This is a genomic window from Streptomyces sp. 142MFCol3.1 (genome assembly GCF_000424945.1).
GTDB lineage: Bacteria > Actinomycetota > Actinomycetes > Streptomycetales > Streptomycetaceae > Streptomyces > Streptomyces siamensis.
Genome location: NZ_AUKV01000017.1, coordinates 57,672 through 172,521, shown reverse-complemented (window position 1 = coordinate 172,521; position 114,850 = coordinate 57,672). Strand labels below are relative to the sequence as shown.

Sequence of the window (114,850 nt, the reverse complement as noted above, 5' to 3'; positions counted from 1 at the left end):
CGATCTCCAGGCCGTCGGCCTCGGCGCAGGAGCCGTCGACGACGATCTTGTCGCCCGGCCCGATCTCGATCAGATCCCCGAGCACGATCTCCGACGTGCTGACCTCGGCGGCCACTCCGTCCCTGCGGACGGTGGGTTTCACCTCGCCGATCACGGCGAGCGAGTCGAGGGTCTTCTTGGCCCGCCACTCCTGGATGATGCCGATCCCGGTGTTGGCGATGATCACGTACCCGAACAGGCTGTCCTGGAAGGGCGCCACGACGAGCATGATCAGCCAGAGCGCACCGATGATCGCGTTGAACCGGGTGAAGACGTTGGCGCGGACGATCTCGGTGAGGGAGCGGCTGCTGCGCACCGGGACGTCGTTGACCTCGCCGCGGGCGACCCGCTCGGCCACTTCGGCGGCGGAGAGCCCGTCCGCCCGCCTGGAGACGGGTATGGGCACGGGGTGAACAGGGTCGAGTTCGGCGCCCGCGTCGATGTGCGTCATGCATTCGACGGTACGTGCGGATATACGGCTTCACCCGCCGAGCGCCCCAAAGATCCGACCAGGGGAGGACGGGGGGAGCGGCCGTGTGATGCCGTGGGTGTAGGTGTGGACGCGGGCGAGAAGCGCAGGGGGAGGCCGCCGTCAGTCCGCGGCGGTGGCGCCGGGTGTTCCGGTCCTCGCGGCGGAGGCGCCCCGGCCGGCGGTGTCCCGCTTGATCGCGGCGTCGCGCCTGCGGACGTACCAGATGCCGATGAGCCCGAGTCCCGCGCCGGCCAGGCACGTCCACAGCCACCAGAGGTGTCCGTGGTCCTCGAACCAGCCGTAGAAGGGCAGCTGCACCAGGAAGAGGACGAACCAGAGGATCGTGCCGCCGGTGATGGTGGCGACGACGGGGCCCTCCAGGGGCTCCGGCGCCTCGTGCTTGGGGGTCCACTTCGCCATGTGCACAGCTTACGAGGCCGTGCCGCGGGCGTCGCCGGAGCCCGGGTGCGGCCTTGCGGGGCAACGGTCTACGCGCGGAGATAGCGATTTCGGACTCATATGTTCATACTGAAACGGTCTGAGTCTGGCTCTTTCTCTTCGTATGAAACACCAACAGAAGCCTCGAAGAAGCTGCTGGTGATCACTGAGGGGCCGGACTCGATCAGGTTCCCAGCCCGGCGCCTCCCTCCAGCTCTCGGCCCGTCCGAGCGCGGGACCCCTCGATCGCCCGGCGCCCGTAAAGGCCACCAAGGCCCCCGTACTCATGAGGTCACGCATGTCCACCTCGGCCGTCACCAAGGCCCCCACCCCGGAGCAGCCGGAGCCCCGCCCCGCGCAGGGTGCCCTGGACCACTACTTCAAGATCTCCGAGCGGGGCTCCAGCATCCCGCGCGAGATCCGCGGCGGTTTCGCCACCTTCTTCGCGATGGCCTACATCATCGTGCTGAACCCGATCATCCTGGGCAGCGCGAAGGACATGTACGGGAACCACCTGGACAACGGTCAGCTGGTCACCGCCACGGCTCTCACGGCGGCCTTCACGACGCTCCTGATGGGCGTCATCGGCAACGTCCCGATCGCTCTGGCGGCCGGACTCGGCGTGAACACCGTCGTCGCACTCCAGCTCGCCCCCCGAATGTCGTGGCCCGACGCCATGGGCATGGTGGTGCTGGCAGGCATCGTGGTGATGCTGCTGGTCGCCACCGGCCTGCGCGAGCGCGTCATGAACGCCGTGCCGCTGGGGCTGCGCAAGGGCATCGCGATCGGCATCGGCCTGTTCATCATGCTGATCGGTCTGGTCGACTCCGGCTTCGTCTCCCGTATCCCGGACGCCGCCCAGACCACGGTCCCGCTCCAGCTCGGCGCCGACGGTCACCTCAACGGCTGGCCCGTCCTGGTCTTCATCCTCGGCACGCTGCTCACCCTCGCGCTGATCGTGCGCAAGGTGCCGGGCGCGATCCTGATCTCGATCGTCGCGATGACGGTCGTCGCGGTGATCGTCAACTCCGTCGCGACGATCCCGTCCTGGGGTCTGACCACCCCGAAGTGGCCGGGCAACCCGCTCGCCACCCCGGACTTCGGCCTGGTCGGCAAGGTCAGCCTGTTCGGCGGCTTCGAGAAGGTCGGCGTGCTGACCGGCGTGCTCTTCGTCTTCACGGTCCTGCTGTCGTGCTTCTTCGACGCGATGGGCACGATCATGGGTATCAGCGACGAGGCCAAGCTGACCGACGCGCAGGGCAACATGCCCGGCATCAACAAGGTCCTCTTCGTCGACGGCATCGCGGTCGCCGCGGGCGGTGCCACCTCCTCCTCGGCCACCACCTGCTTCGTGGAGTCCACGGCGGGCGTCGGCGAGGGTGCGCGCACCGGCTTCGCGAACGTCGTCACGGGCGCGCTGTTCGCCGTGGCCCTGTTCCTGACGCCCGTCGCCACGATGGTCCCGTCCCAGGCCGCCACGCCCGCGCTCCTCGCGGTCGGCTTCCTGATCATGTCCGGCTCGGTCAAGGAGATCGACTGGGCCGACTACACGATCGCCGTCCCGGCCTTCGTGACGATGCTGATGATGCCGTTCACCTACTCGATCACCAACGGCATCGGGATGGGCTTCATCACCTTCGTGGTGCTGCGCCTGGCCGCGGGCCGCGGACGCGAGGTCCCGGCCGCGATGTACGTGGTGTCGGCGGTCTTCGCCTTCTACTACCTGATGCCGGCCCTGGGCCTGACGTAGGCGTCCGCCGTACGGGGTCCGCCGGGCCGCGTACCGCCGTGCGGGGGCTCATGTGACCCCGTAGAACTTCTCCGTCTCCTCGACCGCGGTCTGGAACCGCTCGTCGAAGTCATCGCGAATGAGCGTCCGGACGACATAGTCCTGGACGCTCATTCCGCGTTTGGCGGCGTGATGCCGGAGCCGGTTGAGCAGCTCCCCGTCTATCCGCAGGCTGAGCACGCTGGTCCCCATGCCGTCGAGGGTCGCGGCAGCCGGGCGGACGAGGGGTCACTTTCCGCGGCGGGCTCACTCATATGAGTGATGTCGTGATTCAGTGGCGCGGTTCACGGGCACCCCGTTAGTCCTTAGCGAGGGTAATGAGTTATCCTAAAGAACATGCCTGACCTCACCCATGGCGACGACGAAGCCGCCGTGAACGCCTTGCGCTCCGCAGTGATGCGCCTGTCGCGTCGACTCAAGCACCAGCGGGTCGACGAGTCGCTGAGCCCCACCGAGATGTCGGTGCTCGGCACCCTCGCCCGCTGTGGCACCGCCACGCCCGGCGAGCTCGCCCGCAAGGAGCACGTGCAGCCGCCCTCGATGACCCGCATCGTCGCGCTGCTCGAAGCAAAGGAGCTGGTCAGGCTGGAGCCGCACCCCGAGGACCGGCGCCAGAAGGTCGTGACGCAGACCGACAAGGCGGAGACGATGCTCGAAGAGAGCCGCCGCAAGCGGAACGCGTTCCTGGCCCGGCTGGTCGAGTCCCTCGACGAGGACGAGTGGGCCAAGCTCCGCGAGGCCGCCCCCGTGCTGGAAAAGCTCGCGCACCTGTGACCGTCCGCGGCCCTCCCCCGGGAGGGCCGCTCCCTAGAGACCGCCGACGCCCTCCTGTGACGCCGACGTCCACGAATGCCGAGGAGGCGAGCCCTTTTGAGTACGGGATCCGGAGCAGACTCCGCCCCCGCACCAGCCACCCACGACTCCCCGTCCACCCCCCGCGGCGACGCGCCCGGCCCCCTGGACCCGGCCGCGGCACAGAACCCGCCCGGCCCGGAGAACACTCCCGCCGAGCAGCGCCCGTCCGGCGCCCGGCGCCCCGCCGGATCCTCCCGCTCCTCCATGTTCGGTTCGCTGAGGATCCGCAACTACCGGCTCTTCTTCCTGGGCCAGGTCGTCTCCAACACCGGCACCTGGATGCAGCGCATCGCCCAGGACTGGCTGGTGCTCAGCCTGACCGGCTCGTCCGCAGCGGTCGGCATCACGACCGCCCTGCAGTTCCTGCCGATGCTGCTGTTCGGGCTGTACGGCGGCGTCCTCGTCGACCGGCTGCCCAAGCGTCCGACGCTCCTCGCCACCCAGACCGCCATGGGCCTCACCGGACTCGCGCTCGCCTTCCTGACCCTGTCCGGTCACGTCCAGGTCTGGCACGTCTACCTCGCGGCCTTCGCCGTCGGTCTCGCCACTGTCGTCGACAACCCGGCCCGGCAGTCCTTCGTCTCCGAGATGGTCGGCCCGGGCCAGCTCCAGAACGCGGTCAGCCTGAACTCGGCGAACTTCCAGTCGGCCCGCCTGGTCGGCCCCGCCGTCGCGGGCGTGCTGATCACCGGGGTCGGCACGGGCTGGGCGTTCCTCTTCAACGGCCTGTCGTTCGTGGCGCCCATCGCCGGCCTGCTGCTCATGCGGGCCCGTGAACTGCACGTGGTCGAGCGCGCGCCGTGCGGCAAGGGCCAGCTCCGCGAGGGGCTGAACTACGTCGCCAGCCGTCCCGAGCTGATCTGGCCGATCGTCCTCGTCGGCTTCATCGGCACCTTCGGCTTCAACTTCCCGGTATGGCTCTCGGCGTACGCGGACGACGTCTTCCACGCGGGCGCCGGCGCGTACAGCCTGTTCAACACGCTGATGGCGATCGGCTCGCTGGCCGGAGCGCTGCTCGCCGCCCGCCGCGGCACGGCCCGGCTGCGCGTCCTGATCGCGGCGGCCATCGGCTTCGGCGCCCTGGAGGTGGTCGCGGCGACGGTGCCGTCCCTGTGGCTCTTCGCGCTCCTCATGGTCCCGATCGGCATCTTCGGCCTCACCGTGAACGTCACCGCGAACACCTCGGTCCAGATGGCCACCGACCCCGCCATGCGCGGCCGGGTCATGGCGCTGTTCATGATGGTCTTCATGGGCGGCTCACCGCTGGGCGCGCCGCTGGTCGGCTGGGTCACCGACGCCTACGGTCCGCGCGTCGGCTTCGCCCTCGGCGGCCTGGTGTCGGTGGCGGCCGCGACCACGATCGGGCTGATCCTGGCCCGGATCGGCGGCCTGCGCCTCGCCCTCGGCTGGCACCACGGCCACCCCCGGGTCCGCTTCGTGCCGAAGGAGCGCACCGAGCAGCGCGAGGAACAACTGGCCACGGTGGCCTGACGCCGCCTCCGTCACCCTTTCCGGGGAGGGTCGCCCGATGATCCGTTCCCTGGGAGGGTGACGGCATGAGACTTTTTGCGGCGGTACTGCCTCCGAAGCATGTGATCCGCGAACTCGCCGTCGAAGTGGACGAGTTGCAGCGGATGGCCGGGGCGGACGCGCTGCGCTGGACGGGCCGGCCCGGCTGGCACTTCACCCTCGCGTTCTACGGCGAGGTGGCCGAGGAGACCGTCCCCGACCTGTCGGAACGGCTGGCGCGTGCGGCCCGCCGCACCGACCCCTTCCCGCTGTCCCTGCACGGCGGCGGCCACTTCGGCGGGCGCGCCCTGTGGGTGGGCGTGGCGGGCGACCTGCGGACCATGCGGTTGCTGGCCGACCGGTCGGAGGCGGCGGCGCGCAGGTCGGGCATCTCCATGGACGAGCACCGCCCCTACCACCCGCACCTGACCGTGGCCCGCAGCCGCACCCCCGCGCGCTTCGCGCCGTACGTCACCGCCCTGGGCGGCTTCGCCGGGCGGGAGTGGACGGTGGGTGAGCTGTGTCTCGTCCGCAGCAATCTGCCGACGTCGGGAGTGCCCGGTGAGCAGCCACGTTATGAGACGGTGGCGAGCTGGCCGCTGGGGGTGGGCGACGGGACCGGGGACGAGGCCGGTTAACCTCGAATGCGTGGACCCGAAGACCCGTAACCGGATCATGGCCGGTGTGCTCGTGCTGATGTTCGTCGTGGTGGCGCTGTCGGCGGCGGTCAGGTAGCCGACCGCCGCCGCGCGCCGCCGTGCCCTCGCGGGCTACCAGGCGAACGCCTCCGGGGACGGCCCCGGACCCGGGAAGATCTCGTCGAGCGAGGCGAGGACCTCCTCCGAGAGTTCCAGCTCTACGGCGCGCAGCGCCGACTCCAGCTGCTCCGCGGTGCGCGGGCCGACGATGGGGCCCGTGACGCCGGGCCGGGTCAGCAGCCACGCCAGCGCCGCCTCGCCGGGCTCCAGGCCGTGCTTGTCGAGCAGATCCTCGTACGCCTGGATCTGGGCGCGCACGGTGGTGTTGGCGAGGGCGTCGGCGGACCGGCCGCTCGCCCGGCGGCCGCCCTCGACCTCCTTCCTGATCACACCGCCCAGCAGGCCGCCGTGCAGCGGCGACCAGGGGATGACCCCGAGCCCGTACTCCCGCGCGGCCGGGATGACCTCCATCTCGGCGCGCCGCTCGACCAGGTTGTAGAGGCACTGCTCGCTGACCAGGCCGATCGTGCCGCCGCGCCGGGCGGCGGTCTCGTTGGCCTGGGCGATCTTGTATCCCGGGAAGTTGCTGGACCCGACGTAGAGGATCTTGCCCTGCTGGATGAGGGTGTCGATGGCCTGCCAGATCTCCTCGAAGGGAGTCGAGCGGTCGATGTGGTGGAACTGGTAGACGTCGATGTAGTCGGTCTGCAGCCGCTTGAGGCTGGCGTCGACGGCCCGCCGGATATTGACCGCGGAGAGCTTGTCGTGGTTGGGCCAGGCGTCGCCGTCGGCGGCCATGTTCCCGTACACCTTGGTGGCGAGGACCGTCTTGTCCCGGCGCTCGCCGCCCTGGGCGAACCAGTTGCCGATGATCTCCTCGGTACGGCCCTTGTTCTCGCCCCAGCCGTACACGTTCGCGGTGTCGAAGTAGTTGATCCCCGCGTCCAGTGCCGCGTCCATGATGGCGTGGCTCGCGGTCTCGTCGGTCTGCGGACCGAAGTTCATGGTGCCGAGGACGAGGCGGCTGACCTTGAGTCCCGTGCGTCCGAGCTGCGTGTACTTCATGACTGCCCAGCCAACGGCGTGGAGTGCGCTCTAGGCAAGGGCGGCGCGGCCGTCGGCTTCGACGCCTTCGAGTACTTCGGCACGGCCGGCGGCTGTCTGCCCCAGCTGCTGCGCTTCCTCCGCCTCGGCGCCCGACTGCGCATCTCCACACCCGCGTTGAAGGAGATCAGGGACCGTCCGGCCCTTCCCCCGCCCGGCGACAGCCCTCAGTCGCGAGGGAACTCGCCGGTCTTCAGGACCAGGCCGACGAGGGTGTTCGTCATGTCGACGTCCCCGCCGAAGGCGACGGTCGTCTCGGTGACGTAGTCGCCGTCCTTGGGCTGGGTGAACAGATGGCACTTGCCCTGGTAGGGGTCGGCGACGAGATAGACGGGCACCTCGGCGTTCGCGTAAGCGGTCTTCTTGGGGCCGTAGTCGTTGACGGCCGTGGCTTTCGAGATCACTTCGGCCACGAACTCGACGTCCTGGCAGCTCCACAGGCCTTTCGAGTCCTTCTCGGCCTGTTCCGACACGAGGGTCACGTCGGTGGCGAACCCGTTGAGGTGGCCCGGGTAGTCGATGCGCACGTCGGACTTCACGCGCCTGCGCGGGTACTTGGTGCGCAGCTGCTCCACGATGTCCAGGATGATTTCCCAGTGGGTGTCCCGCTGCGGCGACATGAAGACGGCCCCCTCGACGATCTCGACCTTGTATCCCTCGGGGGTGGTCCGCTCGAGCGACCCGAACAGGGCGTCCAGCGTCAGCTCGCCGTTGTCGTCGGCCATCTCGATCCTGTCTTCGAGGACGGTCATCGTGGCGCTCCTCCCCGGCCGCGCCCCGGTCGAGACACAGCCGCGCGGTTCAACGATACGCACGGTGACCGGGATGCGCCCGGAATCGGTCAGGCGGTTCCGGCCGGGTACGGGGAGCCCAGGTCCCAGGCCTGGTGCATCGCCTCCGCGAAGGCCTCGGCGATCTTGTGCTCGCCGCTCGCGTTCGGGTGCGTGCCGTCGTAGGTGTCGAGGTGGATGTCGTACGAGGCGGGCGGCGAGGCCAGCAGGAGCGGCGAGCGGGGTTCGTCGAGGTCGGCGACGGCCTTGGCGAGCAGTTCGTTGAAGGCGGCGACGTCGGCGGCGAAGGGGGCGTCGGACTCGGCGCGGACGTTCGGGATGACCGGGAGCAGGGCCATGCGTATGCGGGGGTTGGCGGCGCGGGCCTCGGCGACGAAGGCACGGGCGTTGGCGGCCGTCTGGGCCGCGTTCGTGTAGAAGCCCAGGTCGATCAGGCCCAGCGACACCAGCAGCACGTCGGCCCGGTGCGCACGGACCGCCTCGCGGATCACGGGGGCCATGTGCTGCCAGCCCTCGCCCCAGCCGGCCAGGTGGGCGCGGGGGAAGTCCGGGTCCGCGTACTCGTACGAGTCGGGGGAGCCCGTCGTCTTGTCGTAGAGCGTCTCGCGCGGACCGACGATCTGGAACGGGCCCCCGTACGTCGCGCGCAGATGCTGCCACATCCGGTAACGCCATGTGTGTTCGCCCGCGCTACCGATCGTCATGGAGTCGCCGACGGGCATGAACCTGAGCATCCGCTCATCATGGATGATCGGCGGGGCCGCCACGGGCCGTGCGGGTGTGAGGCTGGACACGCCGTCCCGGACACCCGGCGGCGGCGCCGAGGGCCCTGAACCGCCCGCCGGGATGGCAGGCTTGGGACCATGCGCCGATCGCTTCCGTTCCTCGCCGGAGCCGCCCTCGTCGTCGTGCTGTCGGCGCCGGCCGTCGCCGACAGCGGTGGCGACGAAGGGTTCACGATCAAGGACCCCCGCATCACCGAGTCCAGCGGCCTCGCCGCCTCGCACCTGCACCCGGGCGTCTACTGGACCCACAACGACAGCGACGACGGGGCGTACCTGTACGCGGTCGACAGCAGGACGGGACGGACCGTCGCCACCGTCACCATGACGGGGGTCGGCGCTCCCCGGGACGTCGAGGCGATCTCCATCGGGCCCGACGGCGACCTCTACGTCGGCGACATCGGTGACAACCTCGGCGGCAAGTGGGACCACGTGTGGATCTACCGGCTGCCCGAGCCGAAGGTGCTGAAGGACCAGACGGTCCGCGCCACGCAGTACGTCGTGAAGTACGCGGACGGTCCCCGCAACGCGGAGGCGCTGATGGTGCACCCGAAGACCGGGCGGGTCTACATCGTCGACAAGAACGAGGACGGCGGTCACCTCTACGAGGGCCCCTCCCGGCTCTCCGCGTCGGGCACGAACGTCTTCCGGCCCGTGGCCCCCGTCGACCTGTGGGCCACCGACGCCGCCTTCTCGCCCGACGGCAGGCAGCTCGCCGTACGCGGCTACTTCGGCGGGATCGCGTACGAGTGGAACGGCGGGAAGATCGAGCGTCAGGGACGGCTGAACGTCCCCCTCCAGGGGCAGGGCGAGTCGCTCACGTACAGCCCGGACGGTTCGAAGCTCATGTACGGCAGCGAGGGCGCGGACAGCGCCGTGCAGCCGGAGGACGCGCCGGGTTCCACCGGGTCCGGTGCCAAGTCCCCTTCGGACGGCGGAGGTTCGTCCGCCGTCGGAGGCGACGGCGGTGGGCTGAGCGGCGGCTTCAAGGTCGGCGCTCTCGCGGTCGCGGCGGCCTGCGCGGTGCTCTTCGGTTTCAGGCGGCTGCTGCGCCGCAGCTGAGCGGCCCGGCGGGCCGCCGCCCCCGTCACATCTATTGACGTGTCCATGAACTATCCGTTCCATGGAGGGTGCGCGGCGCATGGGAGCGCTCCCATCCTGTTCCGGGGCCGCGCATCCCCCGAGAGGAACCATCCCTATGTTCCGCAGCCTGCGAAGAGCGCTGTGCGCCGTGACGGCCGCACTGCTGTTACCGCTGGCGGGTGCGCAGACCGCCCGCGCGGCGGACCCCGGCGCCGGGTACTGGCACACCAGCGGCCGGCAGATCCTCGACTCCGCCGACCGGCCCGTCCGGATCGCCGGAATCAACTGGTTCGGCTTCGAGACCGGCAACCACGTCGTCCACGGCCTCTGGTCGCGCGACTACAAGAGCATGATCGACCAGATGAAGTCGCTGGGCTACAACACCATCCGCCTCCCCTACAGCGACGATCTGTTCAAGGGCACCGTGCCCGACAGCATCGACTTCTCCGGCGGCAAGAACGCCGACCTCCAGGGGCTCGACTCCCTCCAGGTCATGGACAGGATCGTGACGTACGCCGGCCGGGACGGCCTCAAGGTGATCCTCGACCGGCACCGGCCCGACTCGGGAGGGCAGTCCGCCCTCTGGTACACCCCCGCCGTCCCCGAGTCGACGTGGATCGCCGACCTCGAGGCGCTGGCGGCGCGTTACGCGGGCCAGGACACCGTCATCGGGATCGACCTGCACAACGAGCCGCACGATCCGGCCTGCTGGGGCTGCGGCGACACGGCCGTCGACTGGCGGCTGGCCGCACAACGGGCCGGGAACGCGGTCCTGTCCGTCAACTCGCGGCTGCTGGTCTTCGTGGAGGGCGTGCAGACCTACGACGGCGTCTCGGGCTGGTGGGGCGGCAACCTGATGGGGGCCGGGCAGTACCCGGTCCGGTTGGACGTGGCGAACCGGGTCGTCTACTCCGCCCACGACTACGCCACCAGCGTGGCCCAGCAGAGCTGGTTCAGCGACCCGTCCTTCCCGGCCAACATGCCCGGGGTGTGGGACAAGTACTGGGGCTACCTCTTCAAGCAGAACATCGCGCCGGTGTGGGTCGGCGAGTTCGGTACGACGCTCCAGTCGTCGGTGGACCAGAAGTGGCTGGCGGCGCTCGTCTCCTACCTGCGGCCGACCGGCACCTACGGCGCCGACAGCATCTCCTGGACCTTCTGGTCGTGGAACCCCGACTCCGGTGACACGGGCGGCATCCTCAAGGACGACTGGACGACCGTGGACACCGTGAAGGACGGCTACCTCGCGAGCGTCAAGGCGCCGGGATTCCCGTCGACGGGGGACGGCGGCGGTGGCGGCACGGCCGCCTGCGCCGCCGTCTACACGGTCAGCAGCGACTGGGGCGGCGGCTTCAACGCCGACGTCAAGGTGACCAACACCGGCACCACCGCCCTCACGTCCTGGAGGGTGACCTGGACATGGAGCGGCAGCCAGCAGGTCACCAGCATGTGGAACGCCACGTACACGCAGAGCGGGGCCACCGTGAGTGCCGTGAACGCGGCCCACAACGGGGCGGTCCCGGTGGGTGGTTCGGCGGGCTTCGGCTTCGGCGGGACGCCGGGAGGCGCAGGCACGCCCACGGTCACGTGCACGGCGACCTGAAGGCACGGTGGCACCGGTCCACGGACCGGGGCACGGCGCCGTGACCGGCGCGACGTCGTGAGCGCGGACGAGAAGGAGCCCGGCGCGGTCGACCGCGCCGGGCTCCCTGTCCGCTCACGGGCGGGAAGCGGTCAGAGCTTCTCGATGACGTGGTCGACGCACTTCGTCAGCGCCTCGACGTCCGCCGGGTCGATGGCCGGGAACATCGCGATGCGCAGCTGGTTGCGGCCGAGCTTGCGGTAGGGCTCGGTGTCGACGATGCCGTTGGCGCGCAGGACCTTGGCGACGGCGGCCGCGTCGATCTCGTCGGCGAAGTCGATCGTGCCGATGACCTGGGACCGCTTGGCCGCGTCGGTGACGAACGGCGTCGCGTACTTGGACTCCTCGGCCCAGCCGTACAGGCGGGTCGACGAGTCCTTGGTACGGGCCGTGGACCAGGCGAGTCCGCCCTGGCCGTTGATCCACTCCAGCTGCTCGTTGAGCAGGAAGAGCGTGGCGAGGGCCGGGGTGTTGTACGTCTGGTTCTTGCGGGAGTTGTCGATCGCCGTGGGCAGCGAGAAGAACTCCGGGACGTGACGGCCGGAGGCGTGGATCCGCTCGGCGCGCTCGATCGCGGCCGGGGAGAAGACGCCGATCCACAGGCCGCCGTCGGAGGCGAAGGACTTCTGGGGGGCGAAGTAGTAGACGTCGGTCTCGGCGATGTCGACCGGGAGGCCGCCGGCCCCGGAGGTGGCGTCCACCAGGACGAGGGAGCCCTCGTCGGCGCCCTGCACCCGCCGGACGGGGGCGGCGACACCGGTGGAGGTCTCGTTGTGGGTGAAGGCGTACACGTCGACGCCCGCCTCGGCCTGCGGCTCCGGGTGGGTGCCCGGGTCGCTCGCGATGACGGTCGGCTCGGCCAGCCAGGGCGCGAGCTTGGCGGCCTTGGCGAACTTCGAGCTGAACTCGCCGAAGTTGAGGTGCTGCGACTTGTTCTCGATCAGGCCGTGGGTCGCGATGTCCCAGAACGCGGTGGAGCCGCCGTTGCCGAGGACGACCTCGTACCCGTCGGGCAGGGAGAACAGCTCGCGCACGCCTTCGCGCACCTTGCCGACCAGGTTCTTGACCGGGGCCTGGCGGTGGGACGTGCCGAGCAGGGAGCTGCCGGTCGCGGCCAGCGCGTCCAGCGCCTCCGTACGCACCTTGGAGGGGCCCGCGCCGAATCGTCCGTCGGCGGGCTTGATGTCAGCGGGGATCTGGATATCAGCCACGAGCCGGAGCGTATCCCCTCGGAGAAACCGGACGGAAACGTGTCCGTTCGATGAGACGACCCCGGCGGCCCGCGGACTTGTGAAGACCTACGAGACGGCCCGGCCCCGCGCGGTCGTGCGGGGCCGGGCCGACGGGGCCTACGGGTTCAGCCGCACCGGCAGCTCGAACAGGTCGTTCTGGGTGACCACCGGCTTGTTGCGCAGGTCGGCGGCGGGGACGGCCAGGTCGAGGGACGGGAAACGGGCGTACAGGGCGGGCAGGGCGACGCCCGCCTCCAGACGGGACAGGGCCGCTCCGGGGCACACGTGCGGGCCGTGGCCGAAGGAGATGTGCCGGTTCTGGACCGTGCGGGTGATGTCGAAGTCGCCCGCCGTCGGGCCGTGGGCCTGCTCGTCGCGGCCGAGAGCGCCGTAGGAGACGATCAGCGCGTCCCCGGCCGGGATGACCTTGTCGCCGACCGGGACGTCCTCCGTGGCGAAGCGGATCAGGACGTGGGAGGTCGGGGTGGACCAGCGGAGCGTCTCCTCGACGACCGCCGACCAGTCGGCCTCACCCGACAGGACGAGGGCGCGCTGCTCCGGGTGGGTGGAGAGGTTGACCACCGCGTTGACGATCAGCGAGATCGTCGTCTCGTGACCGGCCGCGACCATCAGCTGGAGCGTGGAGACGATCTCCTCGTCGGTGAGGTGGTCGCCGTCCTCGGAGGCGAGGATCAGCGCCGAGGTGAGGTCGTCGCCCGGCTCGGCGCGCTTCGCGGCGACCGTCTCCGCCATGATCCCGGCCAGCTCGGTGAGCGTGGCGATGACCTCCGCGGGCGGGGTCTGCGTCGAGAAGAACTTCTCGAAGAGCTCCTTCAGGCGCGGCAGCCGGTCCTCCGCGATACCCATGAGTTCGGCCACGACGTACATCGGCAGCGGGTAGGCGAAGTCCGCCTTGAGGTCGACGACCTCGCCCTCCAGGCCGTCGAGCAGCCCTTCGGTCAGCTTGGTGATCCGCTCCCGCATCTGCTCCACGCGGCGCGGGGTGAGGGCCTGGGCGACCAGCGTGCGCATCCGCCGGTGGTCGGCGCCGTCCACGGTGAGCATCGAACGGCCCGGGTTGGCGAGCCCGATCAGCGGCCAGTCCGGGGCGATCTCGCCCCGCTGCCAGGCACCCCAGACGCCGATGTCCTTCACCAGCCGGGGGTCGGTCAGCAGTTTCTTGGCCTCGGCGTGGTGCGTGACCGCCCACACCGATACGCCGCCGGGCAGTTCGACGGCGGCGAGCGGGCCCGCGGCGCGCAGCGCGGCGCTCTCGGCCTCCAGGTCGGTGACGAAGGGGTCCAGGGCTATGCGGGTCTGTTCGGTGCCGGTGGTCATGCGGGGGTGCCTCCAGGGGCGGGGTGGGATGCGGTGTGTGCCCGGGGACAGCCCCCGGACCCCGGCCGGAGGGAGCAGGTCGGCCGGGTGCGCGCGAGGTTTCAGCGCGCGGGTACGGGGGTGAACGTCACCGGCAGTCGGGTCAGGCCCCGCAGCCACGGGGAGGGGCGCCTGGTCAGCGATTCGGCGGGTACGGCCAGGTCGATGTCCGGCAGCCGGTCCAGCACGACCTCGATGCCGGTCCGCGCGATGACCTCGGCGACCTCCTGGGCCGGGAACGGGCAGCGGTGCTCGCCGTGGCCGAAGGAGAAGTGGGCGCTGTTGCCGCCGGTGAGGGCGGAGCCGTCGGTGCGGACCTGGGGGTCGGCGTTGGCGCCCTGGAGGCCGAGCAGCAGCAGGTCGCCGGCGCGGACCCGGCGCCCGCCGAGCTGAGTGTCGCGGGAGGCCCAGCGGCCCGCCACGTTCTGGGTCGGGGTGTCCTCCCACAGGACCTCGTTCATGGCCTCGCCGACGCTGTGCCGACCGCCGAACAAGGAGGCGGCGAAACGTTCGTCCGTGAGCATCAGACGCAGCGAGTTGCCGATCCAGTCGGCGGTCGGCTGGTGGCCCGCGGCCATCATGACCATGAGGTCCTGGACGATCTCCTCGTCCGTGAAGCCGGACGGGTCGGCGAGCATGCGGGAGACGACGTCGTCCGCGGGCTCGTCCTTCCGGTCGGCCAGCAGCTGAGTCATCGACGCGGCCAGGTGCTGCTGCCCGGCGAGTGCGCCCTCACGTCCGTTGATCATGTCGTTGAGGGCGGTGACGAGACCGGGGCCCTGTTCGTCGGAGAAGCCGTAGAGGCGGGCGAGGACGCGTACGGGCAGCAGGGCCGCGTAGTCCTCGACGATGTCGGTCTCGCCCTTCGTGCACACCGCGTCGATGAGCTCGTCGGCGAACTTCTCCGCGTGGCTGCGCAGTTCGAAGGCGTCGACGGCTTCGAGCGCGTTGCTGATCATCGCGGCGCGTTCGCGATGGCGCTCGCCGACGGTGTACAGGATGGAGGGCTGCCTGCGGCCGATCATCGGGAGCAGCGGCCAGTCGTCGGGGATGCGGTCCCACTGGTTCCACAGCTCGGAGTCCCGGCTGAACAACTGCGGGTCGCCGGTGACCTGGTGCAGCTCGCGGTAGCCCAGCACCAGCCAGGCCGGGATGTCGCCGTCGAGCACGACGGGTGCGACCGCGCCGTGGTCGCGCCGCATCTCCCGGTACAACTCGGCCGGTTCGGTCTGGAACCGGGGGCCGCTCAGCGGCACGGGGGCGGGGGTCACAGGGCCGGCTCCGGTGAGTTCGGGGCGCCTTGCGCTGCGGCGCCGTGAGGGGCGTAGAGGGAGGCGAGGTGTTCGACCAGGGTGATCAGCACCCGCTTGGCGGACTCCCGGGAGCGGGCGTCGCAGTCGATCAGCGGCACGTGCGGGTCGAGGTCGAGCGCCTCGCGTATCTGCGCGGGGGTGTGCGTGGGCCCGCCGAAGTCGTTGCAGGCCACGATGAACGGGGTGCCGTGGTGCTCCAGCCGGTCGATGGCGTACCAGGAGGCGTCGATGCGCCGGGTGTCGACGAGGACGACCGCGCCGAGCGTGCCGGAGAACAGCCGGTCCCACAGGAACCAGAAGCGCTCCTGCCCGGGCGCGCCGAACAGGTACAGCACGTTGTGGGCGTCCAGGGTGATGCGGCCGAAGTCGAAGGCGACGGTGGTGGCGGACTTGCCGCGCACCTCGCTGATGTCGTCGACGGCGGCACCGGCCTGCGTCATCGTCTCCTCGGTGTTGAGGGGACGGATCTCGCTGACGGAGCGGACCAGGGTCGTCTTGCCGACGCCGAAGCCGCCGACGATCACGATCTTCAGGCCGTTGTCGGCCGACGCCTGAAGGGGTGTACGGGCGCTCGCGGGCGCGAGGGCCTCAGAGGTTACGGAGTCCAACGAGCACCTGCTCCAGGATGTCGGGATCGGGGAGACCTGAGGGGACCGCGGCGTGCGGATGGCGGGCGCTGACCCGGCCCGCGGCGAGCAGGTCGGCGAGCAGGATGCGGGTGATGGAGACCGGCAGCCGCAGCTCGGCGGCGATCTCGACGACCGCCGTCGGCCGCTCGCACAGCCGCAGGATCGCGGCGTGCTCGGACTGCATGCCCGCCACCGGGTCGCACTCGGCGACCACCAGGGTCACGAGGTCGAAGGGGGTGTCGGGCCCGGACCGGCTGCGCCCCCCCGTGAGGGTGTACAGCCGGTCGGGCGCGTCGTCCCTGCCCGGCCGGCTCATGACGTACGGGGCTGCGCGCTCAGGTGTTCGCCGAGTTGCTCCACGAGTTCGCTCATGTTGTGCCCGACCAGACCCGCGTCGGCGTCCTCGGCGGTGACGACGGCGAGGTGCGCGCCGTCGCCCGCCTCCACGATGAACAGGACCCCGCCGTAGAACTCGGCCATAGCCGAGCGCACGCCGCCGCTGCCGTCGCCGAACTCGACGGACGCCCCGTGGGACAGCGACTGGATGCCGGCGGCGATCGCGGCGAGCTGGTCGGCCTGGTCGACCGAGAGCTCGGGGGTGCGGCACAGCTTCAGGCCGTCGCGGGAGAGCACGAGCGCGTGCCGTGCGCCCGGGGTGCGCTCAAGGAGGCCCTCGATGAGCCAGGAGAGCTTCTCGTCGGCGGTGGTGGTGCCGGTCATGGGGTGGTGTCGCCTTCCGGGTGCGAGTGCGGGGTCGAGTGGGTGGTGGGGGACGCCGTCGGTGCGACCGTCTCGTCGCGTGCGGCGTTCTCGGGCCCGTCGGGTGGTACGTCGGCCGAGGGGCCCTCCCGCCGTGCGGCCTCCGCGGCGCCGGCCGCGGCGCCGCGCACCGCGTCGCGGAAGCTGCCGAAGCGGGCGACGGCCCGCGCCTTGGCCTCGTCGGGGGTACGGGGCTTCGGCTCGGCGGCCGGGGGAGTGGCGTGCGAGCGGCTGCGCTCGGCGTGCGCGAGGGTCCGGCCGCGGCGGCGCTTGGGCAGGCCGCCGGTCGACGGGGACGCCGCTTCGTGCCGGGGCGAGTCATGGGTGGGGACCGGGTCCGGGTCGAGGTCCACGACGGCGCGGGCGGCGGCGTACGACACCTCGGAGCGCGCGGTGACGGCGGGGCGCGGCGCCGGCGCGGGCTCGGCGGGCAGCGGTGCGGACGGCTGGATCAGCAGGTCCTGGGGGATGAGCACCAGGACGCCCGTGCCGCCGCGCGCGGAGGGCCGGAAGGACACCGTCAGGCCGTGCTTGCGGGCGAGCCGGCCGACCACGGCGAGGCCGAGCCGGGTACCGGTGAGGCCACCGAGCTCGGCGACGTCGCCGGACACGGCGCGTTCGGCGCGGCGCAGCTGGACGTCGCCCATGACCAGGCCGCTGTCCTCGACGGAGACGATGACGCCGGCCGGGACCTCCTCGACGTACACGTGGACCTCTGCGGTCGGCGGCGAGAAGTTCGCCGCGTTGTCGAGGAGTTCGGCGAGCGCGTGCATCACGCCCTCGGCGGCGTGCCCGGCGACGGCGGCCTCGCTCGCGGAGTGCACGCGCACCCGCTGGTAGCCGCTGATGCGGCCCATCGCGCCGCGCAGGATCGACTCCATGACGATCGGGCGGGCCCAGCGACGGCCGGAGCGCGCGCCGGTGAGGACGGCGACCGAGTCGGCGAGCCGGCCCGCCTGCGCGGTGCGGTGGTCGAGGTGGAGGAGGTCGGCGAGGACGTCCTCGTCGGAGTGCCTCTCCTCCATGCCGCGCAGGTCGGCGAGCATGCCGGTGGCCAGCGCCTGCATGCGGCCGGCCGCGTTGGCGGTCGCCGAGATCGCGGCGGCCCGGTCGCCCGAGGCCTGCCGGGCGCGCTGCACCAGCTGCGCGTTCTCGTCGGTGAGACGGGCCTGTTCGGCGGTGAGCCGTGCCTGCTCGTCGGCCAGTTGCTGCCGCTCAACGGCGAACTGCTCGGCGAGTTGCTCCCGTTCCGACGCGAACTCCTCGGTCAGCCGGATGCGTTCGCGGGCGGCGGCCTCGGCGAGACGGGTCCGCTCGCGTGCGGCGTCGTCGGCGAGGCGGGCCCGTTCCTGGTTGAACTCCTCGGTCAGCCGGGCCCTTTCCTGGAGGAGCCGTCCGGCGTCCTCGGTCACGGTGCCGAGGCGGCGGCGCGCCAGTTTCGCGCTCCGCACGGCGTGTGCGGCCACCGCGACGGCCGCGCAGAGCAGGACCGCGGCGGTGCCGGTGCCCCAGGCGAGCGGTGCGCGCGCCGAGTCGGGCGCCAGGGCGACCGCGCAGGCCACCGCGAGGGCGGCCGCGACGGCGGTGATCAGCGGAGCGGGCGCGACGGCGCGGAAAGTGGGTCGTTCGCCGTGGGTGAGAGGCGGGGTCATCAATCGGTCCTCGGTCGTCTTCTGGGGCGAGAACGTGTCCTCGGTCGTGTCCTGGGCGAGAAGCGACACCCGGTGCTCAACTTGCGATCACTATATGAGAGTTCGTGATCGCATTGGGAAGGTTCTGGGAGCGGTTTCAGGATCCGGGCGCAAAACGGGATGCGCGGAGCACCGGTGGCACCGATGCACGGCGGCATCCTGGGAGGCATGACGGATCTCGGGAAGCAGGGGACACCGGTACCGGCGACCGACGCCCGGGCACTGCGGGAAGGGCTGCGCCGGGCGGTCCGCGGCGAGGTCGACTTCGGCACCACCGCGCGGGCGCTGACCACCATGGACGCGTCCAACTACCGCCGCGTCCCGCTCGGCGTCGTGTCCCCGCGCGACGCCGACGACGTGGCGGCGGCGCTCGCCGTCTGCCGCGCGCACGGCGTCCCCGTCGTGGCCCGCGGCGGTGGCACGTCGATCGCCGGGCAGGCCACGGGCACCGGCGTGGTCCTCGACTTCACCCGGCACATGAACGCGATCGTCTCGCTCGACCCGGACTCCCGGACCGCCGTGGTCCAGCCCGGCGTCGTCCTCGACCGCCTCCAGGAGGCCGCCGCGCCCTACGGGCTGCGCTTCGGCCCCGACCCGTCGACGCACGGCCGCTGCACGCTCGGCGGAATGATCGGCAACAACTCGTGCGGATCGCACTCGGTGGCCTGGGGCACGACCGCGGACAGCGTGCGAGACCTGTCGGTGATCACCGCGCGGGGCGCGCGCCTGAGGCTCGGCCGGGACTGGGCGGGCGCGCCGGACGGGCTCCGGGACCTGGTGGACGGTGAACTCGCGCGCCTGCGCACCGGCTTCCCGGACCTGCCGCGCCGTATCTCCGGCTACGCGCTCGACGCCCTCCTGCCGGAGCGCGGTGCGGACGTCGCCCGGGCCTTCTGCGGTTCCGAGGGCACCTGGGGAGTGCTGACGGAAGCGGCCGTACGGCTCGTGGAGGACCCGCCCGCGCGGGCGCTGGCCGTGCTCGCCTACCCGGACGAGAGCGCGGCCGCACAGGCAGCGGCCGGGCTGCTGCCGCACGGGCCGCTGACCGTGGAGGGGATGGCCGCCGATCTGGTGCCGGCCGGGGCCGGGCTGCCGCGCGGCGGGGCCTGGCTGTTCGTGGAGACGGGCGGGGTGTCCGGCGGCGAGGCCCGCGCGCGGGCGGACGCGATCGTGCGGGCCGCCGACGTGACGGACGCCCTCGTGGTCACCGACGCGGCCGGGCAGCGCGCCCTGTGGCGCACCCGCGAGGACGCCAGCGGCACCGCGACCCGGATGCCGGACGGCAGCGAGGCCTGGCCCGGCTGGGAGGACTGTGCGGTGCCGCCCGCCCGGCTCGGCGCGTATCTGCGCGACTTCCGCGCCCTGCTGACGGCGTACGGTCTGCGCGGCACGCCGTACGGGCACTTCGGCGACGGCTGCATCCATGTGCGCATCGACTTCGACCTCGTCAGCACGGCGGGGGTGGCCCGCTTCAGGAGCTTCTCGCAGGAACTGGCCGAGGTGGTCGTCTCGCACGGCGGTTCCCTCTCCGGTGAGCACGGCGACGGGCAGGCGCGGGCGGAGCTGCTGCCCCGGATGTACGGCGCCGGCATGGTCGGGCTCTTCGAGCGGGCGAAGGACCTCTGGGACCCGGACGACCTGCTCAACCCCGGCATGCTCGTACGGCCGCACCGCCTCGACGAGAACCTGCGGTTCGCGGCGCTGCCGGGCCGGCCCGTGGACGTGGAGTTCGGGTATCCGGCCGACGGCGGGGACTTCTCGGCGGCGGTGCGCCGCTGTGTGGGTGTCGCCAAATGCCGGACGACCGGGGCGTCGGCGAACGGCGTCATGTGCCCCTCCTTCCGGGCGACCGGCGAGGAGGAGCACTCGACGCGCGGGCGCGCCCGGCTGCTGCACGAGATGCTCGCGGGCGAGGTCGTGACCGACGGATGGCGTTCCACCGAGGTCCGCGACGCGCTGGACCTGTGCCTGTCCTGCAAGGGCTGCCGGTCGGACTGCCCGGTCGGCGTCGACATGGCCACGTACAAGGCGGAGTTCCTCCACCACCACTACGCCGGGCGCCGCCGGCCCGCCGCGCACTACGCGATGGGCCGGCTGCCCGTGTGGCTCGCCGCGGTGTCCCGTACGCGTTCCGCCCGGCTGGTGAACGGCCTCGCCTCCGTACGTCCGTTCGTCGCCGTCGCCAAGCGGCTGGCCGGGATCGCGCCCGAGCGGGAGATCCCGCGGCTGGCGGCGGAGACGTTCAGCCGCTGGTGGACACGACGGTTCAGGGACCGGGTGAAGGCGTTCGTGCGCGCGCGGCGGCGGCCGGGAGCGCGACCGGCCTTCCCGGGGTTCGGCGGCACCGTCGTGGTGCTCTGGCCGGACACCTTCACCGAGCACCTGTCGCCGTCCGTGGGGCGGGCGGCCGTCCGCGTCCTGGAGGCGGCCGGGCTGACCGTCCTGCTGCCACCGACGAAGCGGATGACTCCCGGTCCGGCCGGGAAGCGCCGGCCGCGGCGGCCGGACGCGAGCGATCGGCCCGGGGGGCCGGGGATCGGGGCGCCCGGCGGGAGTGACCGGATCGGGTCGGGGGCTGGGGAGTTCGGGGGGAGTGACCGGATCGGGTCGGAGGCCGGGGCGTCCGGCGGGAGCGGAGGCCGGCCGCGGACCGGGGGCTCCGACGGGAGCGGAGACGGGCTCCGGACCCGGCGGGGGCCGGTCGGCGACGGAGTGACGCGCGGGCCGGCCGGCCTCTCGCTGCTTCTCGCACGCCGCCGCAGCCGCGTCTGCTGTGGGCTGACGTACGTCTCCACCGGACAGCTCGACCGGGCCCGGGCCGTGATGCGCCGCTCGCTCGACCTGATGGAGCCGTACCTGGAGGCGGAGGGCATCCCGGTCGTCGTCCTGGAGCCCAGCTGCGCCGCCGCCCTGCGCACCGACCTCCCGGAGCTGCTGCACGACGACCCTCGCGCGGCGCGGCTCGCGGCGTCGGTGGTGACGTTCGCCGAGGCCCTGGAGCGGCACGCCCCGGACTGGACCCCGCCCCGGCTGGACCGCCCGGTCGCCGGTCAGACCCACTGCCACCAGCACGCGGTGCTCGGCGACGCCGCCGACCGCCGGCTGCGCGAGGCGGCCGGGCTGACCGGCACCCTCGCGGGCGGCTGCTGCGGTCTGGCCGGCAACTTCGGCTTCGAGAGGGGCCACTACGAGGTGTCCAGGGCCTGCGCGGAGGAACAGCTCCTCCCGGCGGTGCGCGCGGCCACGGACGACACGCTGCTCCTCGCGGACGGCTTCTCCTGCCGCACCCAGCTGCGACAACTGGCGGACAGCGGGGCACGGCACCTCGCCGAGGCGCTGGCGGACGCACTGCCCGGCCACGGAGGAGATCCCGCGGCCGCAGCCTCTCCGCCGGATCCGGGCGGCTCGGGTCGCCCGTAACCCGACGCGGGCGACTCGGGGTCCGGGGCAGGCCGCGCGGGTCGCGACCGGAGTCGCCGGGATCCGGTCCGGGCCACCGGGGATCCCATGCGGGCCGCTCGGGTCGCGACCCGAGTCGCCCTGAACCCGAGTCGCCCTGAACTCGAGGCGGGCCACCCTGAACCCGCTGCGGACCGCCCGGCACCCGCCCCGGGCCGCCCCGCGCCCGAACCCGGCACCTTCGCACCCGCCCCGGGCCGCCCCGAACCGGACGGCGGCCGGGGTGCGGGCACGCGTGCCCCCGCGGCTGCCTAGGGGGCCCGGCGGGCGTCGCCATTCGCACCGTGGGACAGTTCCGTCATGGGTTCACACGCCTGACCAAGTCCATTACTCTGGACTGGTAAGTGCAGCGTGATGAACGATCCCGCGTCGATCCCCTGGAAGGTCCCGTGAACACCCCCAGCGCCGTCCCGTCCTCCCCGGCCTCGGTCGCACCCGCGATGGCTCCCGCGCCCGGTGCGCCCACGGCGGGCGGACCGGGCCGACGGGGCGCCCTCGGGCCCGTGGGACTGGTCCTCGCCGGCGGCATCTCCGTGCAGTTCGGCGGCGCCCTCGCGGTGAGTCTGATGCCGCGGGCCGGCGCGCTCGGCGTGGTGACCCTGCGGCTGCTGGTGGCGGCGGTCGTGCTGCTCGCGGTCTGCCGCCCCAAGATGCGCGGGCACTCGCGCGCCGACTGGGGGACCGTCGTCGTCTTCGGTCTGACGATGGCCGCGATGAACGGCCTCTTCTACCAGGCGGTCGACCGGATCCCTCTGGGCCCCGCCGTCACGCTCGAAGTGCTCGGCCCCCTCGCGCTCTCCGTGCTCGCCTCCCGGCGCGCCGTGAACCTGGTCTGGGCCGGCCTCGCGCTCGGCGGGGTGTTCCTGCTCGGCGGCGGAGGGTTCAGCAGCCTCGACCCGGCCGGTGTGGCCTTCGCACTCGGCGCCGGCGCCATGTGGGCGGCGTACATCGTCTTCAGCGCCCGTACGGGCAGGCGCTTCCCCCAGGCCGACGGGCTCGCCCTTGCCATGGTGGTCGCGGCGGTGGCCTTCCTGCCGCTGGGGATCGCCGAGTCCGGCCCGAAACTCCTCGTCCCCACCACGGTGGTGCTGGGCGCGGCGGTGGCCGTCCTCTCCTCGGTCCTGCCCTACACACTCGAACTCCTCGCCCTGCGGCGGCTGCCCGCCTCCACCTTCGCCATCCTCATGAGTCTCGAACCGGCCGTCGCCGCCACCGCGGGCTTCCTCGTCCTCGGTCAGGCCCTGTCGGTCACCCAGTCCCTGGCGATCGCCCTGGTCATCGCGGCGAGCATGGGGGCGGTACGGACGCAGGTGGGCCGCGGGAGGGCCAAGGGGCTGGAGCAGGAGCCGCTGCCGGCGGCCGGGGGGTCCGCGGGCTGAGCGTCCCGCGGCGCGCCGGTTCAGCTCGTGCGCCGCGAAGGACCCGGACTGCCGGACCGCCGCTCGTGCTCGCCGAACCACAGGTGCGGCGCCCGCGCATGGGCCGACGCGGCCAATGCGCGTCCCCAGCGGCGGCCGGAGTACGTCGGGATCCCGATCCGGTAGCGGCGCTCGGGCAGGCCGGGGCGCAGCGGCTCGTCCCGCACGACGAGCGGCCGGAGCACGGGGTCGTCGGCGTCGACGTCGCCGTACGGGCACAGTTCGAGGCTCATGACCTTCCGGCCCGCTCTCGCGCTGCCCTTGTGCGCCCAGTAGAGGCCGACGCCGGCGAGCGACTGCCACGGCACCGCCGCGTACCGCTCGGGGCTGTGCCACCACCACACGCCGTACGCGTCGAAGGCGAGCAGGGTCCGGCGCCCCGCCCACAGCGCGTAGGACATCAGCGCCCCCAGTCCGCCCCAGAACAGCAGCCACACCACGGCGAAGACCCACCGTCCGGCGCCCGCCCCGTCCTGCGCCGCGGTGACGGCCAAAGGGAGCGGGGCGAGGCACAGGGCGATCAGCGTGCCGGGCAGTCCGGTCCGCAGCCGCCGCATGCCGAAGCGGTGGACGGTGGCGTCGGGACCGGGACGGGAGGGGGTGGGAAGCATGGCGGCAGAGCGTATCCGGGTGACCTGATCACGACAAACTCCCCGCTTCGTACCGGATTCCCGCGCGCGCTCCGGCCGTTACGCCCGCCGCGGCCGCGAGAATTAATGCAAGCATGCTTGCTTGTTTCTGTGGTCGCTGACATGCTCCGGGGCACACAACGTCGTGCCCCGAGGGAGCGCATCGTGTCCGACGCGTCGTCAGTGATCGACGATCTGCAGCAGGAGAGCGAGGAACTCGACCGGCTGGTCGGGGAGTTGGAAGCGGACCGGTGGGCACTCGACACACCCGCCGCGGGGTGGACCGTCGCCCACCAGATCGCCCACCTCGCCTGGACCGACCACTCCGCACTGCTCGCCGTCACGGACGCGGACGCCTTCCACGCTTTGGTCGAGAAGGCGCTCGCGGCCCCCGACTCGTTCGTGGACCAGGGGGCCGAGGACGGTGCCCGGCTCGCGCCCGCCGACCTGCTCGCACGGTGGCGGGACGGCCGGACCGCGCTCGACCGCGCCCTGCGCGAGGCCCCGGCCGGCGCCCGCTTCCCCTGGTACGGGCCGCCCATGTCCACCGCCTCCATGGCCACCGGCCGGCTCATGGAGACCTGGGCCCACGGCCAGGACGTCGCCGACGCGCTCGGCGTGGTCCGCGCCCCCACCGACCGGCTGTGGCACGTGGTCCGCATCGGCGTCCGGGCACGGAACTTCGCGTTCGGCGCCCGCGGACTGCCCGCCCCCGCCGAAGAGTTCCGGGTGGAAGTCACCGCGCCCTCCGGCGCCTTGTGGACCTACGGCCCCGAGGACGCGGCCCAGCGCGTCACCGGTCCCGCCTTCGACTTCTGCCTCCTGGTCACCCAGCGCGCCCACCGCGCCGACCTCGCGCTGCGCGCCGACGGCACCGACGCCGACCGCTGGCTCGACATCGCCCAGGCCTTCGCGGGCCCGCCCGGCACCGGCCGCGCGCCGCGGGAGACGGCCCGGTGAGCGCCCCGGCAGCCCCGCTCCGCATCGGCAACGCCTCCGGTTTCTACGGCGACCGCTTCGACGCCGTGCGCGAGATGCTCACCGGCGGCGAACTGGACGTCCTGACCGGCGACTACCTCGCCGAGCTGACCATGCTCATCTTGGGCAGGGACCGCCTCAAGGACCCGGCCGCCGGCTACGCCCGCACGTTCCTGCGGCAGTTGGAGGACTGCCTCGGCCTCGCCCACGAGCGCGGCGTGCGCATCGTCACCAATGCAGGGGGGCTCAACCCCGCCGGACTCGCCGACGCCGTACGGCAGCTGGCGGACCGGCTGGGCATCCCGGTGCGCGTCGCCCACGTCGAGGGCGACGACCTCACCGCGGAACATCCCGGCAGTCTGGCCGCGCACGCCTACCTCGGCGGCTTCGGCATCACCGCCTGCCTGCGGGAGGGCGCGGACGTCGTGGTCACCGGGCGGGTGACCGACGCGGCCCTGGTCACCGGGCCGGCCGCAGCCCACTTCGGGTGGGGGCCCACGGACCACGACCGGCTCGCGGGCGCCGTCGTCGCCGGCCACGTGCTGGAGTGCGGGACCCAGGCCACCGGCGGCAACTACGCGTTCTTCCGGGACGGCGACGTGCGCCGGCCCGGCTTCCCGCTGGCGGAACTCCACGAGGACGGCAGCTGCGTCATCACCAAGCACGACGGCACCGGCGGCTTCGTCGACGTCGGCACGATCACCGCGCAACTGCTCTACGAGACGGGCGGCGCCCGGTACGCGGGACCCGACGTCACGGCCCGGCTGGACACCGTACGGCTCGGCCCGGACGGCCCCGACCGCGTCCGGATCGAGGGCGTGCGCGGCGAGGCGCCGCCACCGACCCTCAAGGTCGGCCTCAACAAGCTCGGCGGCTTCCGCAACGAGGTCGTCTTCGTCCTCACCGGACTCGACGTCGAGGACAAGGCCGCGCTCGTCCGCGAGCAGATGACGGACGCGCTCGCCAAGTCGCCGCCCGCCCAGGTGCGGTGGGAACTGGCCCGTACCGACCGGTCCGACGCGGACACCGAGGAGACGGCGAGCGCGCTGCTGCGGCTCGTCGTGCGGGACCCCGATCAGCAGACCGTCGGGCGCGCGCTGAGCGGCGCGGCCATCGAGCTGGCGCTCGCCAGCTACCCCGGCTTCCACGTGGTGGCGCCCCCCGGCAAGGGTGCCCCCTACGGCGTCTTCGAGGCCGTGCACGTTCCCCAGGCGGCCGTCGCCCACGCGGCCGTCCTGGACGACGGGCGCAGGATCCCGGTGCCCTGCGCGCCGGACACCCGCGTCCTCGACGAGGTCCCGGACCCCGTCCTGCCCGACCCCCTGCCGCCGGGGCCGACGCGCCGCGCGCCGCTCGGCCGGGTCGCCGGCGCCCGCAGCGGGGACAAGGGCGGCAACGCCAACGTGGGCGTGTGGGCGCGCACGGACGACGCCTGGCGCTGGCTGGCCCACGAGCTGACGGCCGACCGGTTCCGGCAGCTGATGCCCGAGAGCGCCCCGCTGACCGTCGTCCGGCACGTCCTGCCCAACCTGCGCGCCCTCAACTTCGTCGTCGAGGGGATCCTCGGCGAGGGCGTCGCCTCCCAGGCCCGCTTCGATCCCCAGGCCAAGGCCCTGGGCGAATGGCTCCGCTCCCGTCACCTGGACATTCCGGAGAGCCTCCTGTGACCGTCCTTCCCACGGCGCTCGACACCAAGAGCCCCGAGTACGCGGCCCACCGCGAGGCGATGGCCGCCAAGCTCGCCGAACTGGAGGGCGAGCACGCCAAGGCCCTCGCGGGCGGGGGTGAGAAGTACGTCGCCCGGCACCGCGCGCGCGGCAAGCTGCTCGCACGCGAACGCATCGAGCTGCTGCTGGACCCGGACACCCCCTTCCTGGAGCTGTCGCCGCTGGCGGCCTGGGGCAGCGAGTACACGGTCGGCGCCTCCCTCGTCACCGGCATCGGCGTGGTCGAGGGGGTCGAGTGCCTGATCACGGCGAACGACCCGACCGTGCGCGGCGGCGCCAGCAACCCGTGGAGCCTGAAGAAGGCCCTGCGGGCCAACGACATCGCGCTCGCCAACCGGCTGCCCTGCATCAGCCTCGTCGAGTCGGGCGGCGCCGATCTGCCCTCGCAGAAGGAGATCTTCATCCCCGGGGGCGCGATCTTCCGCGACCTCACCCGGCTGTCGGCGGCGGGGATCCCCACCGTGGCGGTCGTCTTCGGGAACTCCACCGCGGGCGGCGCGTACGTCCCCGGCATGTCCGACCACGTGATCATGGTCAAGGAGCGGGCCAAGGTCTTCCTCGGCGGGCCGCCGCTGGTGAAGATGGCCACGGGCGAGGAGAGCGACGACGAGTCCCTGGGCGGCGCCGAGATGCACGCGCGCGTGTCGGGACTCGCGGACTACTTCGCCGTCGACGAGGAGGACGCGCTGCGGCAGGCCCGTCGCGTGGTCGCCCGCCTCAATCACCGCAAGGCGTACCGCGATCCGGGCCCGGCCACCCCGCCCAAGTACGACGAGGACGAACTGCTCGGGATCGTTCCCGGCGACCTCAAGCACCCCTTCGACCCGCGCGAGGTGATCGCCCGGATCGTCGACGGCTCGGACTTCGACGAGTTCAAGCCCCGCTACGGGACCAGCCTGACGACCGGCTGGGCCGCCCTGCACGGGTACCCCGTCGGCATCCTCGCCAACGCCCAGGGCGTGCTCTTCAGCGCCGAGTCCCAGAAGGCCGCCCAGTTCATCCAGCTCGCCAACCAGCGCGACATCCCGCTGCTGTTCCTGCACAACACCACCGGCTACATGGTCGGCAAGGAGTACGAGCAGGGCGGCATCGTCAAGCACGGCGCCATGATGATCAACGCGGTGAGCAACTCCCGGGTCCCGCACCTGTCGGTGCTCATGGGGGCGTCGTACGGAGCCGGGCACTACGGCATGTGCGGGCGCGCCTACGACCCGCGCTTCCTGTTCGCCTGGCCGAGCGCCAAGTCGGCGGTCATGGGCCCGCAGCAGCTCGCGGGCGTCCTGTCCATCGTCGCCCGGCAGTCGGCCGCGGCGAAGGGACGGCCGTACGACGACGAGGCCGACGCGGCGCTGCGCGCCATGGTGGAGCAGCAGATCGAGTCCGAGTCGCTGCCGATGTTCCTGTCCGGCCGGCTGTACGACGACGGGGTCATCGACCCGCGCGACACCCGCACCGTCCTCGGCATGTGCCTGTCCGCGATCCACACGGCGCCCTACGAGGGCGTGCGCGGTGGCTTCGGCGTCTTCCGGATGTGAGGTCCCTCCAGTGATCAGCTCAGTCCTTGTCGCCAACCGGGGCGAGATCGCCTGCCGTGTCTTCCGCACCTGCGGGGAACTCGGGATCCGGACCGTCGCCGTGTACTCCGACGCCGACGAGAACGCCCGGCACACACGCATGGCGGACGCGGCGGTGCGGCTGCCGGGCGCGGCCCCGGCACAGACGTATCTGCGCGCCGACCTGATCGTGAAGGCGGCGCTGAACGCGGGCGCGGACGCCGTGCACCCCGGTTACGGCTTCCTCTCCGAGAACGCCGACTTCGCGCGCGCCGTCCTCGACGCCGGCCTCGTGTGGATCGGACCGCCGCCCGGGGCGATCGAGGCGATGGCCTCCAAGACCCGCGCCAAGCAGCTGATGGGCATCGAACCCCTCGCGTCCGTGACGGACGGCGACCTGCCCGTGCTGGTGAAGGCCGCCGCGGGCGGCGGAGGACGCGGCATGCGGATCGTGCGGGACCTGGCCGACCTGGACGCGGAACTGGCGGCGGCACGCGCCGAGGCACTGAGCGCGTTCGGCGACGGCGAGGTCTTCGTCGAGCCGTACGTGGAAGGCGGCCGGCACGTCGAGGTGCAGGTCCTCGCCGACACGCACGGCACGGTGTGGGCGCTCGGCACCCGCGACTGCTCCCTCCAGCGCCGTCACCAGAAGGTCGTCGAGGAGGCGCCGGCGCCGGGCCTGGGCGACGAGCTCGCCGCCGAGCTGCACGCGTCGGCCGTGCGCGCCGCCCGCGCCGTCGACTACGTGGGCGCCGGGACGGTCGAGTTCCTGGTCGCGGACGGGCGGGCGCACTTCTTGGAGATGAACACCCGCCTCCAGGTGGAACACCCGGTGACGGAGGCCGTGTTCGGCATCGACCTGGTGGCCCTGCAGATCCGGGTCGCCGAGGGCGGCGCCCTGGAGGACGAGCCGCCCCGGGCGCGGGGGCACGCGGTCGAGGCCCGCCTGTACGCGGAGGACCCGGCACGCTCCTGGGCCCCGCAGACCGGGGTCCTGCACCGCCTCGCCGTCCCGGACGGCGTCCGCCTGGACACCGGGTACGCCGACGGCGCCGAGATCGGCATCCACTACGACCCGATGCTCGCCAAGGCGGTCGCCCATGCCCCCACGCGCGCCGAGGCCGTGCGGAAACTGGCGGGCGCCCTGGAGCGGGCGACCGTGCACGGCCCGGTCACCAACCGGGACCTCCTCGTCCGCTCCCTGCGGCACCCGGAGTTCGCCGAGGCCCGCATGGACACCGGGTTCTACGACCGTCATCTGGACGAGCTGACCGAGCCCGCCCCCGACCCGTACGCGCCGCTGGCCGCGGCGCTCGCCGACGCGCACGGCCGGTCCCGGTTCGGCGGCTGGCGCAACGTGGCCTCGCAGCCGCAGGTCAAGCGTTACCTGATGGCCGGCACCGAGCACGAGGCGCGCTACCGCCACACCCGCGAGGGCCTCGCGGCCGACGGGGTGCGCGTGGTGCGCGCCGACGACTCTCTCGTCGTCCTCGAAGTCGACGGTGTGCGGCGGGACTTCGCGATCGCGCGCCACGGCGACCAGGTCTTCGTGAACGCCACCGCGCTGACCGCGCTGCCGCGCTTCCGGGACCCCACCGCCCAGCAGGACCCGGGCTCGCTGCTCGCACCCATGCCCGGAACCGTCGTACGCGTCGCCGAGAACCTGGCCGTCGGCGCCTTCGTACGGGCCGGGGAAGCGCTGCTGTGGCTGGAGGCGATGAAGATGGAGCACAAGATCTCCGCGCCCGCCGCGGGCACGCTCACGGCCCTGCACGCGGCCCCCGGCCGGCAGGTCGAGGTGGGCGCGCTGCTCGCGGTCGTGCAGCCGGCCCCGCAGGACGACACCCCGTGAACGCCCCGGTGCGGCGGCCCGCGCCGCCGCATCGCGCGCGACCCGCCCGGACCGCGTGACCCGTCATGAACCAGCCGTACTTTCCGTCTTCAGGAGGCTCCATGAGTTCCGCCGTCGAGACCGAAGAGCACAAGGCACTCCGTTCCGCCGTGGCCGCCCTGGGCGCGCGCTACGGCCGCGACTACCTCGCCAAGGTCGTCGCCGACGGGGGGCACCCGGACGAACTCTGGTCCGAGGCGGCCAAGCTCGGCTACCTCGGCGTGAACCTGCCCGAGGAGTACGGCGGCGGGGGCGGTGGCATAGCCGAACTCTCCATCGTCCTGGAGGAGCTGGGCGCCGCCGGCTGCCCCCTGCTGATGATGGTCGTCTCGCCCGCCATCTGCGGCACCGTCATCGCACGGTTCGGCACCGAGGAGCAGAAGCGGCGGTGGCTGCCCGGACTCGCCGACGGCACCCGCACGATGGCCTTCGGCATCACCGAGCCCGACGCGGGCTCCAACTCGCACCGGATCACCACCACGGCCCGCCGGGACGGCACCGACTGGGTTCTCACCGGCCGGAAGGTGTTCGTCTCGGGCGTCGACATCGCCGACGCGACGCTCATCGTGGGCCGCACGGAGGACGCGCGGACGGGCAGCCTGAAGCCCTGCCTGTTCATCGTTCCACGGGACGCGGAGGGCTTCGGCCGCCGGCCCATCGACATGGAACTGCACGGCGCGGAGAAGCAGTTCGAGCTGACCCTGGACGACGTGCGGCTGCCCGCCGACGCGCTCGTCGGCGACGAGGACGCCGGCCTGCTCCAGCTCTTCGCCGGCCTCAACCCCGAGCGGGTGATGACGGCCGCGTTCGCGATCGGCATGGGCCGGTACGCCCTCGCCAAGGCCGTCGGGTACGCGCGCGAGCGCACCGTGTGGAAGGCGCCCATCGGCGCCCACCAGGCCATCGCGCACCCCCTGGCGCAGTCCCACATCGAACTCGAACTGGCCCGCCTGATGATGCAGAAGGCGGCGTACCTGTACGACCGTGGGGACGACGTGGCGGCCGGAGAGGCGGCGAACATGGCCAAGTACGCGGCCGGAGAGGCCTGCGTACGGGCCGTCGACCAGGCCGTCCACACCCTCGGCGGCAACGGCCTCACCCGTGAGTTCGGCCTCGCCTCCCTGATCACGGCCTCGCGCGTGTCTCGCATCGCGCCGGTGAGCAGGGAGATGATTCTCAACTACGTCTCCCACCAGACCCTGGGTCTGCCCAAGTCGTACTAGGACCTGGCGAGCCGCTCTAGGAGGAACCGTGTTCCGCAGCGAGTACGCAGACGTCCCGGCCGTCGAGCAACCCATCCACGAGGCCGTCCTCGGCGGGGCCGCCGAGCGCGGCGACACGCCCGCGCTCGTCGACGGTGTCGACGGCACCACGCTCACCTACGGCCAACTCGACCACTTCCACCGCAGGCTGGCCGCCGCGTTCGCCGAGGCCGGCGTCCGCAAGGGCGACGTGCTGGCCCTGCACAGCCCCAACACCATCGCCTTCCCCACGGCGTTCTACGCGGCCACGCGTGCGGGGGCCTCGGTCACCACCGTGCACCCGCTCGCCACGGCCGAGGAGTTCGCCAAGCAGCTGCGGGACAGCGCGGCGAGCTGGATCGTGACCGTGTCCCCGCTCCTGGAGACCGCCCGCCAGGCGGCCGAACTCGTGGGCGGGATACGGGAGATCTTCGTCTGCGACCAGGCGCCGGGGCACCGTTCGCTGATCGAGCTGCTCGGCAGCACGGCGCCTGAGCCCCAGGTGGACATCGACCCCGCCGAGGACGTCGCGGCACTGCCGTACTCCTCGGGCACGACGGGCGTCCCCAAGGGCGTGATGCTCACCCACCGGTCCATCGCCACCAACCTCGCACAGCTCTCGCCGTGCATGCCGATGGGCCCCGGCGACCGCATCCTCGCCGTGCTGCCCTTCTTCCACATCTACGGCCTGACCGCCCTCATGAACGCGCCCCTGAGGCAGGGCGCCACCGTCGTCGTGCTGCCGCGCTTCGACCTGGACACCTTCCTCGCGGCCATCCAGAAGCACCACATCACCGGTCTGTACGTGGCCCCGCCGATCGTCCTGGCCCTCGCCAAGCACCCGGCCGTCGCGCAGTACGACCTGTCGTCCCTGAAATACATCATCTGCTCGGCCGCGCCGCTGGACGCCGCCCTGGCCACCGCCTGCTCGCAGCGGCTCGGACTGCCGCCCGTCGGCCAGGCGTACGGCATGACGGAACTGTCGCCCGGCACGCACGTCGTCCCGCTCGACGCCGCGAACCCGCCTCCCGGGACCGTCGGCAAGCTGATAGCCGGCACCGAGATGCGGATCGTCTCCCTGGACGACCCCGGCAAGGACCTGGGCGTCGGCGAGGCCGGCGAGATCACCATCCGCGGACCCCAGGTCATGAAGGGCTACCTCGGGCGCCCCGACGCCACCGCCGCGATGATCGACGCGGACGGCTGGCTGCGCACCGGGGACGTCGGCCATGTCGACGCCGACGGCTGGCTCTTCGTCGTCGACCGCGTCAAGGAACTCATCAAGTACAAGGGCTTCCAGGTCGCGCCCGCCGAACTGGAGGCGCTGCTGCTCACCCACCCCGGCATCGCCGACGCCGCCGTCATAGGGGTCTACAACGAAGACAACAACGAAGTCCCGCACGCCTTCGTGGTGCGCCAGCCGTCCGCACCGGACCTCACCGAGGGAGAGGTCATGATGCACGTCGCCGAACGCGTCGCCCCGTACAAGCGGGTCCGCATGGTCACCTTCGTCGACGGGGTCCCCCGGGCCGCCTCCGGGAAGATCCTGCGCCGTCAGCTGCGGAGCCTTTCATGACCGTCGTGCACGCGGCACACGACCGCGCCGTCACCACGCTGACCCTCGACTCGCCCGCCAACCGCAACGCCCTGTCGGCCGTCCTCGTGGGCGAACTCGCCGACGCGCTCACCCGGTGCGGCAAGGACGACGGCGTGCGCGCCGTCGTCCTCACCCACACCGGGAACACCTTCTGCGCGGGCGCCGACCTGCGCGACCCGCCGCACCCGGACGCCCTCGTCGGACTGCTGCGGCAGATCGTCGAGCTGCGCAAGCCCGTGGTGGCCCGGGTGACCGGCCATGTGCGGGCGGGCGGGCTCGGCCTGCTCGGTGCCTGCGACATCGCGGTCGCGGGGGAGGGAGCGAGCTTCGCCTTCACGGAGGTGCGCATCGGCGTCGCACCCGCCGTGATCTCCCTCACCCTGCTGCCTCGCACCGACCCGCGCGCTCTCGCCCGGCACTACCTCACCGGCGAACGCTTCGACGCCGCCGAGGCCGTCCGCACCGGTCTGCTGACGGCCACCGGCCCCGACGCCGACGAGGTGCTCGCCCCGGTCCTCGATGGTGTGCGCCGGTCCTCGCCCCAAGCTCTCGCCGAGACCAAGGCGCTGCTCACGGCTAAGGTGCTGGAGACCTTCGACCGGGACGCGGCCGGGCTGACCGCGCTCTCGGCCCGGCTGTTCTCCTCCGCGCAGGCCGCCGAGGGGATGACCGCCTTCCTCGAACGACGGGATGCCGCATGGGTGGTGTGAGCACGACGGAACACGTCGGGCGTCTTCCGCATGTCCCCAAGCAGGACCGCAGCCGGGCCACCCGGCAGCGGCTCCTGGAAGCCGCCGTGGCCTGCCTCGCCGAACACGGCTGGGCGGGCTCCACGGTCTCCGTCGTCGCCGAGCGCGCCGGGGTCTCCCGGGGCGCCGCCCAGCACCACTTCCCCACCCGCGAGGACCTGTTCACCGCGGCCGTCGAGTACGTCGCCGAGGAACGCTCCACCGCCCTGCGCGCCCTCTTCCCCGACGGCGCCGCCGACCGCCGGGTCGTGGTGGCCGCCCTCGTCGACCTCTACACCGGGCCGCTCTTCCGCGCCGCCCTGCACCTGTGGGTCGCCGCCTCGAACGAGGACCAGCTGCGGACGCGGGTCACCGAGCTGGAGGCCCGCGTCGGCCGTGAGAGCCATCGCATCGCGGTCGACCTGCTGGACGCCGACGAGTCCCGGCCGGGCGTGCGCGAGACGGTGCAGGGCCTGCTCGACATGGCCCGCGGTCTCGGCCTCGCCAACCTCCTCACCGACGACGGGGCCCGGCGGGCGCGGGTGGTGGAGCAGTGGGGAGCACTGATGGACCAGGCACTGGACTGAGGCCGCGGGCCGGAGCCCCGGGCCCCGCCCGTCCCTCAGGGGCTGAGGCGCTCCACCCGCCAGCTGCCGTCCGGTTCGGTCACGTAGCGGAGCCGGTCGTGGAGCCGGTTCTCACGGCCCTGCCAGAACTCGACGGCCTGCGGGGCGACGCGGAAACCGCCCCAGTTGGGCGGCACCGGGACCTGCTCGCCCTCCGGGTACCGGGCACTCAACTGCGCGTAGGAGGACTCCAGTTCGTCCCGCGCGGCGATGACCGAGGACTGCTCGCTGGCCCAGGCGCCGAGCTGCGAGCCGTGCGGGCGGGTGCGGAAGTACGCCGCGGTCTCGTCCCGGGCGGTGCGCCGCGCCGTGCCGGTGACGATCACCTGCCGGGCCATGGGGTGCCACGGGAAGAGCAGCGAGACGTACGGGTTCTCGGCCAGCTCGCGGGCCTTGCGCGAGCCGTAGTTGGTGTAGAAGACGAAGCCCTGCTCGTCGTACTGCTTGAGCAGCACGGTGCGGGAGCTCGGCCGGCCGTCGGCGTCCGCCGTCGCGACGACCATCGCGTTCGGTTCGTGCACGAAGCCGTGCACCGCCGCCTGCGCGGCCTGCCTGAACCAGTGGCCGAACTGATCCATGGGGTGTGCCGCGAGATCGTCCTCGGTGAGGCCCTCGGCGCGGTAGTGCGCGCGCATCGCGGCGGGGTCGACGGCCAGTTCCTCCTCGGCGGCATCTGCGGCTTCGGCGGCACGCTGGACGAGGGGTTCGGCGGCGGAGTCGTCCGGGAAACGATCGTTCACGCGGTCATCTTGCCGTATACGCGGCCCTCCCCGGAGAGGAGTGTGGTTCATCACTGCGTGGCACTGAGTGCCGCACACTCTCCCCAAAGGTGGCACCCGGGGATATCGTGCTGCTGCCGTTCCGGTTGGATGACCGCCAGCCGCACGGGGCATCACCGGGGTGAGACCGCTTCGGACCGCGAGTCGCAGAGGGCTGTTCGGACGATTTCCGAGATCTTTCGGGAATTGCCCGGAGTCTTCGCCGCCGACCGTGGAACCGGACCGGCCGGTCGAACGACCATCGGCCGTCGCCCTGTCGTCCACGCCTGACACATGGTCGCGCGAACCCACGTACAGCCAGTACGTGCCGTACACCCCACAACGCCATCTGTCGCACACGTCACGAGGAGCCGCCTGATGTCCGACTTCGTACCCGGACTCGAAGGAGTCGTCGCGTTCGAAACGGAGATCGCCGAACCGGACAAGGAGGGCGGCGCACTCCGGTACCGGGGCGTCGACATCGAGGACCTGGTCGGGCACGTCTCGTTCGGGAACGTGTGGGGTCTCCTCGTCGACGGCGCCTTCAACCCCGGCCTGCCGCCCGCCGAGCCGTTCCCCATTCCCGTCCACTCCGGCGACATCCGCGTCGACGTGCAGTCCGCGCTCGCGATGCTCGCCCCCGTCTGGGGCCTCAAGCCCCTCCTCGACATCGACGAGGAGCAGGCCCGCGACGACCTCGCCCGGGCCGCCGTCATGGCGCTGTCGTACGTCGCCCAGTCCGCCCGCGGCCAGGGCCTGCCCATGGTCCCGCAGAGCGAGATCGACAAGGCCCACTCCGTGGTCGAGCGGTTCATGATCCGCTGGCGCGGCGAGCCCGACCCCAAGCACGTGGCGGCCGTGGACGCCTACTGGACGTCGGCGGCGGAGCACGGCATGAACGCCTCCACCTTCACGGCCCGCGTCATCGCGTCCACCGGCGCGGACGTGGCGGCGGCGCTCTCCGGAGCGGTCGGCGCGATGTCCGGGCCGCTGCACGGCGGCGCGCCCTCCCGCGTCCTCGGCATGATCGAGGAGATCGAACGCACCGGGGACGCCGAGGCCTACGTCAAGCAGGCCCTCGACAGGGGCGAGCGCCTGATGGGCTTCGGCCACCGGGTGTACCGCGCCGAAGACCCCCGCGCGCGGGTGCTCCGGCGCACCGCACGCGAGCTCGGTGCCCCGCGCTTCGAGATCGCCGAGGCCCTGGAGAAGGCGGCGCTCGCCGAGCTCCACGCCCGCCGCCCGGACCGCGTCCTGGCGACGAACGTCGAGTTCTGGGCCGCCATCATGCTCGACTTCGCCGAGGTCCCGGCGCACATGTTCACCTCGATGTTCACGTGCGCCCGTACCGCCGGCTGGTCGGCGCACATCCTGGAGCAGAAGCGCACGGGCCGCCTGGTGCGCCCCTCCGCGCGCTACGTGGGCCCTGCCGCGCGCGGCCCGCAGGAGATCGTCGGATACGAGGACATCGCGCACTGACGAGCGCCGGGTCCCACTCGCACGCCGGTCGTCACGCGGGGGTGAGCAGCCCCGCGTGATGCCGGGCGGCGACCAGCGGGTGGGCGCGCAGCTTCCCCTTCAGCTCGTTGAAGCCGTACTCCGCGAAGAGCGGGTTGTCCGGATCCGTCGTCACGCCGGGGGCGGCGGACGCGTACGGGAAGGGCAGCGGCTCGATCCGGGCGTCCAGCCGGGGGTTGTAGAAGAACGGCACCGAGAACCGCTCGGTGGCCCCGGGGGGACTCACCACCCGGTGGTTGGTGGCCAGCAGGTACCCGTTCGTGGCCACCTCCAGCAGCTCACCCAGGTTGACGACGAAGGCACCCGGCAGCGGCGGCACGTCGTGGAACAGCCCGTCCTCCCGCTGCACCTGGAGCCCGCCCACCTGGTCCTGGAGCAGCAGCGTCAGGAAGCCGTAGTCCTTGTGCGCGCCGACCCCCTGGTCGGCGCCTTCCCCGGCGTTGCCGGGGTAGCGCACCAGTTTCAGGTGCGGATGCGCCCGCTGCCCGAAGACCGGATCGTAGAAGCCGGCCGGAGCCCCGATCGCGGTCAGCAGCTCGCGCAGCAGCCGCTCGGCGACCGAGCTGAGCCGGTCGATCCAGGCGAGCGCCGCGGTGCGCAGTTCGGGCAGCGCGGCGGGCCACTGGTTCGGGCCCTCCAGCCACCAGTAGGCGGGCTCGCCGGGGCCCGGCACGTGCGGGGCCCGCTCGGCCCCTATGTCCAGCTGGTCACGCCAGTCCCGGCTGCCGCCCGTGCGCTCGTCGCCGGTGCGGGTGTAGCCGCGGAAGTGCGGCGAGTTCACGTTGTCGAGGGCGAGCCGGTCGGTCTCGGGGAGGGCGAAGAACCGGTGCATCGCCCGCAGCAGCGCGCCGGTCTCCTGCTCGCTCACCCCGTGCCCGACGAGCTGGAAGAAGCCCACGTCGTGGGCTGCGCTGTGCAGCTGCGCGTGCAGCAGGGCGCGGGCATGGGGTCCGCGGTCGGCCGCGGACAGATCGATGATCGGAAGCTGCCGGGAGCCGTGCTGCGGCCCGGGCAGGCGGTGGTTCGGGGAAGACGTGTACGTCGTCATGAGGTGCGTCCGCAGGGTGTACGGGTGCCCGGGCGGCCGCCGGGGGTGGGGCGGGGGGCCACGGGTGCCAGACGGAAGAGGAGGCCGTGCGAAGAGGGGCTGGGTCAGGCAGAGCGCCGACAGCCCATGCTCGTGACGCGCACGAAGTCCACGTGGCGGCGTCGAACGAGCATCGGAAGCATGGCCCAAGAGTACTGCGGGCCTTCGGATACGAGTGTGTCCCGCCTCACACCCCGTGAAATCACCCGCGGACGGGTACGGAGCGCGGGTCCGGCGGTCCCGCGGACGAGGGTGCCGGGCGGGGAACGCCCCGTGAAACGCAGACGACCTGTGGGCTCGGGTCCCTCCGCCTCGCGGCGAAGGAGCCGGCCGGACGTACCGGCGAGCCCACAGGTCGGGTGACTGCTTGGGATTGGGGCCGGCTGCACGCTCGATTCACGTGCTGGTCCGGCACCGCACTGGATGTGGTGACGGGCCGCTAGCCCGCAGCCACCTCACGCGTCCGGTTTCCATACATCTGCCGAACCACCTCCCTTCTCGTGTGCACCACACACTAGGAACCGATCCCGCACGCTTCAACCGTTTTTCTGGAAAGTATCCGCGGCACCCGTGCGGGGCGTTCCCGCAGGCCCGGTGCGGTGGCCGGGAAGGTCATGGGTTTCTGGGGCGGGCGGGACGGAAATCCGGCGTACAACGATTTCGTCCAATCTTTGGGGAAGGTGATGTGGGCTGGGTCACGTTCGAGTTGAATGATTGCCAGTGAGTGAACTGTCGCGCCGTACGTGCGGACACACAGCCTGCAGGGGGTCCAGGTGAGTGCTTCCCGGCGTAGTGGGACCACCGACGAGCTGGGGCCCGACGAGCCCGAGCGGGACGGTTCGGATCTGCTTGCCGCGCTGTTGGACGGGATGGACGCGGCGCTGTGCGCCTTCGACGCCGACGGCGTCGTCACCCACTGGAACCGCGAGGCCGAGCGCATCCTGGGCTGGACCGCCGCCGAAGCCGTCGGACGGCACGGTTTCGCCGGATGGGCGGTGCGCACCGCGGACGCCGAGGAGGTCGAGGCGCGGCTGCTGTCCGCCATGCAGGCACCGGGACGGCAGGTCCACGAGTTCGCCCTGCTGACCAAGGAGGGCGGCCGGGTGCTTGTGCGCACCCAGTCCGCCGCGGTGCGCGGACCGGACGGCAAACCCGCCGGCGTGTACTGCGCCTTCAGCGAGGTGCACGCCCAGATCGACCTCGAACGGTCCATCGCGCTCAGCGAGGCGCTGTTCGAGGACGCCAGCTGGGGCGTCGTCCTCGTCGACGCCGACTTGCGGCCCGCCGTCGTCAACGCCCACGCCGCGCGAGCCCTCGGGACCGGCCGTACGTCCCTGCTCGGCCGCCCCTTCGGAGAACTGCTCTCCCAGGGCGTCGAGGACCTGGAGGGTGCGCTCACCCATGTGCTCGCCGAGGGCGCCCCGCCGGCGCCCGCCGAGATGTGGGTGGGCCTGCGGACCCCGGAGGGCGAGAAGCGGCGCTGCTGGCGCAGCGGGTTCGTGCGTCTCGCCTCACCGCTCGCCGAGGAGCCCGTACCGCTCGGCGTGGGATGGCTCTTCCAGGACGTGACGGAGGCCAAGCAGGCCGAGCAGGAGGCGGCTCAGCTGCGCTTCCGCGCCAACCAGCTGCACCGCGCGGCACGGGCCGCCGCCGAGTGCGAGGACCCGGCGGAGGCCGCCACCGTCCACCTCGACTTCGCGCTCGCCGGCTTCGCCGACCACGCGCTGATCGACCGGGTGGCGGGCGGCTCGCTGCGCGACGGGGAAGGCCCCGTCCGGCTCGTCAGGGCCGCCGCCACGCCCTCGGGGGCACCCGGCCCGAGCATGCCGACCGGCAAGGCGGGACTGCCCGTGCGCTACGGGGACGGGCATCCCGCGCTCCAGTGCGTGGACCGCGCCGGGTCCGTACGGGCCGGCGCGGGTGCCGGCGGGACCGAGCAGGCACGCGAGTGGGCCGTGGCCCGCCAGTGGCCGCCGGACTCGGTGCACGCGCTGTGCGTGGTGCTGCGCAGCCGGGGACGGACCCTGGGCGTCGTGACGTTCCTGCGGAGCGCGGGACGCAGCCAGTTCGAGCGCGCGGACGCCACGTACGCGGAGGACGTGGCCGTACGGATCGCGATGGCACTGGACCTGGAGGGACTGCTGGCGAGCGAGTAGGGCCCGGTCCGGCGGCCTGCGTGCCCGCAGGAGCGAGACGCCCGAACTGTCGGGCGGGCCCGGTCTCGCCGCCCGTGCGTGCCGGCAGGACAGGCCCCGGAACTGCCGGGAGGCCCCCAGGGGTGCCGGGCCTGTCCCCGGGGGGCCGCCGGGCCGCGGCCGTCCCGGGGGCAGGCCGTCCCGGGGCTCCGGCGGACGGGTCAGCGCCGGTAGAAGATCCGGTCCGCGTACTCCGTCATCACCCGGTCGTTCCAGTCGTGACCGCCGTCCACGTTGCCCGAGCGCAGCAGGGGTGGCTCGATGCCGCGGCCGGCGAGGGTGCCCGCCGCCGTCGCCATGACGGCCTGGAGCAGGGCCGTGGTCACCACGGTGGACGCGGGGGCGAAGGGGGCCTCGATCGCGTCGAGGGTGAGTTCCGCGTCACCGACCGCGATCTTCGAGTCGAGGACGACGTCGCAGTGGTCCTTCAGATAGGTGCCCGAGACGTGCCGCGACTTCGTGTCGGTGGCGTAGGCGACCGAGGTGACGCCGATGACCTTCACCCCCAGCGCGCGGGCGTTCATGGCCATCTCCACCGGGAGCGCGTTGCGGCCGGAGAGCGAGATGATCACGAGCAGGTCGCCGGAGCGCAGCGGGCTGCAGTCGAGGACCGCGCTCGCCAGCCCGTCGACCCGCTCCAGGGCGGAGCCGAGCGTGGCGGGCATGACGTCGACGCCCACGACCCCCGGCACGGTCAGCAGGTTCATCAGGGCGAGGCCGCCCGCGCGGTACACGATGTCCTGCGCGGCGAGCGAGGAGTGCCCGGCGCCGAAGGCGAACAGCCGTCCGCCGTCCGCGACGGTGTCGGCGACCAGGGTGCCGGCCGCCTCGATGTCCGCCGCGTCCTCGTCCCGTACCCGCTGGAGCAGGCCGATCGCGGCGTCGAAGAACTGCCCGGCCAACTTGCTGTCGCTCATCGGCGAAGCCCTTTCCACGTCTCGTCGTATCGTCGGGGTCGACGCGCACGGCCGAAGGGCGGCTGAACCGGAGTCCTGGTGCGGCCGTACTCCTGTCGTGTCGCGGATCACGTTGCGGTCTGGACCACTGCGCTGTCAACAAGGCCCGCCCGTCCGGGCGGGTCCGTCGCTCCGGCCCGCCCGTCCGGGCGGGTCCGTCGCTCCGGCCCGCCCCCTGCCCGCCCTGCCGCGGCGGGCAGGCGTGACCGCCCGGTTTCGACGGCCGGGCACGGTTGTCAGTGGTATGCGTCAGAATTGAGTTCAGGGCCAGCGCACACGCCGGTGGGCCGTCGAGTCTCCGGCAGAGCTAATCGAGGGGCACGAATGTCCGGACTGATCGACACCACGGAGATGTATCTCCGCACCATCCTCGAACTCGAGGAGGAAGGCGTGGTCCCCATGCGCGCCCGGATCGCGGAGCGGCTCGACCAGAGCGGCCCCACGGTCAGCCAGACGGTGGCGCGCATGGAGCGCGACGGCCTGGTGGCGGTCGCCAGCGACCGCCATCTGGAACTCACCGAGGAAGGGCGGCGGCTGGCCACCCGGGTGATGCGCAAGCACCGTCTCGCGGAGTGCCTGCTCGTCGACGTGATCGGTCTGGAGTGGGAGCAGGTGCACGCCGAGGCGTGTCGCTGGGAACACGTGATGAGCGAGGCCGTCGAGCGGCGCGTCCTGGAGCTGCTGCGCCACCCGACCGAGTCGCCGTACGGCAACCCCATCCCCGGCCTGGAGGAGCTCGGCGAGAAGGACGGCGCCGACCCGTTCCTGGATGAGGGCATGGTGTCCCTGTCCGAGCTCGACCCGGGCATGGACGGCAAGACCGTGGTGGTCCGCCGGATCGGCGAGCCGATCCAGACGGACGCGCAGCTGATGTACACGCTGCGGCGCGCGGGCGTGCAGCCCGGCTCCGTGGTGAGCGTGACCGAGTCGGCGGGCGGGGTCCTCGTGGGCAGCGGCGGTGAGGCCGCCGAGCTGGAGGCGGACGTCGCCTCCCACGTGTTCGTCGCCAAGCGCTAGCGCCCGCGTCCTGGGCGGCGCTCAGGGGCCCGTGCTCGTGACGGGCCGCCCGTGCCGCCCGCCGGAGGCGCCGGCGCGACCGGTACCCGCGAGGGGCAGCTCCCGGGGCCGGCGCGGGGACGGCATCGGCCGGTCCCGCGCCGGTTCCCGGGCGCACGCCGTCCCGTGTACCGCGCATTCCGGCCGGTCCGTTTGGGACATGTCAACTCCCGCGGAGCCAGGGGCAGTTGTGATGTCTCGGCGATCCTCCCGAAACCAAGATTCAGTGTGCGGAATCGCAGCGGCGGGACCGTATGCGTGCGAGGCTGTCGCGTGAGGCATATGACCTGAGGGCTCTTGACCGTGTCCGAGAGCGATGGTGCGCGGTCGGGGAGGGGGCGCAAGGATGTGCCGTAGTCGTGGAGAGGGCCCCGGCGCCGCATGGCGCCGGGGCCTGTCCTCCCCTGTGCTGACCCGGAGCCCCGAGCTCTCAGGGTCAATCCCCTCGGACCGGTTTCCCCGAGCGGTCCGCCTCCCGCTGAAGATCTCCCCTCGGCGGCGGCGGTCAATCCTGGGACATGGTCACTCGAATGAGGGGTGTTGCAGCCAGGAGGCCCATTTTCGAAACCTCATTCGATAACGTGGCGGTGCGTCAGGGGTACATGTAGAGCAGCACACCAGCAGGAGCAGCGGCAGGAAGCGGTACGAGTGGACCGGCGGGTTCGAGCGGGAGTGAGCCGGTCCGAGCGAGCTAGGGGGGTGCCCGATGGTGCGGCGCATCGACGTGAGGGGAACGGGCGGCGTACGCCTCGCCGCCTGGGAGTTCGCCGACCCGCCGAAGACCGACCCGCCCAGGGCCTCGGAGGAGTCGCCCGGCGTGCTGTTACTGCACGGCCTCATGGGCCGTGCCTCGCACTGGGCGTCCACCGCCCGTTGGCTCTCCGAGCGGCACCGTGCCGTCGCGCTCGACCAGCGCGGCCACGGCCAGAGCGACAAGCCGCCGGAGGCGGAGTACACCCGTGAGGCCTATGTGGAGGACGCCGAGGCCGCTCTCGAACAGCTCGGCCTCGCCCCCGCCGTCCTGATCGGCCATGCCATGGGCGCGCTGACCGCCTGGCAGCTCGCCGCCAAGCGCCCCGACCTCGTCCGCGGAGTGATCATCTGCGACATGCGGGCCTCCGCGCTCGGGGCCGCGTCCCAGCGCGAGTGGGAGGACTGGTTCAAGGCCTGGCCCGTGCCCTTCGCCACCCTCGCCGACGTGCGGAAGTGGTTCGGTGAGGACGACCCCTGGGTGGAGCGCCCCAACCCGTCCCGCGGCGAGTTCTACGCCGAGGTGATGCACGAGTCCCCGGACGGCTGGCGCCCGGTCTTCGAACCGGAGCAGATGCTCAAGTCCCGTCAGACGTGGGTGTTCGACGCCCATTGGGAGGAGCTCACGCAGGTCCGGTGTCCCGCCCTGGTCGTCCGGGGCCTCGACGGCGAACTGGGCCGCGCCGAGTCCCAGGAGATGGTCCGCGTCCTGCCGCGCGGCCAGTACGCGGAGGTGGCCGACGCCGGGCACCTCGTGCACTACGACCAGCCGGAGGCCTGGCGCGCGGCCATCGAGCCGTTCCTCGACGGCGTCCTCACCGGCTAGGTCCCCCACCGGCCTCGCCGCCCGTACCCGGGCGGTCCCGTACCCACGACCTCGTCCCGGCCCGCGTCCGGGCTCCGTGACGCGGCGGCGCCCCGGACCTGCCGTCGGCCGCCGTCGGTGCTCCGGTCCCGTGCGGGTCAGATCCGGTCCCGTGCGGGACCGGAGCGGTGCCTCGGGAGGCCGTCCGGACGTGGGCGCTCCGCCGCGGTGCCGGCGCGTCGTCCGGCGTCGCTGACCGGCGCCGCCGTCGGGGTGCCGTCGGGGTGCCGTCGGGGGTGCTCCGCGACAGGGCCCGTCCCGGAGGCTCGGAGCCGGTCCGCCGCCAGGTCCCCGCGACGGCCCCTGATCCGCGGGTCCGCGGGATCCGCGGGATCCGTGGCCGTGGCCGGCCCGTGGCTCAGCCCTTGCTGACCGCCGCCAGTATCTCGGGCAGTCGCGCTGCCGTCCGCGGTGCCGCCATCCGCAGCCCCAGCTCCGTGATCAGGGCTCCGTACCCGGCGCCCAGCGGCAGCACCAGCCAGCTCCAGTCGTCCCCGCCCGACGTCACGTTCAGCCAGATGGTGAGCGCGATGACGGGGGCCGCGAGCAGCGCCGCCGAGACCATGCCGCCGACGACGGAGATCCAGGCGAGGCCCGCCTGCCCCGGGGCCACGTTCTTGTAGCCCTCCTGCGGGATCGAGTACGGGAAGCGGGCCGAGGACCACGCACCGGTCGCCAGCATCGCGCCGAGCAGCGCGAAGGACAGACCGAGCACCTCCGGCAGCTTCGGCCAGTCGCCGAGCATCGCCGTCGTCAGGACGGTCACGAGCGTCGCGTACGGCAGGGTGATCACCAGCAGCGCCAGCGCACGCCCGCGCAGCTCGACGTACGCGTCCCGGGTGGACGAGATCGTCATCGCGACGATCCAGAACGCGGACGTGTCCTGCCCGAACTGGTTGTACATCTGGATGCCGAGCATCCCCGCGGCGAAGCACGCGAAGTAGATCGAACCGGTGCCCTGGAGAGCGTTGAACACCGGCACGATCAGCCCGATGGCCAGCGACGTCACCCATGCCGCCTTGGTCTTCGGATCGCGCCACACATAACGCAGGCTGCGCTCCATGACGGTCCCGGTGCGCCCGGACGGCAGCAGCCGGGCCGCTCCCGACGCCCCCTTCTCCCGGGCGGCCGGCTCGGCCGCCTGAAGGGTCGAACCGTCCGGCGAGGTCATCAGACGGGTCAGATGCCGGGACCACAGTGCCAGGAGCCCCGCCAAGGCGGCCACCGCCAGCAGCAGTTGGACCATGCCGGTCGTGTACGACCCGTCACTCACCGAGTCCACCGCGCCGATCGCGGAGGCGGGCGGCACCCAGCGCAGTACGTCCGCCACGGGGTCGAGCTGGGACAGACCGCCCGCCGAACCGAGCCGCTGCGCACTGAAGTTGACCAGCTGCGCGCCGACCGCGATCACCAGACCGCTGAGCACCGCGAGATCACGGCCCTTGCGGCTGGACAGCAGCCGGATGTTGGCGGCGGCGACGGCCCGTGCGAGGGCCACAGCGACGAGGAGGGCGAGGGCCACGGCGACGACGGCGGTGACGTACGCCGCCGGGCCGTGCGCGACGGAGATCACCGAGCCGAGCAGCAGACAGAGCGTGAAGAGGGGCCCGACGCCGACCAGGGAGGCCGCCAGCAGCGCCCGTACCAGCGGGCGCGGACGCAGCGGCAGCATCACCAGGCGCGTCGGGTCGAGTGTCTCGTCGCCGCTGGGGAAGAACAGCGGCATCACGGCCCAGCCGAGTGCGAGCAGCGCCACCAGCAGCAGGGCGACGGCGGGGGCGTGCGTGTTGCCGCGCAGCGCGATCAGGCCGATCAGCTGAAGGGCGGCGAAGAGCAGGACGAGGACGACGGAGGAGATGTACGCGGCCCGCCGGCCGGCCGACTGGCGCAGCCCGTTGCGCAGCAGCGACAGCTTCAGCCGTACGACGACGGGGGTGATCGACGCGGTCGGCCCGCCGGTGGCGGCGCTCATCGTGCCCCGCCGCCCAGCCAGTCCAGATCGGCCCCGGCGGTGCGGCCCTGCGCGCCGACCAGTTCGAGGAAGGCTTCCTGGAGGGAGGGCGCGCCGCCGCGGACCTCGGCGAGCGGGCCGTGCGCGCGGATGCGTCCCGCGGCCATCACGGCGACCCAGTCGCACAGCGACTCCACCAGCTCCATCACATGGGAGGAGAACACGACCGTGGCGCCGGATCCGGTGTAGCGCTCCAGGACACCGCGGATCGTCTGTGCGGAGACGGGGTCGACGCCCTCGAACGGCTCGTCGAGGAAGAGGACCTCCGGGTTGTGCAGGAGGGCGCAGGCCAGGCCGATCTTCTTGCGCATGCCGGTCGAGTAGTCGACGACGAGTTTGTGCTGGGAGCCCGCGAGGTCGAGCACGTCGAGGAGCTGGGTGGCGCGCTTGTCGACCTCGGCGCCGGGCAGACCGCGCAGCCGGCCCGTGTAGGAGAGGAGTTCGCGCCCGGAGAGCCGTTCGAACAGCCGCAGACCCTCGGGCAGCACGCCGATGCGCGCCTTCACCTCCACCGGGTCGCGCCAGACGTCGTGGCCGACGACCTCGACGGTGCCCTGGTCGGGCCTGAGCAGCCCGGTCACCATCGACAGCGTGGTGGTCTTGCCGGCCCCGTTCGGCCCGACGAGCCCGATGAACCGGCCCGCGGGCAGCTCCAGATCGATCCCCGCGACGGCGATCTGTTCCCCGAACCGCTTCCAGAGCCCCTGTACGCGTACGGCGGGCACACCGGCCCCTGCTCCCTCGGTCATGCGAGAACCCTACGTGGGTGCGGCGACCGCGGACGGCCGTGCGCCCGCCGACGCCGAACGGCTGTGGCGGGCAAGGCGGTCGGCGGTGCTACCGGTCCCGTCCGCATGCGTACGCCAGGGGCGAGATGAGCTCCTCCGCGTCCGGCAGCCACCGGTTGGCGAGCGTGGGGCGGCGGGCCCACTGCACGGCGCCGCGGGAACCGAAACGGGTGGGCGGGGCGGCCACGTACGAGCCCTCGCCGAGTGCCAGCAGATCGAGGGAGGCGGGCGGCCAGCCCAGCTTCCGCACCAGGTCGGGGACCTTCGCGCCGGCACCCGGGAGCACGAAGAAGTGCATGCGGCGGTCCGGGGTGCAGGTGACCGGACCGAGGGTCAGCTCCATGCGCTCCATGCGGGCCAGGGCGAGGAAACCGGCCGTCTCCGGGACGTCGATCGCGTCGAACGTCCGCCCCGTGGGCAGCAGGATCGACGCCGTCGGCTGCTTCGACCACAGCCGGCGCGCGACGGTCCCACTGCCCGTCGCCTGAGCCGCCCAGTCCTCGCGCGCCGGGTGCGCGCCGGGTGAGGCGCACGCGGGCTCGCCGCAGGAGCAGTGCTGCACCCCGTCGACGGCTTCCAGCCAGGTGCCCGGGACCACGTCCCAGTGGCGTTCATCGGCATAGCGCACGGCGGTTTCCTGCAGCGATTCGCCACGCTGCTGGGGGATATGTGCGGACTCGGTGCCTGCCAGGGTCTTTTCCACGTGGAACTCAACTCCCGGGTCCACCTCGGGTTACGGGGGACACACGCGCGGGGGAGGAGCATTGATTCCGCGTCTGGGGCGCATGGATGCACGTGTGGGGGCGCGCGGGAGGAACGGCCGCGGGGAGTGGGTAGGCAGCGGTGGGGTCGGCAACCGCCTTTACCCCGGCAAACCTCACATGTCTCGCATCGTCGGCATGTCTGCGGGGCATTGATCTTCCTGGCCGACTTCTTTCGGTGCGGTCGGCCGCTGAAGACACGTCAAGTCGGTGCGTGGGCAGGCACCGCAGCCACGGGCGGGTGAATCGAAGGGGCATGCCGGTGCGAGGGAGGACGCGCAAGGGCCCGCGGGGCCCGAGCGCGATCGCTCACTCGGCACCGGTCGGCACGCCCCCGAGGCGAACCGCCGGAGAGCAGGGGGTACGCCATGGCCGCAAGGCCTCTGATCGCCAGGCAGCCGAACGAACGGCTCCAGGCGCTCATCCAGGAAGCGGGCTGTTCCAACGCCGGGCTCGCGCGCCGGGTCAACATGTGCGGCGCGGAACACGGTCTCGATCTGCGCTACGACAAGACGTCCGTGGCGCGCTGGCTGCGCGGACAGCAGCCGCGCGGGCGGGCCCCGGCGATCATCGCGGAAGCGCTCGGACGCAAGCTGGGCCGCACGGTCACGATCGACGAGATCGGCATGGCCAACGGCAAGAACCTCGCGTCCGGCGTGGGCCTCCAGTTCTCGCCGACCGTACTGGGCGCCATCGAACAGGTATGCGAGCTGTGGCGCAGCGACGTGGGACGACGGGACTTCCTGTCCGGCTCCTCGGTCGCCGCCTCCGCGCTCGTCGAACCGAGCCGGGACTGGCTGATCTCCGCCCCGGACGCCCAGGTGGCGCGTTCGGCAGGTCCGCGGGTGGGGCTCTCGGACGTGGCGGCGGTCCGCGCGATGACCCAGGCGCTCGTCGACCTGGACCACCAGTACGGCAGCGGGCATGTGCGCCCGGTGGTCGTGCACTACCTCAACAGCGTGGTGTCCGGACTGCTCGCCGGCTCCTACCGGGAGGCGGTCGGGCGCGACCTGTTCGCCGCGGTCTCACGGCTGACGGAACTCGCCGGGTACATGGCCGTCGACACCGGCCAGCCGGGGCTCGCCCAGCGCTACTACATCCAGGCGCTGCGACTCGCCCAGGCGGCCGGCGACCGCGGGTACGGCGGCTACGTACTCGCCGCGTCCATGAGTCATCTGGCCGCACAGCTCGGCAACCCGCGTGAGATCGCGCAGCTGGCGCGCGCCGCGCAGGAGGGCGCGCGGGGGCGGGTGACGCCCCGCGCCGAGTCGATGTTCCACGCCGCGGAGGCGCGCGGGCACGCGCTGCTGGGCGACGCGCGCGCCGCCCAGCTGGCGTCCGGGCGCGCGGTGACCGCACTGGAGGGTGCGGACGCGGCCTCCGGGGACGACCCGACGTGGATCGCGCACTTCGACGAGGCCTATCTCGCCGACGAGCTGGCGCACTGCCACCGCGACCTGGGACAGGCGGAAGCGGCGGCGCGGTGCGCACAGGAGTCCCTCGCCGGGCACCCCGAGTCGCGGGCCCGGCGCAGGGCGATCGGCTATGTGCTGCTCGCCACGGCACAGGTGCAGCAGCGCGAGGTGGAGCAGGCCTGCCACACCGGGACGCGCGCCGTGGAGCTGCTGGGCACGCTGCGTTCCAACCGGGGCGCGGAGTATCTGGACGACCTCCAGCAGCGGCTGGAGCCGTACCGGGACGAGCCGGTGGTCCGGGAGTTCGGCGCGCGGATGGACCTCCAGGCGGCGGCGTGAGCCCAGGGGCGGGGCGTGCGGGTGACATGAACACACGGTCCGCCCGGGCGTGAACGGCGGGGAAACGGACGCGCGGGTGAAGAAGGGATCCGTATACAGCGCCGCGCGGGACGGATTCGTTACCCGGGTCACGGGGCGGGGGTCGCGTCCAGTGCTGCGTGGCACCGGGTTGTCGGGACCCGGTAGCGTGAGCCGACGATTCCGAACGTCCCCCATTCGTAGGAGTCCCGGTGACGCAGAGCGGACAGGGCGAGGAGCCCTCGGCGCGGCCCGCGCGCGAAGGCATCGTGCTGCCCTCCGACGGTGGCGCGCCCCTGCTGCCCGGTACGGCGGGCGATGCTGCGACCCCGGCGGGCGGCCAGGCCTGGGGCCGCCCATGGGGCCCGGACCAGTCGGCCGCGCCCGCCCCCGGCAGCGCCGAGGGCTGGGGGGCGCCCGAGAACGACGCCCGGGCATGGGGAGCCGCCGAGCCGCCGGCACCGCCCGCGCCCGCCTCCGACTGGGGCACCTCCGACTCCTCCCAGGGCTGGGCGGCCTCCGGCGCGCACGGAGCTCAGCAGCCGCAGGGATTCATGCCGCAGCCGCCGGCCGGTGCGGGCCCGCTGCCGCCCGAGGGCGCGCATGCCCCCTTCGGTGTGCCGGGCGGCGCCGCTCCGCATGCGCCGGGCGCGCACGCGGGCGGCTACGGCTACCCGCCCCCGGTGCAGCACCCCGGCGCGGCTCTCCCGCGGGAAACGGGCGGGTACGGCAATCCAGGCGCGGCTCTCCCGCAGGCCACGGACGGCTACGGCAATCCCGGCGCGGCTCTGCCGCAGGAAACGGGCGGGTACGGCAATCCAGGCGCGGCTCCCTTGGACGGCGCCACGCAGTACATACCTCATATACCGCCCGCCCCGGCCGGTGACGAGGGCGCCACCCAGTTCATCCCGCCGGTCGCCCCGGGGGCCCTGCCGCCCGAGATGCCGGCCGGTGACGCCACGCAGTTCCTCGGCCGGGCGCCGCAGGGCGGCCCCGAGGCCGGGCCGCTGCCCACCGCCGGGCACCCGGACGCCGAGGCCACCCAGTTCATCGCCCCCGTTCCCGCACATCCCGGGCCGGAGCCGTACGGCACACGTCCGGGCGGGCCGGAGGACCGGCAGCCCCCGGCGGAGTTCGACAACCTCTTCCGCAGCGAGCCGGAGGGGCCGGCGTCGACGCAGCAGATGCCGCGCTTCGACCCCTCGGCCCAGCAGGCCCCGTACGGCGCGCAGGCCCCGTACGCGTCACCCGCCCCGGGCGGCCGGGCCGCCGCACGGCGCGGCGGCACCCCCGACTTCGAGGAGGGCGACGGCGGCCGCGGTGGGCGCAGCGGCTCGCGCATCCCGTTGATCGCGGCCATCGGCGTCGGCATCGCCGTGCTCGGTGTCGGTGCCGGTGCGCTGCTCAGCGGCGGCGGGGACTCCGACACCAAGGACGACGGCAGCAAGACCGTGTCGGCGACGGCTCCCGCCACGCAGGAATCGGCGTCGCCGGCCGCGGACCCGGCCAAGGCGCAGGCCGTCGAGCTGGACAAGCTCCTCGCGGACAGCAGCGACAGCCGTGACTCGGTGATCAAGGCCGTGGCGAACGTGAGGGCGTGCAACAACCTGGACCAGGCGGCCAGTGACCTGCGCGACGCGGCCAAGCAGCGGGGCGAGCTGGTCACCCGGCTCGGCGCGCTGTCCCTGGACAAGCTCCCGAACCACGCCGCGCTGTCCACCGCGCTCACCAACGCCTGGAAGGCCTCGCAGTCGGCCGACAGCCACTACGCGGCCTGGGCCGACCAGGTCGGCGGCAAGAAGGGCTGCCGCAAGGGCCATGCCCGCGAGACCGGGCAGACCCAGGCGGCCACCCGGGCCAGCGGCACGGCCTCCACGGAGAAGGAGAAGGCCGCCCGGCTGTGGAACTCCATCGCGTCCAAGTACGGACTGACGCAGCGGACGCGGATCCAACTGTGAGCCGTCCCTGACCGCGGGAGGGCGCGGTGATCTCAGTCCGCGTTCTCCAGCGTCCTGGACACGTTCACGAACCCGCGCCGCTCCGAGGTCAGCAGACCCTGGCGCACCACCTGGAAGGTGACGTCGGCGTTGACCAGGCGCGGGAAGTCGACGGCCGCGATCAGGTCCTCGAAGCGCCAGCTGAGCGTCGGGGTGAGCCCGCCCGTGGTCACCTTCAGGCCGTTGTCGAGGGCGCGCCGGACGGCCAGTGAGGTCACCTTCTCGCCGCCGAGCGACTCGATGACCGCCTTCAGCACGGTGTACGCGATCCAGGTGGTCTGCACTCCGGCGTCCGCGGGGTCGATCCGGTTGTCGCCGAAGGCCTGCTCCTTGATCACGGAGCGCATCTGGTCCCAGCGGGAGTCGTTCGAGGTCGGGTACCAGCCGGTGACGTAGGAACCCTCGTACGGGCTGGACCTGCCGCCCGTGGCGTCGATCAGCGACTGGTCGACGCTGCCGAGCACCGTGCCCGTGCTCACCTTCGGGTAGTTCTGGCGGTCGCGCCGGAAGGAGTCCATGAAGGTGTCCGTGCGGTCGCCGAGCGCGGGCACCACACAGCCCCGCTCGGCCGGGTCGGAGGTGGCGTGGGTGAGCGCCTGCTGCGTCTGCCGTGCGTACTCCGTCGCGTCCTCGGCGGCCCGCTGGTCCGCCGCGGCCGAGTGGGCCCGCGACTTCAGGCCCGAGTCGAGCAGCACCGGGAGCTGGTCGCCGGCGATGGTGTCGGGACGGATCAGCGCGACCGGACCGCAGCTCTTGCCGAGCTGTTCGCCGAGCCCGGCCAGCAGCGCGGGCTCGCCACCGTTGACGGGGTAGGACAGCGGGCTGGTGAACTCGTCGTCGGTGACGCCGTAGCCGCCGATGTACGGGATGCCCGCGCTCTCCAGCGGAGCGAGGAAGTCCCGGCTGTGCTGGCTGTAGGAGCCCACGACGGCGACGACGTTCTCCTTCGCCGCGCGCTGCGCGCAGCGCGCGGCGAACACGGCGTCGTTGTGGTCGTTGCAGGTGAGGACCTTGAGCGGGTGGCCGTTGATCCCGCCGTGCGCGTTGACCCAGCGGGCGTAGGCCTTCGCCATGGCGGGCATGCCGGGTTTGTTGGTCGCCGCGGTCTTCTCGGGCGCCCAGGTCATGACGGTGACGGAGTCGTCCCCGGAACCCCCCGTGGCACCAGGGATGACCCCGCATCCGACGGCGATCGACGCACACGCGGCCAGCGCGCCCGCGGACAGCAGCGTGGCCCGCAGGGGCCGGGGGAGGACGGAGGAGCTGGTGCGCGTACGCCGACTGCCGGTCATGGACACGCACGATTCCGTCACATCACTAACCTTCGAGTGACCCGTGGTCAATGGAAGGTGACACAGAGGTGAATTACGGGGGCCTGTGATCCGGATTTCGCGGGGAACGTACGATCGATGACCGTGCAAGGTTCGGAGAACTCTTCCCGTCGCGGCCGTCGCTCATCCACCATGGGCGGCATGCCACTCAACGACATGCCGTGGTGGCGCTGGCGCAGCAATGTGCGCTCCGCGCTGCACATGCTCTCCGACCCCGTGTTCCAGCGTGACGTCTGGCTCGCGGGCATCGACGGGTACGGGGACGTCACCGACGCCGTGTACCGCCTGGTCGAGGACACCTGGCTGGACAACTGGTCCGGCGAGAAGTACGTCGGCACGATATTCCGGGACTCCCAGGAGGCGGCCCTCGTCGACACCGCGGTGCTGCGCGTGCTGCGGATCATGCACCAGGTCGGGCCCGACGCGCCGGTCTCCGCGTACCTCGACCACCACGCGTGGCCGGAGGCCGTCCGCGCCGCGCGCGACGCACATGTGCGGCTGGCGGCGAGCGACGGTGAGGACCCCGACGCCCCGCCGCGCACGCTCGAAGTGCTGCGCATCCTGACGCGCTCGGCATAGCGCCCGCCACGCCTCGAGGGCGTCCGTGTGGCGGGACGGCTGCCCGTTCCGGGGGTCTGATATGGGACCCTGTGCTGCATGAATGAGCAGTCCGTCCGCGGGGCCGCACCCGCCGCCGAGCAGTACGTCCTGATCCTCTCCTGCCCGGACAAGCAGGGGATCGTGCACGCCGTGTCGAGCTACCTGTTCATGACCGGCTGCAACATCGAGGACAGCCAGCAGTTCGGCGACCACGACACGGGACTGTTCTTCATGCGGGTCCACTTCTCGGCGGAGGCGCCAGTGACCGTGGACAAACTGCGGGCGAGTTTCGCGGCGATCGGTGACTCCTTCCACATGGACTGGCAGATCCACCGTGCCGAGGACCGGATGCGGGTCGTCCTCATGGTCAGCAAGTTCGGCCACTGCCTGAACGACCTGCTGTTCCGCGCACGGATCGGCGCACTGCCCGTCGACATCGCCGCCGTGGTCTCCAACCACACCGATTTCGCCGAGCTCGTGGCGTCGTACGACGTCCCCTTCCACCACATCCCGGTGACCAAGGACACGAAGGCGGAGGCAGAGGCCCAGCTCCTCGAACTGGTCCGCGGCGAGAACGTCGAACTCGTCGTCCTGGCCCGCTACATGCAGGTCCTCTCCGACGATCTGTGCAAGCAGCTCAGCGGGCGGATCATCAACATCCACCACTCCTTCCTGCCGAGCTTCAAGGGCGCGAAGCCCTACCACCAGGCCCACGCCCGGGGCGTCAAGCTGATCGGCGCGACCGCGCACTACGTCACCGCCGACCTCGACGAGGGCCCGATCATCGAGCAGGAGGTCGAGCGGGTCGGCCACGACGTGACGCCCGACCAGCTGGTCGCCATCGGCCGTGACGTCGAGTGCCAGGCGCTGGCTCGGGCCGTCAAGTGGCACGCGGAGCGCAGGATCCTGCTGAACGGTCGCCGCACGGTGGTCTTCGCCTAGGAGAAGCCCGGCCCATACCCCCGGCCTTCCCCCTGCGTCCGGCCCGGCGGCTACATCCGGCTCAGCGACGCCGCGGCGAAGAGCACATCCCTGATCGCCTCACGGTCGCCGTCCTGACCGGCGGCGGCCTCCTGCGGGGAGACATGGCCCGCGGCGAGGCGGCAGAACTCCACGCCGTCCAGCGCGACATGGGCCACCTCCCGCTCCGCGGAACCGACCGCGCCCGGTGAGTCGAGCGGGATCATCCACTCACCGCCCCCGGACCCCTCGATCTCCAGGCGCAGGCTGCGCCCCGGCGCCCCCGCGGCGACCAGATGACGGGCCGGGGCCTCGGAGAGCCCCGCCCGCCGCCGCCCGGCCAGCGTGGCGGGCAGCATCCGGGCGGCCAGGTCGATCATCTTGTGCAGATGCCGGGGCGCGGGCGGCTCGTACGGGTAGTCGACGGCCTCCGCGATGTCGCCCGCGTGCACCCAGCACTCGAAGGCCCGGTCCAGCATCGCGTCGCTCAGCGGCAGTCCGAAGCCGCCGTACGCCACGGTGAGACCGCCCGAGCCGGTCCCGGCCTCGCCCGCCGACGCCCCCTCGACGGCGAACGACACCGTACGGACGAGGTGGTGGCTCTGCTCCCGCCAGGGCAGGCGCACGGCCCGGGTGGGCGGGAAGTGCGAGGCACGCCAGTACGCCTCGGTGCGGCCCTCCGGGGTGGCGGGGTCCGCGGACTCCGGGACGGCCGGGCCGAGCGGGTCCTCCAGGCCGAGCGCCGTCGCGACGAGCCCGTCGACGCTCAGCAGGTGCGCGATGACCCCGGCGACCGTCGTACGGCGGCTCACCGGCCGGTCGGCGGCGAACCAGCGCAGCCGCACCGGCGCATGCCACTCGGCACCCCCGATGTCCTGGAGCAGTGCGTCGAGCCGGGCGGTCTCGGCGTCGTACGGAGCAGCCCAGCCGGGCACCGGGATGCGCGGCGGGCGCCGGTCGAGGCAGCTCTCCAGGACACGGGTGCGCAGCGTCGGATCGAGGTCGAGGCTCTCGGGCGGGTGCAGCAGCCCGACCGCCTCGCGCAGCCGCAGCGCCTCGTCGGCGCAGGAGCCGCAGTCCCCGAGATGCTCCTCGACGGCCACCGTCTCCTCCGCCGAGCAGGCGGCCAGCGCCCATGCGCCGAGCAGGGACTTCAGCACCCGGTGGTCGAGCACGAGCGGCGCCGGGGCGGGGGCGGGGGCGGGCGCCGGGTCGGGCAGCGGGAGTCCGGTGTCCTCGACGGAGGAGCGGGGCAGCGGTATGCGCGGGGGCCCGCCCGGCTGTCCGGCGGCGCCGCCGTGCTCCGGGGAGCCGGGGTCGCCCGGACCGGCGGAGCCGTCGCCCGCGGGGGAGCCGGGCCCGTCGTGCGCTGCCGCGCCGGCGTCCGTGCGGTGCCCGGCGTCCGTGCGCTCGTCGGGCGCGTCCTCCCAGGGACTGCCCTCGGAAGCCTCTTCCTGGTCGTCGCGTCCGTCGTGTGCTTCGAGCGCGCCGCGTCCGTGTCCGTCGCGTCCGTCGTGCCCGTGTGCGTCGGGCCCGTGGGCTTCGTGCTCGTCGAAGGCCTCGAACCGGTCGGGTCGTCCGTTCACCGCGCACCCCCGTACTCGGGCGGGGCGCCGGTGGGGCCGGCGTCGTGGGCGGTGGACAGGAGCTGGAGCCCGAGACGGAGCCTGCGGCGGGCCTCGTCCTCGGTGACGCCCAGGTCGGCGGCGGCCTGGCGGTAGTCCCGGCGCTGGAAGTACGCGAGCTCCAGCGCGGCCCGCAGCGGGGCCGGCATGGACGTCACGATGTAGTCCGCGCGGGCCGCGACGGACGCGCTGCGCACCTTCCGCTCCAGCTCCTCGGTGGTGCCGTGGCCGCCCCGGGCGAGGGCGGCGGTCTCGTTCACCCGCAGTCGCTGGACGGCGAGGCGATGGGTGAGCGTGGCCACCCAGGAGCGCAGCGGGCCCTGTCTGGGGTCGTACGCCTCGGGGTTCTCCCAGACGTGGGTGAACACCTCGCGGGTGATGGCGTCGGCCGCCCGCTCGTCTCCGAGCACGCGGTGGGCCAGACCGTGCACGAGCGAAGCGAACCGGTCGTAGAGCTCACCGAGCGCCGCGGCCTCCCCGCGTGCGAGCCGCTGCTGCATCTTGCGGTCCCAGCGGGGCGGTGTGTCCCTCTTCGCCATGCGGCCCCCTCACCCCTGGTCGTGCCGGCGCCCGTCCCTGTCGCTCGTGCGTGTGCCTGTGTCTCCTGTCCAGCCTGTGTGCACGGCTGTCTCGAATGTAGTCGGCACGTCTGACGACGCACGCCCCTTTACGTCAATACGCGCCCCTGGAGAGGCCGCAGATGGTAGAAGCTCGTCACCTTCCCCATCGAATCCGATCAAAACGCGACCGAAGCAGACCGTAGTCGTCCGAAAAGGTTCGCTCGGCCGACATTTTCGACCGTGGACCGGCGTTTCTTCCTGTGCGGACCGGTGTTTCATGGAACGACGGCTGGGCAGCCGCGCCGGAAGGAAGCGAAGCGACTGCTTCCGTTTCTGTTGGGCGAGGCGAGCGAGAGGCGTGGCGGTGACGCTCAAGGTGACCGACGGCGTACAGGGCGAGTGGGCCGTGCTCCGGGTGTCGGGCGAGCTGGATCTCGTCACGTCGCCGGTCCTGCGCCAGCGGGTGCACGACGAGGTGGCCGAGGGCCGGCGAAGTCTCGTCCTCGACCTCTCCGAGGTCTTCTTCTGCGACTCCAGCGGTGTCGGCGTCCTCATAGCCACCCGCCGCCTCATCCGCTCCTGCCGGGGCCGGCTGAGACTGATCCTGCCCGCGCGCGGCGCGCTCGACGGCTCCCACGTCAACCGGGTCCTCGGCGCCCTCGGCGTGCGCCGGCTCTTCGACGTGTACCCGGACGTGACCTCCGCCGTCGACGAGGAGTCCAGCCCCCTGTCGGCGTGACCTGTTCCACCCCACGGTCCTCCGGGGCCACACAGTTGTCCCAGGATTCCCGCGGTCTTGGTACAACCGTCGTTTTCCCGTGTCCGCGGCGGGCCCGGCGTCGTACGCTCCGTCCCAGATGAACCCCAGTCCGGTCAGACAGGAGACCGGCTGAGATGTAAGGCGGTCCGAACACACCATGGTCAGTACCGAGTACGAACGCAGGATTGCCGACCGGTTCGCCGGCTTCGACCAGGACGGCAACGGCTACATCGACCGTGAGGACTTCAACGCCGCGACCAAGGCGGTCCTCGCCGAATTCGGTACGACGGCCCGGTCGGACAAGGGCCAGGCCCTGTACGGCGGCGCCGAGGCGTTCTGGCAGGGCATGGCGGGGATAGCGGACCGGGACGGCGACCAGCGCATCACCCGCGAGGAGTTCGTCAGCGGCGCGGTCAAGCGGCTGCGCGACAACCCCGAGCGGTTCGCGGAGATCGCCCGTCCCTTCCTGCACGCGGCCCTCGCCGTCGCGGACTCCGACGGGGACGGCCTGGCCACGGTCGAGGAGACCGAGCGCGTCCTCAAGGCGCTCGGCGTGCGCGACGAGGTCGCCGCCGTGGCCGCGGCCACCCTCGACACGGACTCCGACGGCCGGATCGGCGAGGCGGAGGTCGTGACCGCGTTCGCCTCCTACTTCACGGTGCCGGAGTAGCGCCGCCCCGCGCCGCCGGGCCCCCGCCCGGCACGGACGGTGCCGAATAACGCTCCCTGAGTTTGTACTTGAGTACCTTGCGCAGCGTGTCGTTGCGCGGAAGGGCGTCCACCACCTCCAGCTGCTCCGGCAGTTTGTGCACGGACAGCCCTTCCCCGCGCAGGTGGGCGGTCACCGCGTCCAGGGTCAGCACGTCCGCGCCCGGCGGCTGTTCGACCACCGCGCAGACGCGTTCGCCGCGTTCGGCGTCCGGCAGCCCGATCACCGCGGCGTCGGCGACGCCGGGGTGCCGGTGCAGCAGGTCCTCGACCTCCTTGGCGGAGATGTTCTCACCCTTGCGGATGATGATGTCCTTCAGACGCCCGGTGAGGACGAGATGCCCGCTCTCCGTCAGATGCCCGACGTCCCCGGTGACCAGGAACCCGTCCGCGTCGAACGCGGCGGCGGTCTGCGCACCGTCCAGGTACCCCTGGCAGACGGCCTCGCCGCGCAGCCGCACCTCGCCGTCCACGATCCGTATCTCCATGCCTTCCGGGGGCCTGCCCTCCGTGGTCGCCAGGTTCTCGACGGTGTCGTCCGGCGCGCCCATCGTGATCATCGGGACCTCGGTCATCCCGTATCCGTGGGTGAGCTGCACCCCCATCTCCCGTACGACGGAGTGGTAGACCTCGGGCGGCTTGGGCGCGCCGCCGCCCGCGAGGAGCCGCAGGGTGGGGACGACGGGCACCCCGGGCTGCTTGCGCTGCTCGGCGAGGAACATCGAGTAGAACGCCGTCGAGCCGCCGGCCACCGTCACCCCGTGCCGGCGGTAGTCCTCCAGGGCGGCGGGCAGCGCGAAGTGCTCGAACATCACGGCCGGGAAGCCGTACAGCAGCAGCATCACCGTGTAGTCGGGCCCGGCGATGTGCGCGTAGGGGAACGCCATCGAGCCCACGTCGTCGGCCGTCAGACGCAGCGCGTGCGCGAGGCACGAGCCGCCCGCGATCAGTGAACGGTCGGTGTGCAGGACGCCCTTGGGGTCGGAGGTCGTGCCGGAGGTCCAGTAGATCCAGCGCACCGAGGCGCCGTCGGCGGGCGGCGGCGGGAGCACCGCCGGATCGCCGTCCGGCAGGGCGTCGTACGCCTCGAAGACACCCTTGGCGCCGAGCCGGCGTGCCATCGCGGTGTGGTCGAAACCCCGCCACTCGCCCGGCACCGCGAAGAACTCCGCCCTGGACTCGCGCAGGGCGAAGCCCACCTCGCGGTCGCGATAGAAGGGGATGACCGGGGACTGCACGGCGCCGAGCCGGGCCAGCGCGAAGGACAGCAGCGCCGTCTCGATGCGGGTGGGCAGCTGCCAGGCCACCACGGTGCCGGGGCGTACGCCCATGTCGTACAGGCCCGCCGCCACCCGCTCGGCGCGGTCGCGCAGCGCGCCGAAGCTCAGCGACCGGTCGTCCTGCAGGAGGACGGGCCGGTGAGGGGTGAGCGAGGCGCGGCGGTCCACCAGTTCCCAGAGCGTGCGCGCGGAACCCAGGGCGTGTGCGGTGTCGTTCACGTCGGCCCTCCTTCGGCCGGGTTTCACCGGCCCGACTTCAACTGACGGGCAGTCAGATCTGGCCAGAGCGTAGGGCTCGCCGCCTTGTCGGTCCATAGGCGCGGGGCTAGCCTGCTTGTGTCGAGAGATCTGACGGGTCATCAGATAAGTTCGCCAGGCGGAGGGGAACCATGACCGAACTGCCCCGCATCATCAGCGTCGACGACCACGTGATCGAGCCCGCGCACCTCTTCGAGACCTGGCTGCCGCGGAAGTACCACGACCGGGGACCGAAGCCGCTGACCGCCGGCATCGGTGAACTCGCCTACGTCGGCGGCAAGTACCAGATCACGATGGACCCGGACGGCCCGCCCACCGACTGGTGGATCTACGAGGACCTCAAGTTCCCGTACAAGCGCAACATCGCCGCCGTCGGCTTCGACCGCGACGAGATGACGCTGGAGGGCATCACCCGCGCGGAGATGCGGCGCGGCTGCTGGGACCCCGCCGAACGGCTCCGGGACATGGACCTCAACCACGTCGAGGCCAGCCTCTGCTTCCCGACCTTCCCGCGCTTCTGCGGGCAGACCTTCGCCGAGGCGCACGACAAGGAGGTGGCCCTGGCCTGCGTGCGCGCCTACAACGACTGGATGGTCGACGAGTGGTGCGGCGACAGCGGCGGCCGGCTCATCCCGCTCTGCCTGATCCCGCTGTGGGACGTCGGCCTCGCGGTCGCCGAGATCCGGCGCAACGCCGCCCGTGGCGTGAAGGCCGTGACCTTCTCCGAGATCCCCACCTACCTGGGACTGCCGTCCATCCACTCCGGCTACTGGGACCCGTTCTTCGCCGTGTGCCAGGAGACCGGCACGGTCGTGAACATGCACATCGGGTCCAGCAGCCAGATGCCCGCCGCGTCCCCGGACGCGCCGCCCGCCGTGCAGGCCTCGCTGTCCTTCAACAACGCGATGGCCTCGATGATGGACTTCCTCTTCTCCGGGGTCCTCGTCAGGTTCCCGCAGCTCAGACTCGCCTACTCCGAGGGCCAGATGGGCTGGATCCCGTACGCCCTGGAACGCGCCGACGACGTCTGGGAGGAACACCGCGCCTGGGGCGGCGTCCGGGACACGATCCCGGAACCCCCGTCGACGTACTACTACCGGCAGATCTTCTGCTGCTTCTTCCGCGACAAGCACGGAGTCGCGTCCCTGGACGCCGTCGGACGGGACAACGCCACCTTCGAGACCGACTACCCGCACGTCGACTCCACCTTCCCGCACACCAAGGAGGTCGCCCTCGACCACGTGAAGGGCCTGGACGACGAGACGATCCACAAGCTGATGCGCGGCAACGCGATCCGCATGCTCGACCTGGACCTGTAGTGGACCTGGACCACACTCCCGAGGAGGAGGAGTTCCGGGCCCGGCTGCGCGAGTGGCTCGCCAAGGCGCTCCCGACCCTGCCCCCGAAGCCGTCCCCCGACGACTGGCCGGGCAGACGGGCCTACGACCTCGGCTGGCAGCGGATGCTGTACGACGCCGGGTACGCCGGACTGCACTGGCCCGTCGACGCCGGCGGCCGGGGCGCCACCCCGACACAGCACCTCATCTACCTCGAGGAGACGGAGAAGGCGGGCGCCCCCTATGTGGGGGCGAACTTCGTCGGGCTGCTGCACGCCGGGCCGACCATCGTCTCCGAGGGCACCGCAGAGCAGCGGGCACGCTGGCTGCCGCCCGTGCTGCGCGGCGAGGAGGTCTGGTGCCAGGGCTTCAGCGAGCCGGACGCGGGCTCCGACCTCGCGGCGCTGCGCACCCGCGCGCGGCGCGACGGCGACGAGTACGTGGTGAGCGGGTCCAAGATCTGGACCTCCCACGCGGAGGTCGCGGACTGGTGCGAGCTGCTCGTCCGCACGGACCCCGACGCCCCCAGGCACCGGGGCATCACCTGGCTCGCCCTGCCCATGGACGCGCCGGGCATCACCGTCCGGCCGCTGCGGACCCTCGCGGGCTCCACCGAGTTCGCCGAGGTCTTCCTCGACGAGGTGCGCGTCCCCGTCGGCCACCGTGTCGGCGCCGAGAACGACGGCTGGCGGGTCACCATGGTGACGCTGTCCTACGAGCGGGGCACCGCCTTCGTCGGGGAGGTCGTCGCCTGCCGGCGGGTGCTGGGCGCCCTCGCCCGCCGGGCACGCGAGAACGGGCGCTGGGACGACGCCGTGCTGCGCCGCCGCCTGGGCAGGCTGAACGCCGAGTTCCGCGCGCTGTGGCGGCTCACCCAGTGGAACGTCGGCGAGGCGCAGCGGACGGGGGCGGTGCCCGGCTTCGGCGGCTCGGTCTTCAAGCTGTGCTACTCGCACGCGCGCCAGGAGCTGTACGACGCCGCCGCCGAGGTGCTCGGCCCCGAGGCGCTCGACCTCGGGCAGGAGTGGACCCTCGACCGGCTCTCGTCGCTGTCGTACACGATCGCGGCCGGCACCTCGCAGATCCAGCAGAACATCGTGGCCGAGCGCATCCTCGGCCTCCCCAAGGGACGGTGAACGGCGCGCCATGGACTTCCAACTCACGGACGACCAGGAGGCGTTGCGGTTCGGCCTGCGAGAGCGGCTGGCGGCACGCTTCGGCCGCGACGAACTGCGCGCCGCCGTCGACGACGGGCCGCCGCGCCTGGACCCGGCCCTGTGGCGCGAACTCGGCGAGGCCGGGTTCTTCGCCCTGCGGCTGCCGGAGGCCGAGGGCGGCGTCGGACTGGGCCTTCCGGAGGCGGCGCTCGTCTTCGAGGAAGCGGGACGGGCGCTGCTGCCCGGTCCGCTGATCGCGACGCACCTCGCGGCGGGGGCGGTGGCCGGGGCCGCCACCGGCGAGACGGTGGTGACCGCCGTCGACGGCGGGCTCGTGGAGTGGCTGGAGGCGGCCGACGCGGTACGCGGGGACGCGTCGGGCGCCGAACCGCTGGCCTCCGTGGACCCGCTCACCCCGCTGCACCGGGTGCCCGTGCCCCCGGCCCGGGACCGCGAGGACGGCCGGGAGGCGGGCCGGGACGCCGTCACGCGGCTCCTCACCTCGCTTTTCACCGCCGCGGAGCAACTGGGCGGCGCCGCCCGCACCTGCGAACTGGCCGTGCAACACGCCCGGACGCGCGAGCAGTTCGGACAGCCGATCGGCGCCTTCCAGGCGGTGAAGCACCTGTGCGCGCAGATGCTGGTGCGGACGGAGGTGGCCCGCGCGGCCGTCTACGCGGCCGCCGTGACCGCGGATCCGGTGGACGTCGCCGCGGCCCGGCTGCTCGCCGACGAGGCCGCCGTGCGTGGCGCCCGCGACTGCCTCCAGGTGCACGGCGGTATGGGCTTCACCTGGGAGTCCGACGTCCATCTCCACCTGAAGAGGGCCTGGGTGCGGACGTACCGTGCGGGCGGCGCTACCGAGAGTGAGGAGATTCTGTCCGGCGACCTTGCCGCGGCGGTCGGCTGAAAGACCCCTGGGCAGGCATGTCGCGGGAAGAGGCCGAGAAATGTCGCGGATCGTGGCATACCGGAATTACGGAGCGTTGATATCGGGTTGTGTCCTAGGCGTGACTTGTCACGGCCTGGAGTCGGCGCCGGGCTCGGGTACCTTGTGTGGGATGCGAGTGGTTCTGAGGCCGAGCCATCCCGGTGTTGCCCGCGAGGCGGCGCCGGATCCGGCGATGCGTGCCGCTCGTGAGGCGGGTCGGGCCCCCGAGTCCGCCTGTTCGACTCCCCGCGGCGAGCGTCGCACAGTATGCCGCACGCGTACTCCTTCGCGCTGGAATATGCCCGAAGCGCTTGTTGGGGTGACTGTACGTCAACCATGCTGTCTCGTAAGGGAATCACGTTCCGTGATCCTTGTTCTGGCCATGCAGAAAATGGCTACGATCGTGGCCCTTGTGAGGCGCGAGGCGATGTGTCCGCCGGTTCGGATGGTGTGAGCGGTGCAGGTGCTTCAAGTGCAGCTGGAGATCCGGCCCGACCCCGCGGAGGTGGGGCGAGCCCGGCGATGGGCCAGGTCGAGGCTCGCCGGGTCAGGCATAGGGGCCGATGAACCGCTCGCCGAGACGCTGATCCTGCTCGTCTCCGAACTCGTCACCAATGCCGTGGTGCACACCGGCTGTCCGGCCGTGCTGCGGCTCTCCCTGCCGGGCGGGTGCGAGGCGGCCACCGTCCGCCTGGAGGTGGCCGACACCAGCGCCCGGCCCCCGATTCCCCGCCATGCCGAGGGCGACGAGACCAACGGTCGCGGCCTGGAACTTGTCGACGGTCTCGCGGACCGCTGGGGCTGGAACCCCGAAGGCGCCGGCAAGCGGATCTGGTGCGAGGTGGACCGCTGCGCACCGGGGGCCTCGACGGGCGCCGCCTATCCGGGCTACGAGGACTTCGCGTACGAGGCGGTCTAGGGCCGTCTCCCGGCCCGGACGGCCGTCCGGAGGACCTGCCGCCCGAGCCGCCCGCGCCGCCTGTGGCGCCCGTGGCGCGTAGCCGGCGTCGCGTCGGGGTCGCGGGGCCGTGAGCACCTTCGGCGCGGCGAGCTCGCCGCGCCGTGATATGCCGCCGCCGCGCCGCCGTGCCCCTCCATGCTCCGTATCGCCGGATTCTCCGGCCCGGCGCGTCGGGGTCAGCCCCTTCTGGAGCGCGGGGTGCACGATGCGGGCACCTGCGCACAGTCCCGTGGTGCCGGGCCGCGGTCGCGGCCGAATGCGCCGGGGTGTGCTTCCGTCCGTGCTGTCGCAAACGGGGATGTACAGGGATGAACCTCCGAGCGGGTGTTGACGTGACGTGTCCGTTTGATCACGCTTGTGGTCAGCGATTCGCCGCGAGGGGACGGCGAGGGTTCCGGTGACGGGGGCCCTCGGCGAGTGTGAGTCGCATTCGGCGTCGGCTCCTCCCCGGGCCAGGAGGAGCAGGGCGGGTACGCCGGAGCCGGATGGCGGCGCGCAGTGCCGTGCTCGGGGCGCGCAGTGACGCGCCGCCAGCCGATCCAGGTCCGCGGCGGTTCGCGACGGCGGCCGACGGGGGTCGAGGGTGGTTCGCGACGGCGGTCGACGCGGGTCGGCGGCGGTTACCGGCCGGCCTCGGCGCCTTGTGCTTCGCGGCGGCGGCCGGTGGCCGGCCGTCGTGCCGCGTGACGGACGGCCCTCAGAGCACCGCGACCGGTGCCACCGGAGTCCCCGTGCCGCCGACGAAGGGCTCGGGCATGGCCGACAGCAGGAACGCGTAGCGGCCCTCTTCTCCACAGGCTGTGGACAACTCTTCGAGATTCCAGTTCTGGCCCTGGAGCATCCCCATCTCGACCAGGTCGAGCGCGTGCACGGGCAGCCACAGGTCCTCGATCTCGGGTGGGAAGATCTCGAAGGTGAGGGTGTCGTTCGCGACCGCCGCGACGTCGCGTGCGTGGAACCACTGCGGGGTGTGCACCGACAGGCCCGGCGAGGGATAGCCGTACGCGTGCTTGTCCCCGGCGAGATACACCTGGACCTGGCCCGTGCGCACCAGGACGATGTCGCCCGCCCGGACCCGCGTGCCCGCCAGCTCCTCGGCGGCGTCCAGGTCGCCGGGCGTCACGGGGTGCCCGCCGTCGAGGCGCTCCACGCCCCGCGCCCGCGCGACGTCGAGCAGGACGCCCCGCGAGACGATGTGCCGCGGTTTGTCGATCCCGCTGAACTCGGCGCCGCCGTGCGGGGTGACCGTGCCGGCCGGGCGGCCGTTGTAGATCTTCCCCGAGTGGGAGACATGGGTGAGGGCGTCCCAGTGGGTGCCCGCCTGGAGCCCCATGGTCACGGCGTCGTCGCTGCAGGCGACGGTCCCGGGGCCGAAGAGCTCCTGGTTGACCTGCACCATGACGTGCAGCGGATTGACGCGTCCCGGGATCATGCCGGTCTGTACGCCGTCCTGCCTCAGGGGCAGCGCCAGCGGCACGCGGCGTCCCGAGCGCACGGTCGCGGCGGCCTGCCGTACGACCTCGTCGGTGATCAGGTTCAGCGTCCCGATCTCGTCGTCCGACCCCCAACGGCCCCAGTTGTTCACGCGCTTGGCGATGTCGTGGAACTCCGGACGGAGCGCCCGCTGTGACATGAGTCCTCCCCGGGGGCTTGTCTCCAGGTATCTGACGGGTCGTAGAATCCGAGTTGAATCTAACGGACCGTCAGAAACTGCGGGAAGGGGCCGGGCGTGGGGAACTTCTTGGCAGGCAAGGTCGTCGCCGTCACGGGAGGCGGACGGGGGATCGGCCGGGCCGTCGCCCTCGCCGCCGCGGCGGCGGGCGCGCGGGTCGTCGTCAACGACTACGGCGTGTCCGTCGAGGGCGCCGAGCCCACCAGCTCGGTCGCCGAGGCCGTCGTCAAGGAGATCGAGGCGGCCGGCGGGGACGCGGTGGCCGTCGCCGACGACATCTCGACCATGGCGGGCGGGCAGCGCGTCGTGGACACCGCGCTCGCGTCGTACGGACGGATCGACGGCGTGGTGTGCGTGGCGGGGATCCTGCGCGAGCGGATGCTGTTCAACATGTCCGAGCAGGAGTGGGACCCGGTGGTCGCCACCCATCTGAAGGGCACGTTCACGCTGTTCCGGGCCGCCTCCGCGGTGATGCGCGAACAGGGCTCGGGCACCCTCATCGGCTTCACCAGCGGCAACCACCAGGGATCCGTCTCGCAGGCCAACTACAGCGCGGCGAAGGGCGGGATCATCTCGCTCGTCCGCAGCGCGGCGCTGGGGCTGCACAAGTACGGGGTGACGGCCAACGCGGTCGCGCCGGTCGCCCGGACCCGTATGTCCGCGGGCGTACCCATGGAACTCAAGGAGATCGGCGAGCCGGAGGACGTCGCCGCGCTGGTCGTCTACCTGCTGTCCGACCGGGCGCGCGAGGCCCGGATCACCGGCCAGGTGTACACGATCGCCGGTCCCAAGATCGCGGTGTGGGCGCAGCCCCGCGAACTGCGCGCCGGGTACGCGGACGGCACCTGGACCCCCGAGCGGATCGCCGACTTCCTGCCGGGCACCGTGGGCGTCGACCCGATGCCGCTGCTGGAGCAGGTCGAGGCCATGGCGCGGGCGGCGGCCGCCAAGGCACGGCCGAACGCGTGAGGGCCCTGGCGGCCAAGGAGGGGGGAGCGCGCATGGAGTTCGGATTCGGCGCCGAGGACGAGGAGTTCCGGCACGAGGTGCGGGCGTGGCTGGCGGCGCACCTCACCGGCCGGCCCGAGCGCCGGGACTGGGAGCGGGAGCTCGGCCGGGGCGGCTGGATCGGCCTCGGATGGGGCGAGGACGGGTACGGCAACCGGCGGGCGAGCCTGATCCAGCAGGTCGTCTGGGCCGAGGAGTACGCCCGCGCGAAGGCGCCCGCCCGCTCGGGGCACATCGGGGAGAACCTGCTCGCCCCCACCCTCGTCGCGCACGGCACACCGGAGCAGAAGTCCCGTTTCCTGCCGCCCGTCGCCCGCGGCGACGAACTCTGGTGCCAGGGCTACAGCGAGCCGGGTGCGGGCTCGGACCTCGCCGGGGTGCGGACCGCGGCCGTACGGGACGGTGGCTCGTACCGTGTCACCGGGCAGAAGATCTGGACCTCGCTGGCCCACGAGGCCGACTGGTGCTTCGTGCTGGCCCGTACCGGTGCCGGCTCCGTCCGCCACCACGGCCTGTCCTTCCTGCTCGTCCCGATGGACCAGCCCGGCCGCGTCGAGGTCCGCCCCATCCGGCAGCTCACCGGCACGAGCGAGTTCAACGAGGTCTTCTTCGACGGGGCGGTGGCGCGCGCCGAGCACCTGGTCGGCGGCGAGGGCGACGGCTGGCGCGTCGCGATGAGCCTCCTCGGCTTCGAGCGGGGGGTCTCCACACTGGCCCAGCAGATCGGGTTCGCCGAGGAGTTGGGGCGCGTCGTGGAGGCGGCCGTGGCGAGCGGAGCCGTCACCGATCCCGTCGTGCGCGACCTGCTCGTACGCCAGTGGGCCGAGCTGCGCACCATGCGCTGGAACGCCCTGCGCACGCTCGGCGGTCGGGACACGGACGGTACCGGGGCGCCCAGCGTGGCGAAGCTGCTGTGGGGCGGCTGGCACCGGCGGCTGGGCGAGCTCGCGGTACGGGTGCGAGGGCCCGGGGCGGCGGTGGGGCCGGTCGACTGGTCGGCGGCGGCACCGTACGAACTGGACGCGTTCCAGCACCTGTTCCTGTTCAGCCGGGCCGACACCGTCTACGGCGGCTCGGACGAGGTCCAGCGCACCATCATCGCCGAGCGCGTGCTCGGCCTGCCGAAGGAACCCAGGGGATAGCCCCGGGACACGAACCCACGGGACGGCCCCGGGAGCGGAACCCGGTGGCGGCCCGGGACAGAGGGGAGCACGGCGCGATGCGAGGCGTGATCTTCGACGGGAAGCAGACCCAGGTCGTGGACGACCTGGAGGTACGGGAGCCGGGCCCCGGCGAGGTACGGGTCGCCCTCTCCGCGGCCGGACTCTGCCACAGCGACCTCTCCGTGGTGGACGGGACCATCCCGTTCCCCGTGCCCGTGGTGCTCGGACACGAGGGCGCGGGCGTGGTGGAGAAGGTCGGCGACGGCGTCACCCACGTCCGGCCGGGCGACCATGTGTCCCTGTCCACGCTGGCCAACTGCGGTGCCTGCGCGGAGTGCGACCGGGGGCGGCCGACGATGTGCCGCAAGGCGATCGGGATGCCGCAGCAGCCGTTCACACGGGCCGGGCGGCCGCTGTACCAGTTCGCCGCCAACTCGGCCTTCGCGGAACGCACGGTCGTGAAGGCCGTGCAGGCGGTCCGGATCCCCGAGGACATCCCGCAGACGTCCGCCGCGCTCATCGGCTGCGGGGTCCTGACCGGTGTCGGCGCGGTCCTCAACCGCGCCCGGGTGGACCGGGGCGACAGCGTCGTCGTGATCGGAACGGGCGGTATCGGTCTCAACGTCCTCCAGGGCGCACGGATCGCGGGCGCCCTGAAGGTCGTCGCGGTCGACGCCAACCCGGCGAAGGAGTCCGCCGCCCGCAGGTTCGGCGCGACGCACTTCCTGACCTCGACGGAGCGGGTGAAGGACATCCTGCCGACCGGCGCCGACCACGTCTTCGAGTGCGTCGGCAGGGTCGAACTCGTCCGCGAGGCCGTCGAACTGCTCGACCGACACGGGCAGGCGGTGCTGCTCGGGGTGCCGCCGGCGACGGCCGAGGCGTCCTTCCTCGTCTCCTCCCTGTTCCTGGACAAGTCGATCCTGGGCTGCCGCTACGGTTCCTCCCGCCCGCAGCGCGACGTCGCGCTCTACGCGGAGCTGTACCGCGAGGGCCGCCTGCTGCTGGACGAGCTGGTCACGGCGACGTACCCGGTGGAGGACTTCGACAAGGCCGTGGAGGACGCGCACCAGGGGAGGGTGGCGAGGGCGGTGCTGACCTTCTAGCGACCGGGGGCCGCGACCGGGCGGCGGCCGTCGCCCCGCTCCCGGCCCGGCGCGGACGGCGTGAGGGAGTCGCCGGAGCCCGCGTCGCCGCCGGGTCCGGGTCCGGTGCTCCCCGCCCGGAAGGTCCGCCGGTACACGGTGGGCGTGACCCCGAGCGCCGCCTGGAGGTGCTGGCGCATCGACTGCGCCGTGCCGAAGCCCGCGTCCCGCGCCACCTGGTCGATGGACAGGTCGCTGGACTCCAGCAGATGCCTGGCCCGTTCGACGCGCTGCTGGGTGAGCCACTGTCCGGGGCTGATGCCGACCTCCTCGCGGAAGCGGCGCGTGAAGGTGCGCACCGACATGGCCTCCTGCTCGGCCATGTCGCGCAGCTGGATCGGCTCGTGCAGGCGGCCGAGAGCCCAGGCGCGGGCCGCGGTGGTGGTGGCCGCCTGCGCCTGCGGGACCGGGCGCTGGATGTACTGCGCCTGACCGCCGTCGCGGTGCGGCGGTACGACCGTGCGGCGGGCCACCTCATTGGCGACGGCGGCACCGTGGTCCCGGCGTACGAGATGGAGGCACAGGTCGATCCCGGCCGCGACCCCGGCGGAGGTGAGCACGTCGCCGTCGTCGACGAACAGCACGTCCGGGTCGACCCGGATCCTCGGGAAGAGCTGCTGGAAGTGGTCCGCGTGCATCCAGTGCGTGGTGGCGGGGCGTCCGTCGAGCCGGCCGGCGGCGGCGAGGACGTAGCCGCCGATGCAGATGGAGACGAGCCGGGTGCCGGGGCGGATGCGGGCGAAGGCCGAGGCCAGTTCGGGGGTGAGGACGCCGTCCTCGTAGACCGGGCCGAGCTCGTACGACGTGGGGACCACCACGGTGTCGGCGGTGTCGAGCGCCTCCGGTCCGTTCGCGACGAGGACGGCGAAGTCGGCGTCCGTCTCGACCGGTCCGGGCGCCCGAAGCGAACAGGTGACGACCTCGTACAGGGGCCGGCCCTCGGCGTCTTGTGCCTTGCCGAAGATCCGCTGCGGGATGCCCAGCTCGAAGGGCATCAGGCCATCGAGCGCGAGGATGGCGACGCGGTGCCGCCGGTGCGGTGCCTGCTGTTCGGTCATGGCCCGATCCTAACGAATGCTGTCCTTCGGGCCAGTGGTTCGTGCGGAGCCCGTCCCCGAAGCTCTATGTCGTGACCCAGACAACCGAAGCCGCCGCGCCCGTCGAGGACTCCCGACCCGCACGCCCCTTTGGCGCCCACCGCATCCACCGCGCCTGGTTCGTCGCCGCCGTCACCTTCGTGACGATCATCGGCGCGGCGGCTTTCCGCTCGCTGCCGGGACTCCTGATCGATCCGCTGCACCAGGAGTTCCACTGGTCGCGCGGCACGATCGGAGCCGCCGTCTCGGTCAACCTCGCGCTGTACGGGCTGACGGCGCCGTTCGCCGCCGCGCTGATGGACCGCTTCGGCATCCGGCGCGTGGTCGCCGTCGCGCTGACGGTGATCGCGCTCGGCTCCGGTCTCACCGTGTGGATGACGGCGGCCTGGCAACTGCTGCTGTGCTGGGGCCTGCTCGTGGGCCTGGGCTCCGGTTCGATGGCCCTGGCCTTCGCCGCGACGGTCACCAACCGCTGGTTCACCGAGCGCAAGGGCCTGGTGACGGGCATCCTGACGGCCGCCTCGGCGTCCGGCCAGCTGATCTTCCTGCCGGTGCTGTCCTGGATCGTCGAGGAGCACGACTGGCGTCCGGCCGCGGTCACCGTCTCCCTAGCCGCCCTCGCGGTCGTCCCCTTCGTGTGGCTGCTGCTGCGCGACCATCCGGCGGACGTGGGCCAGAAGCCGTACGGCGCCACGGAGTTCGTGCCGAAGCCCGAGCCGGTGCCCGGAGCCGCCCGGCGCGCGGTGACCGTCCTGCTCTCCGCCGTCCGCACGGGACCCTTCTGGCTGCTCGCCGGCACCTTCGCGATCTGCGGCGCCTCCACGAACGGCCTCGTGCAGACCCACTTCGTGCCCGCCGCCCACGACCACGGCATGCCCGTCACGGCGGCCGCCTCGCTCCTCGCGGTCATCGGTGTCTTCGACGTCGTCGGCACGATCGCCTCGGGCTGGTTCACCGACCGCTTCGAGCCCCGCCGGCTGCTGGCCGTGTACTACGCGCTGCGCGGCGTCTCGCTGCTGTTCCTGCCGATGCTCCTCGCCCCGAGCGTGCAGCCGCCGATGATCTTCTTCATCGTCTTCTACGGCCTCGACTGGGTCGCCACGGTCCCGCCCACGCTGGCCCTGTGCCGCGAGCAGTACGGCGAGGACAGTGCCATCGTCTTCGGCTGGGTCCTCGCCTCCCACCAGGTCGGCGCCGCCCTCGTCGCGTTCCTCGGCGGTGTCGCGCGGGACACCTTCGGCTCGTACGACGTCGTCTGGTACGCCTCGGGCGCGCTGTGCGCGGCGGCGGCGCTGATGGCGCTGGTGATCCGGCGCAGGCGTCCGGTGACGGCCGCACCCGCACCTGCGCTCGCATGACGGTCGGGGGTGGTGCCTGAGTGCCGCGGTCCACGTGAGGGCCGCGGGCCGGGTGCCGGTCGCGTTCCTCGTGCCGGTCGCGGTCTAGAGGAAGCGGCCCTTGTGGAAGAGCAGCGGTGCGGCGTCGTCGTCCCCGGTGCCGAGGGCGTCCACCCGCCCCACCACGATCAGATGGTCGCCACCCGTGTGCACCGCGTGGATCGTGCAGTCGATCCAGGCCGCGACCCCGGCGAGCCGCGGCGAGCCGGAGACCGGCGCCGCGTCGTACGCGACCCCGGCGAACTTGTCCGCGCCGCTCACCGCGAAGCCGCGGCACAGCTCGCCCTGGTGGGCCCCGAGGACGTTCACGCAGAAGACTCCCGCGCGGGCGATCCGCGGCCAGGTCGTCGACGTGCGACCGACCATGAAGCAGACCAGCGGGGGGTCGAGGGAGAGCGAGGCGAAGGACTGGCAGGCGAAACCCGCGGGCCCCGCCGGTGCCTCGTGATCCGTCGCCCCGGTGTCCGGGGCGGTGACCACGGTGACGCCGCTCGCGAAGTTCCCGAGCACCCGGCGGAACTCGCTCTGGTCGACCGGTGCGCGTTCGTCCTCGCCGACCGCGCGGAGGTCCGGCCGCGGCAGCGCCTCGACGGGCCCCGCGGCGGTGGGGGCCCCGGCCGACCGGAGGTAGCGGACGGCGGCTGCGGCCATCCCTGCGTGTCCCATCACCTTCCCCATTGAAGCTGACGGTTCGTCAGATTGGAAGGGGTGGGGTGACGGAAGGGGGGACGGGACGGACGGGGCAGGCGGCGGAAGGGCGGGCGGGGAAGCGATGTCGGGCGGGGAAGCGATGACGGACGGGGCGGAAGGGCGGCGGGCGGGTCCGGTGGGCGGGGCGGGGGCCGGGACGGTCGCCGACCCCTCGTGTGCCGTCGCGCACCGGCCGCGTATCTTTCGCCCATGGGGTGGGGAGACAGGGGTCGGCCCAGGCATCCGCGGCTGACATGGGAGACCACCGAACTGAACGCCGCCGCCGCGGTCTGTGCCGTACAGCTCGCGGTGGCCGCCGCGGTCTGGTGGGTCGGGACGTTCGACGACGACAACCGCGGGGCCGGGACCGGCGGCGCGCTCGCCGCCGCGGGCCTGCTGTGCATGGTCGTCCTCGGCCCGCTGCTGTTCGCCGCGCTCGGCATGCTGCACGCGGCCGTCCATACGATGCCGGCCGCCACGCTGGCCCGGCTGACGACCCGGCGCGCCCCCGGTCCCGAGACCGCCCGGCACCTGGCGGCCGTGATCCTCCTGGGCGTCCTGTGGGCCACCGTCGCCGTCACCCTCGGCGGTCTCTCGCCCACCGGCACACCCGCCCTGCTCCTCGCCGCCTCCGGGATCCTGCCCGCGCTGGGCGTCGGCCACGTCCGGCGGCGGGCGCGTGCCACCGGCCGCCCGTCACGCGTCCGTCGCATCTGGTCCCGCTCCGCGCTCGCCGCCCTCGCGGCGTGCGTCCTGGTCGCGACGGCCGGCGCGGTGGGGCTGTCCACGGGACTCATCGAGGAGTACGAGCCCCCGACTCTGACCACCGCACAGCTCGTCGGAGTCTGGCACGGCGACGGCGGTGCGGTGCTGCGGTTGCGGCCCGGCGGCCGGGCCGACCTCACGAAGCTGCCCGCCGAGCCCGAGTTCGGCGACGTCGCGAAGCGGGATTTCACCCGCTGCGACGGGACGGGCAGCTGGTTCCTGGACACCGACGGCCGTTACGACCCCTACGCCGGCGGGAACGGGTCCGAGGTGCGGGACGGCGTCGTCGTACGCGTGAAGGACTGCGGCCACGACACCTACTGGACCATCGGGGGCAGCCGGAGCGACCCCGAACTGTTCGTGCTCTTCGGCGACCCGGACAGCGGCGACCTGCGCATCCTGGCCCGCGACTAGGAGGGGGGCTGTCCGCCGCCGGGCCGACGGCGGATGCCGAGCGGCCGACGACGGATGTCGACGACGGATGCCGACGACGGGTCAGCGGCCCTCGAAGCGGGGATCGCGCCGTTCCACGAAGCTCGTGACGCCCTCGACGGCGTCCGCCGTCGTCATGTTGATCTCCTGCGCGGCCGCCTCCGCGGCGAAGGCCGTCGCACGGTCGGTGTCGAGAGAGGCGTTGACCAGACGCTTGGTGAGGGCCAGCGCACGGGTCGGGCCGGCTGCGAGCCGCTCCGCCCACGCGCGGGCGGTCTTCTCCAGGTCGTCCGGCGGCACGACCCTGTTGACGAGCCCGATCCGCTCCGCGTCCGCGGCCGTCAGCGCGTCGCCGAAGAACATCAACTCCTTCGCGCGTTGCGGACCGACGAGCCGCGGCAGCAGATGGGCGCCGCCGCCGTCGGGGACGAGACCGCGGCGCACGAAGACCTCGATGAACCGGGCCGGTTCCGCCGCGAGCACGAGGTCGCACGCGAAGGCGAGGTGCGCGCCGATCCCGGCCGCCGTGCCGTTGACGGCCGCGATCACCGGCTTCTCGCAGTCGAGGACGGCGGCGATCAGGCGCTGCGCGCCGAGCCGGATCGTCCGGGCGACGTCGCCGGCGACCCGCTCTCCGGCGGGCGGACCGCCGCGCAGGTCCGCGCCCGCGCAGAAGCCGCGCCCTCGCGCGGTGATCACGACGGCCCGCACCGCGGGGTCGGCGGACGCCTCGGTGAGCAGCGCGATCACCCGTTCCCGCTGGTCCCGGGTGAGGGCGTTCATCGCCTCGGGCCGGTTGAGGGTGATCCACGAGACGGCGTTGTCAGTGGTGTGAAGTATCAATGACTCGAGGGGGTTTCCAGACTGTTGGGATATTTCCGATGGTTCGCGTGCCTCGCGCGGTTCAGGCGTTTCGCGCGGCCCGGCGGACCGACGGGAATCCGGGGATTCACAGGGGGAGTCGGACATGGGGGTACTCCGATGCGTGCGGGGGACGGTGGGCCCTGCGGCGGGCCGGTCAGTGGCAGACCACCATGGCGTCCAGGGCCACCGCGCCCTGCCCGCGCGGCAGCACCATCAGCGGATTGATGTCCAGCTCCGCGATGTCGTCGCCGAGTTCGAGGGCCATCCGCTGCACACGCAGGGCGACCTCGACGAGCGCGTCGACGTCCACCGGCGGCCCACCGCGCACCCCGTCGAGAAGGGCCCGCCCTCGCAGCTCCGACAGCATCGCCCGCGCCTGGTCCTCACCGAAGGGCGGCACGCGCACGGCCGTGTCCCGCAGCACCTCGACGAGCACACCGCCGAGTCCCACGGTCACGGTCGGCCCGAAGAGCGGGTCGTGGGTGACACCGACGACCATCTCGACACCCCGCTCGACCATCTGGCACACGAGCACACCGTCGAGCGAGATCCCCTCGTAGCGCGCGATGTCGGTCAGCTCGCGATAGGAGTCGCGGACCTGGCTGGCGGAGGTCAGCCCCACCTTGACCAGGCCGAGTTCGGTCTTGTGGGCGATCTGCGCGCCGGAGGCCTTCATGACGACCGGGTAGCCGACCAGACTCGCCGCCCGTACGGCCGCCGCCGCGCTGGTCACCAGTTGCTCACGCGGCACCCTGATGCCGTAGGCGCGCAGCAGTTGCTTGGCCGCGTGCTCGCTCAGCTGCTGGCCGGGGCGCATCAGCGCCTGCGCCTTGCGGAAGGAGGGCGAGGGCGTGCGGGGTGCCTCGTCGAAGGGGGAGCGGTAGGCCGAGACGAACCGGTGGTGGTCCAGGTGGGCGCGTACGGCGGTGATGCAGTTGGCGAAGGTGCGGAAGGTGGCGACCCGTGAGGACCCGAGCAGCGTCTCGCGGTAGGCGGCCTCCGTTCCGACCGGCGACCCCCACACCACGCACACCAGCTTGTCCGTCTGCTCCGCCGCGTCCACCAGATCCCGGGCGAGCCTGTCGCTCATCGGCGGGAAGGGGCCGGTGATGGGGCAGACGAGCACCCCCACGGAAGGGTCGGCGAGGATCGCGTCGATGATCTTCCGGCCGCGCCAGTCGCCCACGGGATGCCCGCCGTTGTCGACGGGGTTGGCGACGTTCAGGTAGTCGGGTATCCACTGGTGCAGCTCGGCCTGCTTCTCCTCGGACAGCGTGGGCAGCGCGAGCCCGGCCTCGCTCGCCAGGTCCGCGAAGTGCGCGCCCGTGCCGCCCGAGATCGAATAGACGACGACGCCCTCGGCGTGCGGGGCGCGTGCCCGCGCCAGCAGGGCGGCGGTGTCCTGGAGCTCGTCGAGCCCGTCGACGCGGATCACTCCGTACTGCCGCATGGCCGCGTCCACCACCGCGTCGGCGCCGGTCAGCTTGCCGGTGTGCGAGGCGGCCGTGCGGGCGCCGGTCTCGGTGCGGCCGACCTTGACCGCGACGACGGGCACCCCGCGCCGGGCCGCGCGGTCCGCGGCGAGCAGGAAGGAGCGGCCGTCCTTGAGGCCCTCGACATAGCAGGCGATGGCCCCGATGCCGGGTTGTTCGGAGAAGTAGGAGATGAAGTCGGCGGCCTCCAGGTCGGCCTCGTTGCCGGTGGGCGCCCAGTGGGAGAGCCGGACGCCCAGCTCCTGCATGGCGAACACCGGGCGTCCCTGGTGCCCCGACTGGGTGATGAGCGCGATCGCCGGACCCGCGAGATCGTCGCGGAAGTGCTCGAAGGCGTTGAGGTTCGTGTTGGGGCCGAGCAGGCGGAGCCCGGAGCGCCGGACGGCGGCGGCGAGACGGTCCTGCGCCTCGGCGCCGTCGGCCCCGGTCTCGGCGAATCCGGAGGCGAAGGCGACGGCGAACCTCACTTTGGCCTGGGCCAGTTCCTCGATCACGGGGAGGGGGTCGCCGACGAGCAGCACGGCGAGATCGACCTGCTCGGGCAGGTCGGCGACGGAGGGGAAGCAGGGGATGCCGAAGACGGACCGGCGGGTGGGGTGCACGGGGTGCAGCCGGGCGCCGACCCGCTCCGCCCAGGCGATGAGCTGCCTGGTGATGCCGGTGTTGGGCCGTCCCTCGGCGTCCGAGGCGCCGACCACGGCCACGGATCCGGGACGGAAGAAGCGGTCCAGATCGGGGACGTCGGCGTACAGCGGTCGCCCGCTGACGTCCAGGTCGTCGACCTCGGCCGGCCGGCCGTGCACGACCGGCGAGGGTTGCTCGCCGCAGGCGATGACCCGGGCCCGGCGGGAGTCGGTGGTGAGGGTGCCGTGGGTTGATCCAAGCATCGGTCCGCCCGCTCCTGTGTGACAGCCAACTTTTAACTGACGCAGTGTCAGATTACGCAACTGACGTCGCGTCAGGAACCGTCGTGCAGGCAAAGGCTGTGCGCGAGGAGGGGGTGCGGCGGTGCGGCCTCGGCCCCGGTGGTCCGGCGGGAGGCGCGTGCGGGGGTGCGGCGGGTACGTGGTTCGTACCCGCCGCCCGGCCGGGCGGAACCGTCACGGCGCCGCCCGGACCTCCTTCGCCACGCGCTCGCCGGAGCGGACGGCGCCGTCATGCAGCCGTTCCAGCAGGTGGAGGTCTTGGTGCCGGCCCCGCCCTCCGTCGATGCGAGTCGAACACGAGAGGTGGATGGAGCCGCAACCGGAGAGTGGGCAGGGCTCGCATTCCGGCCCGCGTGGCTGGACGGGTACAGCACCGGCACCACATACGACGTCCGGGTAACGCGATTGGTATGTGGGGGAGTTGCGCGCTGTCGCTGTCGCTGTCGCTGCGCGCCGGAGACCGGAGATGCAATCGCGAGCCGGAGCGGGAGCCGGCGTCGCTCGCCGCACCGGAGCCGCACGCCGCGGTCCGCGGGCCTGCCCGGCGGGCGAGGGGCGCGGTTGGGTAGGCGCGGGTGCGGCCCGGCGAGCGGACGCGACGGCGGACCGCCGGGCGTAGGCGTCGGGCGTAGGCGTCGGGTGCCGGACGTCGAGTGCCGGGTGTCGAGTACCGGGTGTCCGGTGCCGGGCGTCGAGCCTTACGCCGGGGCGGTGGCCGGGCTGCCGGGCGGGGGTGCGCGGGTCAGCGGGCGGCGGGTGCGGACCCCCGCGCCGTGGCCGTGTGGCGGGCGACCGACTTGGCGATCTTGTGGGCGTCGAGGGCGAGTTCGCGGAACATGCCGCTGATGGGGTTGGTGAAGCCGGTGAAGTAGAGACCCGGGGCGTCCTTCGGGGAGCGGGCGCCGTGCACGACCGGGCGGCCGCGCGGGTCGAGCACGCCGAGGTGGCCCACGACGTCCTCCAGCGCGCGGACGTAGCCGGTGGCGGCGATCACCGTGTCCGGACCGATCCGCTGCCCGTCGGCGAGGATCACCTTGCCGTCCTCGAAGCCGTCCACGGCGGCCACGATCTCCACCTTGCCCTTGCGGACGGCGTCGATGAGGCCGACGTCCTGGACGGGGATGGAGCCCTCGTTGACGCGGGAGTAGAGCCCGGTCTCGGGGCGGGGCAGCCCCTGGGCCGACAGGTCGGGGACGCTCAGCCTGGCCATCGGCCGGGCGAGTCGGTCCACGAGCCCCACCGGCAGCCGCCGGACCAGGATCCCGGTGAACTGCGCGGCCCACCCTGCGGTGGAGCGGCGCACGATGTGCGGTGCGGTGCGGACCGACAGGCGTACGCGGCGGGCACCGCCCTCGACCAGGTCCACGGCGATCTCGGCGCCCGTGTTGCCGATGCCGACGACGAGTACGTCCCGGCCGGTGTAGGGCGTGGGGTTGCGGTACTGCCCGGCGTGCAGCAGCTCGCCGGTGTAGTCGTCCCGGCCGGGCCAGTCGGGCAGGCGGGGCGTGTGGTTGTAGCCGGTGGCGACGACCACGGCGCTGCCCGTCAGCTCACGTCCGCCGGTGGCGCGCAGCAGCCAGCCGTCGCCGCCCGGCGCGGGCTCGATGCGCGAGACCTCGACGCCGGTGACGATCTCCAGCTGGTGGTGCTCGGCGTACTTCTCCAGGTAGCGCACGACGTCGTCGCGCGACACCCAGCGCCCGAAGGAACGCGGCATGGGCAGCCCCGGCAGCGCGGACAGCCGCCGGGTGGTGTGCAGGTGCAGCCGGTCGTAGTGGCGCCGCCAGGAGGCGCCGACCTTGTCGGACTTCTCCAGCACGACGGCCCGTACGCCCTGGGCGCGCAGTGCGTACGCCGCCGCGAGTCCGCCGGGGCCGCCGCCGATCACGTACACGGGGCGGTCTTCGTGGGACGGCACCGTGCGGGGTGTCGAGGAAGCAGTCGAGTCGGCCATGAGCGCGAGCGTAATCACGACTTAGCTTGATAGGTCTCGGTCAAGACCGGAATCGGTTGCGAACTGATCACGGTTGTAGGAGGAGTGGGTGGGGTCGGTGGCGTAGACGGCCTCGTTGTGGCGGGGGTGTGGAGTGGGGTGGCGGTGTCGCGCCGGTCCGGTCCGGGGGACGGTGCGCCACGGACGGTGCACGCCTCTTGCGCGGTCCGCGCGCTTGCGCTGAACTGACGTACCGTCAGATCTGGCGGTGCGGCGGGAGGATCGGCCATGGACACCATCTGGCTCAGTGGCGCGGAATGGCTGGCGGTGCTCCGGATCGGGCTCGGCCTGTGGTGGCTGGAGAGCTGGCGGCACAAGGACAGGAAGGGCTGGCTCGAGCGGGGCACCGGGATCGCCTGGGCGGCGGACGTCGCGGCCGAGCACCGCTGGAACGCCGTGCGCTCCGGCTTCGACGCGGTCGTCGCGCCGCGCCCGCGCACGATGGCGTACGTCGTCGTCTACGCCGAACTGGCCCTCGGACTCGGCCTGGTCACCGGCCTGCTGACGCCGGTCGCGCTGGTCGGCGGACTCCTGCTGAACCTCCTCTACCTCGTCCTCATGATCCACGACTGGGCCGAGCAGGGGCAGAACTCGATGATGGCGCTGATCTCCCTGGTCGCCCTGTTCGGGATGTCGTGGCAGACGTGGTCGCTGGACGACGCGTTCGGACTCTTCCGATGAGCGGGACGGTGAGCGGCGCGTCCGGCGCGCGGTTCGACCTTCCCGAGGCGGACGCCTTCACCCGGCCGTACTGGGACGCGGCGGCCGAGGGCCGGCTGCTGCTGCGCCACTGTGCCGCCTGCGACCGGTCGCACCACTATCCCCGGGAGTTCTGCCCGCACTGCTGGAGCGAGGACGTCGCCTGGCGGCCCGCGAGCGGGCGCGCCACGCTCTACACCTGGTCCGTCGTGCACCGCAACGACCTCCCGCCCTTCGGCGGACGTGTGCCGTACACCGCCGCCGTCGTGGATCTCGCCGAGGGGCCGCGGATGATGACCGAGGTGGTCCAGTGCCTCCCCACGGCCCTGCGGGTGGGGATGGAGCTGGAGGTGACGTTCCGGGACGCGGGGGCGGTGCGGGTGCCCGTGTTCCGGCCCCCGGTGTGAGCGGGCGGCGACGGCGACGGAGGCGGCGACCGCCCGGCACGGACCCGGTCACCGCCGTCGCGGCCGCCATGGAGCCGATCACCACGGACCCGGTCACCACCGACCCGACCGCCGCGGCCGCGGGTGCCAGGACCCCGGTCACCGAGGCCATGGCTGTCACGGACCGGGATCCGAACAAACCCCACGACTCCGCGTGGCGCGGGGGGATTGAATGGCCCGATGAGCAACGTCCACCAGCAGTACGCAGTGAACCCCTTTCCCGAGCTGCGTGGTCACGGTCTGTGGCTGCGCCCCTGGGACGCGGAGTCCGACGCCGACGCCGCGGCGTGGCTCCGCGGGCTGTCCGATCCGGAGTTCCAGCGCTGGAACACGCCGCTCAAGTTCGTGCGCGACATCGACGCGGCCCGGGAGTCGCTGCGTTCGCGCGCCGAGAGCGCGCGGGAGGGCACCGGCGTCGCCTTCCGCGTCACCGATCCGGACACCGGGGACTCGCTCGGCCACATCGGCATCAACGCCATCGACCACGTGATGCGCCGCGCCATGGTCGGCTACTGGGTGCTCCCCGAGGCCCGCGGTCGGCACGTCGCCACCCGTGCCCTGCTCCTGGCCACCCGGTTCGCCTTCACCGAACTGGCCCTGCACCGCATCGAACTGGACCACGCCGCCGGCCACGACGCCTCCTGCCACATCGCCGAACGCTGCGGCTACCGGTACGAGGGCACGCTGCGCGGCGCGATGTTCGAGGCGGGCCGCCACGACGCCTTCCGCGACTGCCATCTGCACGCCCGCCTCACGACCGACCCGGAACCGGAGGCCCCGGCCCTCGCGGAGGGCGCGCGGTGAGATCCGCCCCGGGGGAGCCACCGTAGCCCGGGAGCCACCGCAGACCGGGAGCCGCCGAAAACCGGAGGCGGTGCGCGGCCGGCCCGCGAGACCATGGGGCATGGACCCCGCTTCCCGTTCCTTCGCCGCGTCCGCCGCGTCCCGCGACTGGCAGGTCACCCACGACCTGGACCGCTTCCTCGGGCGGGCCGGCGACTTCCTGCGCTCCGAGCCCGCGCTGCACACCGTGACGCTGTCCGTGACGGCGGCGCTGCGCCGGCGCGGGGACCGGGCGTTCGGGCAGGAGGCGCCCGTCTTCGGATTCCTGGAGCGGGAGGGCGCCGTGCGGGCGGCCTTCTTCCGCACGCCGCCTTACGGGCTGAGCCTGACGCGGCTGTCCGCAGGGGACGCGGACGCGCTCGCCGCCCGGCTCGTCGACGAGCGGCACCGGCTGCCCGGCGTGAACGGGGACAGCCTCACCGCGGCCGCGTTCGCCGAGGCCTGGCAGCGGCGCGCGGGAGCCGGCGCCGTGCTGCGCCGGAGCGAGCGGTTGTACCGCCTCGGCACGCTGACCGTGCCGGCGCCGGCACCGCCGGGCAGGGCGCGGGTCGCGACCGCGGCGGACCGGGACCGGGTCGCCCGGTGGTGCGCCGAGTTCGCCGAGTTCGTCGGCGAGGACGCCGACCGCGACCACGGGGCCTGGGCCGACGACCGCGCGGCCTACGGGGGCGTCACTCTCTGGGAGACCGACGACGGCACGCCGCTCGCCATGGCGAGCGTGACCCCCCTGATCGCCGGACAGGTCCGCGTCGGTCCCGTCTACACCCCGCCGCAGCAGCGCGGCCGTGGCTACGCGGGCGCCGCCACCGCGGAGGTCAGCAGGGCCGCGCTGGACTCCGGCGCCGACGACGTACTGCTCTTCGCCGACCTCGCCAACCCGACCAGCACCGGGCTGTACCAGCGCATCGGCTACCGCCCCGTCGCCGACTTCGCGGTGTACGACTTCACGGCCGCGGCGACTGCCTGAGCCGCACGGCGACGGTGGCTCCCCGAGCCGCACGGCCGCGGGAGCCGCTGGGACCTTACGGCCACAGCAGCTCCTTCAGCCAGTCGCCCGAGGCCGTGCGGCGGTAGAGGAGGCGCACATGGCGGCGCCGGGCGTCCCCCTGGAAGAACTCCACCTCCTCGGGGCGAAGGCGGTACAGCGTCCAGGTGGGGGCCGGGGCGTCCGGCTCCCGGCGGGCCCGGTCCCAGGCGGCGTCGGACGCGCGCTCCAGCTCCTCGTACGAGGGCAGTACGCCGCTCTGGCGACCCACCAGCGCGGCGGCCAGCGCGCCGGTGGAGCGGGCGTGCAGGTCCGCCTGGCCCTCCTCGGGCGGGGCCGCCGTGACGGGCCCGCGCAGACGGATCTGGCGGCCCTGGGCATGCCAGTAGAAGCCGAGGGCCGCATACGGGCGGGACCCGAGCTGGCGTCCCTTGCGGCTCGTCGCGTGGCTCGCGAACGCCCAGCCGTCGGCGTCCGCGTCGTGCAGCATCACGGTCCGCACGTCCGGAAGGCCGTCCTCGTCCGCCGTCGCCAGCGACATGGTGTGCGGCTCGGGCTGACCGGCCGCCACCGCCTCCGCGAACCACCGCACGAAGAGGGGCAGCGGCTCCCCGGGCGCCTCGTCCGGCGCGAAGCCGGGCAGCTCCGTGTCCCACACCCGCAGCGACCTGAGCAGCTCATGAAGATCCGGTTCCATGCCTGTGAGTATCGCCCCGTGCCCGGCGGCAGTAGGTTGGGCCGCCTGCCGGAGCTCAGCGAGGGGAAGGCGGGGATCCGTGCGCGCGACCGAACCGGCCCTGTTCCGAAGGGCCCTGTCCCGGGTGGCCTCGCGCCGGCCGGTCCGGGGCCGCCGCGGGGGCGCGGTCCGCCCGGACGGCCGGGCCGTCCGGTGAGGCGCGTGACCGCCGCCCTCGGCTGCGCCCTGCTGCTGGGGCTCGCCGGGTGCGGTCCCTCGGAGAAGCCCCCGAAGCCGTCGCTCTCGGCGCCCGGGCTCTTCTACGTGCGTCCCACCGGCGACAAGTCCGGCCCCGAGGACAAGGAGCCGTACCACGTGAAGGTCGGGAACGACACGGGAGCGGGCGCCCGCCGGCTGGCCGTGGACGTCCTGCCCGGCTCCGAGCACGCGGTCCGGCTGCGCAGGCACGGGCACTGCTCGGGCGACACCCTCCACGTCACCTGTGACGTGGACTCCTCCTACAACAACTGGGTGAACGGCGAACGCGTCCTGCCGGTCGCCGCCGAGGGCAGCAGGCCCGGCGACACCGGGACCGTCCGGGTCACCTACACGACGAAGGACGGGAAGGAACTCTCCGCCCGCACCCGGGTCGTGGTCGGGGAGCCCGTGGTCGAGGTGCGCACCGCCGCGCCGCTGGAGGGCGTCCGCCCGGGTGCCGAGATCACCGCGCCGGTCGTCGTGCACAACGCCGGCGAGGTGCCGGTCGTCGGACTCGGGCTCGAACTCGGCTCCGGGACGCAGGAATTCACGCGGCGGTACTCCAACTGCCGCTATCCGCGGACCCATCACGGGCACACCGCGGTCTGCCGGTTCCCCCGGCTGCGCATCGCCCCCGGCGAGACCGTCGTCCTGCGCCCGGCGCTGCGCATGCGCGCCTCGGCAGCGTCCATGTACGGCTACTTCACCCAGGAGGCCTGGGCGCTGGACATGGGACCGGGCCAGTACGGCAGCTGTCCCAAGGGCGGCGATCCGGGTGACGGGCCGGCTCTGCGCGCCGAGGTCACCCGGGACGGGCACGGCAGGTTCGCCCAGCGGATCGTGAGCACCGAGGTCCGCCTCGACACCCGCGCCGACTACGAACTCTCCGACGTCACCGTGCACGGCGACCCGGGGGACGAGCGCAGGGTGCGCCTCACCGTCCACAACGAAGGGCCCGGCGATCCCGGCCGGTCCGCCCGGCTGGTGTTCGAGCCACCGGCCGGCTCCGGTGTGGTGAAGCAGCCCATGGAGGAGGTCGACGACGGCTACTTCCAGCCCTACTGCGACGAGAAGGACTTCACGTACATCTGTGACGTCGGCGAGCTCGCGCCGGGTCGGAGCCGCACCTTCGACTTCACCCTGCACCTCGGGGAGCCCGGGACGGGCAGGATCGCGCTGCGGAGCATCGAGGGGCCGGACGTCGGCCGGCCGGACCGCCGGGACCCGGACCCCACCGACGACTCGGCCCTGGTCACCGTCGCACCGTGACCGCCGTCGCCGGTCCCGCCGGACCGCTCAGTCGCGTCCCAGCACCACCGTGCCCGAGGAACAGAACCAGCCGCCGGTGCCGGAGGCGACGGCCAGTCGCGGCAGCGTGCCGTCCCGGCGGCGCACCTGCCGCCCGGCTGCTTCTCCCCGGAGCTGTCGCACCGCCTCCACCAGCAGGAACAGGCCGCGCATACCGGGATGCTGGGCCGACAGGCCACCCCCGTCCGTGTTCACCGGCAGGTCGCCGGACAGGGTCAGCCGGCCCTTCTCGACGAAGCCGCCGCCCTCCCCCTTCGCGCAGAACCCGAGGTCCTCCAGCGTCACCAGCGTCATGAAGGTGAAGGCGTCGTAGATCTCGGCGAGGTCGACCTCCTCGGGGCGGACGCCGGCCCGTCCGAAGGCGTGCCGCCCGCTGACCGCCGCGGGCGAGACCGTGAAGTCCTCCCACTCCGACATGGTGGTGTGCGAGACGTGCTCCCCGGTGCCGAGGATCCAGACCGGTGCCGTGCGGCAGTCCCGTACGTACTCCTCGGCGGCCAGCAGGACCGCGGCGCCCCCGTCGGAGCGCAGGCAGCAGTGCAGCTTGGTGAACGGGTCCGCGATCAGTGGTCCGTCGAGCACGTCGTCGACGGTGATCGGGTCCCGGAACATCGCCTCCGGGTTCGCCGCCGCGTTCGCCCGCGCCTGTACCGCCACCGACGCCAGCTGCTCGATCGTCGTGCCGTACGTGTGCATGTGCCGGCGGGCGGCCATCGCGTACTTGGCGATGAGCGTGTGGCCGTAGGGGACCTCGAACTGGAGCGGGCCGCGGGATCCGAACGACAGGTTCCCGGTGCGCCGGCCCGCCTTGATGTCGGCGCGCGCCGTGGAGCCGTACACGAGAAGGACGGCGTTGGCGTGACCCGCGGCGATCGCGTCGGCGGCGTGGGCGGCCATCACCTCCCAGGTGGAGCCGCCCACCGAGGTGGAGTCGACCCAGTCCGGGCGCAGTCCGAGGTATTCGGCCACCTCGGCCGGGGCGAGCGTGCCGAGGCCGGCGGAGGCGAAGCCGTCGACGACCCCGCGGTCCAGGCCCGCGTCGGCGAGGGCCCGTCGCGCGGCCTGGGCGTGCAGCGCGTACGGTGTCACGCCGTCCACGCGGCCGCAGTCCGAGAGGGACACGCCGACGACGGCGACTTTCCGGCTCCCTGGCGTCATGAATCTGACGGTACATCAGATCTGGCCGGGAAAGGGAGGGCGTCGCGGGCCTGTGCATTCGACACCCTCCGCCCTAACATGACGGGCCGTCAGATGAGCCGTCATGCAGAGCCCGTCGGATACGCGTGTCCCGTGAGGCCACGTGGCCGCCGCAGGAGGAGCCCGCCGATGGACGCCAGCTTCACCGCCGAACAGGACGAGATCCGCCGCACGCTCAGGGAGTTGCTGCACAAACGCTGCGGCCCGGAGGAGCTGCGGGCCGCCGTGGGCACACCCGCCGGGTACGACACGGCGCTCTGGGAGGCATTCGGCCGGCAGTTGGGGCTGCCCGGACTCGCCCTCCCCGAGCGGTACGGCGGTGTCGGCTGTTCGGTGACCGAACTGGCCCTCGCCTGCGAGGAGTCGGGCCGGCTGCTGGCCCCTGGCCCGCTGCTCGCGACAGCGGTGCTCGCCGCTCCGCTCGTCCTCGCCCTCGGCACCGAGGCGCAGCGCACGGCGCTGCTGCCCCGCCTCGCCTCCGGCGAACTGACCGCCGCACTCGCCGTGCCGGGCACGGCCCTGGCGACGGCCCTCGGCCTGGTGGGCGACAACCGGGGCGACTGGTCCGGCGGAGGCCGGGCCGGCGGGGTGCAGGCGCGCCGGGCCGACGGCGTGTGGCGCCTGTACGGGCAGGCGGCGCAGGTGCTCGACGGGCACAGCGCGGGGCTGCTCGTGGTGGCCGCGCACACGGGCGGGTTCGCCCGCTCGCGGACGCTGCTGTTCCTCGTCCGGGCGGGGGCCGAGGGGCTCGTCCGCGTGCGGCAGACCACGCTGGACGGGACCCGGCCGCAAGCCCGCGTCGAACTGCGGGACGTGGAGGCCGAGTTGCTGGGCGGAGGCGATGCCGGGAGCGAGAAACGGGACGCGGCCGGCTCCGGGGTGCCGGGCGCGCTCGCCGCCGTCGGGAACACGGCCGCCGCCGTGCTGGCCGCCGAGGCCGTGGGCGCCGCGGACCGCGCCCTGGAACGGACCGTCGAGTACGTGCGGCAGCGGGAGCAGTTCGGGCGGGCCATCGGGTCGTTCCAGGCGGTCAAGCACCGGCTCGCGGACGTCTACGTGGCGGTCCAGGCGGCGCGTTCGGCGGCGTACTACGCGGCCTGGGCCGCGGCGAAGGGGGAACGGGTGGGACCACTGGCCCTCGCGCAGGCCCTGGAGGCACTGCGCACGGCGGCGGCGGAGGGGATCCAGCTGCACGGCGGCATCGGGTTCACCTGGGAGCACGACGCCCACCTGTACTTCAAGCGGGCGTCCGGCGACGAACTGCTCTTCGGGCCCGTGCACCGGCTGCGCGGGCACGCGGCGGACGCGGCACGGCTCTTCGACGGCGGGGAGGTGGCGGTGTGACGACCCAGGGACAGGGGCCGCGCCGGGTCCCCGGCGTCCGGCTGGTGCAGAAGGTGTCCGCGACCCGCGCCTTCGCCCGGGTCGCGCCGCACGTCGTGCCCGCCCTCGACCGCGCCGTGCACCGGCTGACCCGGGGCAGGGTGCTGCTCAGCGCGCAGCTGCTGCCCGGGATCGTGCTCACCGCGCGCGGCGCCCGGAGCGGGCTGGAGCGGCGTACTCCGCTGGCGTGCGTGCCGGAGGGGCCCGGTCCCGACACGTGGCTTCTCGTCGGGTCCAACTTCGGCCGCGCCGCCCACCCCGCCTGGACCGCCAACCTGCTCGCCCACCCCGACGCCGTGATCAGCTGGAAGGGTGAGGACATCCCCGTGGCCGCCCGTCTGCTGGCGGAGGAGGAGCGGGCCGCGGCCTGGAGGGCGGCGCTGGCGTTCTGGCCGCCGTACGCCACCTATCAGGCGCGGGTCGACCGGGAGATCCGGCTGTTCCGGATCGAGCGCCGCCGCCCGCCCGCGCGCTGACCGCACCCGGCGCCGGGGGCCCCGCGTCACAGTGTGGCCAGGCGCTCCACCAGCAGGAACCCACCGATTCCGAGCATCGCGGCGCCGGAGGTGCGGGCCACCGCACGGGCCGCGGCGGGGCGGGCCCGCAGCACGGCGCGGGCCAGCAGACCGACGGTGAGATAGACGGCGGCGCAGGCGGCCATGTGGACGGCCCCGAGCAGGCCGGTCTGCGCGGCCACCGGAACCCCGCCCGGCCGCAGGAACTGCGGCAGCACGGAGAGGTAGAGCAGCAGGCCCTTGGGGTTGAGACCGCTGATGGCGGACCCGCGCAGAAACGTGCGCAGCGGCGGCGCCGCGGGGGCGTCCTGGGCCGCTCCCGGCGTCGCCGGCCTGCGCAGCACTCCCCAGCCCAGCCACAGCAGGTAGCCCGCCCCCGCCACCGTCAGCCCGGTGAGGAGCGCGGGCGACCCCGCGACCAGCACCGCGAGTCCGGCCGTCGCGAGCAGTGTGTGCAGCGCGTACCCGGCGACGAGCCCCGAGACGGCGGGAAGCACCGAGCCCCGCAGCCCCGCCGAGATCGCGTACGCCCAGTCGGCGCCCGGCACGCACACCAGCAGCAGATCCACGGCCAGAAACGCCGTGACCAGTCCCCAATCCATAAGAGGGACATTAGGCGCGATCACCCCAAAGGTGTTTCCGAAGTTTGCTCGTGATCGTGTCTTACGGGGAAGAATCTGCCCCATGGACGCCGTGGACCAGAAAATTCTTGCCGAGCTCCAGCGGGACGGCCGGCTCACCGTCACCGAGCTGGCCGCCAGGGTGCGGCTGAGTGTCTCGCCCTGCCACCGGCGCCTGCGCGAGCTGGAGCGGTCCGGTGCCATCCGGGGCTATCGCGCGGTCGTGGACCCGGCCGCAGTCGGTCTGACCTTCGAGGCGCTGGTCTTCGTCTCGATGCGCCAGGAGGACCGGGACACCGTCGCCGACTTCGAGCGGGCGGTGGCGGACATCCCCCACGTCCTCGACGCGCAACGGCTCTTCGGAGAGCCGGACTACCTGCTGCGGGTCGCGACCGCCGACCTCGCGGCCTTCCAGCGGCTCTACGACGACCGGCTGGCGACGCTGCCGGGCGTGCAGCGGCTGACGTCGACGCTGGTGATGAAGCATGTCGTCACGGATCGCCCGCTGCCCTCGTAGTGGCCGGCGCAGGGGTGCGCACAGCGCAGCGGGCGGCAGTCCACACCGGTGGACTGCCGCCCGCATGACAGGAATTGAGCAGGAGATCTGAGCAGGAAAAGGGGAGGCGCTACTTCGTCGGCTTCTTCCCGGTCACGCCCAGGTGCACCAACAGCGCCAGGTTCGGCTTGAGTTCGGCCTGCTTGACGCCCCAGGACTGGAAGCCCTTCTGGTGCGAGGCCACCGCCGCGAGCATGGCGACGAGGGAGCCGGCCATCGCGGCCGGGTTCACGTCCTTGTCGACCTTGCCCTTGGACTGGAGCTCGGTGACCGTGTCCGTAAGGGAGTTGTTCACGGAGTTCAGGATCTTCATGCGGATCTTGTAGAACCGCTTGTCACCCTCGGCGGCGCCCAGGTCGACGACCCGCAGGATCGCGTCGTTCTTGCGCCAGAACTCCAGAAAGCCGTCCACGAGCTCCTGGGCGGTCTGCCAGCCGGCCTTGCCGACCCACGAACGTCCTTCGAGCAACTGGGTCAACGCCGCGCCCTCCGCGGCCATTTGCTCGGCGATCTCCAGGACGGCGCCTTCGACGTCCGGGAAGTACTGGTAGAAGGTCGCCGGCGACGTGCCCGCCTTCCGGGCGACATCAATGACTTTGACGTCCCGGTAGGGCGAGGAGCTGAGCATCTCGCTGAGGCAGTCGAGCAGCTTCTGCCGGGTCGCCTGCCCACGCCGTCCGGCCACGCGGCCGTCGACGGTACGCACTTGTCCTGTCATGCCGTCAGCTTACCGAGGGGTGATCGGAGCGCGATTCGGCCGACTGCAAATGGGGTGCGGGGCCCGCCAGGGGAGTTCACGGGGGTGGGCGCGCCCGCTCTGCGGGATGCGGGGAGGGCCGTTAGCTTGGCCGCATGGCCGAATCAGCCGTTTTCTCCGAGGGCGTGCCCTGCTGGGTCGACGCGCAGCTCCCCGACGTGGACGCGGGCAAGCGCTTCTACGGCGAGCTCTTCGGCTGGACCTTCGCCGAGGGCTACGGCCCGTCCGGCTGGGCCCGTCTCCGCGGTGAGGCCGTCGCGGCCCTCGCGCCCAAGCGGGACGGCCGGATGCCCACCGTGTGGACGGTCTACTTCGCGGCGCCCGACGTCACCGCGCTCTCGCGCCGGGTCACGGAGGCGGGCGGGCGGCTCATCACCGCTCCCGAGCCGGTCGACACCCTGGGGACGGCCGCCCTGGCGACCGATCCGGAAGGCGCCGTGTTCGGCCTGTGGCAGACCGGCACCCACCCGGGCTTCGGGCGGCGGCACGAGCCCGGCTCCTTCTGCTGGGCCGAGCTGTACGCCCGGGACACCACGACCGTCGACCGGTTCTACGGCTCCCTCTTCCACGACGCCCTCTTCGGCCCCGAGGCGACCCCCGATTTCGGCCGGGCCCCGGTCTCCGACGTCTTCCCGGCCGAAATGCCACCCCACTTCCTCGTCCACTTCGGGGTCGAGGACTGCGACGCGGCGCTGCGGACGGTGACCCGGCTCGGCGGCCGTGTCCAGGCCGCACCCTTCGAGACCTCGTACGGGCGGGTGGCGGTGGTCACGGACAACCAGGGGGCCTCTTTCGCCGTACTGGAGAGGTGAACCGGCCACCGGCCACGGGCGGCGCGGCGGTCCACCACCGGGAAATCGCACCTCTTTGTCCTGATGCGTCATGAGACACCCTGATTCGCCCCCTGGTTCGCAACCTTTGGCTCGGCCAGGAAGAATCGGGGTGCGTGCCGCCATGGCGGTGCGGTGGTGAGACGCTGCACGGGGTCGCGTTCATACGTGGACGGCGCGGCCCGTACGGGGAGGTGGCAGGCAAGTGGTGGATCAGCTGACGCAGCACGATCCGCGGCGGATCGGGCCGTTCGAGGTGCTGGGGCGGCTCGGTGCCGGCGGCATGGGGCTGGTCTATCTCGCGCGCTCGGCGTCAGGCCGGCGCGTGGCGATCAAGACGGTCAGGACGGAACTCGCCGAGGACCAGCTGTTCCGGGTCCGCTTCTCGCGCGAGGTCGAGGCGGCCCGCGCCGTGTCCGGCTTCTACACGGCGGCCGTCGTGGACGCCGACGCGCGCGCCGCGGTGCCCTGGCTGGCCACGGCCTACGTGCCCGCGCCCTCCCTCGAAGAAATAGTGAACGAGTGCGGGCCGCTCCCGGCCCAGGCGGTGCGCTGGCTGGCGGCGGGCGTCGCGGAGGCCCTCCAGTCCATCCACGGCGCGGGTCTCGTCCACCGCGACCTCAAGCCCTCCAACGTCCTGGTCGTCGAGGACGGGCCGCGCGTGATCGACTTCGGCATCGCGTCCGGCGTCTCGAACACCCGCCTGACCATGACGAACGTCGCCGTCGGCACACCCGCCTACATGTCGCCCGAGCAGGCCAAGGACTCCCGCAGCGTCACCGGCGCGAGCGATGTCTTCTCGCTCGGCTCGATGCTCGTCTTCGCCGCCACCGGCCACGCCCCCTTCCACGGCGCGAACCCCGTCGAGACGGTCTTCATGCTGCTGCGCGAGGGCCCGGACCTGGAGGGGCTGCCCGACGAGCTGCGCCCCCTCATCGAGTCCTGCATGCAGATGGAGGCCACGGCACGCCCGAACCCCGCCGACCTCCAGGCCCAGCTGGCCCCCCATCTCTTCGGCTCCGGCTCCGACGACAGCGGTACGGCCTCTGCGTGGCTGCCCGAGCGGGCGGTGGGTCTCATCGAGACGCGCCGCGGGGGCCGTCCGGCCCCCAAGCCCGCCACCGGCGGCGGACGCAGCGCAGGGGGCCGCTCCGCCGTGCCCGCGCCGCCCTCGCACTCCCCCCTGCCCGTCGGGGCGCCCGACACCGGCCCGGTGCGCCTCGCGGGCGCCCAGGTGCCCATCGGCCCCGGGCCGCGCGTCGCCGACGCCCGCGCCGCCGCCGTCAAGGCGCCGCCTCCGGAGGCGGGCCTGGCCGCGTCCTGGTCCCGGCCGCACGCAGGGGTGAACGGCGTCGATCCCGTGCCCGCCGTGGCGCCGGCCCCGCCCGCCGAGTCGGCCTCGGGCTGGCGCCCCTGGCGCTTTCGCATGTCCAACGACGTGTGGGGGACGCCCGCGGTCGCCGACGACCTGGTCTACGTCACCTCCTTCGAGGTCCACGCGCTGGACGTGGCCACCGGACGCCGCCGGTTCAAGACCCGGGACGTGGCCTGGTCCATGGCGGTCGCCGACGGCCGTATCCACGCCTCGGACGGGCCCACGCTGTTCGCGCTCGACGCCCGCGAGGGCGGCGACCTGTGGCGCCTGTCGACGGACGCCTGGGTGTACTCCCTCAAGGCGGACCGGGGCACCGTCGTCACCGGCACCCGCGGCGGTGGCGTACAGGCGTGGGAGGCCTCCAGCGGCCAGAAGCTGTGGGAGATCACCGGCGCCCAGACCGACTTCGAGTCGCCGGAAGCCGGACCGGCCCTCCACGACGGCACCGTCTACGTCTGGAAGGACGCGCGGCTGCGCGCCCTGGAGGCGCGCACCGGTGAGGAGCGCTGGTCCTACCCGGTCGGCGACGCGGCCTCCTGCGGTGGCGTACCCGTCCGGATCACCCAGGCCCCCGACGGCTACGTCTACGTCTGCGCCGGCACTCGCGTGCTCGCCATCGAGGTGGCCGGCGGACACGTCCGCTGGCACTTCGAGGCCCCGGCGGTCTTCCTCTGCCCGCCCACGTTCGCCCCCGGCCCCGCGGTCACCGGGGGCGGTGTCTACCTCGCCGACTACCTCGGCACGGTCTACGCCCTCGACGCCACCGACGGCCGCGACCGCTGGCGCATCGCCACCGAGTCCCGGGGCTCCGTCGAGCCGGTGCTCGTCGCCGCCGGTCACGTCCACGTCGGCAGCGGCAAGGGCCTCTACACCCTCGACGCCGTCACCGGTACGCCCAAGTGGCGGTTCCAGGCGGGCGGTGACCTGGTGGGTGCCCCGGCGGTGGCCGAGGGCCGGATCCACTTCGGCTCCACCGACCATCTGCTGTACACCCTGAAGGCCGACGACGGCCGGCTGCGCTGGAAGCTCGCCACGGGCGGCGAGATCACCGGCGCCCCGGTGGTCAGGGACGGGGTCGTCTACGCCTGCAGCAAGGACCGTTGCGTGTACGCCCTGGACGCGGAGAAGGGCACGGGCACGGCCCGCACGACGTAGTGCGCGCCGGGCCCGGCGGACGGTGACGGCCGTCGTGCCGGGCACGGAAGGGAGTCCGGACGGCGGCCGTCGCAGCAGACGCTACGCCCGGTCCGGGAACCCCGCCACGCGACGCCGACTCCCCCCGGGGGAAGGGCTAACGCAGCCGGAACCCGGGACGTCGTCCGGTGAACAGCCCCGCCTGCCGTTCCGTCGGCAGATTGCCCAGCGAGACGAGCTGCGGGGCGTGCGCGAGGGCCTGCGCGCGTGCCGCCTCCTTGGCGAGCCACAGCGCCCGCACGGTCCCCTGCACGGCCTCGGGCGGATGCGAGGCGATGACGGCGGCGCACTCGACGGCCGCGTCCAGCGCGGCACCGGGCGGGGTGAGTTCGGACACCAGCCCCACCTCGTGGGCCCGCCGCGCCGAGATCCGCTCGGCGGTCCCCATCAGCGCCATCCGCGCCACTTCGCCGAACGGCATCCGCTGCGCCATGTGGACGGACTCGTAGGCACTGACCATCCCGTAGGTGGTGTGCGGGTCGAAGAAGGTGGCCGTCTCGTCCGCGACCACGAACTCCGCCTCGCCCAGCAGGTAGAAGGCGCCGCCGCAGGCCATTCCGTTGACGGCGGCGATCACCGGCTTCCACAGGTCGTTGGCCTTCGGCCCGATGGTGAGGAGGGGGTCGTCCACCATGAACGGGGAGCCCGGCTGCGGCACTGTCGCGTCCCGGTCGAGCCCGGTGCTGAAGGCCCGCTCGCCGGCGCCGGTGACGACGACGGCCCGCACGCCGTCGTCGTAGCGGAAGTCCCGCCAGGCGGCACCGAGTTCGGCGGCAGTGCCGAGGTCGATGGCGTTGAGCCGGGCGGGCCGGTCGATGGTGACGACGGCGACGCCGGTGTCCTTGTCGGCGCTGACGCGCAGTCCGCCGCCGCTCACGGCCGCTCCAGGACCCAGCGGGGCACGCACACCCCGTCGACCTCGGTGAAGACCGCCTGCACCCGTGCGCCGATCCGCAGCCGCTGCACGGGGACGGAGTTCAGCGGGGCGTCGGGAGCGGTCACCAGATTGCCCACGAGACGGATCCGCGGGGCGTCCGCGAGCTCCACCACGATCGCGTTGTACGGCGCCTGTTCGGCGTAGGCGGGCAGCAGCGGGGGGTGCGGGACGACGTAGGACCACACGCGTCCCCGGCCGCTCATCCTGCGCCAGTCGCTCGCGAAGGAGTGGCAGTGCGGGCAGCAGGGGCGGGGCGGGAAGCGGAGTTCGCCGCACTCGGCGCAGGCCTGGACGCGCAGTTCGCCGTGTGCGGCGTACTGCCAGAAGGGGGCGCCGTCGTCGTCGGGTACGGGGGAGAGCAGGCTGTCGGACATCTCAGCTCCTCAGCAGAAGGGCGGAGGTCGGCACGCCTTCCCCCGCGGTGACCAGGCAGGTCGCGGCCCCGGGTACCTGTGCGGTGCTCGTGCCGCGCAGCTGCTTCACCCCTTCGTTGATGAGGTTGAAGCCGTGCACGTACGCCTCGCTGAGTCCGCCTCCGCCGGTGTTGACCGGCAGCCGTCCGCCGATCTCCAGGGCGCCGCCCTCCGTGAACGCGGCGCCTTCGCCCCGCGCGCAGAATCCGTAGCCCTCCAGGGAGAGGGGTATGAGCGGGGTGAAGGCGTCGTAGATCTGCGCCACGTCGACGTCCTCGGGGGTGAGGTCGGCGTGTTTCCACAGGTGCCGGGCGGCCGTCCAGGCGGGCCCGGTGAGCGGGTCGTCGTTCCAGTAGTTGACCATCCCGTGGTGCTGGGCGGGCAGGCCCTGGGCGGCGGAGTGGACGTAGACGGGCCGGGTGCGGCAGTCGCGGGCGCGTTCGGCGGACACCAGGACGCAGGCCAGCGCGCCGTCGGTCTCCAGACAGTTGTCGAAGAGGCAGAGCGGTTCGCTGATCCACCGGGAGGTCATGTACATCTCGCGGGTGAGCGGGCGTTCGTACATGATCGCGGCGGGGTTCTGGTTGGCGCGGTTGCGGCAGGCGAGGGCGACGTTGAAGAGGTGGTCGCGGGTGGCGCCGTACTCGTGCATGTACCTGCGGGCGAGCATGCCGATCTCGTCGGCGGGGCGCAGGAGCCCGAAGGGACGGGTCCACTGCGCCGGGGTGGGGAGCTGGACGGTGGTGTTCTTCCACGGGCGGGGGCCGGAGCCGCGTTTGCGCGACCGCCAGGCGACGCCGACGGTGGCCTGCCCGGCGGCGATGGCGGCGGCCAGGTGCGCGACCGTGGCGCAGGAACCGCCGCCCCCGTAACCGACCTTGCTGAAGAACGTGAGGTCTCCGAGGCCGACCGCCTTGGCGACCTCCACCTCGTCCGTCTCCTCCATGGTGTAGGAGGCGAGCCCGTCGACCTCCGAGGCCGTGATGCCGGCGTCGTCGAGGGCGGCGAGGATCGCCCGGCAGGCCAGGGCCTTCTCGGACTCCGGGAGGCGTCTGGCGAAGGGGGTCTGCCCGATCCCGACGACGGCTGTGGCGTCCTTGATCCCCGGCATGGGTGCACCTCCGAGCGAGGTTCCGGCTGCTGACAGGGCGTCAGGCTACAGCTAATCTGACGGACAGTCAGCTAGTGGTGTACGGGCGGGAGGTACGCGATGCGCGGTGACCTGGAGTGGACGAGCGTCCCGGGGCTGGTGCGGTCGGCCACGGAGCGCTTCGCGGACCGCGAGGCGGTCGTCGACGGCCGCACCCGCGTCTCGTACGAGGAGCTGGGTGCCCGCGTCGAACGCGCGACGGCGGCCTGCATGGCGAACGGGGTGGAGCCCGGCGACCGGGTCGCCGTCTGGGCGCCCAACACCCTCGACTGGATCGTCGCCGCCCTCGGCGCCGTCGGCGCCGGTGCGGTCCTCGTCCCCCTCAACACCCGCTTCAAGGGCGCGGAAGCGGCGTACGTGCTGTCCCGGAGCCGCGCGAAACTGCTGTTCGTCACGGGCACCTTCCTGGGCACCTCGTACGTGGCATCGCTGCGCCGGGCCGCCGGGGAGGGGGCCGGATCCGGTCCGCTGCCGGGGCTGCCGCACCTGGAGCAGGTGGTGGTCCTCGCTGACGACGCCCCCGCCGACTTCCGCACCTGGAAGGACTACCTGGCCGAGGGCGAGGGCGTGGGCCGGGACGACGTACGGCGACGCGAGGACGCCCTCTCCGGCGAGTCGCCCTCCGACATCGTCTTCACCTCGGGCACGACCGGTCGTCCCAAGGGCGCGCTGATCACCCACGCGCAGACGCTGCGCGGCTACGCGATCTGGAGCGACCTCGCGGGCCTGCGCGAGGGCGACCGCTATCTGATCGTCAACCCGTTCTTCCACACCTTCGGCTACAAGGCCGGGATCATCGCCTGTCTGATGCGCGGCGCGACGATGGTCCCGCAGCCCGTGTTCGACGTGGACACCGTGCTGGCGAACATCGCCGCGGAGCGCATCTCCGTCCTCCCGGGCCCGCCCACCCTCCACCAGTCCCTGCTGGACCACCCGTCCCGGGACACCCACGACCTCTCGGCCCTGCGCCTGGTGGTGACGGGCGCGGCCGTCGTCCCGCTGCGCCTGGTGGAACGGCTGAGGTCGGAGCTGCGGATCGACACCGTCCTGACGGCCTACGGCCTCTCCGAGGCCAGCGGCATCGTCACCATGTGCCGCCGGGGCGACGCCGTACCGGTGATCGCCACCACGTCGGGCCGGGCCATCCCGGGCAGTGAGGTGCGGGTCGTGGACACCGCGGGAGACCCCGTCGGCCCCGGCACGCCCGGAGAGGTCCTGGTCCGCGGATTCAACGTCATGCAGGGCTACTTCGAGGACCCGGAGGCCACCGCCGCGGTCCTGGACCCGGACGGCTGGCTCCGCACGGGGGACGTCGGCGTCCTCGACGAGGCGGGCAACCTGCGCATCACCGACCGGATCAAGGACATGTTCATCGTCGGCGGCTTCAACGCGTACCCCGCGGAGATAGAGCAGCTCCTCGGCCTGCACCCGGACGTGGCGGACGTCGCCGTGATCGGCGTCCCCGACGGCCGCCTCGGCGAGGTGGGCAAGGCCTACGTGGTCCGCCGTGCGGACTCCACCCTGACCTCCGACGACCTCATCGCCTGGTCCCGCCGCGAGATGGCCAACTACAAGGTCCCGCGCACGGTGGAGTTCGTGGCCCACCTGCCGCGCAACGCGAGCGGGAAGGTGGTCAAGGGGGAGCTGCGGGGCCGCTGACGGACGGCCGGGCCGGCCGGCGTCTTGCGGACATGCCTCGGCCGCGACGGCTCCCCCTCCGCGCCGTCGCGGCCGATCCCCGTTGCCAGGCAGTCGTCAGTCGCGGCTCAGCGCCGGCGGCACGGGAGCGTGGCTGTCCATCGTGGTCACGCCGTCCGTGGCCGGCGGGGCAGGGGCGTGGCTGTCCATCGTGGTCACGGCGTCCTCGCCGGGCACGGGCGCGTGGCTGTCGTCCGTGGTGGCGACGGGGTCGTTGGCCGGCGGAGCGGGCGCGTGGCTGTCCATCGTGGTGGCGTCCGTGAGGTCGTCGGTCTTCTTCTCGTCGCTCATGGCTGGGCCCTCCCGTGAAGTTGAAGGTGTGCTGTGGGGAACGCCCGTTCGGCAACTCCCCCGTGGGTCGCCGAACGGGCGTTCCAGGGCCGCTCACCCTACAAGTGGGGCCCACGCCGATCCGTCTGCCCCCCGACGCGACGGGTCGATGCACAGAGACTGGCAGCCGCCCATAAACGTTCGATGAACGCCGCCCGGGGGCGGCTCAGGCGGCGGCGACGGGGCTGAGCAGAGCGCGCAGTTCGTCGGCCTCGGGGGCGCCCGCTTCCTCGTGAATGGTGAGCGCCTCGTACCAGCAGGCGCGTGCCCGGTCCACCTGCCCTAGGCCCTGCAACGACCGCCCGAGGAGGGTGAGGACGTTGGCGCGCATCCAGTCACCGCCGATGCAGCCGGTGCTGAGGGCCTGTTCGGCGTGCTGGGCCGCCTTGCCGAGACCGCGGCCCGCCAGGTGGACCTGCGCGATGCGGAAGTGCGTGGTGCCCTCCCACAGGCGCTGCCGGTTCTCGACGAAGATGGCGAGCGCCTGGGTGAGTTGCTGCAGTGCCTCGACGTGGCGCCCGGCGTGGCTGAACGCGATCCCGAGCGCGTAGCGGGCGTTGGCGAGCCGGACGGTCAGGCCCAGCTCGTCGTAGATCGCGATGCCCTGCTGGGCCAGCTCGATGCCCGCAGCGGTGCGGTTCATGGAGACCAGCACACGGGAGAGGTTGCACAGGGCGCTCGCCTCGCCGGGACGGTTGCCGTCGGCGCGGAAACTGTCGATCGCCTTGATCAGGTGTGCCTCGCCGACTGCGTGCTCGTTGCGGCAGATGGCGATGATGCCGAGCTCGTTGGGCGCGTTGCCGCTGGTCCAGGGGTCCATGGCCGCCTCGCCGAGGACGACGGCCCGGTCGGCCTCGACGGCCGCCTCGTCGAAGCGTCCCGCGGTGCTGAGCACCTGGGTGAGCGTGACCCGGGCGCGCCCCGCCGCGTGGGCGTCGTCGAGGGCCTCCGCGGCGTCCCGGGCGGCCCTGGTCGCCGCCTCGTACGCCAGGGAGCTGGCGCCCGATTCCGCGAGGTCCTTGGAGGCGAGCAGGAGATCGACCCCCCGGCGCAGTGTGTCCGGGCCGAGCGACTGCTGGACGAACGCCAGGATGCAGGCCGCCTCGGCGTGCAGCCAGTCCAGTGCCTTGCCGTCGTCGGCGAACTCCTGCCCCTGCTGCCGGGTCACTTCGAGATGGTCCACGGTCCGGTCGCCGGGGCGTTCGATGGCGTAGACCGCCGTGGCCGAGGCCAGGTAGAAGTCCAGCAGCCGCGACATCGCCGCGGCGCGCTCGCTCGGCGGCTGTTCGTCGCGCTCGGCGCAGGCACGCGCGTAGAGCCGTACGAGGTCGTGGTAGCGGTAACGGCCGGGCGCCGCGGACTCCAGGAGCGAGGTGTCGACGAGGGACTCCAGGAGGTCCTCGGTGTCCTCGACACCCAGATCGAGCACGGCGGCCGCCGCGGGCAGCGAGATGTCCGGGCCGTCGGCCAGGCCCAGCAGCCGGAAGGCACGGGCCTGGGCGGGCTCCAGCTGGCCGTAGCCGAGTTCGAAGGTCGCCTTGACGGCGAGGTCGCCCGCCTGGAGCTCGTCCAGCCGGCGCCGCTCGTCGGCGAGCTTGGCGGCCAGGACGGACACGGTCCAGGTGCGGCGGGCGGCCAGCCGGGAGGCGGCGATGCGGATGGCCAGGGGGAGGAAGCCGCACGCGGCGACCACGTCCAGGGCGGCCTCCCGCTCGGACGCCACCCGCTCCGCGCCGACGATCTTCGTGAAGAGCTGGAGGGCTTCCTCGGGCGACATCACGTCGAGGTCCACGAGGTGCGCGCCCGCCAGGTCGACCATCCGCACCCGGGAGGTCACCAGCGCCGCGCAGCCCTCGGTGCCGGGCAGCAGCGGACGCACCTGTGCGGCGTCCCGCGCGTTGTCCAGCAGGACGAGCACGCGGCGTCCGTCCAGCACGGAGCGGTAGAGGGCGGCCCGTTCCTCCAGGGAGTCGGGGATCGCCGAGTCGGCGGTGCCCAGGGCGCGCAGGAAGGCCCCGAGCACGGTCTCGGGCTCGGCGGAGCGTGCGCCCGCTCCCTGGAGGTCCACATACAGCTGGCCGTCGGGGAAGGCCCCGCGTGACTGGTGCGCGACGTGCACGGCGAGGGTGGTCTTGCCCACGCCGCCGATCCCGGCGAGCGCGGAGACCGCCATCACGCTGCCCTCCGCGGAGTTGGCTGAGGCCAGGACTTCGCTGAGCTCCTGGACGAAGGAGGCGCGCCCGGTGAAGTCGGTGACGGTGGCCGGCAGCTGGGCGGGGCGCACGGGAGCCGCGGCGGGCTCGGCAGCCGGTGCGGACGGTTCGGCGAGGCCGGGGTCGGCCTGGAGGATGCGCTGCTGGAGGTCCTTCAGACCCGCCCGCGGGTCCACGCCCAGCTCGTCGGCGAGCAGCCGCCGGGTGTCCGCGTACACCGCGAGGGCCTCGGCCTGGCGTCCGCTGCGGTAGAGGGCGAGCATCTGCAGTTCGCGCAGCCGTTCGCGCAGCGGGTGCGCGGCCGTCAGGGCGGTCAGCTCCGAGACGGCCTCCGCGTGGCAGCCCTGCTCCAGGTCCATGTCGAGGCAGGACTCGAGGAGTTGCAGCCGCCATTCGTCGAGCCGTGCCCGCTGGGTCTCCGCGTACGGTCCGGGCACGCTCGCGAGCGCCTCGCCGTCCCACTGGCCGAGGGCGTCCCGGAGCAGCTCACGGGCGCGGTACAGGTCTCCGCCGCCGCGGGCCTTCTCCGCGTCGGCGGCGAGTTCCTGGGCGCGGGCGAGGTCCAGGGCCCCGTCGCCGAGGGACCGGATGGCGTATCCGCCGGACTCGCTGACCAGGACCTCGGTTCCCAGGGCCTTCCTGAGCCGTGACGCGTAGGTGCGGACGGCGGCCAGCGCCTGGGAGGGGGGCTCGTCGCCCCAGAGGGCGTCGATGAGTTCGGATGCCGTGGCCGTGCGGCCCTCGCGCAGCAGCAGGGCCGCCAGCAGGGCGCGTTGTTGTGGTGACCCGGCGGGCAGGGCGTCGTCCCCGCGCCAGGCGCGCACCGGTCCGAGCACGCTGAAGCGCAACGCCGCCGATCCCTCGGGACGTTGCTGCTCCGGTACCCGCGGCACACCGACCATCGCTGTCCCCCTGCCGAACCGTCAGTACAACGAGGCCAGTTTGCCTTGTTCATGGCGGATGCGTCAGCCGTGGGAGACGGCTGTCACAGGGCGCCGGACGGTACACCACAAGGTCCTCACACAGTCTCCTCACATGTCCGCACAGAATCGCCCAGCCCACGGGTGGCGGAACGGGCGGCCGGACAGGTAGCTGACGGGTCGTCAGATCAGCGCTACCGTGGCCCGTATGGAGACCACGCAGAGCAAGGCGGGCCCTTCGGCGACCTCCGAAACGCCCTTCCCGAAGATCATCTCGGTGGACGACCACACGGTGGAGCCCCCCGACGTATGGCGCGACAGGCTCCCGGCCAGGTACCAGGACACCGGCCCCCGCATCGTCCGGGCGCCGCTGAAGGAGATGACGTTCCTCGGCGGGAAGTTCGCCCCGGTGATGGGCGCCCCGGGCGACGAGGGCCCGGTCGGCGACTGGTGGGTGTACGAGGACCTGCACCGCCCGCTCACCCGGCTCGACACGGCCGTCGGGTACCCCCGCGACGAGATCAGGCTCGAAGTCATCACGTACGAGCAGATGCGACCAGGCTCGTACGACGTGCCCCGGCGCCTCGCCGACATGGACGTCAACCACGTCCAGTCCGCGCTCTGCTTCCCCACGTTCCCGCGTTTCTGCGGCCAGACGTTCACCGAGGCCAAGGACCGCGAACTGGGCCTTCTCGCGGTGAAGGCCTACAACGACTGGATGGTGGAGGAGTGGTGCGGACCGCAGGCCGCGGGCCGCCTCATACCGCTGACGCTCATCCCGCTGTGGGACGCCGAACGTGCGGCGGAAGAGGTACGGCGCAATGCGGCCCGTGGCGTACGCGCGGTGGCCTTCTCCGAGATCCCTCCCCATCTGGGGCTGCCCTCCGTCCACACCGACGCCTGGGACCCCTTCCTCGCCGCGTGCGACGAGACCGGCACGGTCGTCGCCATGCACATCGGCTCCTCCAGCCGCATGCCCTCGACCTCCGCCGACGCCCCGCCCGCCGTCGGCTCCACCATCACCTTCGCCAACTGCTGCTTCTCGATGGTGGACTGGCTGATGAGCGGCAAGTTCGAGCGCTTCCCGAACCTGAAGGTCATGTACGCGGAGGGGCAGATCGGCTGGATCCCCTACATCCTCGAACGGGCCGACGTGGTGTGGGAGGAGAACCGGGGCTGGGGCGGGGTCGCCGACAAGGTGCACCGGCCGCCGTCCGAGCTGTTCGCCGACCATGTGTACGGCTGCTTCTTCGACGACGCCTTCGGGCTGCGGAACCTGGACGCGATCGGCGTCGGCAACGTCCTGTACGAGACGGACTACCCCCACTCGGACTCCACCTGGCCGAAGTCCCGGGAGGTCGGCGAGGCGCAGATGGCCCATCTCGCCCCCGATGCCGTCGAGCGGATCGTGCGGCGCAACGCGATCGACCTGCTGGGGCTCACGGAGGACGGCCTCTGGGCGCCCTGAATACCGGCCCCCCTCTTGTCTGACGGTCAGTCAGCTACGACGATGGGCAGTCGAGCGACATGACGGATCGTCAGATTGGAGGGTGCGCCATGCAGGTGCCGCCCGAAGGGCGACTGGCGTACGGGATGCAGCTCCCGGTCCAGTCGCAGAGCACGCTCTACGCGGAGGCGTGGGAGGCCTCGGCGGGCCCGGCCGACCTCGTCGAGATCGCCCGCGGCGCCGACCGCGCCGGCTTCGACTACATCGCGAGCTGCGATCACGTGGCCGTCCCGCGCCGCCTCGCCGGGGCGATGAGCACCATCTGGTACGACCCCGTCGCCACCCTCGCGCATCTAGCGGCCGTGACGGAGCGGGTCCGGCTGCTCAGTCATGTCGCGATCGTCGGACTGCGGCATCCGCTCGTCACGGCGAAGCAGTACGCGACCCTGGACCATCTGTCCGGCGGCCGGCTCGTGCTCGGGGTGGGCGCGGGGCATGTGCGCGAGGAGTTCGACGCGGTCGGGGCCGACTTCGAGCGGCGCGGGGCGGTGCTCGACGAGACCGTGGACGCGCTGCGCGCCGCCCTCGGCCCCGAGGAGTTCCCCGTCCACCACGGCAAGCTGTACGACTTCGAGGGACTCGGGCAGCGGCCGAGGCCGGTCCAGGACCGGGTGCCCGTGTGGGTCGGCGGTTCCTCGCCCGCCGCCGTGCGCCGTGCCGCGCTCCGCGGGGACGGCTGGCTGCCGCAGGGCGACCCGCGCGACCGGCTGCCCGCGCAGATCGCCCGGCTCGGCGAGCTGCGCGCGCAGGCGGGTATCGAGGACCCCCTGACCGTCGGCGCGATCACCGAGCCGCTGTACGTCGGCGAGCCGGGCTGGGACGTCGGGCGGCGCACCCTGCACGGACCGCCCGAGGCGCTCGCCGAGTCGCTGCGGGCGTACCGCGCGATGGGCGTGCACCAGATACAGGTGCGCTTCCGCAGCCGCAGCCGCGGCGAGCTCACCGACCAGATGGCCGCGTTCGGCGCGGAGGTCGGGCCCCTCCTCGACTGAGGCGGGGCGCGGCTTCGGACCCAGGAGGTGCGGCCGGGCCCGCCCTCGCCCGCACCCCCCAACCAGGCAGAGCAGGGAGACACGGCATGGGCAAGCTGGACGGACGCGTCGTCATCGTCACCGGCGCGGCGCGCGGACAGGGCGAGCAGGAGGCGCGGCTCTTCGTGGCGGAGGGTGCGCGGGTCGTCCTCGCCGACGTGCTGGACGACCAGGGCGAGACCCTCGCCAAGGAGATCGGGGCCCGCTACGTCCACCTCGACGTGAGCAGTGAGGACGACTGGCGCGCGGCCACGGCGGCGGCGAAGGGCGCGTACGGGCGCGTCGACGGGCTCGTCAACAACGCCGGCATCCTGCGCTTCAACGAACTGGTCGACACGCCCCTCGACGAGTTCCAGCAGATCGTGCAGGTCAACCAGGTCGGGGTGTTCCTCGGCATCAAGACCGTCGCGCCGGAGATCGCCGCCGCGGGCGGCGGCACGATCGTGAACACGGCCTCGTACACGGGACTCACCGGCATGGCGTGGGTGGGCGCGTACGCGGCGACCAAGCACGCCATCGTCGGGCTGACCCGGGTGGCCGCCCTGGAGCTCGCGGCCAAGGGGATACGGGTCAACGCGGTGTGTCCCGGCGCCGTCGACACCGCCATGAGCAACCCCGCGCAGCTCGACCCGGACGCCGACCCCGAGGAGACCTCCGCCGCCCTCGACGAGTTGTACCGCAGGCTCGTGCCGCTGGGGCGCGTGGGGCGGCCGGAGGAGGTGGCCCGGCTGGCCCTGTTCCTGACCGGCGAGGACTCGTCCTACATCACCGGGCAGCCGTTCGTGATCGACGGGGGATGGCTGGCCGGGGTCAGCGTCATCTGACGCGCTGTCAGCTATTGACGGCTCAAGGGTGCGGTGCGACAGTCGGCCCATTAGATCTGACGGTCTGTCAGATAAAGACGTGGGGACGGTGAACCTCCTTGGAATTCGGGCTCTTTGTACAGGGATACGTGGGCAAGCGGGCCGAGACCGATCCGCTCGCCGAGCACAAGGCGCTGATGGAGGAGACCGAGTACGTCATCCAGGCGGACAAGTCCGGATTCAAGTACGCCTGGGCGTCCGAGCACCACTTCCTGGAGGAGTACTCGCACCTCTCGGCGAACGACGTCTACCTCGGCTACCTGGCGCACGCGACCGAACGCATCCACCTCGGCTCGGGCATCTTCAACCCGCTCGCCCAGGTCAACCACCCGGTGAAGGTCGCCGAGAAGGTCGCCATGCTCGACCACCTCTCGCGCAACCGCTTCGAGTTCGGCTCGGGGCGCGGCGCCGGCTCGCACGAGATCCTCGGCTTCATACCGGGCGTCACCGACATGAACTTCACCAAGGAGATCTGGGAGGAGACGATCGCCGAGTTCCCGAAGATGTGGCTCCAGGACGAGTACGTCGGCTTCCAGGGCAAGTTCTGGTCGCTGCCGCCGCGCAAGATCCTGCCGAAGCCGTACGGGAAGTCGCACCCGGCCATGTGGTACGCCGCCGGCTCGCCGCCCTCGTACGCCATGGCCGCCCGCAAGGGCCTCGGAGTGCTCGGCTTCAGCATCCAGAAGGTCTCCGACATGGAGTGGGTGCTGGAGCAGTACAAGACCGCGATCGTGAACGCCGACCCGATCGGCGACTTCGTCAACGACAACGTGATGGTGACGACGACCGCCATCTGCGCGCCCACCCACGACGAGGCCATCGACATCGCCGTCCGCGGCGGACTGCACTACCTGCCGTCCCTCGTCTTCCGCTACCACGACACCTTCCCGCGCCCCGAGGGCTTCCCCGTCTGGCCCGAGACGCTCCCCGAGTACACCCCCGAGTTCGTCGAGCTCCTCATCGAGGAGGAACTGCTGATCTGCGGCGACCCGGACGAGGTGCTCACCCAGTGCAAGCGCTGGGAGCAGGCGGGCGCCGACCAGCTCAGCTTCGGCCTGCCGGTCGGGGTGCCCAAGGAGGAGACCCTGCAGACCATCCGGCTGATCGGCGAACACGTGATCCCGAAGATCGACACGGATCCCGTGCACCGGACCACGCGGTTCCGGCAGAGCGCCTGAACGCCGCGGGGCCGCGGACCGCCGGGCGACCGCGGACCCCCGGCGGCCGGCCGCGCAGTTCCCCGCGCCCCTCCGGGGGCGCCCACCGCCGCGGAGTTCAAGGAGGGACGCCGCCATGCTCGATCACGTCATCAGGGGCGCGACCGTCGTCGACGGGACCGGCGCGCCCGCGTTCGTCGCCGACGTCGGCATACGGGACGGCCGTGTCGCCGCCGTCGGCATGGTCACCGAGGAGTCCCGTACGTCCGAGGACGCGGCCGGCCTCGTCCTGGCGCCCGGCTTCGTCGACCCGCACACGCACTACGACGCCCAGCTCTTCTGGGACCCGTACGCGACGCCGTCCCTCAACCACGGGGTCACCACGGTCGCGGGCGGCAACTGCGGCTTCACCCTGGCGCCGCTGAACCCCGCACGCCCCGCCGACGCCGACTACACCCGCCGCATGATGTCCAAGGTCGAGGGCATGTCCCTGGTCGCCCTGGAGGAGGGCGCGCCCTGGAACTGGCACACCTTCGGCGAGTACCTGGACGCCCTGGAGGGCCGCATCGCCGTCAACGCCGGCTTCATGGTCGGGCACTGCGCGCTGCGCCGCCATGTCATGGGACCCGACGCGGTGGGGGGCCGGCCCACCTCCGGCCAGCTGGAGGACATGCTGCGCCTTCTCCACGAGGCGATGGACGCGGGCGCCTGGGGCCTGTCCACCACCCAGTCCTCCACCCACTCCGACGGCGACGGCGAACCGGTCGCCTCACGGCACGCCCGGCCCGCGGAACTGCTGGCGCTCAGCAAGGCGGTCGGCGAGCACGAGGGCACACAGATCGAGGCGATCGTGGCGGGCTGCCTCGACCAGTTCAGCGACGCCGAGATCGACCTGTTGGTGGAGATGAGCGCGGCGGCGGGCCGCCCGCTGAACTGGAACGTCCTGACGATCGACGCGGCCGTGCCCGAACGCGTCCCGCGGCAGCTGGGGGCGAGCGAACGCGCCCGCAAGGCCGGTGGCCGCGTCGTCGCGCTCACCATGCCGATCCTCACCCCGATGAACATGTCGCTCGGCACCTTCTGTGCGCTGAACCTGATCCCCGGCTGGGGCCCGGTCCTCGCACTGCCCGTCCCGGAACGCATCGCGCAGCTCCGCGACCCGGACGTCCGTGCCGAGATGCTGCGGCGGGCCGACAGCAAGGAGGCGGGCGTCTTCCGGAGGCTCGCCGACTTCGGGCGCTATGTCATCGGGGACACGTACAGTGCGGCCAACGAGGGACTGACCGGCCGGGTGGTCCGGGACATCGCGGCCGAGCGCGGCCAGGAGCCCTTCGCGTGCCTGGTCGAGATCTGCGCCCACGACGACCTGCGGACCGTGCTGTGGCCGATGCCCACCGACAACGACCCCGGCTCGTGGGCGCTGCGCGCGGAGACCTGGCGGCACCGGGACGTGCTGCTCGGCGGCTCCGACGCGGGCGCCCACCTGGACCGCATGTGCGGAGCCCCGTACACCACGCGCTTTCTCGGCGACTGTCTGCGCGGGCGGAAGCTGGCGACGCTGGAGCAGGCCGTACGGATGCTGACGGACGACCCGGCGCAGCTGTTCGGGCTGCGCGAGCGCGGACGCATCGAGGTGGGGTTCCATGCCGACCTGGTCCTCTTCGACCCGGAACGGATCGACGCCGGCAAGGCCACCCTGGTGCACGACCTGCCGGGTGACAGCCCGCGCCTCGACTCCAAGGCGATCGGCGTGAGCGCGGTGTGGGTCAACGGCGTCGAGGCGATCAGGCAGGACACGGTGACCGGCGCCGTGCCAGGCAAGGTGCTCCGCTCCGGGCGGGACACGCGGACGGTGAACACCAGGTGACGGGCGTCCGGGCCGCCGCACGGGGGCCCGGACCGGTTCTTCGAGGGGGTCAGGTGACCGGCGAGCAGCGGTTGTTCATCGGCGGGGCGTGGGTGGAGCCCGAGCACGGGCACTACGAGGTGATCGACCCGGCGACCGAGGAGGCCGTCGGGCTCGCCCCCGAGGCCTCGCGGGACCAGGTGCACGCGGCCGCGGCGGCGGCCCGCGAGGCCTTCGGCGCGTGGTCGCGCACACCCGCGGAGGAGCGCGCCGCGGTGCTCGGCCGGGCGGCCGGGATCATCCAGCGCAACGTCCTCCCGTACGCCGAGCTCGCCCGGGCCGAGAGCGGTGCCACGACGGGCACGGCGCGCGCCATGCAGGTGGGGGTCGCGGTGGCCCGCTTCAGGCGCTACGCGAAGGTCGAGCCCGTCGAACAGCCGCTGCCGCCGCAGATCAACGAGGCCGGCCCGTTCGGCGGGGCCGCCGTGATGGGCGCGCTGGCCGTGCGCCACCCGGTGGGGGTGGTCACGTGCATCACCTCGTACAACAATCCCTGGGCCAACCCGGCCGGCAAGGTGGCCCCCGCCCTGGCCATGGGCAACACCGTGGTGGTCAAGCCCGCGCCGCAGGACCCGCTGTCGGTGTACCGGATGGCGGAGGCCCTGGAGGCGGCCGGCGCTCCGCCGGGCGTGGTGAACGTGGTGTCGGGATCGCGCCCGGAGGCCGGGGAGGCCGCGGTCGACTGCCCCGACGTCGACATGGTCAGCTTCACCGGTTCGACCGCCGTCGGGCAGCGGATCGCCGAGGTGTGCGGCCGGGGGATGAAGCGGCAGTTGATGGAGCTGGGCGGGAAGGGCGCGGCGGTCGTCTTCGACGACGCCGACCTGGACTCGGCGGTGTCGGGGATCGGCACCACGTTCTCGTTCTACAGCGGGCAGGTCTGCACGGCGCCGACCAGGGTGATCGTGCAGCGAGGCGTGTACGACCGGCTGGTCGGGCGACTGGCCGCGTACGCGGGGCACTTGACGGTGGGCGACCCGAGGGAGCAGGGCACGGTGGTCGGCCCCGTCATCTCCGCGGCCCATCGCGACCGTGTCGAGGCGTACGTCGAACTGGGGCGCAAGGAGGGTGCGCGCGTCGTCGCGGGCGGCGAACGGCCGGCCGCCGAACGGGGTTTCTACGTCGCACCCACCCTGCTCGCCGACTGCACGCCCGACATGCGGGTGGTGCGTGAGGAGATCTTCGGTCCGGTCGTCGCCGTCCTCCCCTTCGACGACGAGGAGGAGGCGGTCGCCCTCGCCAACGACAGCGACTACGGCCTGATCGACTACGTCTGGTCCGGCGACGTCGCCCGCGCCTTCCGCGTCGCCCGCCGGCTGCGGGCCGGCGGGGTGGGCGTGAACACGGTCGGCCGCAACATGGAGGCCCCGTTCGGCGGATTCAGGAAGAGCGGCGTCGGGCGGGACGTGGGGTCCTACGCGCTGCACGCCTACAGCGAGGTGCAGGCCATCGTCTGGCCGGGGTGAGGCGCGGCCGGGCGAGCGCCGGCGGGTCCGGCGGGCTGCGGACGGTCGGCCGGGGTCAGGTCGGCCCAGTCGCTCAGGCAGGCCCGGACGGTCGGTCGGTCAGGTCGACCCGGACGGTCAGCAGCCGCGTGCCGAGGGCGCGGACGGCGGCGCTGTTCATGCGCGGCAGCAGTCCGAGGCGTGCCCGCGGGTCGTCGTCGGGGAGCGGGTGGGCGGTGCCCTGGTACCAGCGGCCCCGGATGCGGACCCGGACCCGCGGGTCGGCCTCGATGTTCCGTACGTACTGGGACCTGTCGCCGAACTCGGAGACGAGCCAGAACGAGTCGCCGACGCGGCGCCCGCCGACGGGGGTCCGGCGCGGCAGCCCGGAGGTGCGCCCGGTGGTCTCCAGCAGGGTCTGCCAGGGCAACCGCTTCAGCAGCGGGTTGCCGATCCGCCGCTGGAACGTCGTGACGGCCCGCTGCTTGGTGTCGAGGTAGCGCGACATGAGGGCTTCTCCCGTCCGGTCCCGTCGACCCTATCGGGGCGGGGCGGCGGTGGCCGGGCGGGCCGTTCCCGGCCACGGCCTCACGCCGCCGTGCCGCCGTGCCACTGTGCGCCGCCGTGCCGCCGAATCGCCGTACCGGTGTTCCGTAGCGGTGTTCCGTAGCGATGCTACGAAGGAGAGGTAGCGTCGCTACTCGATAAGTGTTAGCGTTGATTCTGTCGGAAGCGGAACACCGCTACCACCGTCACGCCAAGGAGCAACGCCATGAGCGAGCAGCACGAGCCGGCCGCAGCCTTCCCCCGCGTCGCGATCGTCACCGGCGGATCACGCGGCATCGGCCGGGAGACCGCCGAGCGGCTCGCCGCCCAGGGACACGCCGTCGTCGTGAACTACGCGAGCAACGGCACGGAGGCGGACAAGACCGTCCTCGCGATCACCGAAGCGGGCGGGCGGGCGATCGCCGTCCGCGCCGACGTGGCAGACGAGTCCGCGGTGGCCGGCCTGTTCGACGCGGCGGAGCAGGCCTTCGGCGGCGTGGACGTCGTCGTGCACGCCGCCGGATCGATGACCCTGGCCCCGCTCGTGGACCTCGACCTCGACGACCTCGACCGGATGCACCGCACCAACATCCGCGGCACGTTCGTCGTCGACCGGCAGGCCGCGCGCCGGCTGCGCGCGGGCGGCGCCCTGGTCAACATCTCCAGCTCCGTGCTGGGCCTCGCCCTGCCCGGCTACAGCGCGTACGCCGCCTCCAAGGGCGCCGTCGAGGCGATGACGCTGATCCTGGCCCGCGAACTGCGCGGCCGGGACGTCACCGTCAACGCCGTGGCCCCCGGACCGACCGCCACCGAGCTGTTCCTGGACGGCAAGGACGAGGAGACCGTCGCGCGGATGGCCGCCCAGCCGCCGCTGGAGCGCCTCGGCACCCCCGGGGACATCGCCTCCCTCGTCGCCTTCATCGCCTCGCCCGCCGGGCACTGGGTCAACGGCCAGGTGGTCCGCGCCAACGGCGGCATCGTCTGACGCCCCGCCGCCCCGCCGCCCGCCCGTCCCTCGTCCGAGGAGTTCCGACATGAGCAAGAAGACGATCCTCATCACCGGCGCCGGCAGCGGCTTCGGCGCCCTGTCCGCCCGCGCGCTCGCCCGCGCCGGGCACACGGTCTACGCCGCGATGCGCGACACGCGGGGGCGCAACGCGGACCGCGTCGCCCGGGCCGCGGCCCATGCCGCGGAGCACGGCGTGGACCTGCGCACGGTCGAACTCGACGTCCTCTCCCAGGAGTCGGCGGACACCGCCGTGGCCACCGTCCTCACCGAGGCGGGCGGCCTCGACGTGATCGTCCACAACGCGGGCCACATGGTGACCGGTCCCGCCGAGGCCTTCACCCCCGAGGAAATGGCCGCGGTCTACGACGTGAACGTCCTCGGCACCCAGCGCGTCAACCGGGCCGCGCTGCCCCACCTGCGTGCCCGGGAACACGGCCTGCTGCTGTGGGTCGGCTCCACGTCCAGCAGGGGCGGCACCCCGCCGTACCTCGCGCCGTACTTCGCCGCCAAGGCCGCGATGGACGCGCTCGCCGTGTCCTACGCCGCCGAGCTGGCCCGCTTCGGCATCGAGACGACCATCGTGGTGCCCGGCGCCTTCACCTCGGGCACCGACCACTTCGCGACGGGCGGTCACCCCGCCGAGCAGACCGTGCTGCCGGCGTACGAGCAGCGCTACGGCGCGCTGACCGAGCAGGTCGCCCGGTGGCTCGCCGACCTCGCCCCGGCCGGCGCCGACGCGTCCCTGGTCGCCGACGCCGTCGTCGAGGTCGTCGACACCCCGCACGGCGAGCGGCCGTTCCGGGTCCATGTCGACCCCGCGGACGACGGGTCGGAGGAGGTCAGCCGGGTCGCGGACCGCATCCGTGTGGAGTTCCTGACCCGGATCGGCCTGGGCGATCTGCTCGCCCCGCGGGCGACGGCGGCGTGAGCACCCGCCCCCCCGCCACCGCGGCCTCGGATAGCGTCCCTGGCGTGAGTACCAAAGCACGCATCCTCGAAGTGGCGGCCGCGCTGGTCGCCGAGTCACCGGACGGGGACGTCTCGACCCGGGCGGTCTGCGAGGCCGCCGGAGTCGGCGCCCCGGCGCTCTACCGCCACTTCGGGGACAAGGAAGGCCTGCTGTCCGCGGTCGTCGACCACGGCTGGGACCAGTACCTGGCGACCAAACGCGATCGCCGTCCCGGCACGGACCCGCTCCAGGATCTGCGCGACGGCTGGGACACCCACACCGAGTTCGCCCTGCGCAACCCGAACCTCTACCGGCTCATGAACTCCCCGGTCATGCGCACGCCCCCGGCCGCTGCCCTGGAGTCCCACGAGATCCTCACGTCGGACCTGCGGCGCGCCGCCGAACTGGGCAGGCTGCGTCTCGCCCCCGAGCTCGCCGCTCAGATGATCATGTCGGCCAACGTCGGTGTCGCGCTGATGCTGGTCTCCCGACCGGCGAGCTTCACCGACGCGTCCCTGTCCCGACGGGTCCGGGACGCCGTGCACGCCGTGGTCTTCACCCCGGACGCCGGGTCCCTTACGCCGGCCGCGGAGGGGGCGCAAGGGCCGCGGGTCCCCGCGACAGCCGCCCGCCTCGGCGCGATCCTGCGCCAGTCCCCGAGCTCGGCCCTCACCCCCGCCGAGACGGGCCTGCTCGGCGAGTGGCTCGACCGGCTCTCCAACACGCCCCCGGACGGCACCGACGCTGCGGGACGGCCGTCGGGCGGACGGCGGTCCTGAGCCGCAGCAGAGGGGCCGACTGAGTACGCGCACGGATGCCCGGCGCGGCCCGGGTCCGTAGCGTCGGGGCATGGATCACACGAGAGGCTCCGGCGCACCGGCAAAACCCGTCACCGAGGCTCGGCGCACCCCCGCCGCATGGGCCGGACCGACCGCACTCGCGCTGCTGGTGCTGTTCACCGGCGCCCTCGTCGGCCTGGTCGGGCCGCTGCTCGCCATCGCCTGCGAGGCCTGCCAGGACGGCGTCCGCACCCCGCGCCACGGCGACGCGCTGACCGCCGTCGCGCAGGGAGCCGTACCGCTCGTCACCCTCGGCACGGTCCTCGGGATCTTCGTGCCCCGGGGCGGTGCGAAGGTGGGCGGGGCCGGGCTGGGCGTGCTGGTGCTCCTCCTGGTCGTGATGCAGGCCCTGAGCGCCTGAGGTCCCGACTCACCCGTCCGCGGCCCCGGACGCCCCCAGGAAGATGGGGTTGGTGAACGCGGCGAGGGCACCCGGCAGCGGACCGGCCGCCACCTCGTGCCGTATCTCGGCCCGTACGTACGCCGCGTAGGAGGCCGTGGTGCGCCACTCGACCGTGCCCGAGCCGGACACCGGCAGCGGGGCGCTGGTGAACAGGACGCCCTGGTCGGTGACGAAGCGGACCGTGCAGCGGGGGACGCCGGTGGCCTCCAGACGCACGGTGACCGGGGTCTCCCGGTCCACGTGCAGCCGTTCGCCGATGCCCGCGTGCTCTCCCCGGCCGCCGGACGCCGTGAAGGACAGCGAGACGGTCTTCGACTCGGCCACGTACGAGCGGCCCGCACGGATGCCGTCCTGGACGGCCTCGCGTGTCAGGTCGTCGGCGAGGACGACGGTCTGCGGCGTGCCGACCGGGTCGGGGTCGCGGTGCGCGTCGCTGTTGCCCATCGCGGGGAGCCAGTCGCGCCCGGAGCGCACGGAGGCGACCAGCATGCCGTCCCAGTCGGCCAGGGCCACCTCGTCGTCGGGCGTGTACGGGCCGTTCCACACCTCGACCGCGTCCGCCTCCCCGAAGCCGAACTTCCAGGCGCAGCCGATGCAGGTGGCGTGCGGGTGGGCGGGCACGACGAGGCCCCCGGCGCCCCGGATCTGACGCGCGTACCGGCCGAATCGGTTGTCCCGGGCGCGGTAGCGCCAGTCGACGAAGGTGCCGGGGTCGGTGCCGAGGGCCACCACGTGGCCGTTGCGGGTGGTGATCTCCTCACCGAGCATGATCAGCAGGTCGTCGCCCGCCTGGTCCGCCCAATGGGGGTGCGCGGAGTGGGTGTTGTGGTCCGAGGTGTTGATGAAGTCGAGACCGGCGGCGCGGGCCAGCGCGGCGATCTCGGCCGGTGTGCGGCGGCCGTCCGAGTACCAGGAGTGCAGATGGCAGTCGCCGCGGTACCAGTCCCGGCCGCGGCCCTTCGCGCGCTGCGGCGGGTAGGCCGGCTCGGGGGTCGGGGCCTGCTCGCCGTAGGTGAGGGTGATGGTGACCTCGTACGCCAGTCCCTGCGGGGCCACCGTGTAGGGGCCGAGCGCGATGTGCCAGGTGCCGGCGCGGACCGGGCCGGGGACGTACCCGGGGGTGGCGTCGTCGCCGCGCAGGAAGAACTCGGTGCGCGCCCCGCCCGACCAGCCGCGGAAACCCCGGCCGCCCGGCGCGGTGCCGCGCTCGTCGAAGATGCCGATGTCCAGGGCGTTGCCCGCGGTGCCGGCAGGCACGGACGGCCTCTCGTAGGTGTACGCGACCCTGATCTCCCGCACCCCGCGCGGCACTTCGACCGGCAGGTACACGAAGTCGGGCGAACCGGTGGGCAGGGTGCCGCGCACCGTGCGGGTCTTCGAACCGCCCGCCGGGGTGCCGGAGTCGCCGGCCGCGTCGGCGCCGCTCGCGAAGGTCACGCTTCCCAACGTAAGCGCCGCGGCGGCGCCCGTCACGAACAGGGCGCGTCTGCCCATCCCGTTTCCGTGGTCGTCCTCGCACATGCTGCTGCTCCCAGGGGTGGTCGAGCATGACATTGACTGCCATGGTGTGGCGCGGGGGTGGCAGGGGCAACCCTGCTGCCCGGCCGTGAACGCCGTTGAACGGGAAGGGGATCGGCGGTTTGCGCGCACGCGACGCCCCCGGACGCACCGGGATTGCGCGCGGGCCCTGCTGTGCCTGATCACCGCGATCGTATGCTCGAAGGATGACGACTTCCGAGACTCCCGGAACCGGGCCCACGACTCCCGCGACGTCCGGGACCGGGCCGACGGCGAACTCCATGCGGCGCGCGCTCAGACGTGCCCGCGACGGCGTCGCGCTCGACGTCGGTGAGGCGGCGGTTCTCCTCCGGGCGCGCGGCGCCGACCTCGAGGACCTGGCCGCGTCCGCCGCGCGTGTGCGCGACGCGGGCCTTCAGGCGGCCGGCCGTCCGGGCGTCATCACGTACTCCAAGAGCGTCTTCATCCCGCTGACCCGCCTGTGCCGGGACAAATGCCACTACTGCACCTTCGTCACGGTCCCCGGCAAGCTGCGCCGCGAGGGCCACGGGATGTTCATGTCCCCCGACGAAGTGCTCGACGTCGCCCGCCGCGGCGCCGAACTCGGCTGCAAGGAAGCCCTGATCACCCTCGGCGACAAGCCCGAGGACCGCTGGCCCGAGGCCCGGGAATGGCTCGACGCCCACGGGTACGACGACACGATCGCCTACGTACGGGCCATTTCCGTCCGCATCCTGGAGGAGACCGGCCTGCTCCCGCACCTCAACCCGGGAGTGATGTCCTGGACGGACTTCCAGCGGCTCAAGCCGGTGGCCCCGTCGATGGGCATGATGCTGGAGACCACCGCGACCCGGCTGTGGAGCGAGCCCGGCGGCCCGCACCACGGCTCCCCCGACAAGGAACCCGCCGTCAGACTGCGGGTCCTGGAGGACGCCGGGCGCTCCTCCGTCCCCTTCACCAGCGGACTGCTCATCGGCATCGGGGAGACGTACGAGGAGCGCGCCGAGTCGCTGTTCGCGCTGCGCCGGGTGTCGCGGTCGTACCACGGCATCCAGGAGCTGATCATCCAGAACTTCCGCGCCAAGCCGGACACCGCGATGCGTGGCATGCCGGACGCGGAACTCGACGAACTGGTCGCCGCGGTCGCCGTGGCCCGGCACATCATGGGCCCGTCGGCCTGCCTCCAGGCCCCGCCGAACCTCGTCGACAGCGAGTACGGACGGCTCATCGGTGCGGGCATCGACGACTGGGGCGGCGTCTCGCCGCTGACCATCGACCACGTGAACCCGGAACGGCCCTGGCCTCGGATCGAGGAACTCGCCGCCCGCTCGGCAACCGAGGGCTTCGAACTGCGCGAACGGCTCTGCGTCTACCCGGAGTTCGTGCGCCGCGGCGAGCCCTGGCTGGACCCGCGGCTGCTGCCGCACGTCCGGGCGCTCGCCGACCCGGAGACCGGCCTCGCCCGCCCCGACGCGGTCGTCGAGGGACACCCGTGGCAGGAGCCGGAGGAGGCCTTCGTCTCCTCCGGACGCACCGACCTGCACCACACCATCGACACCGAGGGCCGCACCGGCGACCGGCGCGACGACTTCGACGAGGTGTACGGCGACTGGGAGGCGCTGCGCGAGGCCGCCGCGCCCGGCATGGCCCCCGAGCGCATCGACACCGACGTACGGCAGGCGCTGGCCACCGCCGCGGACGACCCCACGAAGCTCACCGACGCCGAGGCGCTCGCCCTGCTGCACGCCGACGGCGCCGCGCTCGACGCGCTCTGCCGGGTCGCCGACGACGTCCGCCGGTCCGCCGTCGGCGACGACGTCACCTACATCGTCACGCGGAACATCAACTTCACGAACGTCTGCTACACCGGCTGCCGCTTCTGCGCCTTCGCCCAGCGCCGCACGGACGCCGACGCCTACACCCTGTCGCTGGAACAGGTCGCGGAGCGCGCCGCACAGGCCTGGGACGTCGGCGCGGTCGAGGTCTGCATGCAGGGCGGCATCCACCCCGACCTGCCCGGCACCGCCTACTTCGACATCGCGAAGGCGGTCAAGGAACGGGTCCCCGGCATGCACGTCCACGCCTTCTCGCCGATGGAGGTGGTCAACGGAGCCACCCGCACCGGTCTGTCCGTCCGGGAGTGGCTGACGGCCGCCAAGGAGGCGGGCCTCGACTCGATCCCGGGCACCGCCGCGGAGATCCTCGACGACGAGGTCCGCTGGGTGCTGACGAAGGGCAAACTGCCTGCGGCGACGTGGATCGAGGTCGTCACGACGGCGCACGAGCTGGGCCTCCGCTCGTCGTCGACGATGATGTACGGCCATGTCGACCAGCCCCGCCACTGGCTCGGCCACTTCCGCACGCTCGCCCGGATCCAGCAGGAGACCGGCGGCTTCACGGAGTTCGTGACGCTGCCCTTCATCCACACCAACGCCCCCGTCTACCTGGCCGGCATCGCCCGCCCCGGCCCGACCACCCGCGACAACCGCGCCGTGGTGGCGATGGCCCGTCTCCTGCTCCACCCGCACATCCCCAACATCCAGACCAGCTGGGTCAAACTCGGCGCCGAGGGGGCCGCCGAAATGCTGCGCTCCGGCGCCAACGACCTCGGCGGCACCCTCATGGAGGAGACCATCTCCCGCATGGCCGGGTCGTCCTACGGCTCGTACAAGTCGGTCAAGGACCTGATCGCGGTGG

Annotated in this window: 98 protein-coding genes (2 of these 98 only partly in view); 57 read left to right on the top strand and 41 right to left on the bottom strand. The window is 72.8% G+C overall.

What is annotated here, in order from left to right:
- Together H305_RS0125200 and H305_RS0125195 are read right to left on the bottom strand one after the other, a co-directional pair.
- Window positions 1–490 carry the 5' portion of a cation-translocating P-type ATPase gene (locus H305_RS0125200; RefSeq protein WP_028802844.1) on the bottom strand. It extends 1,910 nt beyond the left edge of the window, so the window shows 490 of its 2,400 coding nt (coding positions 1–490); its start codon is at window positions 488–490; its stop codon lies off the left edge, out of view.
- A 141-nt stretch (window positions 491–631) separates the two neighbouring features.
- Window positions 632–931 (bottom strand): DUF2530 domain-containing protein, encoded by a 300-nt coding sequence (locus H305_RS0125195; RefSeq protein WP_028802843.1) that lies wholly within the window; start codon window positions 929–931, stop codon window positions 632–634.
- A gap of 316 nt (window positions 932–1,247) precedes the next feature.
- Between H305_RS0125195 and H305_RS0125190 the strand changes: the two genes are divergently transcribed.
- A complete protein-coding gene (locus tag H305_RS0125190) occupies window positions 1,248–2,699 on the top strand; it encodes an NCS2 family permease (RefSeq protein WP_028802842.1) in 1,452 nt (483 codons plus the stop codon).
- A gap of 48 nt (window positions 2,700–2,747) precedes the next feature.
- Here the strand turns inward: H305_RS0125190 and H305_RS0125185 are convergent, their stop codons facing one another.
- Window positions 2,748–2,930 (bottom strand): hypothetical protein, encoded by a 183-nt coding sequence (locus H305_RS0125185; protein WP_028802841.1) that lies wholly within the window; start codon window positions 2,928–2,930, stop codon window positions 2,748–2,750.
- A gap of 144 nt (window positions 2,931–3,074) precedes the next feature.
- On the opposite strand from H305_RS0125185, the gene H305_RS0125180 reads away from it, so the two are divergent.
- The 3 genes from H305_RS0125180 (at window position 3,075) to thpR (ending at window position 5,740) form a co-directional block, all read left to right on the top strand.
- Window positions 3,075–3,512 carry a MarR family winged helix-turn-helix transcriptional regulator gene (locus H305_RS0125180; RefSeq protein ID WP_028802840.1) on the top strand — a complete coding sequence of 146 codons (438 nt, stop codon included), beginning with the start codon at window positions 3,075–3,077 and terminating at the stop codon, window positions 3,510–3,512.
- Between the two features lie 285 nt (window positions 3,513–3,797).
- Window positions 3,798–5,084 carry an MFS transporter gene (locus tag H305_RS0125175; protein WP_028802839.1) on the top strand — a complete coding sequence of 429 codons (1,287 nt, stop codon included), beginning with the start codon at window positions 3,798–3,800 and terminating at the stop codon, window positions 5,082–5,084.
- Window positions 5,085–5,149: 65 nt separating this feature from the next.
- Window positions 5,150–5,740, top strand: coding sequence for an RNA 2',3'-cyclic phosphodiesterase (thpR, locus tag H305_RS0125170; protein WP_028802838.1), 591 nt, complete (start codon window positions 5,150–5,152; stop codon window positions 5,738–5,740).
- Window positions 5,741–5,872: 132 nt separating this feature from the next.
- On the opposite strand, the gene H305_RS0125160 is transcribed toward thpR, so the two are convergent.
- The 3 genes from H305_RS0125160 to H305_RS0125150 all read right to left on the bottom strand — a co-directional run bounded on the left by H305_RS0125160 (window position 5,873) and on the right by H305_RS0125150 (window position 8,429).
- Window positions 5,873–6,865, bottom strand: a complete 993-nt coding sequence (locus H305_RS0125160) for an aldo/keto reductase (protein WP_028802837.1) — start codon at window positions 6,863–6,865, stop codon at window positions 5,873–5,875.
- A gap of 206 nt (window positions 6,866–7,071) precedes the next feature.
- Complete coding sequence (locus tag H305_RS0125155; protein WP_028802836.1) at window positions 7,072–7,656, bottom strand: Uma2 family endonuclease; 585 nt, start codon at window positions 7,654–7,656, stop codon at window positions 7,072–7,074.
- 89 nt (window positions 7,657–7,745) lie between these two features.
- A complete protein-coding gene (locus tag H305_RS0125150; RefSeq protein ID WP_028802835.1) occupies window positions 7,746–8,429 on the bottom strand; it encodes a GDSL-type esterase/lipase family protein in 684 nt (227 codons plus the stop codon).
- Between the two features lie 129 nt (window positions 8,430–8,558).
- Here H305_RS0125150 and H305_RS0125145 point away from each other — a divergent pair, with 129 nt between their 5' ends.
- Together H305_RS0125145 and H305_RS0125140 are read left to right on the top strand one after the other, a co-directional pair.
- Window positions 8,559–9,539 (top strand): hypothetical protein, encoded by a 981-nt coding sequence (locus H305_RS0125145; RefSeq protein WP_028802834.1) that lies wholly within the window; start codon window positions 8,559–8,561, stop codon window positions 9,537–9,539.
- A gap of 136 nt (window positions 9,540–9,675) precedes the next feature.
- Entirely contained in the window at window positions 9,676–11,163 is a 1,488-nt protein-coding gene (locus H305_RS0125140) for a cellulase family glycosylhydrolase (RefSeq protein WP_028802833.1), read from the top strand.
- Window positions 11,164–11,294: 131 nt separating this feature from the next.
- Here the strand turns inward: H305_RS0125140 and serC are convergent, their stop codons facing one another.
- The 7 genes from serC to H305_RS0125105 all read right to left on the bottom strand — a co-directional run bounded on the left by serC (window position 11,295) and on the right by H305_RS0125105 (window position 18,164).
- Window positions 11,295–12,413, bottom strand: coding sequence for a phosphoserine transaminase (serC, locus tag H305_RS0125135; RefSeq protein ID WP_028802832.1), 1,119 nt, complete (start codon window positions 12,411–12,413; stop codon window positions 11,295–11,297).
- Window positions 12,414–12,551: 138 nt separating this feature from the next.
- Window positions 12,552–13,772: a cytochrome P450 family protein gene (locus tag H305_RS0125130; protein WP_028802831.1), complete on the bottom strand. Its 1,221-nt coding sequence runs from the start codon at window positions 13,770–13,772 to the stop codon at window positions 12,552–12,554.
- 101 nt (window positions 13,773–13,873) lie between these two features.
- A complete protein-coding gene (locus H305_RS0125125) occupies window positions 13,874–15,082 on the bottom strand; it encodes a cytochrome P450 (RefSeq protein WP_028802830.1) in 1,209 nt (402 codons plus the stop codon).
- On the bottom strand, window positions 15,079–15,732 hold the full coding sequence (locus H305_RS0125120) for a GTP-binding protein (protein ID WP_028802829.1): 654 nt from the start codon (window positions 15,730–15,732) through the stop codon (window positions 15,079–15,081). The genes H305_RS0125125 and H305_RS0125120 overlap by 4 nt, the downstream gene beginning before the upstream one ends.
- Complete coding sequence (locus H305_RS0125115) at window positions 15,713–16,069, bottom strand: DUF742 domain-containing protein (RefSeq protein ID WP_028802893.1); 357 nt, start codon at window positions 16,067–16,069, stop codon at window positions 15,713–15,715. Before H305_RS0125115 ends, H305_RS0125120 begins: the two co-directional genes overlap by 20 nt.
- Window positions 16,066–16,473 carry a roadblock/LC7 domain-containing protein gene (locus H305_RS0125110; RefSeq protein WP_028802828.1) on the bottom strand — a complete coding sequence of 136 codons (408 nt, stop codon included), beginning with the start codon at window positions 16,471–16,473 and terminating at the stop codon, window positions 16,066–16,068. Before H305_RS0125110 ends, H305_RS0125115 begins: the two co-directional genes overlap by 4 nt.
- On the bottom strand, window positions 16,470–18,164 hold the full coding sequence (locus tag H305_RS0125105; RefSeq protein WP_028802827.1) for an ATP-binding protein: 1,695 nt from the start codon (window positions 18,162–18,164) through the stop codon (window positions 16,470–16,472). The genes H305_RS0125110 and H305_RS0125105 overlap by 4 nt, the downstream gene beginning before the upstream one ends.
- Before the next feature lie 207 nt (window positions 18,165–18,371).
- On the opposite strand from H305_RS0125105, the gene H305_RS47040 reads away from it, so the two are divergent.
- Together H305_RS47040 and H305_RS47035 are read left to right on the top strand one after the other, a co-directional pair.
- Entirely contained in the window at window positions 18,372–21,623 is a 3,252-nt protein-coding gene (locus H305_RS47040; protein WP_420708128.1) for an FAD-binding and (Fe-S)-binding domain-containing protein, read from the top strand.
- Between the two features lie 428 nt (window positions 21,624–22,051).
- The gene (locus tag H305_RS47035; RefSeq protein ID WP_051370936.1) at window positions 22,052–23,041 is read left to right on the top strand and encodes an EamA family transporter; all 990 of its coding nucleotides are present in this window, start codon (window positions 22,052–22,054) and stop codon (window positions 23,039–23,041) included.
- Between the two features lie 20 nt (window positions 23,042–23,061).
- On the opposite strand, the gene H305_RS47030 is transcribed toward H305_RS47035, so the two are convergent.
- The gene (locus H305_RS47030) at window positions 23,062–23,691 is read right to left on the bottom strand and encodes a hypothetical protein (protein WP_051370933.1); all 630 of its coding nucleotides are present in this window, start codon (window positions 23,689–23,691) and stop codon (window positions 23,062–23,064) included.
- Between the two features lie 183 nt (window positions 23,692–23,874).
- On the opposite strand from H305_RS47030, the gene H305_RS0125085 reads away from it, so the two are divergent.
- From H305_RS0125085 to H305_RS0125050, 8 genes are all read left to right on the top strand, one after another.
- Entirely contained in the window at window positions 23,875–24,669 is a 795-nt protein-coding gene (locus H305_RS0125085; protein ID WP_028802826.1) for a TIGR03084 family metal-binding protein, read from the top strand.
- Window positions 24,666–26,354 (top strand): acyclic terpene utilization AtuA family protein, encoded by a 1,689-nt coding sequence (locus H305_RS0125080; RefSeq protein WP_028802825.1) that lies wholly within the window; start codon window positions 24,666–24,668, stop codon window positions 26,352–26,354. The genes H305_RS0125085 and H305_RS0125080 overlap by 4 nt, the downstream gene beginning before the upstream one ends.
- Window positions 26,351–27,949 carry an acyl-CoA carboxylase subunit beta gene (locus tag H305_RS0125075; protein WP_028802824.1) on the top strand — a complete coding sequence of 533 codons (1,599 nt, stop codon included), beginning with the start codon at window positions 26,351–26,353 and terminating at the stop codon, window positions 27,947–27,949. Before H305_RS0125080 ends, H305_RS0125075 begins: the two co-directional genes overlap by 4 nt.
- Before the next feature lie 10 nt (window positions 27,950–27,959).
- Window positions 27,960–29,819 (top strand): acetyl/propionyl/methylcrotonyl-CoA carboxylase subunit alpha, encoded by a 1,860-nt coding sequence (locus H305_RS0125070; RefSeq protein WP_028802823.1) that lies wholly within the window; start codon window positions 27,960–27,962, stop codon window positions 29,817–29,819.
- Window positions 29,820–29,920: 101 nt separating this feature from the next.
- Window positions 29,921–31,081, top strand: coding sequence for an acyl-CoA dehydrogenase family protein (locus H305_RS0125065; RefSeq protein ID WP_028802822.1), 1,161 nt, complete (start codon window positions 29,921–29,923; stop codon window positions 31,079–31,081).
- A gap of 28 nt (window positions 31,082–31,109) precedes the next feature.
- Window positions 31,110–32,675 carry a 4-coumarate--CoA ligase family protein gene (locus H305_RS0125060; protein ID WP_028802821.1) on the top strand — a complete coding sequence of 522 codons (1,566 nt, stop codon included), beginning with the start codon at window positions 31,110–31,112 and terminating at the stop codon, window positions 32,673–32,675.
- Window positions 32,672–33,406, top strand: coding sequence for an enoyl-CoA hydratase family protein (locus H305_RS0125055; protein ID WP_028802820.1), 735 nt, complete (start codon window positions 32,672–32,674; stop codon window positions 33,404–33,406). The genes H305_RS0125060 and H305_RS0125055 overlap by 4 nt, the downstream gene beginning before the upstream one ends.
- Window positions 33,394–34,011, top strand: coding sequence for a TetR/AcrR family transcriptional regulator (locus H305_RS0125050; protein WP_028802819.1), 618 nt, complete (start codon window positions 33,394–33,396; stop codon window positions 34,009–34,011). Before H305_RS0125055 ends, H305_RS0125050 begins: the two co-directional genes overlap by 13 nt.
- Window positions 34,012–34,046: 35 nt before the next feature.
- Here H305_RS0125050 and pdxH read toward each other — a convergent pair whose 3' ends face one another.
- Complete coding sequence (gene pdxH, locus H305_RS0125045) at window positions 34,047–34,685, bottom strand: pyridoxamine 5'-phosphate oxidase (protein WP_051370947.1); 639 nt, start codon at window positions 34,683–34,685, stop codon at window positions 34,047–34,049.
- 501 nt (window positions 34,686–35,186) lie between these two features.
- On the opposite strand from pdxH, the gene H305_RS0125040 reads away from it, so the two are divergent.
- Entirely contained in the window at window positions 35,187–36,287 is a 1,101-nt protein-coding gene (locus H305_RS0125040) for a citrate synthase 2 (RefSeq protein WP_028802817.1), read from the top strand.
- Window positions 36,288–36,318: 31 nt separating this feature from the next.
- Here the strand turns inward: H305_RS0125040 and H305_RS0125035 are convergent, their stop codons facing one another.
- On the bottom strand, window positions 36,319–37,374 hold the full coding sequence (locus tag H305_RS0125035; RefSeq protein ID WP_051370931.1) for an isopenicillin N synthase family dioxygenase: 1,056 nt from the start codon (window positions 37,372–37,374) through the stop codon (window positions 36,319–36,321).
- Window positions 37,375–38,186: 812 nt separating this feature from the next.
- On the opposite strand from H305_RS0125035, the gene H305_RS0125030 reads away from it, so the two are divergent.
- Complete coding sequence (locus tag H305_RS0125030) at window positions 38,187–39,569, top strand: PAS domain-containing protein (protein WP_028802815.1); 1,383 nt, start codon at window positions 38,187–38,189, stop codon at window positions 39,567–39,569.
- A gap of 200 nt (window positions 39,570–39,769) precedes the next feature.
- Here H305_RS0125030 and H305_RS0125025 read toward each other — a convergent pair whose 3' ends face one another.
- Window positions 39,770–40,525 carry an SIS domain-containing protein gene (locus H305_RS0125025; protein WP_028802814.1) on the bottom strand — a complete coding sequence of 252 codons (756 nt, stop codon included), beginning with the start codon at window positions 40,523–40,525 and terminating at the stop codon, window positions 39,770–39,772.
- Between the two features lie 363 nt (window positions 40,526–40,888).
- On the opposite strand from H305_RS0125025, the gene H305_RS0125020 reads away from it, so the two are divergent.
- Both H305_RS0125020 and H305_RS0125015 read left to right on the top strand, forming a co-directional pair.
- Window positions 40,889–41,581: a metal-dependent transcriptional regulator gene (locus tag H305_RS0125020; protein WP_028802813.1), complete on the top strand. Its 693-nt coding sequence runs from the start codon at window positions 40,889–40,891 to the stop codon at window positions 41,579–41,581.
- Window positions 41,582–42,326: 745 nt separating this feature from the next.
- Window positions 42,327–43,196, top strand: a complete 870-nt coding sequence (locus H305_RS0125015) for an alpha/beta fold hydrolase (protein ID WP_028802812.1) — start codon at window positions 42,327–42,329, stop codon at window positions 43,194–43,196.
- Window positions 43,197–43,593: 397 nt separating this feature from the next.
- Here H305_RS0125015 and H305_RS0125010 read toward each other — a convergent pair whose 3' ends face one another.
- From H305_RS0125010 to H305_RS0125000, 3 genes are all read right to left on the bottom strand, one after another.
- Window positions 43,594–45,207: a hypothetical protein gene (locus tag H305_RS0125010; protein WP_028802811.1), complete on the bottom strand. Its 1,614-nt coding sequence runs from the start codon at window positions 45,205–45,207 to the stop codon at window positions 43,594–43,596.
- Entirely contained in the window at window positions 45,204–45,995 is a 792-nt protein-coding gene (locus H305_RS0125005) for an ABC transporter ATP-binding protein (protein WP_028802810.1), read from the bottom strand. The genes H305_RS0125010 and H305_RS0125005 overlap by 4 nt, the downstream gene beginning before the upstream one ends.
- Before the next feature lie 88 nt (window positions 45,996–46,083).
- The gene (locus H305_RS0125000; RefSeq protein WP_028802809.1) at window positions 46,084–46,737 is read right to left on the bottom strand and encodes a bifunctional DNA primase/polymerase; all 654 of its coding nucleotides are present in this window, start codon (window positions 46,735–46,737) and stop codon (window positions 46,084–46,086) included.
- 426 nt (window positions 46,738–47,163) lie between these two features.
- Here H305_RS0125000 and H305_RS0124995 point away from each other — a divergent pair, with 426 nt between their 5' ends.
- On the top strand, window positions 47,164–48,549 hold the full coding sequence (locus H305_RS0124995) for a hypothetical protein (protein WP_028802808.1): 1,386 nt from the start codon (window positions 47,164–47,166) through the stop codon (window positions 48,547–48,549).
- A gap of 230 nt (window positions 48,550–48,779) precedes the next feature.
- Complete coding sequence (locus H305_RS0124990) at window positions 48,780–50,525, top strand: hypothetical protein (protein WP_028802807.1); 1,746 nt, start codon at window positions 48,780–48,782, stop codon at window positions 50,523–50,525.
- A gap of 32 nt (window positions 50,526–50,557) precedes the next feature.
- Here H305_RS0124990 and H305_RS0124985 read toward each other — a convergent pair whose 3' ends face one another.
- Entirely contained in the window at window positions 50,558–51,856 is a 1,299-nt protein-coding gene (locus tag H305_RS0124985) for an ABC transporter substrate-binding protein (RefSeq protein WP_028802806.1), read from the bottom strand.
- Window positions 51,857–51,973: 117 nt separating this feature from the next.
- On the opposite strand from H305_RS0124985, the gene H305_RS0124980 reads away from it, so the two are divergent.
- Window positions 51,974–52,474, top strand: a complete 501-nt coding sequence (locus H305_RS0124980) for an SCO4402 family protein (RefSeq protein ID WP_028802805.1) — start codon at window positions 51,974–51,976, stop codon at window positions 52,472–52,474.
- A 78-nt stretch (window positions 52,475–52,552) separates the two neighbouring features.
- Window positions 52,553–53,437: a formyltetrahydrofolate deformylase gene (gene purU, locus H305_RS0124975; protein WP_028802804.1), complete on the top strand. Its 885-nt coding sequence runs from the start codon at window positions 52,553–52,555 to the stop codon at window positions 53,435–53,437.
- A gap of 50 nt (window positions 53,438–53,487) precedes the next feature.
- Here purU and H305_RS0124970 read toward each other — a convergent pair whose 3' ends face one another.
- Window positions 53,488–55,041, bottom strand: coding sequence for a zf-HC2 domain-containing protein (locus H305_RS0124970; RefSeq protein ID WP_028802803.1), 1,554 nt, complete (start codon window positions 55,039–55,041; stop codon window positions 53,488–53,490).
- Complete coding sequence (locus H305_RS0124965; RefSeq protein WP_028802802.1) at window positions 55,038–55,619, bottom strand: sigma-70 family RNA polymerase sigma factor; 582 nt, start codon at window positions 55,617–55,619, stop codon at window positions 55,038–55,040. Before H305_RS0124965 ends, H305_RS0124970 begins: the two co-directional genes overlap by 4 nt.
- 379 nt (window positions 55,620–55,998) lie before the next feature.
- On the opposite strand from H305_RS0124965, the gene H305_RS0124960 reads away from it, so the two are divergent.
- Both H305_RS0124960 and H305_RS0124955 read left to right on the top strand, forming a co-directional pair.
- Window positions 55,999–56,379: an STAS domain-containing protein gene (locus H305_RS0124960; RefSeq protein ID WP_028802801.1), complete on the top strand. Its 381-nt coding sequence runs from the start codon at window positions 55,999–56,001 to the stop codon at window positions 56,377–56,379.
- A gap of 178 nt (window positions 56,380–56,557) precedes the next feature.
- Window positions 56,558–57,070 (top strand): EF-hand domain-containing protein, encoded by a 513-nt coding sequence (locus H305_RS0124955; protein WP_028802800.1) that lies wholly within the window; start codon window positions 56,558–56,560, stop codon window positions 57,068–57,070.
- Here the strand turns inward: H305_RS0124955 and H305_RS47025 are convergent.
- Window positions 57,054–58,607 (bottom strand): class I adenylate-forming enzyme family protein, encoded by a 1,554-nt coding sequence (locus H305_RS47025; RefSeq protein ID WP_051370929.1) that lies wholly within the window; start codon window positions 58,605–58,607, stop codon window positions 57,054–57,056. The two genes, H305_RS0124955 and H305_RS47025, sit on opposite strands and share 17 nt — an antisense overlap.
- A 170-nt stretch (window positions 58,608–58,777) precedes the next feature.
- On the opposite strand from H305_RS47025, the gene H305_RS0124945 reads away from it, so the two are divergent.
- The 4 genes from H305_RS0124945 (at window position 58,778) to H305_RS0124925 (ending at window position 62,990) form a co-directional block, all read left to right on the top strand.
- Complete coding sequence (locus tag H305_RS0124945; protein WP_028802799.1) at window positions 58,778–59,965, top strand: amidohydrolase family protein; 1,188 nt, start codon at window positions 58,778–58,780, stop codon at window positions 59,963–59,965.
- Entirely contained in the window at window positions 59,965–61,119 is a 1,155-nt protein-coding gene (locus H305_RS0124940; protein ID WP_028802798.1) for an acyl-CoA dehydrogenase, read from the top strand. The genes H305_RS0124945 and H305_RS0124940 overlap by 1 nt, the downstream gene beginning before the upstream one ends.
- A gap of 10 nt (window positions 61,120–61,129) precedes the next feature.
- A complete protein-coding gene (locus H305_RS0124935) occupies window positions 61,130–62,050 on the top strand; it encodes an acyl-CoA dehydrogenase family protein (protein WP_028802797.1) in 921 nt (306 codons plus the stop codon).
- A 478-nt stretch (window positions 62,051–62,528) separates the two neighbouring features.
- On the top strand, window positions 62,529–62,990 hold the full coding sequence (locus H305_RS0124925) for an ATP-binding protein (protein WP_078629236.1): 462 nt from the start codon (window positions 62,529–62,531) through the stop codon (window positions 62,988–62,990).
- 739 nt (window positions 62,991–63,729) lie between these two features.
- On the opposite strand, the gene H305_RS0124920 is transcribed toward H305_RS0124925, so the two are convergent.
- Entirely contained in the window at window positions 63,730–64,665 is a 936-nt protein-coding gene (locus H305_RS0124920; protein ID WP_028802795.1) for a cyclase family protein, read from the bottom strand.
- 96 nt (window positions 64,666–64,761) lie between these two features.
- Here H305_RS0124920 and H305_RS0124915 point away from each other — a divergent pair, with 96 nt between their 5' ends.
- The 3 genes from H305_RS0124915 to H305_RS0124905 all read left to right on the top strand — a co-directional run bounded on the left by H305_RS0124915 (window position 64,762) and on the right by H305_RS0124905 (window position 67,981).
- On the top strand, window positions 64,762–65,673 hold the full coding sequence (locus tag H305_RS0124915) for an SDR family oxidoreductase (protein ID WP_028802794.1): 912 nt from the start codon (window positions 64,762–64,764) through the stop codon (window positions 65,671–65,673).
- Between the two features lie 32 nt (window positions 65,674–65,705).
- The gene (locus tag H305_RS0124910) at window positions 65,706–66,854 is read left to right on the top strand and encodes an acyl-CoA dehydrogenase family protein (RefSeq protein WP_028802793.1); all 1,149 of its coding nucleotides are present in this window, start codon (window positions 65,706–65,708) and stop codon (window positions 66,852–66,854) included.
- A gap of 77 nt (window positions 66,855–66,931) precedes the next feature.
- The gene (locus tag H305_RS0124905) at window positions 66,932–67,981 is read left to right on the top strand and encodes a Zn-dependent alcohol dehydrogenase (RefSeq protein WP_028802792.1); all 1,050 of its coding nucleotides are present in this window, start codon (window positions 66,932–66,934) and stop codon (window positions 67,979–67,981) included.
- Here H305_RS0124905 and H305_RS47020 read toward each other — a convergent pair.
- Window positions 67,978–69,078, bottom strand: a complete 1,101-nt coding sequence (locus H305_RS47020; protein WP_078629235.1) for a GlxA family transcriptional regulator — start codon at window positions 69,076–69,078, stop codon at window positions 67,978–67,980. The genes H305_RS0124905 and H305_RS47020 overlap by 4 nt on opposite strands.
- Window positions 69,079–69,149: 71 nt before the next feature.
- Here H305_RS47020 and H305_RS0124895 point away from each other — a divergent pair, with 71 nt between their 5' ends.
- Entirely contained in the window at window positions 69,150–70,475 is a 1,326-nt protein-coding gene (locus H305_RS0124895; protein ID WP_028802791.1) for an MFS transporter, read from the top strand.
- A gap of 84 nt (window positions 70,476–70,559) precedes the next feature.
- On the opposite strand, the gene H305_RS0124890 is transcribed toward H305_RS0124895, so the two are convergent.
- On the bottom strand, window positions 70,560–71,180 hold the full coding sequence (locus H305_RS0124890) for a flavin reductase family protein (protein ID WP_028802790.1): 621 nt from the start codon (window positions 71,178–71,180) through the stop codon (window positions 70,560–70,562).
- A gap of 234 nt (window positions 71,181–71,414) precedes the next feature.
- Between H305_RS0124890 and H305_RS0124885 the strand changes: the two genes are divergently transcribed.
- The gene (locus H305_RS0124885; protein ID WP_028802789.1) at window positions 71,415–72,383 is read left to right on the top strand and encodes a hypothetical protein; all 969 of its coding nucleotides are present in this window, start codon (window positions 71,415–71,417) and stop codon (window positions 72,381–72,383) included.
- A gap of 81 nt (window positions 72,384–72,464) precedes the next feature.
- Here the strand turns inward: H305_RS0124885 and H305_RS0124880 are convergent, their stop codons facing one another.
- The 3 genes from H305_RS0124880 to H305_RS0124870 form a co-directional block, all read right to left on the bottom strand.
- On the bottom strand, window positions 72,465–73,244 hold the full coding sequence (locus tag H305_RS0124880; RefSeq protein WP_028802788.1) for an enoyl-CoA hydratase-related protein: 780 nt from the start codon (window positions 73,242–73,244) through the stop codon (window positions 72,465–72,467).
- A 175-nt stretch (window positions 73,245–73,419) separates the two neighbouring features.
- A complete protein-coding gene (locus H305_RS0124875) occupies window positions 73,420–75,645 on the bottom strand; it encodes an acetate--CoA ligase family protein (RefSeq protein ID WP_028802787.1) in 2,226 nt (741 codons plus the stop codon).
- A 781-nt stretch (window positions 75,646–76,426) separates the two neighbouring features.
- Window positions 76,427–77,638: a flavin-containing monooxygenase gene (locus tag H305_RS0124870; protein WP_028802786.1), complete on the bottom strand. Its 1,212-nt coding sequence runs from the start codon at window positions 77,636–77,638 to the stop codon at window positions 76,427–76,429.
- Between the two features lie 267 nt (window positions 77,639–77,905).
- Between H305_RS0124870 and H305_RS0124865 the strand changes: the two genes are divergently transcribed.
- The 4 genes from H305_RS0124865 (at window position 77,906) to H305_RS0124850 (ending at window position 80,632) form a co-directional block, all read left to right on the top strand.
- On the top strand, window positions 77,906–78,358 hold the full coding sequence (locus H305_RS0124865; protein ID WP_028802785.1) for a hypothetical protein: 453 nt from the start codon (window positions 77,906–77,908) through the stop codon (window positions 78,356–78,358).
- Window positions 78,355–78,783, top strand: a complete 429-nt coding sequence (locus tag H305_RS0124860; protein WP_028802784.1) for a Zn-ribbon domain-containing OB-fold protein — start codon at window positions 78,355–78,357, stop codon at window positions 78,781–78,783. Before H305_RS0124865 ends, H305_RS0124860 begins: the two co-directional genes overlap by 4 nt.
- A gap of 219 nt (window positions 78,784–79,002) precedes the next feature.
- Complete coding sequence (locus H305_RS0124855) at window positions 79,003–79,626, top strand: GNAT family N-acetyltransferase (RefSeq protein ID WP_028802783.1); 624 nt, start codon at window positions 79,003–79,005, stop codon at window positions 79,624–79,626.
- Between the two features lie 100 nt (window positions 79,627–79,726).
- Window positions 79,727–80,632 carry a GNAT family N-acetyltransferase gene (locus tag H305_RS0124850; protein WP_051370928.1) on the top strand — a complete coding sequence of 302 codons (906 nt, stop codon included), beginning with the start codon at window positions 79,727–79,729 and terminating at the stop codon, window positions 80,630–80,632.
- Window positions 80,633–80,687: 55 nt separating this feature from the next.
- On the opposite strand, the gene H305_RS0124845 is transcribed toward H305_RS0124850, so the two are convergent.
- Window positions 80,688–81,347, bottom strand: coding sequence for a pyridoxine/pyridoxamine 5'-phosphate oxidase (locus H305_RS0124845; protein WP_028802781.1), 660 nt, complete (start codon window positions 81,345–81,347; stop codon window positions 80,688–80,690).
- A 201-nt stretch (window positions 81,348–81,548) separates the two neighbouring features.
- Here H305_RS0124845 and H305_RS0124840 point away from each other — a divergent pair, with 201 nt between their 5' ends.
- Window positions 81,549–82,853, top strand: a complete 1,305-nt coding sequence (locus H305_RS0124840; protein ID WP_051370926.1) for a hypothetical protein — start codon at window positions 81,549–81,551, stop codon at window positions 82,851–82,853.
- 27 nt (window positions 82,854–82,880) lie between these two features.
- Here H305_RS0124840 and H305_RS0124835 read toward each other — a convergent pair whose 3' ends face one another.
- A complete protein-coding gene (locus H305_RS0124835; protein WP_028802779.1) occupies window positions 82,881–84,050 on the bottom strand; it encodes a thiolase C-terminal domain-containing protein in 1,170 nt (389 codons plus the stop codon).
- A 168-nt stretch (window positions 84,051–84,218) separates the two neighbouring features.
- Here H305_RS0124835 and H305_RS0124830 point away from each other — a divergent pair, with 168 nt between their 5' ends.
- Both H305_RS0124830 and H305_RS0124825 read left to right on the top strand, forming a co-directional pair.
- Window positions 84,219–85,433: an acyl-CoA dehydrogenase family protein gene (locus H305_RS0124830; protein WP_028802778.1), complete on the top strand. Its 1,215-nt coding sequence runs from the start codon at window positions 84,219–84,221 to the stop codon at window positions 85,431–85,433.
- Window positions 85,430–85,948, top strand: a complete 519-nt coding sequence (locus tag H305_RS0124825; RefSeq protein ID WP_051370924.1) for a nitroreductase family deazaflavin-dependent oxidoreductase — start codon at window positions 85,430–85,432, stop codon at window positions 85,946–85,948. Before H305_RS0124830 ends, H305_RS0124825 begins: the two co-directional genes overlap by 4 nt.
- A gap of 26 nt (window positions 85,949–85,974) precedes the next feature.
- Here the strand turns inward: H305_RS0124825 and H305_RS0124820 are convergent, their stop codons facing one another.
- Entirely contained in the window at window positions 85,975–86,589 is a 615-nt protein-coding gene (locus H305_RS0124820; RefSeq protein ID WP_028802776.1) for a LysE family translocator, read from the bottom strand.
- Between the two features lie 82 nt (window positions 86,590–86,671).
- On the opposite strand from H305_RS0124820, the gene H305_RS0124815 reads away from it, so the two are divergent.
- A complete protein-coding gene (locus tag H305_RS0124815) occupies window positions 86,672–87,124 on the top strand; it encodes an Lrp/AsnC family transcriptional regulator (protein WP_028802775.1) in 453 nt (150 codons plus the stop codon).
- 109 nt (window positions 87,125–87,233) lie between these two features.
- Here H305_RS0124815 and H305_RS0124810 read toward each other — a convergent pair whose 3' ends face one another.
- Window positions 87,234–87,881 carry a TetR family transcriptional regulator gene (locus tag H305_RS0124810; protein ID WP_037765222.1) on the bottom strand — a complete coding sequence of 216 codons (648 nt, stop codon included), beginning with the start codon at window positions 87,879–87,881 and terminating at the stop codon, window positions 87,234–87,236.
- Window positions 87,882–88,015: 134 nt separating this feature from the next.
- Between H305_RS0124810 and H305_RS0124805 the strand changes: the two genes are divergently transcribed.
- Window positions 88,016–88,732, top strand: a complete 717-nt coding sequence (locus H305_RS0124805; protein WP_028802773.1) for a VOC family protein — start codon at window positions 88,016–88,018, stop codon at window positions 88,730–88,732.
- Between the two features lie 223 nt (window positions 88,733–88,955).
- Window positions 88,956–91,280: a PQQ-binding-like beta-propeller repeat protein gene (locus tag H305_RS0124800; RefSeq protein ID WP_028802772.1), complete on the top strand. Its 2,325-nt coding sequence runs from the start codon at window positions 88,956–88,958 to the stop codon at window positions 91,278–91,280.
- 136 nt (window positions 91,281–91,416) lie between these two features.
- Here the strand turns inward: H305_RS0124800 and H305_RS0124795 are convergent, their stop codons facing one another.
- From H305_RS0124795 to H305_RS0124785, 3 genes are read right to left on the bottom strand one after another with little or no spacing between them, the layout of a single operon-like run.
- Complete coding sequence (locus tag H305_RS0124795; RefSeq protein ID WP_028802771.1) at window positions 91,417–92,196, bottom strand: enoyl-CoA hydratase/isomerase family protein; 780 nt, start codon at window positions 92,194–92,196, stop codon at window positions 91,417–91,419.
- On the bottom strand, window positions 92,193–92,618 hold the full coding sequence (locus H305_RS0124790; protein ID WP_028802770.1) for a Zn-ribbon domain-containing OB-fold protein: 426 nt from the start codon (window positions 92,616–92,618) through the stop codon (window positions 92,193–92,195). The genes H305_RS0124795 and H305_RS0124790 overlap by 4 nt, the downstream gene beginning before the upstream one ends.
- Window positions 92,619–92,631: 13 nt before the next feature.
- Window positions 92,632–93,780, bottom strand: a complete 1,149-nt coding sequence (locus tag H305_RS0124785; protein WP_028802769.1) for a lipid-transfer protein — start codon at window positions 93,778–93,780, stop codon at window positions 92,632–92,634.
- Window positions 93,781–93,879: 99 nt separating this feature from the next.
- On the opposite strand from H305_RS0124785, the gene H305_RS0124780 reads away from it, so the two are divergent.
- Window positions 93,880–95,478 carry a FadD3 family acyl-CoA ligase gene (locus tag H305_RS0124780; protein ID WP_028802768.1) on the top strand — a complete coding sequence of 533 codons (1,599 nt, stop codon included), beginning with the start codon at window positions 93,880–93,882 and terminating at the stop codon, window positions 95,476–95,478.
- 96 nt (window positions 95,479–95,574) lie between these two features.
- Here H305_RS0124780 and H305_RS0124775 read toward each other — a convergent pair whose 3' ends face one another.
- Entirely contained in the window at window positions 95,575–95,808 is a 234-nt protein-coding gene (locus H305_RS0124775; RefSeq protein WP_028802767.1) for a hypothetical protein, read from the bottom strand.
- A gap of 205 nt (window positions 95,809–96,013) precedes the next feature.
- A complete protein-coding gene (locus tag H305_RS0124770) occupies window positions 96,014–98,962 on the bottom strand; it encodes an AfsR/SARP family transcriptional regulator (RefSeq protein ID WP_028802766.1) in 2,949 nt (982 codons plus the stop codon).
- 226 nt (window positions 98,963–99,188) lie between these two features.
- Between H305_RS0124770 and H305_RS0124765 the strand changes: the two genes are divergently transcribed.
- The 6 genes from H305_RS0124765 to H305_RS0124740 all read left to right on the top strand — a co-directional run bounded on the left by H305_RS0124765 (window position 99,189) and on the right by H305_RS0124740 (window position 106,910).
- Window positions 99,189–100,448, top strand: a complete 1,260-nt coding sequence (locus tag H305_RS0124765) for an amidohydrolase family protein (protein ID WP_037765218.1) — start codon at window positions 99,189–99,191, stop codon at window positions 100,446–100,448.
- An 89-nt stretch (window positions 100,449–100,537) separates the two neighbouring features.
- Entirely contained in the window at window positions 100,538–101,479 is a 942-nt protein-coding gene (locus tag H305_RS0124760; RefSeq protein ID WP_028802764.1) for an LLM class F420-dependent oxidoreductase, read from the top strand.
- Between the two features lie 86 nt (window positions 101,480–101,565).
- Entirely contained in the window at window positions 101,566–102,342 is a 777-nt protein-coding gene (locus H305_RS0124755) for an SDR family NAD(P)-dependent oxidoreductase (RefSeq protein WP_028802763.1), read from the top strand.
- A 98-nt stretch (window positions 102,343–102,440) separates the two neighbouring features.
- Entirely contained in the window at window positions 102,441–103,559 is a 1,119-nt protein-coding gene (locus H305_RS0124750; protein ID WP_078629232.1) for an LLM class flavin-dependent oxidoreductase, read from the top strand.
- A gap of 115 nt (window positions 103,560–103,674) precedes the next feature.
- Entirely contained in the window at window positions 103,675–105,405 is a 1,731-nt protein-coding gene (locus H305_RS0124745; RefSeq protein WP_028802761.1) for an N-acyl-D-amino-acid deacylase family protein, read from the top strand.
- A gap of 53 nt (window positions 105,406–105,458) precedes the next feature.
- A complete protein-coding gene (locus H305_RS0124740; RefSeq protein ID WP_028802760.1) occupies window positions 105,459–106,910 on the top strand; it encodes an aldehyde dehydrogenase family protein in 1,452 nt (483 codons plus the stop codon).
- 73 nt (window positions 106,911–106,983) lie between these two features.
- On the opposite strand, the gene H305_RS0124735 is transcribed toward H305_RS0124740, so the two are convergent.
- Window positions 106,984–107,397, bottom strand: a complete 414-nt coding sequence (locus H305_RS0124735; RefSeq protein ID WP_028802759.1) for a nitroreductase/quinone reductase family protein — start codon at window positions 107,395–107,397, stop codon at window positions 106,984–106,986.
- Window positions 107,398–107,661: 264 nt separating this feature from the next.
- Between H305_RS0124735 and H305_RS0124730 the strand changes: the two genes are divergently transcribed.
- The 4 genes from H305_RS0124730 to H305_RS47010 all read left to right on the top strand — a co-directional run bounded on the left by H305_RS0124730 (window position 107,662) and on the right by H305_RS47010 (window position 110,593).
- Complete coding sequence (locus H305_RS0124730; protein WP_028802758.1) at window positions 107,662–108,420, top strand: SDR family oxidoreductase; 759 nt, start codon at window positions 107,662–107,664, stop codon at window positions 108,418–108,420.
- A 49-nt stretch (window positions 108,421–108,469) separates the two neighbouring features.
- Window positions 108,470–109,372, top strand: a complete 903-nt coding sequence (locus H305_RS0124725) for an SDR family NAD(P)-dependent oxidoreductase (protein WP_028802757.1) — start codon at window positions 108,470–108,472, stop codon at window positions 109,370–109,372.
- 44 nt (window positions 109,373–109,416) lie between these two features.
- Window positions 109,417–110,172 (top strand): TetR/AcrR family transcriptional regulator, encoded by a 756-nt coding sequence (locus H305_RS47015; protein ID WP_051370922.1) that lies wholly within the window; start codon window positions 109,417–109,419, stop codon window positions 110,170–110,172.
- Window positions 110,173–110,242: 70 nt separating this feature from the next.
- Window positions 110,243–110,593: a hypothetical protein gene (locus H305_RS47010; protein WP_051370920.1), complete on the top strand. Its 351-nt coding sequence runs from the start codon at window positions 110,243–110,245 to the stop codon at window positions 110,591–110,593.
- 9 nt (window positions 110,594–110,602) lie between these two features.
- Here the strand turns inward: H305_RS47010 and H305_RS0124710 are convergent, their stop codons facing one another.
- The gene (locus tag H305_RS0124710; RefSeq protein ID WP_028802756.1) at window positions 110,603–112,156 is read right to left on the bottom strand and encodes a CehA/McbA family metallohydrolase; all 1,554 of its coding nucleotides are present in this window, start codon (window positions 112,154–112,156) and stop codon (window positions 110,603–110,605) included.
- Window positions 112,157–112,359: 203 nt separating this feature from the next.
- On the opposite strand from H305_RS0124710, the gene H305_RS0124705 reads away from it, so the two are divergent.
- Window positions 112,360–114,850: the 5' portion of a bifunctional FO biosynthesis protein CofGH gene (locus H305_RS0124705; RefSeq protein WP_028802755.1), read on the top strand. The gene runs 125 nt beyond the window's last position; the window shows 2,491 of its 2,616 coding nt (coding positions 1–2,491); it begins with the start codon at window positions 112,360–112,362; the stop codon falls past the right edge of the window.

Bases quoted from the DNA above. Each gene is read 5' to 3' on its own strand.
- H305_RS0124955 (WP_028802800.1), top strand. From the start codon at position 56,558: ATGGTCAGTACCGAGTACGAACGCAGGATTGCCGACCGGTTCGCCGGC.
- H305_RS0124820 (WP_028802776.1), bottom strand. From the start codon at position 86,589: ATGGATTGGGGACTGGTCACGGCGTTTCTGGCCGTGGATCTGCTGCTG.
- H305_RS0124905 (WP_028802792.1), top strand. From the start codon at position 66,932: ATGCGAGGCGTGATCTTCGACGGGAAGCAGACCCAGGTCGTGGACGAC.
- H305_RS0125040 (WP_028802817.1), top strand. From the start codon at position 35,187: ATGTCCGACTTCGTACCCGGACTCGAAGGAGTCGTCGCGTTCGAAACG.
- H305_RS0124875 (WP_028802787.1), bottom strand. From the start codon at position 75,645: ATGCTTGGATCAACCCACGGCACCCTCACCACCGACTCCCGCCGGGCC.
- H305_RS0125010 (WP_028802811.1), bottom strand. From the start codon at position 45,207: ATGAGCGCCGCCACCGGCGGGCCGACCGCGTCGATCACCCCCGTCGTC.
- H305_RS0124850 (WP_051370928.1), top strand. From the start codon at position 79,727: ATGGACCCCGCTTCCCGTTCCTTCGCCGCGTCCGCCGCGTCCCGCGAC.
- H305_RS0124980 (WP_028802805.1), top strand. From the start codon at position 51,974: ATGACCGTGCAAGGTTCGGAGAACTCTTCCCGTCGCGGCCGTCGCTCA.
- H305_RS0124815 (WP_028802775.1), top strand. From the start codon at position 86,672: ATGGACGCCGTGGACCAGAAAATTCTTGCCGAGCTCCAGCGGGACGGC.
- H305_RS0125140 (WP_028802833.1), top strand. From the start codon at position 9,676: ATGTTCCGCAGCCTGCGAAGAGCGCTGTGCGCCGTGACGGCCGCACTG.
- H305_RS0124920 (WP_028802795.1), bottom strand. From the start codon at position 64,665: ATGTCACAGCGGGCGCTCCGTCCGGAGTTCCACGACATCGCCAAGCGC.
- H305_RS0124780 (WP_028802768.1), top strand. From the start codon at position 93,880: ATGCGCGGTGACCTGGAGTGGACGAGCGTCCCGGGGCTGGTGCGGTCG.
- H305_RS0125180 (WP_028802840.1), top strand. From the start codon at position 3,075: ATGCCTGACCTCACCCATGGCGACGACGAAGCCGCCGTGAACGCCTTG.
- H305_RS0125175 (WP_028802839.1), top strand. From the start codon at position 3,798: ATGTTCGGTTCGCTGAGGATCCGCAACTACCGGCTCTTCTTCCTGGGC.
- H305_RS0124865 (WP_028802785.1), top strand. From the start codon at position 77,906: ATGGACACCATCTGGCTCAGTGGCGCGGAATGGCTGGCGGTGCTCCGG.
- H305_RS0125145 (WP_028802834.1), top strand. From the start codon at position 8,559: ATGCGCCGATCGCTTCCGTTCCTCGCCGGAGCCGCCCTCGTCGTCGTG.
- H305_RS47030 (WP_051370933.1), bottom strand. From the start codon at position 23,691: ATGCTTCCCACCCCCTCCCGTCCCGGTCCCGACGCCACCGTCCACCGC.
- H305_RS0124935 (WP_028802797.1), top strand. From the start codon at position 61,130: ATGGACTTCCAACTCACGGACGACCAGGAGGCGTTGCGGTTCGGCCTG.
- H305_RS0124755 (WP_028802763.1), top strand. From the start codon at position 101,566: ATGGGCAAGCTGGACGGACGCGTCGTCATCGTCACCGGCGCGGCGCGC.
- H305_RS0124760 (WP_028802764.1), top strand. From the start codon at position 100,538: ATGCAGGTGCCGCCCGAAGGGCGACTGGCGTACGGGATGCAGCTCCCG.
- H305_RS0124945 (WP_028802799.1), top strand. From the start codon at position 58,778: ATGACCGAACTGCCCCGCATCATCAGCGTCGACGACCACGTGATCGAG.
- H305_RS0125155 (WP_028802836.1), bottom strand. From the start codon at position 7,656: ATGACCGTCCTCGAAGACAGGATCGAGATGGCCGACGACAACGGCGAG.
- H305_RS47010 (WP_051370920.1), top strand. From the start codon at position 110,243: ATGGATCACACGAGAGGCTCCGGCGCACCGGCAAAACCCGTCACCGAG.
- H305_RS0125015 (WP_028802812.1), top strand. From the start codon at position 42,327: ATGGTGCGGCGCATCGACGTGAGGGGAACGGGCGGCGTACGCCTCGCC.
- H305_RS0124735 (WP_028802759.1), bottom strand. From the start codon at position 107,397: ATGTCGCGCTACCTCGACACCAAGCAGCGGGCCGTCACGACGTTCCAG.
- H305_RS0125020 (WP_028802813.1), top strand. From the start codon at position 40,889: ATGTCCGGACTGATCGACACCACGGAGATGTATCTCCGCACCATCCTC.
- H305_RS0124770 (WP_028802766.1), bottom strand. From the start codon at position 98,962: ATGGTCGGTGTGCCGCGGGTACCGGAGCAGCAACGTCCCGAGGGATCG.
- H305_RS0124745 (WP_028802761.1), top strand. From the start codon at position 103,675: ATGCTCGATCACGTCATCAGGGGCGCGACCGTCGTCGACGGGACCGGC.
- H305_RS0124830 (WP_028802778.1), top strand. From the start codon at position 84,219: ATGGACGCCAGCTTCACCGCCGAACAGGACGAGATCCGCCGCACGCTC.
- H305_RS0124910 (WP_028802793.1), top strand. From the start codon at position 65,706: ATGGAGTTCGGATTCGGCGCCGAGGACGAGGAGTTCCGGCACGAGGTG.
- H305_RS0124730 (WP_028802758.1), top strand. From the start codon at position 107,662: ATGAGCGAGCAGCACGAGCCGGCCGCAGCCTTCCCCCGCGTCGCGATC.
- H305_RS0124805 (WP_028802773.1), top strand. From the start codon at position 88,016: ATGGCCGAATCAGCCGTTTTCTCCGAGGGCGTGCCCTGCTGGGTCGAC.
- H305_RS0125195 (WP_028802843.1), bottom strand. From the start codon at position 931: ATGGCGAAGTGGACCCCCAAGCACGAGGCGCCGGAGCCCCTGGAGGGC.
- H305_RS0124870 (WP_028802786.1), bottom strand. From the start codon at position 77,638: ATGGCCGACTCGACTGCTTCCTCGACACCCCGCACGGTGCCGTCCCAC.
- H305_RS0125105 (WP_028802827.1), bottom strand. From the start codon at position 18,164: ATGACCCCGCCTCTCACCCACGGCGAACGACCCACTTTCCGCGCCGTC.
- H305_RS47020 (WP_078629235.1), bottom strand. From the start codon at position 69,078: ATGACCGAACAGCAGGCACCGCACCGGCGGCACCGCGTCGCCATCCTC.
- H305_RS0125185 (WP_028802841.1), bottom strand. From the start codon at position 2,930: ATGGGGACCAGCGTGCTCAGCCTGCGGATAGACGGGGAGCTGCTCAAC.
- H305_RS0124810 (WP_037765222.1), bottom strand. From the start codon at position 87,881: ATGACAGGACAAGTGCGTACCGTCGACGGCCGCGTGGCCGGACGGCGT.
- H305_RS0124890 (WP_028802790.1), bottom strand. From the start codon at position 71,180: ATGGGACACGCAGGGATGGCCGCAGCCGCCGTCCGCTACCTCCGGTCG.
- H305_RS0124965 (WP_028802802.1), bottom strand. From the start codon at position 55,619: ATGGCGAAGAGGGACACACCGCCCCGCTGGGACCGCAAGATGCAGCAG.
- H305_RS0124775 (WP_028802767.1), bottom strand. From the start codon at position 95,808: ATGAGCGACGAGAAGAAGACCGACGACCTCACGGACGCCACCACGATG.
- pdxH (WP_051370947.1), bottom strand. From the start codon at position 34,685: ATGCGCGCGCACTACCGCGCCGAGGGCCTCACCGAGGACGATCTCGCG.
- H305_RS0125150 (WP_028802835.1), bottom strand. From the start codon at position 8,429: ATGCTCAGGTTCATGCCCGTCGGCGACTCCATGACGATCGGTAGCGCG.
- H305_RS0124995 (WP_028802808.1), top strand. From the start codon at position 47,164: ATGGCCGCAAGGCCTCTGATCGCCAGGCAGCCGAACGAACGGCTCCAG.
- purU (WP_028802804.1), top strand. From the start codon at position 52,553: ATGAATGAGCAGTCCGTCCGCGGGGCCGCACCCGCCGCCGAGCAGTAC.
- H305_RS0124885 (WP_028802789.1), top strand. From the start codon at position 71,415: ATGGGGTGGGGAGACAGGGGTCGGCCCAGGCATCCGCGGCTGACATGG.
- H305_RS0124765 (WP_037765218.1), top strand. From the start codon at position 99,189: ATGGAGACCACGCAGAGCAAGGCGGGCCCTTCGGCGACCTCCGAAACG.
- H305_RS0124785 (WP_028802769.1), bottom strand. From the start codon at position 93,780: ATGCCGGGGATCAAGGACGCCACAGCCGTCGTCGGGATCGGGCAGACC.
- H305_RS0124845 (WP_028802781.1), bottom strand. From the start codon at position 81,347: ATGGAACCGGATCTTCATGAGCTGCTCAGGTCGCTGCGGGTGTGGGAC.
- H305_RS0125035 (WP_051370931.1), bottom strand. From the start codon at position 37,374: ATGACGACGTACACGTCTTCCCCGAACCACCGCCTGCCCGGGCCGCAG.
- H305_RS0124860 (WP_028802784.1), top strand. From the start codon at position 78,355: ATGAGCGGGACGGTGAGCGGCGCGTCCGGCGCGCGGTTCGACCTTCCC.
- H305_RS0125115 (WP_028802893.1), bottom strand. From the start codon at position 16,069: ATGAGCCGGCCGGGCAGGGACGACGCGCCCGACCGGCTGTACACCCTC.
- H305_RS0125050 (WP_028802819.1), top strand. From the start codon at position 33,394: ATGGGTGGTGTGAGCACGACGGAACACGTCGGGCGTCTTCCGCATGTC.
- H305_RS0124855 (WP_028802783.1), top strand. From the start codon at position 79,003: ATGAGCAACGTCCACCAGCAGTACGCAGTGAACCCCTTTCCCGAGCTG.
- H305_RS0125055 (WP_028802820.1), top strand. From the start codon at position 32,672: ATGACCGTCGTGCACGCGGCACACGACCGCGCCGTCACCACGCTGACC.
- H305_RS0125130 (WP_028802831.1), bottom strand. From the start codon at position 13,772: ATGACCACCGGCACCGAACAGACCCGCATAGCCCTGGACCCCTTCGTC.
- H305_RS0124725 (WP_028802757.1), top strand. From the start codon at position 108,470: ATGAGCAAGAAGACGATCCTCATCACCGGCGCCGGCAGCGGCTTCGGC.
- H305_RS0125110 (WP_028802828.1), bottom strand. From the start codon at position 16,473: ATGACCGGCACCACCACCGCCGACGAGAAGCTCTCCTGGCTCATCGAG.
- H305_RS0125065 (WP_028802822.1), top strand. From the start codon at position 29,921: ATGAGTTCCGCCGTCGAGACCGAAGAGCACAAGGCACTCCGTTCCGCC.
- H305_RS0125005 (WP_028802810.1), bottom strand. From the start codon at position 45,995: ATGACCGAGGGAGCAGGGGCCGGTGTGCCCGCCGTACGCGTACAGGGG.
- H305_RS0124985 (WP_028802806.1), bottom strand. From the start codon at position 51,856: ATGACCGGCAGTCGGCGTACGCGCACCAGCTCCTCCGTCCTCCCCCGG.
- H305_RS0125025 (WP_028802814.1), bottom strand. From the start codon at position 40,525: ATGAGCGACAGCAAGTTGGCCGGGCAGTTCTTCGACGCCGCGATCGGC.
- H305_RS0124710 (WP_028802756.1), bottom strand. From the start codon at position 112,156: ATGTGCGAGGACGACCACGGAAACGGGATGGGCAGACGCGCCCTGTTC.
- H305_RS0124835 (WP_028802779.1), bottom strand. From the start codon at position 84,050: ATGACGCCAGGGAGCCGGAAAGTCGCCGTCGTCGGCGTGTCCCTCTCG.
- thpR (WP_028802838.1), top strand. From the start codon at position 5,150: ATGAGACTTTTTGCGGCGGTACTGCCTCCGAAGCATGTGATCCGCGAA.
- H305_RS47040 (WP_420708128.1), top strand. From the start codon at position 18,372: ATGACGGATCTCGGGAAGCAGGGGACACCGGTACCGGCGACCGACGCC.
- H305_RS0125160 (WP_028802837.1), bottom strand. From the start codon at position 6,865: ATGAAGTACACGCAGCTCGGACGCACGGGACTCAAGGTCAGCCGCCTC.
- H305_RS0125190 (WP_028802842.1), top strand. From the start codon at position 1,248: ATGTCCACCTCGGCCGTCACCAAGGCCCCCACCCCGGAGCAGCCGGAG.